Raw genomic sequence first — 115,343 nt, 5'->3', positions numbered from 1 at the left:
AGTACAAGGTCCAGCAAGGCGACTCGTTGTATATGGTTGCCAAACGTTTCAATGTCGAAATGCAACACCTCAAGCGCTGGAACCCTCGAGTAGGCCAGGCGTTGAAGCCGGGTCAGATGCTGACGGTTTCTTCCCCGCATTAAACAGCACGCCCTGTCGAGGGGCTTTTGTGGCGAGGGAGCTTGCTGTGGCGAGGGGGCTTGCCCCCGTTGGGTCGCGAAGCGGCCCCGGCATTTTCTTCCGATCCACCGTATCGGCAGGATTTACGACTGCTGCGCAGCCGAACGGGGGCAAGCCCCCTCGCCACAGGCAAGCTCCCTCGCCACAGGTTCTGCGATCCGCCGGACCATCACCTCGCAATTAACAACGCATTAAGCCCCCGTCTTTTTCCTGTCGATACAAGCTGTTACTGTACGGCCCACAAAGCCCAAGCCGCCTGGATCGGATCTCTGACTTGAAGCGTCCCCTCCTCCTTCTCCTGATCAGCCTGGCCTTGAGCTCCTCCGCAAGCGCGACGATCAGCGAAAGCCATGGTTATGCGCAGTTCGGCACGCTCAAGTACCCGGCCAGATTTACCCACTTCGACTGGGTCAACCCGCAAGCGCCCAAGGGCGGTACGTTGCGGGTGATGGCGTTTGGCACCTTCGATACGCTCAACCCTTACACCTTCAAAGGTTCGAGCCCGGTTTCGACCGCCAACTTCCTGCAATACGGCATCAACGAACTCAACGAACCGCTGATGGTCGGCACCGGCCAGTACGCACCGTCCGGCGATGAGCCGACGTCCAGTTATGGCCTGATCGCCCAATCGGTGGAATACAGCGAGGACCGCAGCTGGGTGGTGTTCAACCTGCGCCCCGAAGCGCGCTTCCACGATGGCACGCCGATCACCGCTTACGATGTCGCGTTCTCCTATCGCCTGCTGCTCAAGGAAGGTCATCCGCAATACCGCACCAACCTGCAGGAAGTGTCGCGGGTCGACATCCTCAACCCGCAGCGCATTCGCTTCGTCTTCAAACGTTCCGGCAATCCGTTGCTGATCCTGCGCCTGGGCGAGTTGCCGGTGCTGCCCCAGCATTACTGGAAAGACCGCGACTTCAAGGCCACCACCTTCGAGCCGCCATTGGGCAGTGGGCCGTATCGCATCACTTCAGTAACCCCTGGGCGGCAGATCGTCTTCGAACGGGTCAAGGATTACTGGGGCAAGGACCTGCCGGTCAATCGCGGCAAGTACAACGTCGATCGCATGGAAGTCGAGTTCTACCGTGACAGCGACGTGGCCTTCGAAGCGTTCAAGGCCGGCGAGTTCGACATCTACATCGAGCATCAGGCGAAGAACTGGGACAATGGCTACGACTTCCCGGCCGTGCGCCGTGGCGAGGTGATCAAGGCGCAGATCCCGCACCAGATCCCGACCCAGAGCCAGGGCCTGTTCATGAACACTCGGCGGTCGACCTTCGCCGAGATCAAGGTCCGTGAAGCGCTGGGGCTGATGTTCGATTTCGAGTGGACCAACCGCACGCTATTCAGCGGCGCCTACACACGCGCCATGAGTTACTACCCCAACAGCGAGTTCTCCGCCACCGGACTGCCGGTCGGACACGAGTGGCTGTTGCTCAAGCCCTATCGCGATCAGTTGCCCGCCAAGCTGCTCACCGAACCGTTCAGCCTGCCGCAGACCGAAGGCCGCGGCATTCCACGGGAAACCATGCGCAAGGCCTTGGGCCTGCTCGCCGAGGCCGGCTGGAAGCTCAATGGCCAGCGGCTACAGAACGCCATCGGCCAACCGCTGCGCTTCGAGATCCTGCTGGTCAACCCGAATCTGGAACGGATCCTTCAGCCTTACGTCGAGAACCTCGCCAGCATCGGCATCGACGCACGGCTGCGCACAGTCGATCGCGCCCAGTACAAACAGCGCCTCGATCAATTCGATTTCGACATGATCCTGATGACCCTCAACCAGACCCTCAGCCCGGGCCTGGAGCAATGGCAGTACTTCCACTCCAGCCAGGTCGGGATCAAGGGAAGCAAGAACTACGCAGGCATCGCCGACCCGGTGGTCGACCATTTGCTCGAACAACTGCTCGCCGCCCAGACCCGGGATGAACAAGTCGCCGCCGGCAAGGCGCTCGACCGGGTGCTGCTGTGGCAGCACTACATCATTCCCAACTGGTACCTCAATTATCACCGTTTGGCCTACCGCAACCGGTTCGCCTTCGTCACTACGCCGCCCTACACCCTGGGCCTGAGCGCGTGGTGGCTGAAATCTTCGGAGAAAGATCAATGACTCCCTTACGCGCCCTGCTCTTGCAGGCCAGCGGTCTGTTGTTCGCCGGGCTGGCCTGCGCCGCCCCGCAACATGCCCTGACCCTGTACAACGAGCCGCCGAAATACCCGGCCGACTTCAAGCACTTCGATTACGTAAACCCCGATGCGCCCAAAGGCGGGATCTTCCGTCAGGCCGGCTTCGGTGGCTTCGACAGTCTCAACCCGTTCATCAGCAAAGGCGTGCCGGCCGATGACATCGGCATGATCTACGACACCCTGGCCAAACAGGGGCTGGATGAACCCTTCACTGAATATGGCCTGATCGCCGGCAAGATCGAGAAAGCCCCGGACAACAGTTGGGTGCGCTTCTATCTGCGCCCCGAAGCACGTTTCCACGACGGCCACCCGGTGCGCGCCGAAGACGTGGTGTTCAGTTTCCAGACCCTGATCAAGGATGGCGCCCCGCTTTATCGCGGCTATTACAGCGACGTGGAAGAAGCGATCGCCGAAAACCCGCTCACCGTACTGTTCAAGTTCAAGCACAACAACAACCGCGAACTGCCACTGATTCTTGGCCAACTGCCGGTATTGCCCAAGCATTGGTGGGCCAGCCGCGACTTTAACAAGGGCAACCTGGAACTGCCGCTGGGCAGCGGCCCGTACAAGGTCAGCGAAGTGAAGGCCGGGCGTTCGGTGCGCTATGAACGGGTCAAGGATTACTGGGGCAAGGACCTGCCGGTCAATCGCGGGTTCTACAACTTCGATGTGATGACCACAGACTATTACCGCGACAACACTGTTGCGCAGGAAGCGCTCAAGGCCGGTCAGTTCGACTACTGGCTGGAAATGTCCGCGAAAAACTGGGCCAAGGCCTACAACATTCCGGCGGTCACCGAAGGACGGCTGTTCAAGGAAGAGATCCCCAACGGCAACCCCACCGGCATGCAAGGCTTCGTGTTCAACCTGCGTCGTCCGGTGTTCCAGGATGTGCGTGTGCGCCAGGCGTTGACCCTGTTGCTGGACTTCGAGTGGACCAACAAGCAACTGTTCAACGGCGCCTACGTGCGTACCCGCAGTTACTTCGAAAACTCGGAAATGGCCGCCACCGGCCTGCCGGACGCCGATCAATTGGCGATCCTCGACCCGTTCCGCGGCAAGATTCCCGAGCAGGTGTTCAGCGAGGCGTTCCAGAACCCGCTGACCGACGCCAGCGGCATGATCCGCACCCAGCAACGCCAGGCCTATCAACTGCTGCAAGAGGCCGGCTGGCGGATCGTCGACGACAAAATGGTCGACGCCAACGGCAAACCGGTGACCATCGAGTTCCTGCTGGCCCAGACCGAGTTCGAGCGGGTCCTGCTGCCGTTCAAGCGCAACCTCAGCGACCTGGGCATCGACCTGGTGATCCGTCGGGTCGACGTTTCGCAATACATCAACCGCGTACGCTCCCGGGACTTCGACATGATCGTCGGCAGTTTCCCGCAATCCAACTCACCGGGTAACGAACAGCGTGAGTTCTGGATGACCGCCGCCGCCGACAAACCCGGCAGCCGCAACTCCATGGGCCTGAAAGACCCGGTGGTGGACCAACTGGTCGAGCAACTGATCAACGCCGATTCGCGCAAAAGCCTGGTGGCCCACGCCCGAGCGCTGGACCGGGTGCTGCAATGGGGCTATTACGTGATCCCCAACTGGCACATCAAGACCTGGCGCGTGGCGTACTGGAACCACATCGGTCACCCGAAGGTCTCGCCCAAATATGACATCGGCATCAACACCTGGTGGGTCAAGCCCGACGCGACACCTGCGATAGAAGTCGAAACCAAACTGCAAGCCGACCCTGCGGGCACGGAGTAATCAGATGCTGGCGTATATTTTTCGGCGACTGCTGCTGATCATTCCCACCCTGCTCGGCATTTTGCTGATCAACTTCGTGATCATCCAGGCCGCCCCCGGCGGGCCGGTGGAACAGATGATCGCCAAGCTCGAAGGCTTCGAAGGCGCCACCAGCCGCATTGCCGGTGGCGGAGCCGAAGTGTCGGTGGCCGGCTCGGCCTATCGTGGGGCGCAAGGCCTGGACCCGGCGCTGGTCAAGGAAATCGAGCACATGTACGGCTTCGACAAATCGGCGCCGGAACGCTTGTGGATCATGATCAAGAACTACGCCACCCTGGATTTCGGCGACAGCTTCTTCCGCGACGCCAAGGTCATCGACCTGATCAAGGAAAAGATGCCGGTGTCGATCTCCCTCGGGCTGTGGAGCACGCTGATCATGTACCTGGTGTCGATCCCGTTGGGGATCGCCAAGGCGACGCGACACGGCAGCCACTTCGATGTGTGGACCAGTTCGGCGATCATTGTCGGCTACGCGATCCCGGCGTTCCTGTTCGCCATCCTGCTGATTGTGGTGTTCGCCGGCGGCAGCTATTTCGACTGGTTCCCGCTACGGGGCCTGACCTCGAACAACTTCAATGAACTCAGCACCGGCGGCAAGATCCTCGATTACTTCTGGCACCTGGCCCTGCCGGTCACCGCCCTGGTGATCGGCCACTTCGCGACCATGACGCTGCTGACCAAAAACAGCTTCCTCGACGAAATCAACAAACAATACGTAGTTACCGCCAAAGCCAAGGGCCTGACCCGTCACCGCGTGCTCTACGGCCATGTGTTTCGCAACGCCATGCTGCTGGTGATCGCCGGTTTCCCTTCAGCGCTCATCGGCATCTTCTTCACCGGCTCATTGCTGGTGGAAGTGATCTTCTCCCTCGACGGCCTCGGCCTGATGAGTTTCGAAGCGGCGATCAACCGCGATTACCCGATCGTCTTCGGCACCCTGTTCATCTTCACGCTGCTGGGGCTGGTGCTGAAGCTGATCGGCGACCTCACGTACACCCTTGTCGATCCGCGCATCGACTTCGAAAGCCGGGAGCATTGAGATGAACCTGTCCCCTCTCAATCGCCGACGTTTCGAACTGTTCAAGGCCAACAAGCGTGGCTGGTGGTCGTTGTGGCTGTTTCTGATTCTGTTCGGCGCAAGCCTCGGCGCCGAGCTGATCGCCAACGACAAACCGCTGGTGGTGCATTACGACAACGCCTGGTATTTCCCGGCGCTCAAGCGCTATCCGGAAACCGCGTTCGGCGGCGAATTCCCGCTGGAAGCCAACTACAAGAGCCCGTACATCCGCGAACTGCTCAAGGCCAAGGACGCCTGGGTGGTATGGGCGCCGATCCCCTACAGCTACCAGAGCATCAACTACGACTTGAAAGTCCCGGCTCCCGCGCCGCCGTCCACCGACAACCTGCTGGGCACTGACGACCAGGGCCGCGATGTGCTGGCCCGGGTGATTTACGGCTTCCGGATTTCGGTGCTGTTCGCTTTGACGCTGACCATCCTCAGCTCGATCATCGGCGTGATCGCCGGCGCCTTGCAGGGCTTTTATGGCGGCTGGGTCGACCTGGCCGGGCAGCGTTTCCTGGAGATCTGGTCCGGGCTGCCGGTGCTGTACCTGCTGATCATCCTCGCCAGTTTCGTGCAGCCGAACTTCTGGTGGCTGCTGGGGATCATGCTGCTGTTTTCGTGGATGAGCCTGGTGGATGTGGTGCGCGCCGAGTTCCTGCGCGGGCGGAATCTGGAATACGTGCGCGCGGCCCGGGCGCTGGGCATGCAGAATGGTGCGATCATGTTCCGCCACATTTTGCCCAACGCCATGGTCTCGACCATGACCTTCATGCCGTTCATCCTGACCGGCGCCATCGGCACGCTGACCGCCCTCGACTTCCTGGGCTTCGGTCTGCCGCCGGGCGCGCCGTCCCTGGGTGAACTGGTAGCGCAGGGCAAATCCAACCTGCAAGCGCCGTGGCTCGGTATGAGTGCGTTTGCGGTGCTGGCGCTGATGTTGAGCCTGCTGGTGTTTATCGGCGAGTCCGCTCGCGATGCCTTCGACCCGAGGAAGTGAAATGAATCAGGACAATCTGATCGAAGTGCGCGACCTGGCCGTCGAATTTGTCGTTGGCGAGCGCGTTCAGCGGGTGGTCGAGGGCGTCAGCTTCGACATCAAGCGCGGCGAAACCCTGGCGCTGGTGGGTGAAAGCGGCTCCGGCAAATCGGTGACCGCCCACTCGATCCTGCGGCTGCTGCCCTACCCGTTGGCCCGGCATCCGTCCGGCACCATCACCTATTCCGAGCGGAACCTGTTGGAGCTGAAAGAGAAAACCATCCGCCACATCCGCGGCAACCGGATAGCGATGATCTTTCAAGAGCCGATGACCTCGCTCAATCCACTGCACTCGATCGAGAAGCAGATCAACGAAGTATTGGGCATCCACAAGGGCCTGACCGGCAAAGTCGCGACCAAGCGCACGCTGGAACTGCTGGAGATGGTCGGCATCCCGGAACCCGAGAAACGTCTCAAGGCCCTGCCCCACGAATTGTCCGGTGGCCAACGCCAGCGGGTGATGATCGCCATGGCCCTGGCCAACGAACCGGAACTGTTGATCGCCGACGAACCGACCACCGCGCTGGACGTGACTGTCCAGCTGAAAATCCTCGAATTGCTCAAGCAATTGCAGGCCCGCCTGGGCATGGCGTTGTTACTGATCAGTCACGATTTGAACCTTGTACGAAGAATTGCGCATCGCGTATGTGTCATGCAGCGCGGTTGCATCGTCGAACAGGCATCGTGCGAAGAATTGTTCCGCGCGCCGCAGCATCCGTACACCCGGGAACTGCTGGCAGCGGAGCCCAGCGGCAAGCCGGCGACCAATGTAATTGGCCCGCCATTGCTGCAGGTCGAGGACCTGAAAGTCTGGTTCCCGATCAAGAAAGGCTTTCTGAAAAAGACCGTCGACCACATCAAAGCGGTGGACGGCATCAATTTCAGCCTGCCCCAGGGCCAGACCCTGGGGATTGTGGGAGAAAGCGGTTCCGGCAAGTCGACGCTCGGTCTGGCGATTTTGCGGCTGATCGGTAGCAAAGGTGCGATCCGTTTTGAAGGCAAGCAGCTAGACTGCCTGACGCAGCAACAGGTTCGGCCGCTGCGGCGGGAAATGCAGGTGGTGTTCCAGGACCCCTTCGGCAGCCTGAGCCCACGGATGTGCGTGAGCCAGATCGTCGGCGAAGGCCTGCGGATCCACAAGATGGGCACCGAGGCCGAGCAGGAACAAGCGATTATTGCGGCACTCAAGGAGGTAGGTCTGGATCCGGAAACCCGGCACCGCTACCCCCATGAATTTTCCGGTGGGCAGCGGCAGAGAATCGCCATTGCCCGGGCTTTAGTGCTAAAACCGGCGTTGATTCTGCTGGACGAGCCGACTTCGGCCCTCGACCGCACCGTGCAACGCCAAGTGGTGGAGCTGCTACGTTCACTGCAAACCAAGTACAACCTGACGTATCTGTTTATCAGCCATGACCTGGCTGTCGTCAAAGCGCTGAGCCACCAGCTGATGGTGGTCAAGCATGGCCAAGTGGTCGAACAGGGAGACGCGCAAAGTATTTTTGCCGCCCCCCAACATCCGTATACACAGCAGTTGCTGGAAGCCGCTTTTCTGGCACCAGCCACTGCGCAATAAACCTGAAAGAGAGGAGCAACACATGGGTTTTCTCGCCGGTAAGCGCGTACTGATCGTCGGTGTCGCCAGCAAGCTGTCCATCGCATCCGGCATCGCTGCCGCCATGCATCGCGAGGGCGCTGAGCTTGCCTTCACTTATCAGAACGACAAACTCAAGGGTCGTGTCGAAGAGTTCGCACAAGGCTGGGGTTCGAGCCCTGAGCTGTGCTTCCCGTGCGACGTGGCCAGCGATGCCGAAATCGCCAAGGTCTTCGAAGAGTTGAGCAAGAAGTGGGACGGCCTGGACTGCATCGTGCACTCCGTCGGCTTCGCCCCGGGCGACCAACTGGACGGCGACTTCACCGAAGCCACCACCCGTGAAGGTTTCCGCATCGCTCACGACATCAGCGCCTACAGCTTCGTGGCCCTGGCCAAGGCTGGTCGCGAAATGATGAAAGGCCGCAATGGCAGCCTGCTGACCCTGTCGTACCTGGGCGCCGAGCGCACCATGCCTAACTACAACGTAATGGGCATGGCCAAGGCTTCCCTGGAAGCTGGCGTGCGTTACCTGGCCGGCTCCCTGGGCCCGGACGGTACCCGCGTGAACTGCGTATCGGCTGGCCCGATCCGCACCCTCGCCGCTTCCGGCATCAAGAACTTCCGCAAAATGCTGGCCGCCAACGAAGCGCAAACTCCGCTGCGTCGTAACGTCACCATCGAAGAAGTCGGCAACGCCGGCGCCTTCCTGTGCTCGGACCTGGCGTCCGGCATCAGCGGCGAAATCATGTACGTAGACGGCGGTTTCAACACCACCGCCATGGGCAACATCGAAGAGTGATCTTCGGTTAGCCGTTAAAAAACCCGCCTCTTCAGGCGGGTTTTTTTATGGCTTCAAAAAAGATCTTCAAACCAGACACCGGGCAAACAACTGCTGGATCGGCTGTGTACGCTGGCTATAACGCTGCAACAGCACGATCTCCCGGTAGAACGTCAGCTCTCCCAGCGGGATGATCCGGACCTTCGCCCCATGCTCAAGCCACAGCCCCGCCTCGGGCAATAGCGAAACACCCAGCCCGCATTCCACCATTTTGACAATGGCCTCCAGCTCATCCAGCTCCAGAGCCACCTGCACGTCAATCTGCTGCTCGCGCAAAAACCGCGTCACCAATCGCCCACCAAATGAATTGCGGTCGTAGCGTACGTGGGGGTGGTTGGCGAGTAACTGCAGCGGGTCGTCCCCTTCAAGGTCTGCCGGCACGATCAGCACAAACGGCTCCCGGCGAATGACTTGCACCGATAATTCCTTGGGTAATTCAAACGGCGGCTTGATCAGAATCGCCAGGTCCACTTCGCCAGTGTCCACCTGGCTCAGCAGGTTCAGGGATACCCCCGGTACCAGTTTCGCCTCCAGCAATGGCGCCTGTTGCCTGAGTCGCACCAGGGCCCGAGGCAACAACCCGGTCTGGACGGTGGCCACCGCGCCAATCTTCAATTCGCCACGAAACTCGCTGATGTCATCACTGACGGCCATGCGACTGAAGATCTCGAGCATTTCCTGAGCCATCGGCAACGCTCGCTGCCCCGCCGCATTGAGGAGCGCCTGACGCCCGGTGCGATCGAACAGACGGATGCCCAACGCCTGCTCCAGATTGCGGATCTGCGCGCTGACCGCCGACTGAGTCAGGCCGATGTGCATGCCTGCCGCAGCGAACGTGCCATGGCGCGTCACGGCAATGAAGGTTTTCAGTTCCCGCAGCATACGGCTCCCCAATTGATCGAAATAATTTGAGCTCGCTGCAAAAACTATCGTCTTTCAATCAAAAAGCACAGGACTAAACTCAGCCTCAACTCTCAATCCGTCGAGGCACATCCGATGCAACTGTCCCCTTTTCATTTGGCCATCCCGGTTTACGACCTGGACGCTACCCGGCGTTTCTATGGTGAGGTGTTCGGCCTGGAAGAAGGTCGCTCCAGCGATCAATGGGTCGATTTCAACTTTTTCGGCCATCAACTGGTGATTCATCTGGCCCCGAAAAACGCTTCTCAGGAAGCCGCCCATACCAACGCCGTGGATGGCCATGACGTACCGGTGCCGCATTTCGGTGTGGTCTTGCCGATGGAAGAATGGGAGGCGCTGGCCGAACGCCTGAAAGCCCTGGGTACACACTTCGTGATCGAGCCGGGTATCCGGTTTCAGGGATTGGTGGGCGAACAAGCCACGATGTTTCTCTTCGATCCCTGCGGCAATGCCTTGGAGTTCAAGGCGTTCAAAAATATCGATCAGTTGTTTGCCAAATGATCCGCCTCCCCCTTGACGCCACCACCCTCAGTGAAGCGGTGGTCAATGGCGAGACCACCGCCGCCATCATCGCCGAAACCTTTCTTGAGCGCATTCAGGCGCAGGAGCCGGATATCCAGGCTTTTGTCTCGTTCGACGCCCGGCAGGTACGCGCCGATGCGGCGCAGCACAACAGCCGGGGCCTGCTGGCCGGCGTCCCCGTGGGCATCAAGGATATTTTCGACACCGCGGCCTACCCCACACAGTTCTTTTCGCCCATTTATACCGACCATCAACCCTCTCGGGACGCCCACGTCGTGACGCTGCTGCGCCAGGCCGGGGCGCTGATCATGGGCAAGACCCATACCACCGAGTTTGCGTACATGCACACCGGTCCAACCCGCAATCCCCACGATCTCACCCGCACGCCGGGCAGCTCCAGCGCCGGCTCGGCGGCCGGGATGGCAGCGGGTTTCTTTGCCCTGGCGCTGGGCACCCAGACAGCTGGCTCGTTGCTCAAGCCGGCATCCTACTGCGGCCTCTTCGCCTTCAAACCATCGCTGGGGCTGGTATCGCTGGAAGGGGTAAAACCGTTGGCGCCGAGCTTCGACACCGTGGGTTGGTATGGACAGTCAGTGCGCGACCTGCACCTGGTAGCGCGCGTGTTGATTCCCGGGTTCGCGGTGCCTGACATCGAGCGGCGTCCACTGCAATTGGGGTTCTGCCGCACGTCACGCTGGGATCAAGTGGACCCCGACGTTGCCCTCGCCCTGGAACAGGCGGTGGATCAGCTGCGCAGCGCCGGCCATCACGTGAGCGAAGTACGGCTGCCGGATGAGTTTGCCGGTGTGTTCGACGATCATCAGTTGATTAACGATTGCGAAGGTGCCCGCTCGCTGGCGAAGGAGTTTCAACAACACCGAACACAATTGAGCCCTTCGACCCTGGCCATGTTCGAGCGAGCGGCAACCACAACCTGGCAACAGGAATCCGCTGCCAAGGCGCGCCTGGCCGATCTTGCCCCACGCTTGAGCGAGCTTTGCCAACCCTTCGACGCGATGCTCGGCGCCTCTTGCGGGATGGTCGCGCCGGTCGGCCTGGAAAGCACCGGGCCGTCGGACTTCATCAAGTTTTGGGGGGCGTTTGGCTTGCCGCAACTGAACATCCCGCTGCGGCCCGGCCAAGCCATGTTGCCTGTCGGGCTACAGATGATCGGAAGGTTCAGAGAGGATGGTCGGCTGTTACGAACGGCCGAGTACGTTGCAGCGGTTTTGCAAGGCGCCATTCAAGAATGACGAGCATCGAACTGTCGGGCGCGCAACGCCTTATCGACCAGAGCCAGCAGGTCTTGCGCCGTTTGGGGTAGCTGAACATCAAACTCGATCTGGCCGACACTGAAGCGAATGTCATAGCCACGATGCACCGTGGCATTACGCTCATCGAGTATTTCTTCGAGGCGCGCCCTGATCGCGGCAATCTCCACCGTGTGGGCGCCGGTCAACAAGGCAGCAAACTCATCGCTGCCCAGCCGACCGATCACATCGCTTTCACGAAAAGCGATGCGCAGCACGTCGGCAAAGGTTTTCAGGGCGTTGTCGCCCTCGGCACGCCCATACAACCGGTTGATGCGCTTGAAGTCGTCAAGATCGAAAAACAACAGGGTCGCAGGTTGGCCCAACTGTCGACAGGCCTCCAGCGCCAATTGGGCGAGAGCCTCGAAGCCATGACGATTGGAGAGCAGCGTCAACTCATCCATGCTCGCCATTTGCACGCCCATCAGTTCTTGCTCGGCCTTGCGCGCCAGGTCGCGCAGTACATCGCGATCCTGCACGGCGCTGTCGAGGACGTTCGGTGTGCCAGCGCCGGGTTTGAGCGGTTTGTCTGGGGTTAGCATTACTCACTCCCTTGATGGGTATGAACGTTAGAGTCGTTCACACCCGGTTTGACTCCCTGTAAACGCGCCGCTGGTCAGCTACCCGCCACCGGACACGGCCCTCCAGCGTCCGCCCAGAGTTTGAACTGGGTGACGAAGATGTCGTGGGGCACCGGCACCGGCGCCCGTCCCTCACCCGGATGCCAGCCCCAGAGCACCAGTTTGTCCTCGCTGACATGTTTGATCAGTGCCGCAAAATCACGATCGCCATTGCTGGAACGGTCCTTGATCATCGCGCACAACCTGTCGGGCGGCAGACCGATCCAGGCCATTTTGTGCGCGGCCGACGGCAGGCTCCAATGCGGCGCTCCGGGCGGTGCGTGAGGCCCATAACTGGCGGGCGGATTGCTTTCGGCATGGCAACTGGCACACGGCAGACCGGCCGCCCCTTTGCCATCCATCCCGCGAACCACCCTCATCGAGTGAGGATTGCCGGCATCGAACTGTAAAGGCGAATCGCCGGGGATATGGCAGTTCTGACAACGGGGGCTCTGGAACACCTTCTGCACCGTGTCGAACGCCTTCACCGCCGTTTTATCGTCAGCGAACAGGTCCGAGGCATAGCCAGTCAGCCCGATCAGCACCACTGCACCCAGCACCAGATGTCGTTTCATGTCACACCCCCGACAGTTGCAGCGGCAGTTCCCGCAGACGCTGCCCGGTCAGGGCAAACACCGCGTTCGCCACGGCCGGCGCCACGGGCGGAACACCGGTCTCACCGATGCCACCGGGTTTGTCGGTGCTGGGGACGATGTGCACCTCGACCACGGGCATCTTATTCAGGCGCAGCACCTGATAGTCGTGAAAATTGGACTGCTGCACCTGGCCGTTCTTGAACGTCAATTTGCTGTGCAAGGTAAATCCGAGGCCGAAGGTGATACCTGACTCCATCTGCGCGGCGATGCTCTGCGGGTTGACCGCAATGCCGCAATCCACCGCACACACCACCCGGTGTACGCGAATCGCCAGATTGTCCTGGGATACCTCGGCCACATGGGCGACGTAGCTGCCGAAAGACTCATGCACCGCCACGCCCAATGCGTGGCCGTCCGGCAACGGGGCTTTCCAGTCGGCTTTCTCCACCGCCAGATTCAATACCCCCAGATGCCGTGGATGCGCCTTGAGCAAGGCTCGTCGGTATTCCACCGGATCCTTGCCGGCCGCCTCTGCCAGTTCATCGATCAACGATTCCATGACGAATGCCGTGTGGGTATGCCCTACCGACCGCAACCACAGCACGCTGATGCCGGTTTGTGGTGAATGCAGATCGATCAGGTGATTGGCCAGCCCCTCAAAATAAGGACTGTCGGCCACACCTTCGACGGAGGTTTTGTCGACGCCGTCCTTGACCATGGTCGCCTCGAACGAGGTGCCGGCCATGATCGACTGCCCGACCAGCACGTGCTTCCAGGCGATCGGCATGCCGTCGGCGTCCAGCCCGATGCGTGCCTGATGCAGGAACGCCGAGCGATAGTAACCGCCGCGAATATCGTCCTCTCGGGACCAGACGGTTTTCACCGGTTCGCCCGCCGCCTTGGCGACGTACACCGCCTCGCTGACAAAATCCGAGGTCGGGTTGGCCCGACGCCCAAAGCCGCCACCCAGGAATTGGGTATGAATCTCAACCTGTTCGGGTTTGAGCCCGGTGATTTTCCCCGCGATCATCTGATCCAGGGTCTGGAACTGCGTGCCAGTCCAGATTTCGCATTTGTCCTTGGTGATTTTCACCGTGCAATTGAGCGGTTCCATCGGTGCGTGGGCCAGGTACGGCACGCTGTATTCGGCCTCGATAGTCTTCGCCGCTCTCCCCAACATCACCGTCGCGTCCCCGGCCTGGCTGACCGAGGTGCCGGGGGTGGTGGCGAGTTTACGGAAGCTTTCCAGCAGTTGCTGGCTGTCGAGCCCGGCGTTCGGCCCCGGTTCCCATTCGACCTTCAGGGCATCGCGCCCCAGCTTCGCCGCCCAATAATGATCGGCAATCACCGCGACACCCGTGGGCACCTGCACCACTTTGTGCACGCCCGGCACCGCCAACGCCTCGGCGCCTTCAAAGGATTTGACACTGCCACCGAACACTGGCGGCCGAGCGACTACCGCGGTCATGAGCCCGTCGAATTGCACGTCCATGCCGAACTTGGCCTGCCCGGTGATTTTCTCCGGGGTGTCGAGACGCTTGGTGGGCTTGCCGATGACCTTCCAGTCCTTGGCCTCCTTGAACTTGATCGAGGCCGGATCCGGCACCGGCAACTTGCCGGCGTCATCCGCCAGTTCGCCGTAAGTAGCGCGCTTGTCGCCGGCAATGACCACGCCCGACTCGGTGCGAATCTGCGAAGGCGCCATGTCGAATCGCTTGGCCGCCGCCTCGATCAGCATCAAGCGCGCCGCCGCTCCGGCCTGGCGATAGCGATCGAACTCCATCCAGGTCGAGGTCGAACCGCCGGTGATTTGCATCCCGCCAAACGCCGGCAAGCCATACTCGGCGGCCGAGGCTGGCGCGTGTTCGACGCGGATTTTCGACCAGTCGGCGTCCAGTTCTTCAGCGATCAACATGGTCAGGCCGGTCCAGATGCCCTGGCCCATTTCCGAATGGCCGAGCAGCACGGTGACGCCGTTGTCGTTGCCGATGCGTAAAAAGGCATTGGGCGCGAAAACGTCTCCTTGATTCTCGGCACCGAAGGCGAAGCGATGGCTGCCAGGAATGACAAACCCCACCACCAGACCGCCACCCAACACGGCACTGCCCTTGAGAAAACCGCGACGCGAGACAGAGTTGATGCTGTGCATGGCTCAGACTCCCTTCAACGTGGCTTCAACCTCAACCGATCTCGGCGGCGCGCTTGACCGCCGCGCGGATTCTTGGGTAGGTGCCGCAGCGGCAAATGTTGCCGGACAACGCCTGGTCGATGTCGCTGTCGGTAGGCTTGGGGATCTTCGCCAGCAACGCGGCCGCCGACATGATCTGCCCGGACTGGCAATAACCGCACTGAACCACGTCGAGCTCGGCCCAGGCCTGTTGCACCGGGTGCGAGCCGTCGCTGGACAGGCCTTCGATGGTGAGAATTTTCTGCCCGTGGGCCACCGCCGTGGCGGGCGTGATGCAGGAGCGCAGCGGCGCGCCGTCGACGTGTACGGTGCAGGCGCCACACTGGGCCATGCCGCAACCGAATTTGGTACCCGTCAGGTGCGCGACATCGCGCAGAACCCAGAGCAAAGGCATGTCCGCGGGGACATCCAGTTCCTGGTCCTTGCCATTGATGTTCAGGGTCAGCATGGCGGATTTCCTCAGACTCACGATGTTCTGAAGGGGCGCCTCTACCGCGACGCCATTATTTTTCCGTCGGCGGGTTACGCGCGCCTTGGGTTATCCCTACAGCTAAGCGCAATTTGACCCACAAGCCATGTTCATCGACCACCGGTCACCCAGAGGCCATCGCTGGTGCTAGCCCCTCGGCTTGAGCAGGATCCCGGTGTACTGCGTCAGGAACAGGCCGAAACCAGCGCACCAAAGCAGCGCCGACATCCCCAGCCCGCCCCCGGAAAACGGCACGACAAACACGCGGAACACACCGGCAATCACCAGCAAGACAAACCCCAGGACCACGGTTTTCGGAGGCTGCAACAATCGCCCGGTATGACCGAGGCTGACGCGAGCAATCATCGCCAGAATCAGCCCGCCGACCCCGCCAACCGCCAGGGAGTGCGTGGCCAGGCTCTGTTGCGGCAGGCTGCCAATGTGCCACAGCGCCATGGCCAGCGCGGCGACCGCCAGCCAGGCATAGGCCAGATACAACGACCAGAGCAGCGGCACCCGCCAGATCCCCCGATCATGCCAACGCCACAGACGAGCCAGATGCAAACCGCCCAACACCCCATACAACACCGCCAGCCAAACACGGGGGACATCATTCAAACCGACGGCGAAAGACACCGCCGCCAGCAATCCGCCCAGCAGCAATATTCGAGTCGGCAATGGATGAGTCGCCGGCCCTGCGGGACGCTTCAAACCGCGCTGGATGAAGAACGGAATCACCCGCCCGCCAATCACCGTCATCAACGCCGCCACCAGCCACAATGCCGCCAGCACACCTCGGCGTTGCAGCCCGACGTCATCAGTGGCGATACCCCATAACGTCATTGCCTGACAGCCCGCCATCAGGACAATCACCAACAGAATCGGATAGTTGTCGCGTTTACCGGCCGCGACCAGCTCCCGTCCAAGTACCCATGCCAGCAACGGCAGAAAAGGCAGTTGCAGCGCAATCAACGCTTGCGGGGGTATCGGCATCAACCAAGCGAATCGCGCCAGCAGCCACACCAGCAGCAGACCGATCAAAGGCCAACCGCTCAAGCCCGGACGCCCGGTCCAGTTTGGCACCGCTGTCAGCAGGAACCCGGCGATGATTGCGCAGGCAAATCCGAACGGCATTTCATGTCGATGCCAGTTGAGCATCCCGCCAATCGGTTGTGCACCGGGCAATCGGCCGTACAGCCAGAGTGCCCAGATGGCCAGCGCTACCATGGCAAATCCGGCGCCAGCCAGGAAGAACGGGCGAAACCCGAGACTGAAGACCGGTGCGGCGGCAAGTTTGCGCATTTCAGGCCTCCACGCCGACGAGGCCCGGGCACGGCAGGCGCGGTTGATTCTGGGGCAGTCTGAAGGCATCGAACATTGTTCCGTACTCCTGAAAGGGGGATCAGTCATACGTTTGAAACATCAAGTCTCGTGCCAACTAATTTAATCAATAAAATCAGTTAACTACGGCAGATGAAGTCAATATGACTCGTCAAAAATGGAGTCATAACGACAGCACACGGAGTCATTAGGACTACACCCGGCATTCAATTTGTCGATCTACGGCACAACCGAGTGACCTCGGGCTGGCTACGCTGATAATCCAGAGTGTTCAACCTGCCGAGGACAACCGCCATGCAACGCTTTCCAAAACTCACACCCTGCCTGTGGTTTGACGATCAGGCCGAAGCGGCGGCGAAGTTTTATTGCTCGATCTTCGATCACTCGAAAATCACCGCCATCACCCATTACGGCAAGGCCGGTCAGGAAATCCACGGCCGGCCGGAAGGCTCGGTGATGACCGTCAGTTTCGAGCTCGATGGCCAGACCTTCACCGGCCTCAATGGCGGGCCAGTGTTCACCTTCAACGAAGCGGTGTCGTTCCAGGTCAACTGCCAGAACCAGGAGGAAGTCGACCACTTCTGGGGCACCCTGTCCGCCGGTGGTCCGGTGCAGGCGCAGCAGTGCGGCTGGCTCAAGGACAAATTCGGGATGTCATGGCAGATCGTGCCGGTGGCGCTGATGCACATGATGCAAGACCCCGACACGGCAAAATCCCAGCGCGCCATGCAAGCGATGTTGCAGATGAAAAAACTCGACATCGCCGAACTGGAACGAGCCTTTGCCGGCCAGAGCTAATACACTCAGGTACTGGCCCGCCAAGGACATTGAGATGAAGCACACCGTCGCCAAAGATGCAGACAAAGCCCCGCGTTTCTGGCGCGACGACGCCCTGCCCTTCATCGAAGCCCGCTCCATCGCCGACGGTCGCAAGGTCTGCTATGCCCGGCACTCCCACGAACACTTTTCCATCGGCGCGATCACCGCCGGGCGCAGCACCTACATCCATGAGCAATCGGAGTTTCAAGTCAGCGCCGGCACCGTGGTGTTGATGAACCCCGGCGATGTGCATGCCTGCAATCCGATCGATGACCAGCCCTGGACGTACCTGATGCTGTACGTCGAGACGCCCTGGTTGACTGACTTGCAGCATCAGCTCGACTTCAGCCAGGACTCGGCGTTTCGCCGGTTTTCCATCACCCACAATCGCGATGTCGAGCTGTTCGCCGGCCTGAAGAACTTGTACGAGGTGTTGGTCGATCAGCAGCAGGACGTGCTGCACAAGCACAGCGCGGCGGTGGAGTTTTTCACCGAGGTGCAACAGCGGCTCAACCCTATAGATCAACCGCTGCGCGAGCCCAACTTCAAGCTGGAACGGGCCGCCGACTACATCCGCGACAACTGCACGCATTTGCTCAAGCTCGAAGACATTTGCGAAGCGGCGCAACTGTCGCCGTCCTACCTGATCCGCGCCTTCAAACAGTATTACGGCATGACGCCCCATGCATTTCTGGTCAACCGGCGCATCCAGTTCGCCCGGGATCGACTGCGCAGCGGCAGGTTGATCGCCGACGTGGCGCTGGAAGCCGGGTTTGCCGATCAGGCGCATTTTCAGCGGGCGTTCAAACAGCATCTGGCGGCGACGCCGGGGCAGTATCGCGGCTAAAAGCTAATATTTAGAAGTTTATACATTATAAAGTTAGTTGCCATTCCGACAACGAACGAACCGCACTTCCAAAGATATCATACAAAGACATACAACCAAAATGACAAAGCACCACACTCTTATCTAAGCTCCCTTCCCACGTTACAACCAAACTTAACCCAAGAAGATGGAGCTTCCCACTTGAGCTTTCCAGACAACGCCCTGTTTCAAACCAATAACCAACGCGAGAAACAATCCGTCGCTGACGCCATTACCAACTTCCTCAGTGATGAATATGTCATGAAAACCATCGACTGGTCGTGGGATCGCTTATCAGTCACTCGTATTACCGATTCCCACTTTGACAATTTGCATCGCCCCGCCGCTATGTGCCTGTCGAGGCTTATCCGGCATCCTGACTTTTTAAAGATCAGGTCCGAACAGTCCATTCCGGCGACGAGTTCTTTTCAAGTCGATGAGCAGGGGCATCTCTTTAATACCCATGAGAACGTCAGTAGCCGCACCGTTGATTCCGAGGATGTCACTGTTGGCTTCTTCTCCACCCGCACCGACATCACCCACTTTGTCGTCGGCATTGAATCTTTCGAAGAAGACCTTCAACTGTTGGCCAGCATGGCCAAGCTGACAGGTGGATGGGTGACGGCCACCGAAAAAATGGCGGTCGGTCAGTGGTTGCGCGTTCATGGTCTGCCGCTTCCTACTACTGTAGAAGGCGCCAAAGAGTTGATCGACTTAATCAATAACTCGACACTGCCAGACAGCCCGCCGTATGACGATTACTGGCAACTGATGGATTCCCCTGCAGACTCTCCGTTCAATCTCACAGAAGAAAATCGCGCGATCATTCGTCGCGTCTCCGAAGAACAGACGGCGGGCGAAGTCCCTCTGGTTACCCTGCTGGGTGATTCGCTCAGACTCGAAAGCGGCTCCGCCGATGGATTACCCACCAGCCAGAGCTACCGAATGGCGAGGCTGATTGACATCGCCGTGTGGGCCTCCGGCAGCGGCCAGGAATACCTCGACGCCTTGGGTTGGTTCGCCGATGAGAATGGCCCCAAACCCACAGAGCAGTTTATTGAGCAACTGATCATTGCGGCGATGCTACTTGATCTGGATCCCGACGCTGAACGGGCCAGTACCACGTTTGCCGGCTTCGACCTCTATTCGAAACGCTACTTGCTTGTCAGCCCGGCAGAGGTGCGTGCGCAACTTGAACGGCATCTGGTCGCCACATTCAAGCTCAACGAAGTCTTTGCGCCGCTGGTGGCGGAGCTGGTCCTGAGCGGCATGGCGCCGGAATACCTTGTCCGCGATGTACCGTCCGAATTGCGTGTAGGAACACCTGCCTGGGTCGTCTTCACCCAGACCGTCCATTTCGCCGAATCGATTGTTCCCGGTGTCTCCCGAAGCATGACTTATCAGCACTTGCTCGGGTTCGCCCGGGTATCGGAACTGACCCCTGAAACGAAAACATTGTTTGCCTCGCACTCGACTGACCCGGTGATCACGTGGGCATTGACGAACAGGCTTATTGCCCGGGACGCCGAGGGCAATCTGAGTCAGGAGGCCATTACCCTGGCACTGGAAGAGTATCGACAGCATGTCGACATGATGACGAACGCTCTGAACGAACTTGGCAAGCCATTGCCCCACCGCAAGCCTCTGGCTTTGAAAGAACTGACATCCCAAGTGCCTGATTGCGACCCGGACGAACTGCTGGTCAAACATCGCGGAACAGGTGGCGGCGCGGGGAGAAAGGTATCGGTTTTAGACCTTTACATGGGCGATGAACTGGACAACCAGGATTGGGACCGCGCAACAGGTAAAAGCATTTACCAGTCATTCCCTGATTTGGCTCACCTGTATCCCGTCGCTAACTTGTACGAGCACGCCATTCACAACCATCACAACGCAATAATGGAAGCGATGGCCGCCACAATAAATATCGCGTTTTCGCAACTACGACCGCTGGACCGGCAGTTCATTGAAGATGGCCACTTGGGTGTCTATTGTGTTCAAGAACACACAACGACCCGTTTTCCAGAACTTCCTAATCCTGGACACATCGTTAGACCTCTTACTTCCCTACCCGGAAAGACCGGCCGCTACGGCGTTCTGCTCTGTGCAGTACTTGATTCAAAAATCCGCTGCTATGAACTTTTCCCACTGCGAATGGAGTGTAAGTTCAGTGAAGAGCTCAGCGATGCAATTCGTCCTCTCGTGACGGCGAATGATTTTGTAACCGAAGCAAATTTTGTAGACCAGAAAGAGCTTCTGAGAGCCCCGCTGGATATGCGCGCCTATAGAGAAAACATAGAGCCCCGTAACAATGCGCGTTCTGATTTGTTCATTCTCAAGATCGGAGAGTTCAAGGCATCGGCAAATGATGCAGACTCTACATCGCCGAATCGATACTTCCGCTCTGAACGCAAGGAAACCATCAGCACTCTTATCGCTGAAAAGAACCCTCACTTCACTGAAGTTGAATTGAGGGAACTGGGCCTCGACTCGACGCAACGCGAAAAAGCAATTGAAAAAACCGATGCAGTATTTAATGTAATTCTGAACCTGATCATTCCGTTCAAAGGTTGCATAGAAGACATGACATCAGGTGATCCATCAAAACAACGGGGCGCCCTTCTGGGTTGCGTCATGGACGCAGCGGTCCTGCTGGTATCCTTCGCCGTCATCGGTGTAAAAATTGTCGCTATCAGCGCGAAAGCCGCGACGTTGGTTTCCAAACTACTGTCTGCCTCCAAAGTCGCTGCCAGTACCGTCGTCGGTCTATTCAACCCCATCAGCGGTGTACCGCAACTGCTCAAGGGTGGCGCCAAGCTACTTGGCCGGGGCGTGATAAAACTGAGCGGCAGCGCCTTCTCCGCTTCACACGCTGCCAGACAGCAACTGCGTTACTTCACCGGTGCAAATAGCTACGACCTGATCAAGGCCATCGACCATACCGGCTCGGCTCCCCGGATCCGCATGTCACTGGACACGGTTGCCCATGGGCGTGCGCTATTCAAGGACGACAGCATTGAAACCGTCGAACAGATTTTGACCCGTCTGGGTAACAAGGGAAATCGCTTGCCAGAGGGTGCCTCACCTGTCGAACTGGAGCATTTGTTTAATAAAGCGGTTGTTGAATCGACGACTAAACTCAAACAGGCTCAGGACTTGGAGTCGTTGACCAGCCGATCGGCGGTGGATGAGGTATTCAAGGTATTCCAGAAAGAATACAAACTTGGCTACAGCAATGTACGTTCCGCATCGGATGCCCAAGGTTACGTCGATGTACTGACAGACTTTGCTCGCATCGAAACAAAAAATGTCACCTACGTAAAAAACTACCAGCAAAATGTGCTTACAAAGGACCTCGGCAAAGCGCCGTATAACCAGTTCATGCCGGAGTCGACCTTCAACCCAAACGGCTATACAGACAATGCGCAACGGGCTGGAGCCTGGATAATGAACGGTTCAACCTCCAAAGGTAATAACGTCGACGACATGGTTGCGGTACTGCGTGAATATGCGGGCAACAAAAAGTCGTTGACCGATCCCGCAGTGATCAAAGAGGTGCACCGGCGCATGGCACCTGCCTCCGCAAACGTCGTACGCGTACGAAACGATGGCCAAATCTATCCAAGTAACATCAGCGGATTCGCTGCCATGGAACAGCATCTGAAAACACTGAACACCGGCCATGAGCATTTCGACAAGCATTTGCTCGCGACCGTCGTGGGTTTCCACGGTCTGGGCGACGGTAACGGCCGAACCGGTCGTGCGCTGTATGCCATCAGCCAGCTACGAAACAACCGGTTCACACCGCTGACAAAAAACGAGTTCAGCTTGCTGCACGGCCTCGATTGAAATGATTGTCTGGGGGGTGGTGCCTAGGAAAACAGCAAATACGCTGCACTCCCCCCCAGCAAACCCGCCATCACCCGATTGAACAAACGCATGCTTGCAGGATTACTCAGATAGCCCTGCAGGCATGTGCCGGCATACGCCCAACAACCGACAGACACATAGCAAATCACCAGATACACCGCCGCAAACTGCCACACCAACCGCGCCTCGCCGTCCGCGACGAAGGCGCCCATGCCCGCTACACACGCCAGCCAGGCTTTCGGATTGAGCCATTGCATCACCGCGCCGTACAGCATCGACGGTGCTCGGCGCGACTCTTTTGCATCGATGCGACCATCGTCCGCCGCCAGCTTCCAGGCCATGAACAACAGAAACGCTACACCCGCCAGTTGCACCACCTGCGTCAGCGCCGGCCATCGTTGCAACACCTCATGCAACCCCAGACCCATCAGCACCAACAACAGCACAAACCCCAGAGTCGCCCCGGCAACATGCCGCAGACTGGCGCGAAAGCCGAACTGTGCCCCCGAACTCAAGGCCACAATATTCACCGGCCCCGGTGTAATGGAGGCGACCAGGGCAAACGCCGCCATGGAAAGAATCAGACTCATTGCATACCTTCTTCAATTCAATTGAACCAGGCCTCAAGGTAAAGAGCCGGGTGAACGCCGTATTGAAGAAAACACCCCTTTGCTCACGACAATCGGCATGGAAATGCTTCACCGCACAGTCGGTCAGCGTTCCTGCCTGGTGCCGGGCCTATACTTTGAGAGTCGGCACACTCGATGCGACAGGCAATCGTTGGATGTAGGGGGACGCGTCGGGTGATCGTTCACGCAGGCCACGGCCTGCCTTCACCGTAGGGAGGAAAAGATTATGGCCCGTAAATACATCGACTGCCGCGAGTTCCCAAGCGCTTCCAAATGCTCGGTCGCCCTGTCCGCAGACTCTGAAAACGAACTGCTGGAGGCCGCGGCACAGCATGCGGTCAGTGTTCACAAGCACACCGATTCACCGGAACTGCGAGCTCAACTGAAGACAATGTTTCACGACGGCACCCCGCCCGTAGAAGCCCCACGTCCGGCGTAGGAGCTGCCGAAGGCTGCGATCTTTTGATCTTGATGTTCACCCGTAAAAAAGGGACAGACCACGATTTAAGGCAAATGCCGAACAATCGTGGTCTGTCCCGTGTTGTTCTCTGTACGGCCATTTGCATCCACCGCTGTATGGCCCAAACCACCAACCACCCGTGATAAAAATACCGCTCCCGTTCCTGGAGCCCTGTTCATGGACCTCGCCACCCTCTTCCTGTTTCTGCCGGCCTGCTTCGCCTTGAACATGGCCCCCGGCCCGAACAATCTGTTGTCGGTCAGTAACGCCACCCGTTATGGCTATCGTCGTGCCTGTGTGGCCGGCGTCGGGCGTTTGCTGGCGTTTGCCGGGATGATCGGCCTGGCCGCCGCCGGGTTGTCGGTGGTGCTGAAAACCTCGGAATGGCTGTTCTACGCGATCAAGATTATCGGTGCCGCTTACCTGTTGTACCTGGCGTGGCAACTGTGGCGTGCCAATCCCGAAGCCGAGCAGCACATCACCGGCACGCCGGTGGGGATCCTGGCCCTGGCGCGGCAGGAATTTCTGGTGGCGGCGGGTAATCCGAAGGCCATTTTGCTGTTCACTGCCTTCCTGCCACAGTTCGTCGACCCGACACAGGCGGTGACTCCGCAATTCGCGGTGCTCGGCGCGTTGTTCCTGATGCTGGAATGGATCGCCATCAGCGCCTACGCCTACATGGGCCTGCACATGCGCCGCTGGTTCGCCGAACCGCGGGGCAAGCGGATGTTCAACCGTTGCTGCGCGGGATTGTTGTCGGCGGCGGCTTCAGTGCTGTTGATGGCGAAACGGGCCTGACCTTTACGCTTGGGACGGCCCTTTCAGTTCGACCTGGTTGCCGTCCGGATCGAAGCAATAGATAGACAGCCCGTTGCCCTCGGCGCCGAAACGCACGGCGGCTTTCTCGGGTTTCAGGCCAAAGGACTGCAAGTGACTGATCAGCGCTTCCTCGTCGAACGGTTCAATGCGCAGGCAGAAGTGGTCGACGTTGCGCCGTTCGCGACCAGCGGCAGCACCGCCCGTGCGGCCGAGTTCGCCCTGGATGTCGACGAGGTCGATCATCGAGGTGCCCGCACGCAAATGCACCAGGCCCAGATCGTCACGGCGTTTGACCAGTTCGGCGCCGAACACCTCACCGTAAAAAGCGATGCTTCGTTCGAGGTCCTCGACGCGCAGGACGATGTGATCGATGTGTTTAATCGTGAATGCTTGCATTGGGATGGATTCCTGAAAATATCGTTTACAGCATTGCCGGTGACCCGATGACTGTAGCTCAGGGTACAAAAATTCTCTGTCGATTTTCCGGTGGAGGCGCCAGGCGACGCGGCTTATGCTCAGCCCATGAACCTACAAAACGCTGTACTTCCGCCTCACGCCGAGATGGTTCGCGCCATGCTCGAACGCGACACCGCCTACGAGGGGGTGTTCTTTACCGCGGTGAAAACCACCGGCATCTTCTGCCGCCCCAGTTGCACGGCGCGCAAACCGAAGCCGGAAAACGTCGAGTTCTTCGCTCATGCCGATGAGGCGATGTCGGCGGGTTATCGGGCCTGCCTGCGGTGCAAACCGCTGGACGCCGCGGCCATTGCACCGGACTGGGTGCAACAACTGCTGAAATCCGTCGACGCCGACCCCGACCTGCGCTGGACCGATGCCCAATTGCTTGCCGAAGGCATCGAGCCGCTGAAATTGCGGCGCTGGTTCAAGCAGCATTTCGGCATGACCTTTCACGCCTGGCTACGCAGCCGGCGCCTCGGCATCGCCCTGGGTGGCATCAAACAGGGCGAATCCATCGACAACGCGGCGTTCGATTCCGGCTACGAATCCCTGAGCGGTTTTCGCGATGCGTTTCAAAAGTCTTTCCACATCACCCCCGGCCGCGCTGCCCACAGCGAGCCCCTGCTGTTCACCCGATTGACCACCCCGCTGGGGCCGATGATCGCCATGGCCGAACGGCGCGGGCTGGTGCTGCTGGAGTTTCTCGATCGACCGGCATTGACCAAGGAAATCGAAGAACTGCAGAACCGTTATGGCTATGCCGTGGCCCCCGGACACAACGGGCATTTGCGGCAGATCGAAGAAGAACTGGCGCAATACTTTGCCGGCAAACGCAGCGAGTTCAGCGTGCCATTGCACCTGCCCGGCAGCGCATTCGCCAAACAGGTGTGGACCGAGCTGATGAAGATCCCCTACGGCCAGACCAGCACCTATGGCGCGATTGCCGCGCAATTGGGCAAGCCTGGCGCCAGTCGCGCCGTGGGCATGGCCAACGGGCAAAACCGTCTGGCGATTGTGCTGCCCTGTCATCGGGTGATCGGCGCAGACGGCTCGCTGACCGGCTATGGTGGAGGACAACCGCGCAAAGCGTTTCTGCTCAGGCTGGAAAGCGCCGCGGTGCAAATCACCCAACAACTGGCATTCTGATCACTCCCCCCTGTTTTCCAATAAACGGTTTTCCAACAAACAGTTTTCAAAAAAGTCATAAGGAAGGACATTCCATGGACACACTCGACACTCAGTTCCACCAACTGCACCAGAGCGGGCTGCTGATTCTGACCAACGTCGCCGATGCCACCGGGGCGCGACTGGTGGAACAGTTGGGCAGCAAAGCCGTGGCCACCAGCAGCGCAGCGGTGGCCTGGGTTCATGGTTATCCGGATGGCAACACCTTGCCGCTTGAGCGGCTGGTTTCCACAGTCGAATCCATCGCTCGGGTCATCAGCGTGCCGTTGAGCGTAGACATCGAGGCGGGTTATTCCGATGACCTGGACCGGGTTGCGCAAGTGGTCGACGCAGTGATCGCCGCCGGTGCCGTGGGGATCAATATCGAGGACGGTTCTGCCCCGCCCGACCTGCTGGCCCGCAAGATCGAAATCGCGCGCCAGGTCGCCAATCGCCGGAACGTAAAGCTGTTCATCAATGCCCGCACTGACGTGTACCTCAGGGGCCTGGTGCCGGCCGAAGATCGCGTCGCCGAGACGCTCAAACGCGCCGCGTTGTATCAGGCCGCCGGTGCCGACGGATTGTTCGCCGCTGGCGTCACGGCGGCGTACGAGATCGACGCCCTGTGCCACGGCACGACGCTGCCGCTGAACGTGCTCGGCTTCCCGGGCCTGCCGTCGCCTGAAGAACTGCAAGCCCTTGGCGTGCGCCGTTTGAGCGCCGGCTCGGGCATCGCCGAATTCCTCTACGGCGCCATGGCCGGCCTGGCCAAAAGCTTTCTGCAAACTGGAAAACTCGATAGCAGCGAACTGAAGGCCTTCACCTACGGCCAAGTGAACGCCCTGCTGGCCCCGACCGGGAAAGTTTGACCGCAAGCAATGGAGTGCGGCGCTGCGGGGGGACGACTAGTCTTGCCGCAGTCACCCGCCCCTCAGGATGCTCCATGCCCGACACCTATCAACTGGCCAGCAAATTCCTCTCGGCCCTCGATGCCGACTGGCAGCGCCACATCAGTGCCATCGGCCCCTGCCTGCATCAGCCCCATGCGGCTCGCGATCCTTATGAATCGCTGGTGCGGGCGATTGCCTATCAGCAACTGCATGCAAAGGCCGGCGATGCGATTGTCGGTCGGCTGCTGGCGTTGTTTCCCACTAGCACCTTCCCCAGACCCGAGCAGATCCTGGCGACCGACTTCGAGCAGATGCGCGGTTGCGGCTTTTCCGCCAGCAAAATCGCAACCATTCAGGGCATTGCTCAGGCCGCTCTGGATGGCGTGGTGCCGGACTACGCCACGGCGCTGGCCATGGACGATGAAGCATTGATCGAGCGCTTGATCACCTTGCGCGGAGTCGGCCGCTGGACCGTGGAAATGCTGCTGATCTACAGCCTGGAACGGCCAGACGTTCTGCCCGCCGATGACTTCGGGGTGCGTGAGGGTTATCGCCGGCTCAAGGGGCTGGAACAACAGCCGAGTCGCAAGCAGATGATCGATATCGGGCGGGCGTGGAGCCCTTATAGGACGGTGGCGGCGTGGTATTTGTGGCGGGTGCCTAACCGGTAGACCGCGATAGCGCGGGCATAAATTCAAGTCCAGAAACGCTTACGGTCTAGTCTGTCTTGAGTCATCCCATCCCCATCGGAGGCTCCCATGCAGCTCGAAGGCTCCTGCCATTGCGGCGCGGTGTCGTTCAGCCTGACCAGCGCCCACCCCTACCCTTATCAGCGTTGCTACTGCTCGATCTGTCGCAAGACCCAGGGCGGTGGCGGTTACGCGATCAACCTCGGCGGCGATGCCCGGAGCCTCAAGGTGCGCGGCCGCAAGCACATCTCGATTTACCATGCGCGGCTCAAGGACAAAGGCGATAAGCGTGCCCGACGCAGCACCGCCGAGCGGCATTTCTGTTCCCTGTGCGGTTCGGGGTTATGGCTGTTCAGCCCTGAATGGCCGGAGCTGATTCACCCGTTTGCCTCGGCCATCGACACTCCATTGCCAGTGCCGCCCGAGCACACGCATTTGATGCTCGGCTCCAAGGCGCCGTGGGTGAAAGTCGAGGTGCATCCACGTGACCAGCAATTCGAGGTCTACCCCACAGAGTCCATTGCCCAGTGGCATGTTCGCTTGGGTTTAAGCCGCTAAGTCCATTCACAGTCTTTGACAGTTTCCCGACAAAGCTGTCAAAGATTGCTCGCTGGCACCCGCCTAGCATGGCCGCATCCAATCTCCCTTCGGGTGCTCCCATGTTCCGTTCGTTGTCTCTATCGTTGACTTCATGCTGCCTGCTGTTTGCCGCCAGCGTGCCGTGTTACAGCAGCAGCGACGAACGCGTAGTGGCGCCGTTGCTGGGGGCAAAGATCAGCAGCCCTTACAGAGTTTTCCTCGATACCCATAAAGATCTGGGCTGGGCGTTTGATGAAGACGATTTCGGTTTGAGCGTGTACGTCGGCGCCAGTGATGTGCGCAAGGATCGCAAGAGCGGATTCAAAGGCCTGGATGAGCTCGACGGCATGGGTTCGATCAAGTCGCGGTCGGTGCTGGGGCTGGACGGGACCTACCAGATGGGGCCGATCATCCTCGGCGCCACCTTCGAACATGCGAGTCGCGGAGCGGATTTTACCTGGTCATTGCCGGTCAATGATCCGTGGAGTTTTTCGACGGTGCTGGCGGCGCAGTGCCTGGCCAACGATGCGGCCGATTGGTGTCCCAAAAAGATCTAATCCAGGTGCGCCCAGGTCATGCGAAACGACGCCCCACCCCACGGCGAATCCGCCACTTCCACTTGCCCGCCATGGGATTGCGACACCCGCCGCACCAGCGCCAGGCCCAAGCCGAAACCACCGGTGCGGCGGTCGCGGCTGGCATCGAGGCGCGAGAACGGTTCGAAGATTTTCTCCCGCCCGTCCAGCGGCACGCCTGGCCCGTCGTCGTTGACCCGCACTTCGTAAAGATCGCCGGTGCGCCCCAACGATACTTCCACCCGTTCGTCGGCATAGCGAATGGCATTGCGCAGCAAATTGATCACCGCCCGGGCCATGAAGCGCGGTTCGATACGAACCTCGTCGACCTGACATTCGACAATCAGCAGCTGCACCCCGGCGGCTTCAGCCTCCAGCGCCACGCTGCCCACCACGCTGTCGAGCCAATGGCTGGCCTGAATGTTCTCTCGGGTAATCACCGTAGCGCCGCGCTCGAGGCTGGCGTACGTCAGCAGCTCGGAAACCATCTCTTCCAGCTCGCCGAGGTCGGCGTACATGTCGCAAATCAACTCGCGGTTCCGGGTCGGATCGGGTTGTTGCTTGAGTTGATCGAGCTCGAACGACAAGCGCGCAATCGGCGTGCGCAGTTCGTGGGACACCGCGTTGGTCAGCTCGCGCTGATTGGCAATCAGGCCTTCGATGCGCGCCGCCATCAGGTTGAAGTGCTGAGCCAGATCGCGAATGTTCGAGCGCCTGGACAGCTGGATGCGCGCCGACAGGTCATTGTCGCCAAAGCGTTCGGCGGCCAGGCGCAGTTTTTCAAGATCGCGCCAGTGCGGGCGCACCCAGAAAAACAACACGCAACCGATCATCACCGCGATCATCAAATAGGCCGCGGCAATGTAGAACGGCATCAGACTCGGCTCGGCCGGCAGCTTGATGCTGAGCAGTTGCGGACCGTCGTCAATGCGTGAAATGAACTGCGTGTACTCGTCGCGAATCACCAGCAGGCCCTGGGCCAACTCGGTTTTCTCCTGATCGGTCAGGGCCAGTTGGTCGGTCTCGACCAGGGTCAAGCCCAAGCCGTAGTGAGGGCGCACGGCTTCCAGTTGTCGCTCCCGGGCCGAACCGTCCAGGCCACGCAACTGCTCGGTCAGCGACCAGGCCTGACCACGCACCGCCTCTTGGTTGTAGCTCCGCATCTGGCCGTCGAGCAGCGCATCGAACGTGCGCTCGACGGTTTGCAGCCCCAGTATCAAGCCAACCGTCATCACCAGAAACAGTCCCAAAAATAACCGCAGCATTTACAGCTCCCACGCAAACGGATTGAACAGATACCCCTTGCCCCACACAGTCTTGATGCACACCGGCTCACGCGGGTTGTCCTTGAGCTTGCCGCGCAATTTGCTGATGTACACGTCGACGCTGCGATTGAGGCCGTCGAAAGCGATACCGCGCATGCGGTTGAGGATGTCGTCGCGGGACAGAGTCTTGCCAGCGGCGCTGGCCAGCAACCACAGCAGTTCGAATTCCATGGTGGTGAGCTCAATGCCTTCTCCCGCCAGGCGCACTTCGCGGCAACTGCGATCGATGCTCAGATGGCCGAATTCCAGTGAGCTGCACGCACTGCTGTCCGGCATCTGACGGCGCTGCAAGGCGCGCAGACGGGCCAGCAGCACCGGAGGCTTGATCGGTTTGATCACGTAGTCGTCGGCACCGGATTCCAGGCCGAGAATGTGATCGAGGTCGTCTTCCTTGGCGGTGAGAATGACGATGGGGGTGTCGGATACGCTGCGGATTTCGCGGCACACGTGCAGGCCGCTCTGGCCCGGCAACATCAGGTCGAGTACGACGATTTTCGGTTTGAACTCAAGGAACGCGGCCATCGCAAGGTCACCGCGGTGCACCTCTCGGACTTCAAAGCCGTGTTGGGCCAGGAAATGCGCAATCAGCCCGGCGAGTTTCTCGTCGTCTTCCACCAGCAATACTTTGCCAAAACCCAGGCTATCCATGATGACCGTCTGCCAACCCTTGAATGAAATGGCCGGCATTATGGCGCCAATCGATGAAGGGACGGTTATCGCAGACAGCAAAAACCGGCCACGGGGGCCGGTTTTGGGCGATGTTTCATTCTTTTAAGAGTTTTTTACAATTATTGAAGATCAAACTTTGTCACGCCGCGACCGGCACACCACTGTGGAACCGGAACTCCACATCCGGCGATTCGATCAACGCCTGTTCGGCGTCACGCACCTTGTCGATCACCTGGGCAATGTCCTTGGCGTCACCGTACTGATAGGCCAGTTTCAGGTAACCCTGGAAATGCCGGGCTTCGCTTTTCAGCAGGCCGAAGTAGAACTTGCCCAGTTCTTCATCCAGATGCGGCACCAACGCCTCGAAACGCTCGCAACTGCGGGCTTCGATGAAAGCGCCGACCACCAGGGTGTCCACCAGTTTCACCGGTTCGTGGTTACGCACCACTTTGCGCAGCGCCGAGGCGTAACGCCCGGCGGACAGCTGACGCAGCTCGATCTTGCGTTTTTTCATCAGGCGCATGACCTGCTCGTGGTGCACCAGCTCTTCCCGGGCCAGACGCGACATCAGGTTGATCAGATCGACGTGGGAGTGGTACTTGGCAATCAGGCTCAACGCCGTGCTGGCCGCCTTGAATTCGCAGTTTTTGTGGTCGATCAGCAGCGTTTCCTGATCGGCCAGCGCGGCCTGGACCCAACCGTCGGGCGTGCGGCAGCCAAGGAACTCGTGAATTTCGGGAAGGATCATGGGGCTCACGGATAAAAGGTTCAAAACGAAGGGCGCCGATTATACCGGCCTGCCGACAGACCACCAGCCGCGACCGTTGATATGCATCAAGTCCCCGAATCGCTGGCAGCAACTATAGTTGTGCAACGCCGTGCTTTTTCATTTTCAGGAGATCCCGATCATGCAAGCCGTACGCAGCATTCTGGTGGTCATCGACCCCGAACACTCCGAAAGCCTCGCGCTCAAACGGGCCAAATTGATTGCAGGCGTGACCCAGGCGCATCTGCATCTGCTGGTGTGCGACCCCAAGCATGATCACAGTGGCATGTTGGGGGTGCTCAAGGCCGCTTTACTGGCGGACGGTTACAACGTCACCACCGAACAGGCCTGGAATCAGAGCTTGCATCAAACCATCATCGATGTGCAGCAGGCTGAAGGTTGCGGGCTGGTGGTCAAGCAGCATTATCCCGACAGTCCACTGAAAAAGGCCCTGCTGACCCCGGCGGACTGGAAACTGCTGCGCTACTGCCCGACTCCGGTGCTGCTGGTGAAAACCGCCAAATCCTGGGCCGGCGGCGTGATCCTGGCGGCCATCGATGTCGGCAATATGGACGGAGAACACCGCACCTTGCATGCCAGCATCATCGATCATGGCTACGACATTTCCAGCCTGGCCAAGGCCCATTTACACGTAATCAGCGCCCATCCGTCGCCGATGCTGTCGGCGGCCGACCCGACGTTACAGCTCAAGGAAACCATCGAGGCCCGTTACCGCGAGCAGTGCAAGGCGTTCCAGGCCGAGTTCGACATCGACGACGACCACCTGCACATCGAGGAAGGCCCGGCGGATGTATTGATACCGTTTATGGCCCATAAGCTGGAGGCGTCTTTGACGGTGATCGGCACGGTGGCGCGGACCGGGTTGTCCGGGGCGTTGATCGGTAATACAGCGGAAGTGGTGCTTGATGCGCTGGAGAGCGATGTGCTGGTGCTCAAGCCGGACGACATCATGGATCACCTGGAAGAGATCGTGACCCGGCATTAAGCAAGATCAAAAGATCGTCCGATCGCGGCCCGAGCCTTCGGCAGCTCCTACATGGATCGTGTTCCCCTGTAGGAGCTGTCGAGTGAAACGAGGCTGCGATCTTTGCCTTCAAAGGCTATCCGCCGAATGCGTCCTTGAGAAACCCCGGCGCAATGTAACGCTGGTAATGCGCTTCCGAGAGCAGGAAAAACTCCCGATCAATGGCATCCCTCAGTTCCGGCAGGTTCCAGTCGCGAAACTCCGGCAGCAGCACCATCCCATAGGCTTCAAGATTGTTGATGACCCGCGCGCCCCGAGCGATCAGTTGATAAGCCCAGCAATACTCCGACTGATGCGGAACAAAGCGGATCTTGCGCTGTTCCAGCTGCATTCTTAGCAGCGCCGGATCGAAAATTTCTACCTTGGCAGCCATCACCTGCGACAACAGCTGTTCAAGACGCAACCACACCGCGCGTTTTTCTTCCTCGTTGTAACCGTTCCAGTGGATCACTTCGTGATGGAAACGCTTGCAGCCACGGCACACCAAATCACCGTAAACAGTGGAGCAGAGGCCGACGCAGGGGGTCTTGATGGTCTGATTGGGCATAGGTAGACAAAACACGGGAAAGCAGAACAGGTCGGCATGTTAGCCCTTTGTCTAACATTCATCACCCCTCAAAGTTTTGGCCCTAACTTACCTTTCAAATTTTTTTGCCGTAGAATCAGCCAGCCTTTTAAGGCGCCAATGTCCGTCAAGAAGCTGTTTTCAAAGCGTCACGAGCACAGTCGTTCCTTCAGAGCGGTGTTGGCGAAGGGTTTTTCCAGCGGGGAAAAGCCCAACGCCAACCCTCATCAGCTCCCCGTTCTGCAGGCGTAAAACTTTGAAAGCAGCTTCTGTAAGGAATTGCCGGTAATTCTGGTTAAGCGGCCCACAACGCCACGCAGCGCATGAGTACGGCAATTTCGGGATGAGCGTCCCGGACACCCATTTGGGACCACTGATGAGGGTAATAACTGTGCTTGAAGCCTACCGCAAACATATCGAAGAGCGTGCAGCACTGGGTATCGTTCCCCAGCCGCTTAACGCCGAACAAACTGCAGGCCTGGTCGAGCTGCTGAAGAATCCCCCGGCTGGCGAAGAAGCTTTCCTCGTTGACCTGATCACCAATCGCGTTCCGCCAGGAGTAGACGAAGCCGCCTATGTAAAGGCCGGTTTCCTGTCTGCCCTCGCCAAGGGCGAAGCCAAATCCCCTCTGATCGACAAGAAACGCGCTGTTGAACTGCTCGGCACCATGCAGGGCGGCTACAACATCGTGACCCTGGTAAACCTGCTGGACGACGCCGAACTGGCGCCAGTGGCTGCTGAAGAACTCAAGCACACCCTGCTGATGTTCGATGCCTTCCACGACGTGGCTGAAAAAGCCAAGAACGGCAACGTTCACGCCAAGGCCGTGCTGCAATCCTGGGCTGACGGCGAGTGGTTCAAGAAGCGCCCGGTGCTGGCCGACAAGATCAGCCTGCGCGTCTTCAAGGTGACCGGCGAAACCAACACCGACGACCTGTCCCCTGCTCCAGACGCCTGGTCGCGTCCAGACATCCCGCTGCACGCCCTGGCCATGCTGAAAATGGCCCGCGACGGCATCGTTCCGGACGAGCAAGGCAAGACCGGCCCGATGAAGCAGATCGAAGAAATGCGCGGTCAAGGTTTCCCTATCGCCTACGTCGGTGACGTGGTCGGTACCGGTTCCTCGCGTAAATCCGCTACCAACTCGGTACTGTGGTTCTTCGGCGACGACATTCCTTACGTGCCGAACAAGCGCGCTGGCGGTTTCTGCTTCGGCAGCAAAATCGCTCCGATCTTCTACAACACCATGGAAGATGCCGGCGCACTGCCAATCGAGTTCGACGTTTCCAACATGAACATGGGCGACGTGATCGACCTGTACCCGCATGCTGGCAAAGTCACCAAGCACAACAGCGATGAAGTCCTGACCACCTTCGAAATGAAGACCCCGGTCCTGCTGGACGAAGTCCGCGCCGGCGGCCGTATTCCGCTGATCATCGGCCGTGGCCTGACCGAGAAGGCTCGCGCCGAGCTGGGCCTGCCGCCGTTCGACCTGTTCAAGAAGCCTGAAGCTCCGGCCGAAAGCACCAAGGGTTTCACCCTGGCGCAGAAAATGGTCGGCAAGGCTTGCGGCCTGGCAGAAGGCAAAGGCGTTCGTCCTGGCACCTACTGCGAACCGAAGATGACCACCGTGGGTTCCCAGGACACCACTGGTCCTATGACCCGTGACGAACTGAAAGACCTGGCGTGCCTGGGCTTCTCCGCTGATCTGGTGATGCAGTCCTTCTGCCACACCGCGGCTTATCCAAAGCCGATCGACGTGACCACTCACCACACCCTGCCTGACTTCATCATGACCCGCGGCGGCGTTTCCCTGCGTCCGGGCGACGGCATCATCCACTCGTGGCTGAACCGCATGCTGCTGCCAGACACCGTGGGTACCGGTGGTGACTCGCACACCCGTTTCCCGATGGGCATCTCGTTCCCGGCCGGTTCCGGTCTGGTCGCGTTCGCCGCAGCCACCGGCGTCATGCCGCTGGACATGCCGGAATCGATCCTGGTGCGCTTCAAAGGCAAAATGAAACCTGGCATCACCCTGCGTGACCTGGTTCATGCCATTCCTTACTTCGCCATCCAGAACGGTCTGCTGACCGTCGAGAAGAAAGGCAAGAAAAACGCCTTCTCCGGCCGCATCCTGGAAATCGAAGGCCTGGAAGGCCTGACGCTGGAACAGGCTTTCGAGCTGTCCGACGCCTCGGCCGAACGTTCGGCTGCCGGTTGCACCATCAAGCTGTCGAAAGAGTCGATCACCGAGTACCTGCAGTCCAACATCACCCTGCTGCGCTGGATGATCGGCGAAGGCTACGGCGATGCACGTACCCTGGAACGTCGTGCTCAAGCGATGGAAGCCTGGATCGCCAACCCGCAACTGATGGAAGCCGATGCCGACGCCGAATACGCCGAAGTCATCGAAATCGATCTGGCCGACATCAGCGAGCCTGTGCTCTGCGCACCTAACGATCCGGACGATGCCCGTCTGCTGTCCAGCGTTGCTGGCGAGAAGATCGACGAAGTGTTCATCGGTTCGTGCATGACCAACATCGGTCACTTCCGCGCTGCCGGTAAACTGCTGGATCAGGTCAAGGGTCAGCTGCCAACCCGTCTGTGGCTGTCGCCGCCGACCAAGATGGACGCTCACCAACTGACCGAAGAAGGCTACTACGGCATCTACGGCAAGGCCGGCGCACGCATGGAAATGCCAGGCTGCTCGCTGTGCATGGGTAACCAGGCACGTGTAGAGCCGAACTCCACCGTGGTGTCGACGTCGACCCGTAACTTCCCGAACCGTCTGGGTGACGGCGCGAACGTCTACCTGGCTTCGGCCGAGCTGGCGTCCGTTGCGTCCATCCTGGGTCGCCTGCCGACCGTCGAGGAGTACATGGAATACGCTGGCAAGATCGACAGCATGGCGGCCGACGTTTACCGCTACCTGTCCTTCGACCAGATCGCCGAGTTCCGTGAAGCTGCTGCGAACGCCAACATCCCGGTCGTTCAAGCCTAACGCTACAAAGCCATGAAAAACGCCGCCCATCGTGAGATGAGCGGCGTTTTTTTATGCCTGTCGCCAATTACCCAGCTATCTTTGCCTGATGTCGGCACCAGGACGGCGTGCCACGAGGCCCTCGCGGGCCTTATCTCAAGGAGGAGTCATGCGGGTGATCCTGATCGCCATCGGTTCGGCCGATGACGTTTTCCCCTTCATTGGCCTGGCCAATGCGCTGAACCTGCGCGGTCACCGCGCGACCTTGTGCAGCCTGCCGGAGTTCAAGGCCACCATCGAACAGTACGGGTTGGAATTCGAGCCGTTAGGCCAGCAAACCTGCGACGGCACGCCCCGCCTGCGAGACTCGAAAAGCGCTTTGGCAGAGCAGTGGAACGCGGTCTCACACCTGCTCGAACCGACCTATGACTACATCGCAGCGCGGCGCCATGAGGATATCGTGGTGGTGGGCTCGTTTTGGGCGTTGGGCGCACGTGTGGCCCAGGAGAAGTTCGGCATTGCCTACCTTTCGGTACAGATTTCACCGTTCTTGCGCGAGGTCCATCGGCTGGCGCTGGACCAGCTCTGTGCGCCATCGCTTAACGCCTTGCGCGCCAGAAAGGGCCTGGGCGGGACGGTTCACCACGTTATCAGCCAATGGATGCATTCGCCGGACGGCGTGATCAGCTTCTGCCCCGAGTGGTTCGCACCGCAGCAAGCCTCTGCGCCGGCCACACTGTGCAAGGCCTGCGAAAAAGCCGTTGCGGCTATCGAGCATTGCCACCAGCGAACCAAAGGTCGTCTGGCCGGGCATTCGAAGGGGGCGATCAACCGGGGCAACCCCGATTGATCGCCCGCGGCTTCAGGCGCTGAGCGAGTAGATCAACGCCGTAATCGCCACCAGGCCCACCAGTGTCACGAAGACGTTGGAGGCTTGGCCACGGTAACGCGCCATGGCCGGCACCTTGCGGATCGCGTACATCGGCATCAGGAACAGAATCGCCGCGATGACCGGGCCACCGAGGGTTTCGATCATGCCGAGAATGCTCGGGTTCAGGGTCGCGACAATCCAGCAGACCACCAGCATGAAAGCCGCGGTCATACGGTCCAGGGTCTTCGGCGCCGGGCGTTTGCCGCTCTTGACGATCAAGCCCTTCAAGCCTTCGCTGGCGCCGATGTAGTGGCCCAGGAATGACTTGGAAATGGCCACGAAGGCAATCAACGGCGCCGCGAAGGCGATGGTCGGGTTGCTGAAGTGGTTGGCCAGGTACGACAGGATCGACAGGTTCTGCGCCTTGGCTTCCGCCAGTTGCGCCGGCGACAGGGTCAACACGCAGCTGAAGACGAAGAACAGCACCATCACCACCATCAGGAGGTGGGCGCGGGACAGGATCTGCGAGCTGCGCTCTTGGGCATGCGTGCCGTAGCGACGTTTCTGGTCCACCGCGAACGCCGAAATGATCGGCGAATGGTTGAACGAGAACACCATCACCGGAATCGCCAGCCACAGGGTGTGCAGCAGCGCCGACGACTCTGGCAGTGTGGACGCGGTGCTGAGGATGCCGCCGTTCCAGTGAGGAATCAGGAACACCGCCAGGAACAGCAGCGCGACGATGAACGGATACACCATCAGGCTCATGGCCTTGACGATCACCTGCTCACCGCAACGCACCACCGCCAACAGGCCGAGAATCAGCACGAACGACAGCACGGCGCGCGGTGGCGGCATGATGTGCAACTGATGTTCGAGGAAACTGCCCACGGTGTTGGTCAGGGCCACGCTATAGATCAGCAGGATCGGGAAGATCGCGAAAAAATACAACAAGGTGATCAGCGCGCCGGCCTTAATGCCGAAATGTTCTTCCACCACTTCGGTGATGTCTGCGCCTTCACGGCCGGACAGCACGAAGCGGGTCAGGCCACGGTGCGCGTAAAACGTCATGGGGAACGCCAGCAGCGCCAGGATCAGCAGCGGCCAAAAGCCGCCCAGCCCCGCGTTGATGGGTAAAAACAGGGTACCGGCCCCGATTGCCGTGCCAAACAGGCCCAGCATCCAGGTGGTGTCATGGCGGTTCCAGCTTTCGAGGCTCGCTGGTGTCGCCGCTACATAGCGCTCGTCGACGCTATTGGCCTGATCATTCATCCGGTCGGATCTCCGCTTTCCGGTCACTTGCCACTCGGTCAGGACGCGTCGGAAAAAACCGACAGACATGCTCCGGCCGAAACAGGGGCGGGATTCTCCGTGATAAACGAGCAGAAGCAAAGGTTTAGCTGAGCAATGGTTGTGCGGAGCAGATCAGAGGTCTGTCGTTTTTAGAAAAATAACTGTCGGCAACGGGTATGCGATGTGTCGTTTTCTGACACACTTTAGTAAACCCTGAATGTACGGTGTGCCTGACGGACCGCAGTGCCTGATTTTACGACTGCTGCGCAGCCGAACGCAGCCTCGCAAGCTCGACAGCTGCTACACCCGAACGCAGCCTCGCAGGCTCGACAGCTGCTACGGCAATTTCATCGCGGACAAATCCTCTCCATCCGCCGCGCGCTGATCTAGTGTTGTATCTAAGAAGCTCGCCGGTATCGCCAACGCCTGCACGGGTGCTTGCCAACCAATAACCTATGATCTCGGGCCATTGCCAATCTGCTCTAGAGTCAGCAATCTGACGCGACGTTCGAGCCCCGACACTCCGCTGCCCTCAGGAGCCCAGCATGACCGCAACTGTTCTGGTACTGGTTGAAACCATCAATGAATACCTGCCGATTCTCGAACATCAGGGGTTTCATTTGATCCTGGCCCCAACCCCGGCCGAGCGCGCCGCCGCCATTGCCCGACAGGGCAGCCAGATCGATGCGGTGCTGACGCGTGGCCCGTTGGGCCTGTACGCCAATGAAATCGCCGCTCTGCCCAACCTCAAGATCATCTGCGTGATCGGCGCTGGTTACGAACACGTCGACCTGCAAGCCGCCGTCAACCGGGGGATCACTGTGACCAACGGCGCCGGCGTCAATGCCTCTTCCGTTGCCGATCACGCCATGGCGTTGCTGCTGGCACTGGTTCGTGACATCCCTCGGGCCGATGCTGCCGTCCGTCGGGGCGAGTGGCCGAAAATCATGCGCCCTTCCCTGTCCGGCAAACACATAGGCATCCTCGGCCTCGGTGCTGTTGGCCTGGCTATCGCCAAACGTGCCGCCAACGGCTTTGATATGAGGGTGAGTTACCACAACCGCCAACATCGCAGCGATGTGCCGTACAGCTATTGCTCGACGCCTACCGAGCTGGCACGCCATTCGGATTTCCTGATAGTCGCCACCCCAGGCGGGATCGGCACCCAGCACCTGATCAACCGGCAAGTGCTCGACGCCCTGGGGCCCAACGGGTTCCTCGTCAACATCGCCCGGGCCAGTGTGGTCGTCACGGCAGACCTGATCACCGCCCTCGAACAGCGGCGGATCGCCGGTGCCGCGCTGGATGTCTTCGACAACGAACCCCAGGTACCGGACGCCCTCAAGGGGTTGGCCAACGTGATTCTGACCCCGCATGTCGCCGGATTGTCCCCGGAGGCCACCCAAGGCACCGTCGAACTGGCCGGCAAAAACCTGACGGCGTTTTTTTCTGGTCAACCGGTACTGACGCCTATTGCGTTACCGCCACCGTCAACAGCAACCCGGCTCAATCACTAAAGAACGCCCAACAGCGTCCAGAGTCGCCGGGATTCGGCGTCGGCGCTGATCAGTTCGCCCAGCAGTTCACTCAGGGGCTTGTTGCCCCACTCCACGCCCCGCTTGATCAGATAGGGCACCGGACTGTGGGGTTCGGTGCGCGCCAGGTACTCGGCGATCAGCAGCAACTGCCGGTACGCCTCTTCACGATTCGCCGGCTCGCTGAACACCTGGGGCGTCGGGATGACTTCCGGCGCAGCAACCGGGCTCGATGCTGCCACCACAGGCGTTTCGACGGGCGGTGCCGGGGTCGGTTTTCGTGGATGCATGGCGATGAACTCCTGAACCAGCGTCAACAATGCGTCGATCACGTCCTGCAACGCCTTGAAGCCTGGGGCCTGGTTTCCGAGAAAAGCGTCGCTCCACACCTCCAGGCGCTGCAAGTGCTGCTGGCTGAGCAGCAGACTGCCCTGGCTGCGCAACCAGAATGACAACGGTGTGGCGCGAATCTGTTCGGTGAGTTTTTTCTGTTCGTTGCGCGCGTTCTCGGCCGAGGTCTTGGCCGCTTTACTGTCGCGGCCCTGCACCTGTTGCAACTGCAACCGGCGCCAGGCGTCCAGACAGAAACCATCGAACTCATGGTTGTGCGGCTCGAACAGCGGCACTCGGGTCAGCAACACTTCAGCGTAGCGTCGAGCCAGCCATTCCAGCGGTATCACCCGCCATGACTGGTCGCCGTCCTCAGCCTGTGGGTGCAGGTGTTCGGGATAGCGCTCGCATAACCCGGCCACCAGCGCCAGGCTGCCCGGCAACCCTTCGAGCCCGTCCTGATGCAGCCAGGCCTCCCCCAGCCAGGCGCTGAGCATCAAGTCCTTGCTGCGTTCGAGCAGCAGGCTCGTGGTCAGCTTTTCCAGTTCCGGCCATTGGGCGCGCTTGATCGACGACTGCCACACACCCGTCGGCAAACTGGTGTCGTCCTCTCGGCGCAGTTCGCGCAACCGGTCGAACTCGGGTTCATAACGCAAATCCTGACCACAAGGCGCCTGCTCGCTGATCGGTTCGAGCAGTTGCGCAATCAGTTCCGGCAACGGTGTTGAAGGTTGATTCACAGGCCCTCCTCCTCATGGGATTCAATGGCCGCGGTCGACCGCGTCACCATGAACGGTGAACGCGGAGCCCGGGTCGGCAAGGGCTGAATGGACAGCGGCAATTTCGAGCCTTGGGTCATCAGCGACAAGCGCACAAACATCAGGGTCTGCTCCGCGGTGCTGGCCTGCGTGGTCACGGGCAGGCGCAAGGTCAACGGAAAATCCGTGTAGTCCAGGTTCGGCTGACGCTGCACCGACACGTGCGAACGCATCAAGCGCAACAGCGACCATGGACCGCTGTACTCCCAACCCGCTTCCAGATCCCGCACCACCAGGCTCGGCTGCAACGGATCGTTGGCCGGGCGCTGATAGCCATTTCTGGCCCAGCGCAAGGTCAGCCGGATCGGTTGACCGACCATCCAGCGCAGGTTCTGCTGAGCCTCGCCGGGGTAGTTGATCTGTTGATTGCCGGCGTTCAAGCCCCAGGCAATCACCTGATCGGCGCCACGCTCTTCCTCCCGATCGGTGCGCCAGCGCACGTCCATCTCCAGCCCCAGCACACCGCTCTTGTCGCGCACGAACATCGGCCCCAGCCAGGTGCTGGCTTGCTTCAGACGATTGAGAAAGTCCTCGGCGGCCAAGCGCTCCGGGGTCTGGCTCAGCAGCAAGCCGGCCTGCGCCACCGGCAAACGCTTGTCGATCAGTTCCAGCAAATGCTGGACCCGGGCCGGGTCGGCATCGCTGGCCTGCAGGCCATTGGCAAACGGAAAGCGCTCCGCCAAGTACTGGTTGAAATAGTTGGCCAGCTCATTCCACGCAGCTGCCGCCTGTTGCTGTTGCAAGAACTGGCAGCGCTGCATGGCGGCTTGTTGTAGATCCACCGCCCGCAACGCCAAGGTTCCGCGCCCTCCGGACAGGTTGGCGGTTTGCAGGATCTGGCCACAGGACGCGACGTCCATTTCGATGAAGTCCCGGCTCACCAATTGCTCGATCTGCGCCGGCGAACTGGCGGGGTTCTGCTCTTTGTATTTGAGCAGCTCGTCGTTGAGCGCGCTGAACTGCGTCACACGCTCGTAATCCAGTGCCGAGAGGTTCTGTTGCTGGACTTTCAGCCATTCCAGCGCCGAAGTGCGGCGCTCGGTGATGCCGAGCATGGTATTGAACTGCTGCTTGAGGCTCAGTTTCAAATCCTGCACGTCATTGGCGCCATACAGTTGCAGGCCGAGGTTTTTCGAGCCGTCCCACTGGCTGATTTCGGTGCGTCCACTGAACAGTGGCTGGGCGACGATTTCGTCGAGGCCGCTGACGATGTCCGCCAATGCACGGCGGTTCAAGGCGGTTTGCAAACGCGTGGCCAGATCGCTGCGGCGCACCTCGACAAAGGCTTTCTGCAAGGCAATCGCCTGGGCTGCCTGCACATTGAAAACGCCGCTGTGGACCTGCGCATTGTGCTCGCGCAGGCTCGACAACATGGCCTTGACCACCGCGCCTTCGGCCGCTTGCAGCAACGCGCCACGATACGCCGGGGGAATGCGCGGCAGCTCTTCGGCGGCATAACTCTTGTAACTGGCGAAGTAGTTCAGCGCACTGTCGAGGTCGTCGCCATCAACACCGCGCCCCTGCCCATCCGGGACGTCGGACTGATCCGCCTGTAAGGCGATGGCGACAAAATCGCGCTTGAACAGCGCCTGCACCGCGTTGTTCAACTGCACCACATGCTCCTGCAATACCAGTTGCCCGCTGCCTTGCTGGATCAGCAAATTATCCCGGGCCCCGGCCTGGGTGATCCACTGGTCACGAAAGCTCTGCTGCAACTTCGACGCCTGCTGATCCAGCTGCTGTTCGACCTGCGGGCCGAGCAAAGTACTCTGACGTACCTTGTCCATCATCGCCCGGTAACCGGGCACCAGATCCTGGCCCTTGCCCCGGCTCCACGCTGAGTTGGTCAGGCCGACCAGTGCTTGCAGGTCGTCGATCAGCGCGCGCAAATCTTCCAGCTCGGAGAGGGAATTGCCGCTGCCGGCCTCCAGCCGCTCCAGGTGCAAGCGCAGATAACCGGCCTGGCGCACGAAGTTGTCGGCAAGGAAATACTGGTCCAGCCAGCGCTCCATGAGCCCGAGGAAGTTTTCCTCGATCTGCGCGCGCTCGACGGTCAGGTCCAGCGGTTTCAACTCACTGTTGTCGGCATCCAGCAGCGCCCGGTTGTAAAAACCGGCGCGGTGCAGAGTGCCGGCGTTGAGGTTCAGCGACAGGGCATTGTTGCTCAGCAACACCAGGTCTTCGAGCGGCGCCTTGGTATTGTTCAGCGCCTGATTGAACCACTGGTTCTGCTGCTCCAGACTCACCGCACGCTCCACCAGTTCCGTGGCCTTGACGTAGTTTTGCCATTGGGCCGGATCTTCGCTTTCGACGTTGCCCCGTCGTTCGGTGTTGCGAATGGTCTTGAGTTGCGCCAGATCCGCGCTCAACAAATCGCGCAGCGGCAGCAACAAATGGCTGTGGGCGGTGAGGCGCAATTCGTTCTCCAACTGCGCATCCAGCGAGGAGAACCAGGAGGTCGGAAACACCACTGAGGTGAAGCGCCAGCGCGGTGCTTTTTCCAGCACCCTCCAGAAACTCTGGACGTTGCGTCGGGTCGCCTCCAGCCGATGGGATTCATCCGTGACAGCCGCGTAATTTTTCTGCGCCCCTTGCATCAGACGCGACAACTCATGGGCATCCTTTTCCGAGTCCTGCCACACCCACAGCATGCCAGCGCCCCAGAGCAGCGCGACCACCAGCGCCACCCCACCGGTCACGCGCTGCCAGCGCTGACGCAGGCGTAGCAGACGCGGCACCACTTGAGCCAGGCCGCGTTCGGCGACCACCCGCCGTTGCCACAACTGCCGGGCGAAAGCGCTCTGCTGTAAGCCAGTGTCGTAGGCCGAAAATCCGTTGGCGCTGTCGTCCGAGGGCTGGTTGGCGGTGAAATAAACCCCGCGAAAACGCGGCGCCTCGCCTTGCGCATTGCCCTGAAAAACCGGTTCCAGCAAGGATTGCAGATGCCGCCGCAAGGCTTCGAAACGTTCCGGCAAGCCATACAAATCGACGCTCAACTGCCCGGACAAGGCGCCGATTTCGATGATCGATTCCGCCAGCGCCCGGTTGACCTGATCCAGCGCCTGATCGCTCCATTGCGCCTGCCAGACCGCATCGGGCCCGTGAGGCGAGGACCAGCCGAGTGTGCGTTCACGAGCCTCGACCGGCAACGCGCTGATCAACTCCTGAAAGCCCGGCAACTCTTCCATGCCGGTAATGACCACGTACACCGGCAGGCTCAAACCGAAGCGTTGCAACAAATCGATGAAGCGTCGACGCGCCGCCAAGCCGAGGGCCGCCGCCTGCTCGGCATTGCCCAGCCGACTGATCGGCACCGTCCAGATCACTCCGTCCAGCGGACGTTGACTGCGCAAGCGCAGGATCAATCCCAGCAAGCGCCACCAGCCACCCCGTTGCAGGTGCATGCCTTCATCCGGCAAAAACAGCGCCTGGGGTACCACCAATACCGCCCCTTCAGGGTCCGACCACCAGCGACCGAACCAGCCCGGTTTGTCGGTGGGCTGCAAGCGCCACTGAGTGCACAACTGGGTGCCCTGAGTCTCGTTGCCGAGCATCAGCAGCCAGGGAATCTGATAACGATCCTGGGTGCCCTGCTCCTGCTCCATCTGCCGCACCGCCATGTAAAAACTGCGGATCGCCGCACCGCTTTGCGTGCGCAACCACCAGACCGCCACGGCGACAATCGCCAGCACCAACAGCACGGCGATGATGAGGCCGATAATCCCCAGCGTGCTCATGAGTCTTGCTCCGAGGTGGCCACCGAATCGGTCAGTTGCAAGACCGGTTCGAGCTCCTGGCGAATGTCACGCCAGAACAACTGCCCCAACCCGGTCAGCAGCAGGACCACGGCGAGAATCCCCAGGCCCAGACGAAAGCCATCGGGCAACGAAAGACGCACCGGCAATTGCAGCGGCGTCACCGCCGAAGGCTGTTCGAGCCGGGAGCTGACGTCGGCATAATCCGCCTCGTGCTGCCAGGCAAAGGTAAACAGCGCCAGGCGCCATTTTTCATGCTGCGCCTGATTCTGTTCGCCCCGCAGACGCCCCTGAAAGCCCAACACCAGGCACTGCAAATAGACATTGGCCAGATCGCGCATGGTGGGGATTTGCTCGTCCAGCAGTTCCTTGATCGCCAACGGTATCCGCTCGCCGGCCTGACGGCTGGCGTACATCCGCGATTCCAGGGGTTTATCCTGCCAGGCCGACTGGCCCGGCCATGGCGTAAACAGCAAGGTTTCATCGACCAGCGCGACAAAGGCATAGACCAGTGCTTTGACTTGCTCGGTGGCGGCGTCACCGACCTTGGCGAAGGCGGTTCGCCAAAGGCGTTGGGAGATTTGCGTGGAGAGTTCGACCACCGCTTCCACCAGCGCTTCGTCTTCGCTGTCCTTGGGCAACTGGCTCCAGTCCTGGGACCATTGCTGCCAGGCCTGGCGAAAAGCACTGCTCAGCGGCGCTTCGTTGAGGCCTCGTGTACCTGTCCCGGCATTCCCCTCAGACATATGACGTTCCTTCCTTGATCAAGCACTCTCACTCGCCTGGGCCACAAACAACACCACTTGCCATGGACTGCTGGCCAGCCTGGAAGCCGGTGCGGCAATCAGCAACGGCAACTGCCCGTCGAACCATTGGCCTTCGGCCGTCACCACAAACAACCGCGTATCGTCGCCGACGCCGTAGGCCACTTGCTCATTGCGACTCATGGCTTCATGGGACAAACCGCTCATGCGCTGACGGCTGAGCAGCGGGATGTGCGGCTGCGACGCGATGATCGCCCCGCGCAGCCATTCGCTGGCGGCCTGCTCGCTGGCGCCGTTGGGCATGCGCAACCCGATGACCAGCCGTTGGCTCGGCTGGTCTTCGGGCAATTGAATCGAGAAGGACTGTTCGTTGCGTTCGAATGCCAGGCTGCGATAACCGGCGCGGATCAATTCGAGGGTCTTTTCCAGCCAGTCGAGCACCGCTTCATAGCCGCGCTGCAACTCCAGAAAATCCAGCGGGGCGAACGCCGGAACCCCGGCCAATGGATCGAGCGCCGACCAGGCGCCGGCCAGCCCGAGCAGCAAGCCATACAGCGCCTGCGGCGTGGCCACGCGACTGTTCAGCAGGCCTTCGACTTCCGGCAGTCGCGCCCACAGCGCCGTCAACTGACGCCGAATCTCCATCGCGTCATCCTGATTGCCGGCCTGCTGCGCCTGGCGCAAACGACCGGCGAGGAACATGCATTTCTCCCGCGCCCTGGCGCACAGCCCCGCCACGCGCCGACCCACCACCGACTCGGGCAACAGGCATGGCGTCGGCGGTGTGTAAGGCAACGCAAGAAAGCCGCCACCCTCCTTGCGAATCCTCAGCAGCGGCAGGCAGACAGAATCGGCCTTGTTCAGTTGTGTGCACAAACGCGGATTCGGACGCCAGACCGTGATCGATTCCGGGTACTCGCCACTGGTGAGATCCGGCAATGCGTCGCCGACGACAGACTGCAATCGCCCCTTGAGCGGCAGCAACTGACCGGCGCGCCACAGCGGGCTGACTGCCAGGTACACGGTGACGGTGGCGTTGTCCGTGGCATCGATCGCTGCACTGACGTCGAGCTCCAGCATCGGCCCGACACCGGCCTGCAGATTGACCGGCAAACCGTCCGGCAACGTCGCCTGCAAATTGAGCAGGCGCACCAGCCCGGCGCTCAGTGCCGAGGGGTCGAATTCGACGCGGGTCACGCCCCAGAACCATGGATTACACGCTTGGGCGAAATGCGCTACCAACGCCTCGGCCCGCAGCCCTTGCAACTGAAAATGCTGGGGCAGCAACTGCATGCCCTCATGCCAGCAAACCGCGTCAGGAAGCAGACTCATACGATTCCCTTCGACCTCTCGTGGCGCCGCACCAATGGCGGCCTGGCCCTGTGTTCAGTTCGGGTGATCGCTGACCAGTGTCATCTCACGACTGTCGAACTTGAGCCAGGCGTTGCTTTGATCGTCCAGCCGCAACCGGTGTGCTCCGGGAGTGGTATAGCTGGCGAAGACTAAAAGTCCAGCCGCCCGCTTGCCCCCCAGCGGAAAGGGTTGTTTGTCGATGAATTGACCGGGCACCAGCTCCAGTCCCCAGACCGTCATCAGCTGTCGGTAGTCGCGCTGATACTGTTCGCGTTCGGCGAACCACTGGCGAGCAGTGATGCCCGACAATTGCTTGAGCAGATCCGCGTCGTTCACCGCAATGAAGTCCACCGCAATCGGGGTGTCATCGTTGGCGCGAGGCGCGACGTCCAGCGTCAGGTTATCGAGATCGACGCGAGGCCCGAACAACGAACACCCGGCGAGTGACAAGAGCAGAACCAAAGAAAAAAGACGTGCGTACAAAATGAATTTTCCTTTTCTCGACACGGTCCAAAAACGTTTTTTGTTTGCTTTTTTATAGACCTGTTCTAGCGTCTTGGGTAGTTCGGTCGGCACGACGAATGTGGAAGGTTCGTCAAAGGAATGACAGGTCCTCTGCCCTCCCTTTCTAACCTACGGTCCAGTAAGGGAATGCGATGAAACGGGCCTCCCGATGCATTGCACCCGCCTCATGCATCGGAGTCAGCCACCATGGCAGAAAGTACTCAGCACAAGCTAGACAGGGTTCGCCCACCCCGGGTGCAAATCACCTACGACGTCGAAATCGGCAACGCGATCGAGAAGAAAGAATTGCCGCTGGTTGTCGGTATTCTTGCCGACCTCTCCGGCAAGCCTCTCGAACCACTCCCGAAATTGAATGAACGGCGTTTCACCGAAATCGACCGCGACAACTTCAATGAAGTCCTCGCCTCGATCGGCCCGCGCGCCACCTTGCAGGTCAATAACACCCTCAGCGGCGACGGCAGCAAACTCAACATCGAGCTCAACTTCAAACACATCGATGACTTCGACCCGGTCAAGGTGGTCGAGCAAGTCACTCCGCTGCGGCGTCTGTTCGAAGCGCGCCAGCGTCTGCGCGACCTGCTGACCAAACTCGATGGCAACGATGATCTGGACAAACTGCTGCGTGACGTCATTGCCAACACCGAGGGACTGCAAGAGATCAAGTCGGCTCGTCCGGACACCGCCGCTCCCGCTCCTGCTGGCGACAGCGAAGCACCGGCTGAACCGCAAGCCTGATCGTTCATCCACCCAGGGAGAATTTTGCCATGCCTGCCTCATCCGCCGCCCAAAGCCAAGCCAGTGACAGTACGACCGAGACCTTGTCCCTGCTCGACGAAATAATCGCCAAAGGCCGCATGGCCCATGACGACAGCCAACAGGATTACGCCCGCGACATGCTCGCGGAATTCGCCACCCAGGTCCTCGACGAAGGCATGGCCATCGACAAGGACACCGTGGCGATGATCAACGACCGCATCAGCCAGATCGACGAGCTGATCAGCGCTCAACTGAACGAAGTGTTGCACCACCCGGACCTGCAGAAACTCGAAGCCTCCTGGCGCGGCCTGCATCTGCTGGTGAAGAACACCGAGACCAGTTCCCGGCTGAAATTGCGCCTGCTCAACGTGACTCAAAAAGAGCTGCAGAACGACCTGGAAAAAGCCGTCGAGTTCGACCAGAGCGCACTGTTCAAGAAGATCTACGAAGAGGAATACGGCACCTTCGGCGGCCACCCGTTCAGCCTGCTGGTGGGTGACTACACTTTCGGCCGGCACCCGCAAGACATCGGCCTGCTGGAGAAACTGTCGAACGTCGCCGCGGCCGCTCACGCGCCGTTCATTGCCGCTGCCAGCCCACGGCTGTTCGACATGAACAGCTTCACCGAACTGGCCGTGCCGCGGGATCTGTCGAAAGTGTTCGAGAGCCAGGAGCTGATCAAGTGGCGCTCGTTCCGCGAAAGCGAAGATTCGCGCTACGTGTCGCTGGTGCTGCCGCACTTCCTGCTGCGCCTGCCCTATGGCCCTGATACGTCGCCGGTGGAAGGCATCAACTACGTCGAAGACGTCAACGGCAGTGACCACGGCAAATACCTGTGGGGCAACGCCGCGTGGGCCTTGTCGCAACGGATCACCGAAGCCTTCGCCAAGTACGGCTGGTGCGCGGCGATTCGCGGTGCCGAAGGCGGTGGTGCGGTGGAAGGCCTGCCGGCCCATACCTTCCGCACAACCTCCGGTGACCTGTCGCTCAAATGTCCGACCGAAGTGGCGATCACCGACCGTCGCGAGAAAGAACTCAACGACCTCGGCTTCATCGCCCTGTGCCACAAGAAGAACAGCGACGTGGCGGTGTTCTTCGGCGGCCAGACCACCAACAAGTCCAAGCTCTACAACACCAACGAGGCGAACGCCAACGCGCGGATTTCCGCGATGCTGCCGTACGTGCTCGCGGCCTCGCGTTTCGCGCACTACCTGAAGGTGATCATGCGCGACAAGGTCGGCAGCTTCATGACCCGCGACAACGTGCAGACCTACCTCAACAACTGGATCGCCGACTATGTGCTGATCAACGACAACGCGCCGCAAGAAATCAAGGCGCAGTACCCGTTGCGTGAAGCCCGGGTGGATGTGACCGAAGTCGCCGGCAAGCCCGGAGCCTACAAGGCCACGGTGTTCCTGCGGCCGCACTTCCAGCTTGAGGAGCTGACCGCGTCGATCCGCCTGGTCGCGACCCTGCCGCCACCGGTAGCCGCCTGACCTGCCTCCCGCCGGGGCCAACCCGGCGGAATTCCCCTGCTTATCTAGCACGATTACTTTCAGGAGTTTCATGCGATGGATGCAATCATTCTCGACCTCGGCGGCGACATCAAAGGCGATAGCCTGCTCGAGGGTTACAAGGACAAGATCGAAGTCATGTCCTACAGCCACAACGTGGCCATGCAGGTGACCAACGACGTCAGCAACTCGGAGCGGACCTCCGGCAAGCCACACATCGGCGAGTTCACCCTGACCAAATTCGTCGACAGCTCGACGCCCTCCCTCAACGAATATTGCTGCGCCGGTAAACCGATCCCCGAAGCCAAGATCACCATCGGCCGCAACGCTGCCGAAGGCAGCGGTCAGCTGATGCCGTTCATCATCTACACCCTGACCAACGTGGTGCTGTCCAACGTCAGCGTCAGCGGCGGCACGGGTGGCAAACCGGTGGAAACCATTTCCCTGAACTTCACCAAGATCAAGTGGGAGCTCACCGCCCAGAAAGACGACGGCACCAAGGAAGGCACGGCCGCCTCGACCTGGGACATGGCCGCCAACAAGCTCGTCAAGTAAGCGGACGCGTCGGTCATGGCAGGCACCGGCATGCTCCCACCATTGTTCGAGCGCCTCGCCTCAAGCGAGGTCGACACAGTGCAGGTGTTCGATCGCCAGGGGCTGCTCGACTCGGTGCACACGGAGTTGCTGCGCCTGTTCAATACCCGACGCGGCTCACGTCCGCTGACCTCCCCGCCGAGCATTCTCGACTACGGCATCGCTGACTGGACTGCCTTGCAACAGCAGCGCAGCGATGACCGTCGTCAGTTGGCGCGGGAAGTCCGCGAGGCCATCAGCCATTTCGAACCGCGCCTGCAACTGGGCGAGGTCCAGGTCAATCCGGTCCCCGGCCATCCGCAGCAACTGAGCATTCGGCTACTGGGCGAGTTGCGCAGCGGCCAGCAGCACTGGCCCGTGGCATTTGTCATCGAGAAGGCCAGCCATGGCCTTGAGGTGCGTCATGAGCGACTCGATTGACCCGCAACTGCTCGATTACTACCAACGCGAACTGACCTGGCTGCGCCACGCCGGCAGCGTTTTTGCCGAGCGTTATCCCAAGGTTGCCAGACGCCTGGAACTGTCCCCCGGTGAATGCCCCGACCCGCATGTCGAACGCCTGCTCGAAGGTTTCGCCTTGCTCGCCGCACGCTTGCAACGGCGGCTCGATGACGATTACGCCGAATTCAGCGACTCCTTGCTCGAACAGCTTTACCCGTTGGCCATGCGGCCGTTGCCGTCCTGCGCGATCGTGCAATTCGAGCCGGACCCGAGCAAGGGCAACCTCGACGATGGTTATCCATTGCCACGGGACACACCACTGTTCGTCACCACCACCAAAGGCGAGAGCATCCACTTTCGCACCAGCGCCGCGGTTCGATTGTGGCCGGTGGAAATCAACGAAGCGCTGCTGCTGGGCAGCGACGAAGCCCAGGCCCTGACCGGTGTGGCGCAAGCGCGCTCGGCCCTGCGCCTGAGCCTGCGTTGCCTGGGTGAAAGCCAGTGGTCGACGCTGGCCATCAAACAATTGCGCGTGCACCTGACCGCCTCGCCGGTGATCAACGCCTGCCTGTATGACCTGCTCGGCGCCCATGCCGTGAAGGTGCTGGCCGGACCGGTCGGCAGCGTACCCGTCGTGTTGGCCGGGTTACCGCAGATCGTTGGTTTTGCCAGCGACGAAGTGCTGTTGCCGGACGAGGACGGCGTGCATCCGGGCATGCGCCTGCTCGCCGAGTACTTTGCCTTCCCGGACAAATTCAACTTCTTCGATATTCCATTGGCCGGCGCCACCAGCGACAGCCAGACGCTGTATTTGTACATCGTCTTCGACCGCGCCCCGGCCAACCGTCTGCACCTTCAGGCCAGCGACATCGCCCTGGGCTGCGCGCCGGTGATCAACCTGTTTCCGCGAACCTCGGAGCCCCTGCGCCCGGACGGCACCCGCAGCGAGTACCGCCTGGTCGCCGACAGCCACCGGGAAAACAGCGTCGAGATCCACAGCATCCGCGCCATGCGCGCCAGCACAAGCCAGGGCGTGCAACGGGTGCCGGCGTATTACGGCAGCCAGCATGTTGGCAGCGACAAACAGTGCTATTGGCATGCGCGCCGGGTCAGCGGCATGACCCCGAATCGCCTGGGCACCGACCTGATGGTGAGCCTGGTCGACACCCGACTCGATCCGCTGACTGAAGCCAGCGAATACAGCCTCACCGCCGAACTGCTGTGCACCAACCGGCACCTCGCCCAAAGCCTGCCCGCCGGTACGCCCCTGGGTTTCGAGCGACCGGGGCCGGTGGCCTGGGCCCGTTTGCGCAACCCACCGAGCCCGCAAAGTTTGCCGCGATTGGACGGCGAATCGCGCTGGCGGCTGGTGTCGCAGCTGACCCTCAATCATTTGTCACTGGTCGAGGGACCGCAGGCGCTGGATGCCCTCAAGGAAATCCTCCAGTTGCACAACCTGCGCGACGAGGCCAGCGCCTTGCGGCAGATTGACGGCTTGTTAAGCCTCGGCTGCGAACGGGTGATCGCCCATGTCGGTGAAGACGCCTGGCGCGGCTGGCGTAATGGGCTGGAAGTTCAGCTGCAACTCGATCCGCAGCATTTCGTCGGCAGCAGCGCGGTGTTGTTTTCCGCAGTGCTGGCGCAGTTCTTTTCACTCTACGCCACGGCCAATCGCTTCGTGCGCACGGTCCTGGTCCAGTCAGACAAGGAGGTCAAGACATGGCAACCCCAAGCCGGCATGCCGCTGTCCCTCTGAGCCTGAGCCAGAAGCTGCGGCGCGATCCGCAGGCGTTCGAGTTGTTGCAGGCGTTGCTGCTGCTGGAACGTGAACACCCGCAAGCTGAATCCCTGGGCAGCGGCACCGCGCCTCAAGCCGAAGCCTTGCGCCTGCGCGGGCCATTGACGCCGCTTTTTTCCGCCAGCGAAATCGAAAGCCTGACCCAGGACACGGGCCAGCCACCGACGCTCACGACTCCCGTGTTCGGCCTAGGCGGACCGGATGGCCCCCTGCCCTACGCCTATCAGGAATGGCTGCAACAACGGGCCCGCGCCAAGGATCATGCACCGGCCGAGTTCCTCGACCTGTTCCAGCATCGCTTGCTCAGCCTGCTGTACAAGGTGATGCGCAAACACCGGATTGCTGTCGGCTTCACCGTCCCCGGCGCGTCGCCGGTGCAGGCGCAACTGCGGGCGCTGACCGGGTTGTTGCCCAAAGCCTTGCAGGAACGCCAGGCTGTGCCCGATTCCGCGGTACTGGCGTGCAGCGCGTTGTTTGCCGACGGCCGTCGTTCGTTGGCCGGTTTCGCCGCGATCGTGCGCGAGCACTTTGAACTGCCAGTAGAACTCAGCGCCTATGAAGGCGCCTGGCGGGAGATCCCGCCGGCCAGTCGCAGCCGTCTGCAACCGGGCGGGCGCAATCTGCAACTGGGCCGCAGCGCCGTGGCCGGCACCCGGGTCTGGGATGAACACGCCGGCATCCGCCTGACCCTCGGCCCGCTGACCTCGGCGCAGGCGGCGCGGTTTCTGCCGGACGGCGAAGCCCATCCGGCGCTGGCCAGCCTCAGCGCCTTGTATTTCGGCCCCGACCTGGAGTGCACGCTGGTGCTGCTGGTACGCGGTGCCAGCCCGATGAAACTCGCTCGCCAGACACCGCCCTTGCTCAGTTGGAACGGCGGCCTGCAACGCCAGACCAGCCTCGCCGTGCAACGGATCGAAACCCGCCTTCGTCAGCTGGAGATCACCTGAACATGGAACTGGCCAGCCTGATCGGACGCCTCAACCCGGACAACCGCCGCGCCCTCGAACGGGCCGCGCAGCGCTGCCTGCAACGGGGTCACCATTACGTCGAAATCGAACACTTGCTGCTTGAACTGCTGGACATCGAGGGCGGTGACTTCGCCTGGCTGCTGCCGCGCTTCGGCCTGGAGCGCGATGCCCTGACGGCGGAAATCAACAAGGCCCTCGAACTGTTCAAATCCGGTAGCACCCGCACCCCGGCGCTCTCGGCGCAAACCATCGGCCTGCTCGAAGACGCGGTGGTTCAGGCCAGCGTGCTCGGCCTCGAAAGCATCCGCTCCGGCTTGTTGTTGTTGGCCTTGCTCGACCGTGACGAACGCCGCAGCCTGCTGCTCAATAGCGCCTCGTCGCTGTTGAAAATTCCTCGGGAAGCCTTGCGCAGTAACTTACTGGAGTGGACCGAAAGCTCGCGCGAACACGTCGGCGGCACACGGCCGGTCAGTGCCGGCAATCCGCAACCGAAACAGGATTCAGTGCTCGACCAGTTCACCCAGGACCTGACCGCCGACGCACACGCCGGGCGCATCGACCCCATCGTCGGCCGTGACAGTGAGATTCGTCAGTGCATCGACATCCTGCTCAGGCGTCGGCAGAACAACCCGATCCTGGTCGGCGCACCGGGGGTGGGCAAGACCGCGGTGGTCGAAGGCCTGGCCTTGCGCATTGCCGCCGGCGATGTACCGCCGTCGTTGCAGGAAGTAAGCCTGCGGGTACTCGACCTCGGTCTGTTGCAGGCCGGGGCCGGAGTCAAAGGCGAGTTCGAGCAGCGCCTCAAAGGCGTGATCGACGCGGTGCGCAGTGCCGACAAACCGATCATTCTGTTCATCGACGAAGCCCACACCCTGATTGGCGCTGGCGGCGCGGAAGGCGGCAGCGACGCGGCCAATCTGCTCAAACCGGCGCTGGCCCGTGGCGAGTTGCGCACCCTGGCCGCGACCACCTGGCTTGAGTACAAAAAATACTTCGAGAAAGACCCGGCCCTGGCCCGGCGTTTTCAGTTGGTGCAAGTCGAGGAACCGGACGAAATCACCGCCGTGGAAATGCTCCGGGGCGTGGCCGCGAAACTGGAACAGCATCACGGTGTGCAGGTGCTCGACGCGGCGATCCATGAAGCGGTGAAACTGTCCCACCGCTACATCTCCGGGCGCCAGTTACCGGACAAAGCCATCAGCGTGCTCGACACCGCTTGTGCCCGGGTCGCCCTCGGCCAGCACGACGTACCGCCACCGCTGGAAAGCCTGCGCCATCGCCAACAGAGCCTCAAGGATGAAGTCGAACGCCTGCGTCGCGAACAGGCCACCGGGCTCGATCACCGTGAACGCATCACCCTGCTGGAAGCTGAATCCGTGGGTAACGTACAGGCCATTCGCGAACTGGAAATTCGCTGGAACGAAGAACGGATCGCCGTGCGCGAACTGCTGGAAACCCGTCGCGAATTACTCACCTTGAGCGAGCGCGCCGACAACGACAAACCCGACGAAGCCACCGATAGCCGTATCGATCATCTGGCCGCCGAACTGGTGCGACTCGAGGCCGGTCTGGACGCCATTCGCCAGGACGATCCGCTGGTGCCGGAACAGGTCGACGGCAAAACCGTGGCCGCCGTGATCGCCGGCTGGACCGGCATCCCGGTGGGCAAGATGCTCGCCGACGAAGCCCACGCCGTGCGCACCCTCGGCCAGCGCATGGGCCTGCGCGTCATGGGCCAGAGCACCGCGCTGAACACCATCGCCCAACGCCTGCAAGCCTACCGCGCCGGCCTCACCGACCCACAGAAACCGGTCGGCGTGTTCCTGCTGGTCGGCCCCACCGGCGTCGGCAAAACCGAAACCGCTTACGCGTTGGCCGACGCACTGTATGGCGGCGAACGCAACCTGATCAGCATCAACCTTTCCGAATACCAGGAAGCCCACACCGTCAGCCAACTCAAAGGCGCCCCGCCCGGTTACGTCGGCTACGGCAGCGGCGGCGTACTCACCGAAGCAGTACGACGCAAACCCTATTCGGTGGTACTGCTCGACGAAATCGAAAAAGCCCACCCGGACGTGCTCGAAGCTTTCTACAACGTGTTCGACAAAGGCGTGATGGAGGACGGCACCGGGCTGGTGGTGGACTTCAAAAACACCGTGATGCTCGCCACCAGCAACGTCGGGGCAGAACTGCTGCTCGACACACCGACCGCGCAACTGGGCACCGATGCCTTCAACGAAGCGCTGCATAACGTGCTGCTGAAAGCGTTTCGCCCAGCGTTTCTGGCGCGCATGACAGTGGTGGCGTATCGGCCGCTGGATGAAGCGACGCTGGAAGCAATTGTGCTGGCGAAGCTGGAGAAATTGCGTGGCCGGTATAAAGCGGCGACCGGGAAACAGTTTGAGTTTGATGCCGGGATTGTGCAGGCGGTGTTGGCCAAGTGCAGTGCGGCGGGTGCGAGGGATGTCGAGAATGTGTTGATGACGCAGGTGACGGGGAAGTTGGCGGAGTGGGTGTTGGAGTAATTACCAAGATTAAGGAGTGCAGCATGATCCCTTCAGATGCAACCTTCAAAATAATGGCACTGGCGAAAGAACGTGCCGCCGCAACGGAAGCCGGCGGACTGGAAAAAAAACTCAATGACATGACGAGCTATGGCCAAACGGCAGGCACCAGTGCCGCGTCGTTCGCACTGTCCCATGTCCCCTTTGTTGGCCCCGTTTTGGCAAAAGCCTTTGATCTCGCCGCGTCCTACGGCATCAGTGAGCTCTATAAAAAACTGACAGACGAATCCACTTCCAACAAGGATCGCATCACCAATACGTTGCATCTGCTGGAACGCTCGTTGGCGGCCTCGACACGCCAGGCCTACAACACGGCAGACGTCTGCGCAGGCAAGGCGACCCGCGAGTGCAAAGACTGCCAGGATGCCTATCGCGAAGCCTACTCAGTCGCCCTTCTGAACGAATCCATCAACGAGCTGGATGCTGCACAGAACATTCTCACCATGCTGGCGGACGCGCTGACCAACGAACGTTCGAGACTCCGCGCACTCGCACAGCGAAGGGAAAATACCCTGCGCAGCGATATCGACGACTTTCGCGAAGAACATAAGAACTCAAGCTGCTTGGGGATGAACCGCTGCTACTGGATCAACGTCCCCTCACCGTTCAAAGTCATCGGGAATGACCAGCTTTAACCATTGAGCGCTTTGCTCAGGACGGCAACTGGACAACAGAACACTTCTGCACTTATTGAAACGGAGTTCAAAATGCCACTTTTGCAACCGGCTGATGTGTTTGATATGAGCGGTCCCGACCATCGCCCCATTCTTTTTGATGTCAGAGCCTGAAAAGAAAGAAAGGGGACAGATTTATTTTCACCGCCCCCCAAAAACAAATCTGTCCCTTTTTGTCTTTCTTCTACTTAAACCCAGTATGGACAGGTACTTATATGACAACTTTCTCAACGCTGTGTACCGCAGAGATGTCGAAAGCAGAACATGACCCAAACTATGTAGGAGGTGTATGCAGGATCAATAAGAATGACACCTTTCTTATCACATTCCGCAACAATGGCTATGACACTCCGGCCTCCACTCCAATGATGGGTGCAACGCCCCTTCAACTCGATCCAGCTCCCAGAATTCCACCAGTACGATCTTCTGTAAAACGAGAGATGGAAATGATCCATCAACACCCAGCGGAAAGAGAGTACAGCTATTGGAACAACCTATACCTGGCAGCTAGTAGGGATCAAATGACCTGCGAGAGTGACGCTCTTGCATTCCAAAAACGCCAAGGCGGGACAAAAGACTACGAAAGCTGCTTGAGAATAGTAAAAGCAGAACAACTCGCCACTATAGAAAAGAAGAGAGCGAACGCTGCAATCGAGATGGGCAGAAAATATAACGGGGAGATTCATGCCAGCTTTATTTCCGCTAAAACTCAGGAAGAGTATGTTGCGCTGCAAACACGATCACTGAGTTATCCGGCAGAATATACGACCCCTCAAATACCCAATACCTTGGGCGGACATGCGGAAGAAAATTTCATCCGTGCCTGGAGCGCACTCTACGCACACATTCCCGAAAAGATAACGTCTGTCGAGTTATTCATTACTCGTATGCCGTGTCCAGACGCTTCTGCAGGATTCTGGCTTGGAGCAAACCTCTACAAGGAGGGTTGCATGAGCAAATTTGCGAAACTCATAACGACCACAGATGAGTCAATCAACTGGGAAATAACCTACTCGCAGACGTTGAATGGAGCGGATCAAGCTTTTTCGCAATCATTGACCCGATTTTTTCCAACGGGTCGTGTCAATTTTTCCGCCAGAGGCACATAGGAAAAGGAAGAAAGAAGGAAGAAAGGGGACAGATTTATTTTCACCGCATCCCAAAAACCAATCTATCCCTTTTGTCTTTTTTATTGACAGGAGCATCAATGGAGGTTGACGTGAAATTCAAATTGACATGGACCCCAACAACTTCCAACAGCGTATCTTTGGGGTTCGACAGTGGTGGTGAAGGTGTCGGTATCGGACTCGGTGGACTAAGTGTGGTCGGCGCCTACGTGACCATAAGCAGCCCGGATTCCACCCTGCACAATTGGCAATTCGGTTACGTACAGAATGTTCTGACCGGAAAGAGTACCTGGATATATGGAACCGAAAGACCAGCAACAAAAACCGAAAAAAACATGAGATTCCAGTGCCTTGATCAAGAGAAAGGGCGCGCGGACTTCTTCTTCAACGCCCCTGCGAAAGCGTTATCGACCAACAACCTTCAAGTATATCTTCCCCAGTTTAAGGATTATCCACGTCTTTTTGGAAAAGCAAATTTCAGCCAAGTATCCGGTGCCTCGCGTTTCGCATTGTGGGTCATGGCCTACAACACTGCCACCAAGAAGAATATAGTGCTTGGCCATCAATACTGGACTATTGTCTATCGCATAAAGCCTAATCCCGATTCAGAAGATGCCGTGATAACGAGCCCTGACACCGGCGTCACTTTACTACACCGTGACGCAATCATTCCGTCCCCTAGCATAAGACTGGACGGTCCATTGGCCAATTCTGGTAGTGCTCAGCAAATAGACAACTTCGTTTGGGAACACAACAGTTGGCAGAAGGATCTGCGAAGCGATAGCAGCTCCAGCGAAAGTGAAGAAGAGAGTGAAGATGGAAGCAGTGATGACGACTCCCTAAGCGACCTTGAAACCGAGACCATCGATGCAAGTACGTTGGAAATTCCGCCAGGACTGAGAGGACTGGGCCCACTGACCGGAAAGAAGAGAAAGTGAAGAGAAAGCGAGAGAAAGGGGACCGAGAGAAAGGGGACAGATTTATTTTCTACGGCCAAATCGAATCACTGACCGCTATTTGAGGCCACTCAATGCCCCGCTCCACCGACAGCAACACCAGCCTCTCCCTCACCGCCACCTCGCTGTCGGCGCTTTATCCTGAGTCACTATCTGGCAAAGAAGCCCTGAACATTCTTGGCTCGCAAACCCTCAACGGCCTCAACGACGGCACCTCCCTCACCCTGACCACCGCCGTCGCTACCCACGTCACCGCCACCCTGCACAACGACGCCCTGACCCGTCCGATGGACGCGCTGGTCGCCGAGATCCGCCAACTGCCCGCCGATGCCACCGCCGAGCGCTATCAGCTTGTTTTAAGGCCATGGCTCTGGTGGCTGACCCTGGCCAGCAACAACCGGGTGTTCCAGAACCTCAGTACCTCGGACATCGTCACCACGATTTTCAAGGCCCACGCCTTCACCGACTTCAAGCTCTCACTCACAGGCACTTACACCCCGCGCGAATACTGCGTGCAGTACGGCGAAACCGATTTCGCCTTCGTTTCGCGGTTGCTGGAGGAAGACGGAATTTTCTGGTTCTTCACCCACGAGGACGGCAAGCACACGCTGGTGCTGGGGGACAGTAACGATGCGTTTGTGCAGATCCCCAATGGACCCAAGGTGAGCTATCTCGGCCAGCAGTTGGGCGAACGTGAACTACACGGTATTCGCTCCGGGCAGGTCTGCGTGCAGGCAGTGGCCGGAGTGTATCGGGCGACGGATTATGAGTTCACCACCCCGACCACTTCGCTTTACGGCCAGGCCGAAGCGGTGGCTGGGCCGCGGTCGATGTACGAACATCCGGGCGGCTACAACGCCAAGGCTCGGGGTGATGAGTTGACCAAGCAAAGGGTCGACGGCTTGCGCAGTCAGGAAAAACGCTTCGTCGGTGAAAGCGACTGCCGCTGGCTGGTGCCGGGGCATTGGTTCACCTTGGCTGGGCATGACGACGCGACGTTAAACATCGATTGGGTGGTGACCGCGGTGACTCACGAAGCCAGCCATGACAGTTATCGCAATCGCTTCGAAGCCATCCCCAAGGCCACGCCATTTCGTCCGCAACGAACCACGCTGAAGCCGCGCATGCACCCGCAAACGGCAATTGTGGTCGGCAAATCGGGCGAAGAAATCTGGACCGACGAATACGGCCGGATCAAGCTGCAGTTCCCCTGGGACCGCGACGGCAAGAATGACGAAACCAGCTCCTGTTGGGTGCGGGTGGTGCTGCCCTGGAGCGGCAAGGGTTTCGGCATGCAATTCGTGCCGCGCATCGGCCAGGAAGTGATCGTGACCTTTATCGACGGCGACCCGGATCGGCCGCTGGTGACCGGTTGCGTCTACAACGGTGACAACGCCGTGCCCTATGCGCTGCCGGCGAATCAGACCCAGTCCGGGATCAAGACCCAATCGTCCAAGGGCGGCGGTGGTTTCAACGAGTTGCGCTTCGAGGACAAAAAAGACGCCGAAGAGGTGTTTTTGCAGGCGCAGAAAGATCTGAAGATCAACGTGCTCAACGACACCACCGCCACGGTCGGCCACGATGAAACCCTGACTGTGCAAAACGCTCGCACGCGCACGGTGAAAGAAGGCGACGAGACCGTGACGCTGGAGAAAGGCAAACGCAGCGTAACCATCCAGACCGGCAGCGACACGCTCGATGTGAAGGACAGTCGCACGGTGACCGTGGGCGCTGACCAGACTCACAGCACCGGTGGCAATTACACGCACAAGGTCACCGGCGATTACAGCCTGACGGTGGACGGTAACCTGACCATCAAAGTGACCGGCAGCCTGACCCTGCAAAGCGGCGGCAGTTTCGCGATCAAGAGCGGCGCCGATCTGGCAGCCGAGGCCAGTACGTCGATCAGCCAGAAGGCCGGTACGTCCCTGAGCAATCAGGCTGGCACCTCATTGGAAAACAAGGCCGGCACGACCATGACCAACGACGCCGGGATCAGCCTGACCAACAAGGGCGCCGCTTCGCAGACTGTGGATGGTGGCGGCATGCTGACCATCAAGGGTGGTCTGGTGCAGGTCAACTGACGAGGAAAACCCATGGCCATCACGCCGCTGGATTTGCAGCAGAACGATAAACAGCTCAAAGGGCGCTTGCTCGATGGCCGGCTCGACGGCGCACTGAACATCAAGGATGACGGGCGCGCACAGGCTGATTTGCACTACAGCCAGGGCGAGCTGCAAGGCACCACCCTGCTCTACCACCCCAATGGCAAGGTCTCGGCGCAACTGCCGTTTGTCCATGACAAGCTGCAAGGGGTTGCCAGTTTTTATGCCCCCGAAGGCTGTCTGCAGCGCAAGGCGACTTACCACCGGGGGCTGCTGCATGGCGAGGCGTTCAATTACTTTCCCGATGGGCAACTGGCGGAGGTCGAGTTCTACCGCGACGGCGTGCGCGACGGGCGCTATCAGCGCTTTCATCCCAACGGCAAACCGGCCGTCGAGGCCCGTTACCTCAACGGTCAATTGCTGGAACCGGAACAGGGCTTCGCCAGCGACGGACGACCACTGGCTGCGGACGGCAAGCCGATCTCACGGGTGCGCTGGTGGTTCAGGCGCTGGAGCGATCCCGAGCAGGCCTGAGCACTGTTGTTGGGTTCAGGGAATCAGCATCTGCATCTGCCCCGGCATCACGATTTTGATCACTCCGGCCCAGTTGCACATCAAGGTGCTGTTGGCATCGATGGCCGGCATGCCGCCCAGCAGCAGGGTCGGCGCGCCGCCGGGGATCCACGGGGTGGCGGTGGCCGGGATGCACGGCATCGGCGTCAGCACGCCAAGCGCCGCGGCGGTGGCGGCTGCGACCATCGGGTTGGCCATGCTCATGCACGTGCCGAACGGCATGATGTTCACCAGCGGAATGTGGTCCATGATGTTCGCCGCTGGCATACCTGCGGTCATCGTGCGGTTCACCGGCAGCACGTTGAGTACCGCCGGCGCCGCACCGAAACTGCATTGCAGGGTCGCGGTGGCGCAAACTTGCGGACAACCCATGTCGAATCTCCTTCCTGGAAGCGGTGCTCCCTGAACCATAGCCCGCCGAGCCTGTTCGCGCACATCAGGAACGCTGATTATCCGGCAACACGCTAACCTATAAGACCGTGCCGCGCTTGTGGCCACCCCGGCGCGCCATTAGATTAGCCAATGATGTCTGGCCTCCAAAATAAGCAGAAGGGATAAGCATGGCGCTTACTGACCAGTCCACCCGTATCCGCTCTGGCGAAGAACTCGATGCCAGCCTGATCGATCCGTACCTCAAGGCGCACATTCCAGGCCTGAGCGGCTTGCCTGTGATCAGCCAGTTTCCGGGCGGTGCGTCGAACCTGACTTACCTGCTGGAATACCCCGAACAGGAATTCGTCCTGCGTCGGCCGCCGTTCGGCCACAAGGCCAAGTCCGCCCACGACATGGGCCGCGAATTCCGCATCCTCAATCAGCTGCGGGACGGTTTTCCCTACTGCCCCAAAGCCTATGTGCACTGCACTGACGAATCGGTGATCGGCGCCGAGTTCTATGTGATGGAACGGGTCAAGGGCATCATCCTGCGCTCCGAACTACCGCCGGAACTGGGCCTTGATTCAGCGAAGACCGAAACCCTGTGCAAGAGCTTCATCGACAAATTCGTCGAACTGCACCGGGTCGACTACAAGGCTTATGGCCTGGGCGACCTGGGCAAACCCGAAGGTTATGTCGCGCGGCAAATCAAAGGCTGGAGCGAGCGCTACGAAAAGGCCCTGACCCCGGACGCGCCGAAGTGGGAAGCGGTAAAGGCCTGGCTCAACGACAAGATGCCGGCCGATCACCCGACGTCGAGCATCGTCCACAACGATTACCGCTTCGACAACGTGATCCTCGACCCGAACAACCCGATGCAGATCATCGGCGTGCTGGATTGGGAGCTGACCACCCTCGGCGACCCGCTGATGGACCTGGGCAACACCCTCGCCTACTGGATCGAGGCCGGCGACCCGGCACCGGTGCAACTGATGCGCCGCCAGCCGAGCCACGCCCCTGGCATGCTGACCCGCCGCGAATTCGTCGATTACTACGCCGAGCGCTCAGGCATCCAGATCGACAATTTCGACTTCTACTACACCTATGGCCTGTTCCGTCTGGCCGGCATCGTGCAGCAGATCTACTACCGCTTCTTCCATGGTCAGACCCAGGACAAACGCTTCGCGCAGTTCATTCACATGAACAAACTGCTGGAGCAGATGAGCTTGCAGGTCATTCAGAAATCCAGCCTCTGATCGCGGCTCTGATCGGGCCTCATAACAAGGAAAAAATCATGTCCAAGACTCAGTTGTTCGACCTCGACGGCAAGATCGCTTTCGTCTCCGGCGCCAGTCGCGGCATCGGTGAAGCCATCGCCAAACTGCTGGCGCAGCAAGGTGCGCATGTGATCGTTTCGAGCCGCAAGCTCGACGGCTGCCAGCACGTCGCCGACGCGATCATCGCCGCCGGCGGCAAGGCCACCGCCATTGCCTGCCACATCGGTGAGATGGAACAGATCACCCAGGTCTTCGCCGGCATCCGCGAACAATTCGGGCGCCTGGACATCCTGGTCAACAACGCCGCGACCAACCCGCAGTTCTGCAACGTGCTGGACACCGACCTCAGCGCCTTCCAGAAAACCGTCGACGTGAACATTCGCGGTTACTTCTTCATGTCGGTGGAAGCCGGCAAGCTGATGCGCGAACACGGCGGCGGCAGCATCATCAACGTTGCCTCGATCAACGGCATCTCGCCGGGGATCTTCCAGGGCATCTACTCGGTGACCAAGGCAGCCGTAATCAACATGACCAAGGTGTTCGCCAAGGAATGCGCGCAGTTCGGCATTCGCTGCAACGCCCTGCTGCCGGGTCTGACGGATACCAAGTTTGCTTCGGCGCTGGTGAAGAACGAGGCGATTCTGAACACTGCGCTGCAGCAGATTCCGCTCAAGCGCGTGGCGGATCCGAGTGAAATGGCGGGGGCGGTGTTGTATCTGGCAAGTGATGCGTCGAGCTACACGACCGGGGTTTCGCTGAACGTGGATGGCGGGTTTCTGTCCTGATTCGGTTCTGCGGATAAGCCAAAGGCAGCCTCAGGGCTGCCTTTTTAGTTTTCAGTACTCACCACTGATCATTCCCACGCTCTGCGTGGGAATGCCTCACCGGACGCTCTGCGTCCGCTCTTTTGGGACGCGGAGCGTCCCTGGCTGCATTTCCACGCGGAGCGTGGGAACGATCAGATCGCAGCCTTCGGCAGCTCCTACGGTGGGATCGGCGTTTCCGCAGGACGTATCGGCTCCAACACAAGAATATTTATTCCACCATTTGCATTTTGAGAATTTTTATTCCATAAATAGCCCTCCTGAAAACAAAAATCCAAAGGACCCCGGCTATGCGCGAACTCGGTATCGGACTCATCGGCACAGGTTTCATGGGCCGTGCCCACGCCTTGGCCTTTCGCAACGTTAGTGCTGTTTTTGAATTGCCGCTGAAGCTCAAACTTGCCGCCCTGGCCGACGCCGATCCGCTGCGCGCCCGCCACTGCGCCGAAGCCTGGGGCTTCGAGACGGCGCACAGTGACTGGCAACAGCTGATCGATGACCCCAAGGTCAACCTGATCGCCATCACCACCCCCAATCATCTGCACTACCCCATGGCCATGGCTGCCATCGCCGCCGGTAAACCGGTGTACTGCGAAAAGCCGCTGGCCGTGAGCCTCGAGCAGGCCGGCGCCATGCGTCTTGCCGCCAAAGCTGCGGGCGTGGTGACGCGGGTGGGTTACAACTATCAACACAACCCGATCATCGGCCTGGCTCGGGACTTGATTCAAAACGGCGCGCTGGGGCAGATCATCAGTTTCCAGGGCGAGTTCAGCGAAGACTTCATGGCCGATCCCGTTTCACCCTGGTCCTGGCGCTGCGACGCCGATTACGCCGGCGGCGCCTTGGCGGACCTGGGCAGTCACTTGTTGGCCATGGCCCGTCATCTGCTGGGCGACGTCGAGGCGGTGTGCGCGGATACCCAGACTGTGCATACGCAGCGTCCCCTGACGGCGGGCGGTCACGAACGACGCGAGGTCGCGGTCGACGATCAGGTCCACGCGTTGCTGCGGTTCGCCAATGGCGCGCGAGGGACGTTCAGCAGCAGCTGGCTCAAACACGGCTACAAGAATCACCTGAGTTTTGAAATCAGCGGCACCCAAGGCACCCTGGCGTTCGATCAGGAGCGCTTGAATGAACTGCGGCTGTATCGTGCCGGGCAAGGCGGTTTCCAACGGCTGCTGGCGGGGCCGGATTTGCCGGGTTACGCCGCCTTCAGCCCGGCGCCGGGGCACCAGTTGGGTTACAACGAACTCAAGACCCTTGAAGTGCATGAGTTGGTCATGGCGCTGGCCGGCCAAGGTCAGGACGGGACGGACTTCGAGCAGGCGTGGGAAGTCGAACGCCTGGCGACGGCGATTCGTCTGGCTGCACGTGAGTCGCGGTGGGTCAGGATCGAGGAAGTCTGAACGCCACCTCAGACTCTACCCGACCCGTTTACTGAGTGACGCAACGGGTCAGGGTCGTGGTTCGGGTCACCTGCCCTTCAGCCCTCATATCACCCTGCACATCGGTGCTTTCGGTGGTCGAACAGGTACGAACCGGTGGCGGTGGTGGTGCAGCGGGTGGCGGAGGCGGCGGACTGGCGCAACCAACCAGAATCGCCGTGCAGAGTGCGAGTGACAGCGGCGAAAAAACACGCATCTCGAAGATCTCCACGATTGAGCGGCACTTTGCGCGCAGCCCTGTGAAGATTACGACCACCGGGGGCTCTGATAGTGCGAATGAAGCGACTGCCGGGACCGGAAGATCAAAAGATCGCAATCGTCGAACTGACGATTGCCTCGAGGATTCGGGTTTGTGACGTGCGCCGATTTTTTCAGCGCACGTCAGCATTTCAAGCCGCCAATTCACCGCTGGCAATTGCCTGCGAAGCCGCCAGCATCGCCCGCAACAACACCGCACAGCCGGCAGCCAGGTCATCCGGCGCGGCGTTTTCGATTTCGTTATGGCTGATGCCACCTTCACAAGGCACGAAGATCATCCCGGCCGGGCCGAGTTCGGCGAGGAAGATCGCGTCGTGCCCTGCCCCGCTGACGATGTCCATGTGCGACAGACCGAGCCCTTGAGCGGCACCGCGTACCGCTTCGACGCAGCCCTTGTCGAAGTACAGCGGCGGGAAGTCGGCGGTGGGTGTCAGTTCGAAGGTCAGGCCATGTTGCTCGCAGGTGGTTTCGATGACCTCGCGGACTTCGGCGATCATTGAATCGAGTCGCGCCGGTTCCAGATGACGGAAGTCCAGGGTCATGCGCACTTCGCCGGGAATCACGTTGCGCGAGCCGGGATAGGCTTGCAGGCAGCCGACAGTGCCGCAGGCGTGGGGTTGATGGCCGAGGGCGGCGCGATTGACTGCGCCGACGATCACCGCGGCGCCGACCAGCGCGTCCTTGCGCAGGTGCATCGGCGTCGGGCCGGCATGGGCTTCGACGCCGCGCAGTTTCAGGTCGAACCATTTCTGCCCCAGCGCCCCCATCACCACGCCGATGGTTTTGTGTTCGTCCTCAAGAATCGGGCCTTGCTCGATGTGCGCCTCGAAGTACGCCCCCACGGCATGGCCGCTGACCTTGCGCGGCCCGGCGTAGCCAATGGCGTTCAGGGCTTCGCCGACGGTCACGCCCTCGGCATCGACCTTGGCCAGGGTTTCCTCGAGGGTGAATTTTTCCGCGAACACGCCGGAGCCCATCATGCACGGGGCGAAGCGCGAACCTTCTTCGTTGGTCCAGACCACCACTTCCAGCGGCGCTTCGGTTTCCACGCCCAGGTCATTGAGGGTGCGCAACACTTCGACCCCGGCCAGCACGCCGAAGCAGCCGTCGAACTTGCCACCGGTGGGCTGGGTGTCGATGTGGCTGCCGGTCATCACCGGCGGCAGGTTCGGGTTGCGCCCCGGACGGCGGGCGAAGATGTTGCCGACGGCGTCGATGCTGACGGTGCAACCGGCCTCCTCGCACCACTTCACGAAAATGTCCCGGGCCTGGCGGTCGAGGTCGGTCAGGGCCAGCCGGCAGACGCCACCCTTGACCGTGGCGCCGAGCTTCGCCAATTCCATGAGCGACTGCCACAGACGGTCGCGGTTGATGTGCTGATGGGTGGACTGCAGAACGTCTACGGCAGCGTTCATGGTGATCTCCTCAGGCAGTTGTTATTCGCGGGAACGATCACTCGTCACACCGCCGATTTCACTACAGTCGGGCTCGGCCGCATCGCATTCAACCCGTAATAAATCAGCCCTCCCAGGGCCGAGCCGGTGAACCAGCCGTAGCTGTAGAACCAGCTGAAGGCATCGCTGCCCAGTGACAGCAGCGTCAACACCACCGGCACGCCGAAGGCGATGAAGCCAAACCCGTTCCACGCCGGGTACACGTCGTCACGATAGAGGCCAGCCAAATCCAGTTGCTGTTTCTTGATCAGGAAATAGTCCACCACCATGATCCCGGCGATCGGCCCCAGCAGGCTCGAATAGCCGAGCAACCAGTTGGAATACACCGTCTCCAGGCTCAGATCCGAGACGATCAGCCCGAGCTTTTTCAGCAGCTCATGGGCCATCAGCGCCAACCCGACCAACCCCGTGAGCATCACCGCAGTGGTGCGGTTGATGTATTTGGGCGCGACGTTCTGGAAATCGTTGGTCGGCGACACGATGTTGGCCGCGGTGTTGGTGGACAACGTGGCGATGATGATCAGCGCCATGGCCAGTGCCACCCAGACCGGGCTCTGGATATGGCCGATCAGGGTGACCGGGTCAGAGACGGTGACACCCACCAGTTTGACCGACGCGGCCGTCATCACCACGCCGAGGGAGGCGAACAGGAACATGGTCAGGGGCAAGCCAATGATCTGCCCGACGATCTGATCCTTCTGGCTTTTCGCGTAGCGGCTGAAGTCTGGAATGTTCAGCGACAAGGTGGCCCAGAAGCCGACCATTGCAGTCAGCCCGGCGGCAAAGTAACTGACCACGCTGGCGCCTTCCGGACGTTTGGCCGGGATCGCCAGCAGCTCGGTCATCGACACGTTCGGCATCGCCCACACCAACAGACCCACGCCCACCAGCACCAATAACGGCGCCGAGAGGGTTTCCAGCCATTTGATCGAGTCCGCGCCGCGAATCACCACCCACAGGTTCAAGGCCCAGAACAGCATGAAGCCGATCACTTCACCGATACCGCCCAGGGCCTTCCAGTCATCGAACACCGAGCCGAGGAACAGGTGAATCGCCAGCCCGCCGAACATGGTCTGGATGCCGAACCAGCCACACGCCACCAAGGCGCGAATCAGGCATGGAATGTTGGAACCGAGGATGCCGAAGGACGAGCGCAGCAACACCGGAAACGGAATGCCGTACTTGGTGCCGGGGAAGGCGTTCAGGGTCAGCGGGATCAGCACAATGATGTTGGCGAACAGAATCGCCAGCAGCGCTTCGCCGACGGTCAGGCCGAAGTAAGCAGTGAGCACACCGCCAAGGGTGTAAGTCGGCACGCAGATCGCCATGCCGACCCACAGCGCGGTGATGTGCCATTTGTTCCAGGTTCGTTCGCGCACCTTGGTCGGTGCCATGTCGTGGTTGTATCGGGGACTGTCGAGGACATCGCTGCCGGCCTCGAGCTCAAACAAGCCGTCGCGCTCGGTCACTTGCGATCTGATCTGTTGCATGGCCGCTCCACTGTTCTTTTGATTATTTTTGCTCATCAGAGGCTGGCGCAATGCGCGCGAGCCGGACGATGGCCGGAGAAACTGACAACTTTTACGGACCGGCCACGGTGTCAGCGGCGGCATCAATAAACGTGCCGGGTGCCCCGCTTGCGCCTCGGGCAGTGCCATAAAACTTTGCTAACCAACTGATGTTAATCAGCTTTATTTATCCAACTAGCGAGTCCCCGGTCAGTTGCCCTGTCACTCAGGCCGAATGCCAGGCAAGTTGTCCGAACAGTCAGGACTCAATCTGGTGCGTCGATGTTTTTTTGCAAGGTTGCGCATCAACCATAGACCATTCTCAAGCGGCTGATTTCACATAGAAAATCTTGACCATATTTCCAACCTGTCAAGTGCGTCAAAATGGTGAGAGGCCTCACAATTTTGGTGATTTTTATTTTTTATCTTTATTTATCAGCTAGTTAAACCAGTAATAAGCTTATAAAAAATATTCTTGCTCAATCCATAAACTGCAGCTAGCGTCTATTCTTGACAGCGCTGACAGGAATACACCGATTGGCGTCTGCTGCATATAAAACATCTAGAACCGGCAATAGTCGGTCATGCCTGCGAGGAACTCGGAATGTCTCTGTTGATCCGTGGCGCCACCGTTATTACCCATGATGAAAGTTATCGCGCCGACGTCTATTGCGCCGACGGCGTGATCAAAGCCATCGGTGAAAACCTCGATGTTCCCGCCGATGCGCAAGTGCTCGACGGCAGCGGCCAATACCTGATGCCCGGCGGCATCGATCCGCACACGCACATGCAACTGCCCTTCATGGGCACGGTGGCCAGCGAAGACTTTTTCAGCGGCACCGCGGCGGGATTGGCCGGTGGCACCACGTCGATCATCGACTTCGTGATACCCAACCCGCAGCAATCATTGATGGAGGCCTTTCATCAATGGCGCGGCTGGGCTGAGAAGTCGGCGTCTGACTATGGCTTTCACGTCGCCATCACCTGGTGGAGCGAACAGGTCCGCGAGGAAATGACCGAGCTGGTCAGCCAACACGGGGTCAACAGCTTCAAGCATTTCATGGCTTACAAGAACGCGATCATGGCCGCCGACGATACGCTGGTGGCGAGTTTCGAGCGCTGCCTGGAATTAGGCGCGGTGCCGACCGTGCATGCGGAAAACGGCGAGCTGGTCTATCACCTGCAACGCAAGTTGATGGCCCAGGGCATCACCGGGCCGGAGGCGCACCCACTGTCGCGGCCTTCGCAGGTGGAAGGTGAAGCCGCGAGCCGGGCGATCCGCATCGCCGAAACGTTGGGCACGCCGCTGTACCTGGTCCACGTTTCGACCAAGGAAGCCCTCGACGAAATCACCTATGCCCGCGCCAAGGGCCAACCGGTCTACGGCGAAGTGCTGGCCGGGCATCTGCTGCTGGACGACAGCGTTTACCAACATCCGGATTGGCAGACCGCCGCCGGTTACGTGATGAGCCCGCCGTTCCGCCCACGCGGCCATCAAGAAGCCCTTTGGCATGGCCTGCAAGCGGGCAACCTGCACACCACCGCCACCGACCACTGCTGCTTCTGCGCCGAGCAAAAAGCCGCCGGCCGTGACGACTTCAGCAAGATCCCCAACGGCACCGCCGGTATCGAAGACCGCATGGCGGTGCTTTGGGATGAAGGGGTGAACACCGGGCGCTTGTCGATGCAGCACTTCGTTGCGCTCACCTCCACCAACACCGCGAAGATCTTCAACCTCTACCCGCGCAAAGGCGCGATCCGTGTCGGTGCCGATGCCGATCTGGTGTTGTGGGACCCGGAAGGCACGCGGACGATTTCAGCCAAGACTCACCACCAGCAGGTCGACTTCAACATCTTTGAAGGCAAGACCGTGCGTGGCGTGCCGAGCCACACCGTCAGCCAGGGCCGAGTGGTGTGGGCCGATGGTGATTTGCGCGCCGAGCGTGGTGCGGGCCGGTATATCGAACGGCCGGCCTATCCGGCGGTGTTCGATTTGCTGAGCAAGCGGGCTGAGTTGAACAAGCCGAGTGCTGTGAAACGCTGAAATCGAGGCCTTCGGCCTTCGCGGGCAAGCCTCGCTTCTACAGGGGAACGCATTTTCAAATGTAGGAGCGAGGCTTGCCCGCGAAGAGGCCGGCCCAGACGCCACAGAACCAGTGCCCATCAGAGGCAGTACCTCAATTAACCGTGAGGCCAACACCGTGATCAAGACCCTGAACCACCTCCCGCATCCCCATGAGGACGCGGCCGCCCTCGCCGGCCATTTCACCGATCTGGCGCCGCCACTCAACGAGCGTCAGGCGCATCTGGAAGCCTCGCGCTGCCTGTATTGCTACGACGCGCCGTGCGTGAACGCGTGCCCGAGCGATATCGATATTCCGTCGTTCATCCGCAATATCCATCAGGAAAACGTTCAGGGCGCGGCGCAGAAAATCCTCTCGGCCAACATCCTCGGCGGCAGTTGCGCCCGGGTCTGCCCGACGGAAATCCTCTGCGAGCAAGCCTGTGTGCGCAACAACGCCCAGGAATGCGCGCCGGTGCTGATCGGCCTGTTGCAACGCTACGCCGTGGACAACGCCCACTTCAGCGAACACCCGTTCCAGCGCGCCGCCGCAACCGGCAAGCGCATCGCCGTGGTGGGTGCCGGCCCGGCCGGTTTGTCCTGCGCGCACCGCAGCGCCATGCACGGCCATGACGTGGTGATTTTCGAGGCCAGGGAAAAGGCCGGTGGCCTCAACGAATACGGGATTGCCAAGTACAAACTGGTGGACGATTACGCACAGAAGGAGCTTGAGTTCCTGATGGGGATTGGCGGGATCGAGATTCGCCACGGGCACAAGCTCGGCGACAACCTGACCCTCAGCGAACTGCATCAGCAATTCGACGCGGTGTTTCTCGGCTTGGGCCTGGCCGCCAGCAAACAACTGGGCCTGCCCAACGAGGATGCCCCCGGCCTGCTCGCCGCCACCGATTACATCCGCGAACTGCGCCAGGCCGATGACCTGACGCAACTGCCGCTGGCCGAACGCTGCATCGTCCTTGGCGCCGGCAACACCGCCATCGACATGGCCGTGCAAATGGCCCGCCTCGGTGCCCGGGACGTGAATCTCGTGTACCGCCGTGGCGTCGACGACATGGGCGCAACCGCTCACGAGCAGGACATCGCCAAAGCCAATCAGGTGCGCCTGCTGACCTGGGCGCAACCCGAAGAGGTGCTGCTCGACGATCAGGGCAACGTGCGCGGCATGCGCTTCGCCCGCACCCGATTGGAGGAAGGTCGCCTGCAAACCACCGGCGAAACCTTCGAACTGGCCGCCGACGCGATCTTCAAAGCCATCGGCCAGGCCTTCGACGCCAGTGCCCTCGCCGATCCGCTGGCCCGTGAACTCAAGCGTCAGGGCGATCGAATCCTCGTCGATGAGCAACTGCGCACCAGCATTCCCGGCGTATATGCCGGCGGCGACTGCACCAGCCTCGATCAAGACCTCACCGTGCAAGCCGTACAGCACGGCAAGCTGGCCGCCGAGGCCATCAACGCTCAACTCATGCTCAACGTGGAGGCTGCGTAAATGGCCGATCTCTCAATTGTCTTCGCCGGTATCAAAGCCCCCAATCCGTTCTGGCTCGCTTCCGCGCCGCCGACCGACAAAGCCTACAACGTGGTCCGTGCGTTCGAGGCTGGCTGGGGTGGCGTGGTCTGGAAAACCCTGGGTGAGGACCCGGCGGCGGTCAACGTGTCGTCACGCTACTCGGCGCACTTCGGGGCCAACCGCGAAGTGATGGGCTTCAACAACATCGAGTTGATCACCGACCGTTCGCTGGAGATCAACCTGCGGGAAATCACCCAGGTCAAAAAGGACTGGCCGGACCGCGCACTGATCGTGTCGTTGATGGTGCCCTGCGTTGAAGAATCGTGGAAAAACATCCTGCCGCTGGTAGAAGCCACCGGCGCCGATGGCATCGAGCTGAATTTCGGCTGCCCCCACGGTATGCCGGAACGAGGCATGGGCGCGGCGGTCGGCCAGGTGCCGGAATACGTCGAACAGGTTACTCGCTGGTGCAAGACCTATTGCTCGTTGCCGGTGATCGTCAAACTCACGCCGAACATCACCGACATCCGCGTCGCCGCCCGTGCCGCACACCGTGGCGGCGCCGATGCGGTGTCGTTGATCAACACCATCAATTCGATCACCAGCGTCAATCTGGAACGCATGGTCGCCAATCCCGCCGTCGGCAGCCAAAGCACCCACGGCGGTTATTGCGGTTCGGCGGTGAAGCCGATTGCACTGAATATGGTCGCCGAGATCGCCCGCGACCCGCAGACCCAGGGCTTGCCGATCAGCGGCATTGGCGGCATCGGCAGCTGGCGCGATGCGGCGGAATTCATTGCCCTGGGCAGCGGCTCGGTGCAGGTTTGCACGGCGGCGATGCTGCATGGCTTCCGGATTGTCGAGGAGATGAAGGACGGTTTGTCACGCTGGATGGACAGTCAGGGCTACACCAGCGTGTCGGATTTTACCGGGCGTGCGGTGGGCAATACCACGGACTGGAAGTACCTGGACATCAACTATCAGGTGATTGCCAAGATTGATCAGGAGGCGTGCATCGGTTGCGGTCGCTGCCACATCGCTTGCGAAGACACCTCGCACCAGGCGATTGCCAGCCTCAAACAGGCCGACGGCACGCATAAATATGAAGTGATCGATGAGGAGTGCGTGGGCTGCAACCTGTGCCAGATCACCTGCCCGGTGCAGGATTGTATCGAGATGGTGCCGGTGGATACGGGCAAGCCGTTTCTGGATTGGAACCATGATCCCCGCAATCCGTATCACGTTGTGGTTTGAGAGTGATCGTTCCCACGCTCCGCGTGGGAATGCAGCCCGGGACGCTCCGCGTCCCAAGAGCGGACGCAGAGCGTCCATTGAGGCATTCCCACGCAGAGCGTGGGAACGATCTGGCCGCGTGGGAACGATCGGGTTACGGCTCCAACCCGATCCCGCGCAAGATCACGCTGGTCACCGTCTGCACCGCCCGCTCGAACTGCATGTCCGACAACGGCTGATGATCATTAAGGATATTCACCTGATGATCGAAGTCGGCGTAGTGCTGGGTCGAGGCCCAGATCATGTACAACAGGCTGGAAGGCTCTACCGGCAGGATGCGTTTGTCTTCCACCCACTGGCGAATTTTCGCTTCCTTCATCTTGGCCCAGTCGTACAGGCTCGCGTCCAGTTTCTCACCGAGGGTCGGTGCGCCGTGGATGATTTCGTTGGCCCAGACTTTCGAACCGTACGGCCGGCTGCGGGAATGGTTCATCTTGGCGCGGATGTAGCTGCTGAGCACCACGCGCGGGTCGTCAAACATTTCGAAGCACAGGGCGTCCTGCTTCCAGACCTCCAGCAAACCCAGGAGCACCGCGCTGTACAGCTCGCTCTTGGTGCTGAAGTAGTAATGCAGGTTGGAGCGCGGCAGTTGCACTTCGGCGGCGATGTCGGCCATGGCGGTGCTGCCGAACCCTTTTTCGGCGAAGACCTTTTCGGCCGCCAACAGGATTTTTTCGACGTTACTGCGACGAATCTCGATCTTGTGATTGCCCATGAGGGCTCCCTGACAACAGCGTTGCTCAAGACTAGCATCCGCTCTACATCGCGGCGACAGGGGAAAACGAAACTTCGTACAGCGGTCCTGCGGCAGGTAAACTGGCTGCCACTTTGAACCTGCCTGCGAGGTCTCCACGATGCTGCTCAAGAACGCCCTGACCACCGCTGCCCTGCTCGGCTCGCTGTTCGCCGCCTCGTCGGTGTTTGCCCACTCCCACCTGAAAAGCCAGACCCCGGCGGCCAACAGCACGGTGAGCGCGCCTGCAGAACTGCGCCTGGTGTTTTCCGAAGGGGTTGAAGCATCGTTCACCAAAGTGACGATCAGCAAGGACGGTGCCGATGTGCCGGTGAAAAGCCTCGCCACCGAAGGCAGCGACAAGAAAACCCTGGTCGTCACCCCGGCAGCGCCGTTGGCCGCTGGCGATTACAAAGTCGAATGGCACGCCGTGTCGGTCGACACCCATAAAAGTGAAGGCGCCTACCGTTTCAAAGTGGGTCAGTAATTCATGGCCGATGCGCTGGTGCTGTGCCGTTTCCTGCATTTCACCATGGTGCTGATGCTATTCGGGGCCTGGGTGTTCAGGCCTTTGCTGTTGGGCCGTGAACCGGCGTTGCTGGATCCGGCCCTGGCGCGAACAACCCGCTGGCTCAGCGTGGTGGCGTTGCTCAGCGGCGTCGGCTGGTTGCTGCTGATCACCGCCAGCATGGCCGGCTCCTCGAGCGCGGCATTCGACCCGGCGACGCTGAGTCTGGTGCTGGGCACTACCTTTTTCGGTCAGGTGTGGCGCTGGCATCTGCTGCTCAATCTGTTGCTCATGGCGCTGCCGCTGACGCCCTGGCGTTCCAGCGTGCCCTTGCGCATCGGCCTTTCCAGCCTGCTGCTGGCAACCCTGGCCCCGGTCGGTCATGGCGCCATGCTCGATGGCCTGCAAGGCCAACTGTTGATCCTCAACCAAATTATTCACCTGACCTGCGTAGGCGCCTGGCTCGGTGGGTTGATGTTGCTGGTGATGATCCTGCGCCAACCGGACGCTCATCCCTTGAGCGCGATACTGCGACGCTTCAGCGGGATCGGTTATGCGTTGGTGGCGGGGTTGCTGACGACCGGCCTGATCAACGTGCGCGTACTGACCGGCGTGTTCTGGCCGACGCCGTTGCTGTCCGGATTTGCGCTGATTCTGTCGATCAAGGTGGTGCTGGTGCTCGCGATGCTGGGGTTGGCGCTGTTCAATCGGCTGCGAGTCAAGGATTGCCAGCAGTCTCCGGGCGTGTTGCGCACCAGCGTCGTGCTGGAATGGTTACTGGGGATCGGCGCAGTGGCGGCGGTTTCACTGCTCGGCACCCTGCCCCCGATAATCGCCAGCTGAACACATCGCTCCTACAGGGGGCGGTGTCAGTCAGGGGTGATCGGCGCTGCGGTATCAATACTCACCACCACCGACATCCCCGGTCGCAGCCGCTCACTTTGTTCCTGATCGGCATCGACAGTGATCCGCACCGGCACCCGCTGGGCGATCTTGACGAAGTTGCCAGTGGCATTGTCAGCCTGCAACAGACTGAACTCGGAGCCTGTGGCTGGTGAAATCCGTTGCACCCGCCCGTGGAATTTCTGGTGGTTCAGCGCATCGACGGTGAAGCTCACCGGCTGGCCGACCCGCACGTTGTCCATCTGGGTTTCCTTCATGTTGGCGATCACCCACAACTGGTTCGGCACCAGCGCCATTAGTTGCGCCCCGGAGTTGACGTAGGCGCCCAGGCGTACGCCGATCTGCCCGAGCTGACCGTCGCGCGGCGCCATCACGCGAGTGTTCGACAGGTCGATCCGCGCCAGTTGCACCGCCGCTTCAGCACTGGCCACCGCCGCTTCCAGCGAGCCGCGATTGACGATCACCGTTTGCAGATCCTGCCGGGCGATGTCCAGGTTGGCCTGGGCTTGCGCCACGGCGGCAACGGTCTGGGCGTTGGCGGCCAGGGTCACGTCCAGCTCGCGTTTCGACACCGAGCCATCACCGACCAGCTCTTTGTTACGGCGCAAATCCGCTTCACTTTTGCGCAACTGCGCCTGGGCGTCGGCGACCGCGGCCTGACGCAACTTGATGGTCGCTTCGGCGCTGTTGCGTTGCTGCACCACGTTGGCCAGCGCGGCTTTCTCCACCGCCAGTTGCGCCAGGGACTGATCGAGACGCTGCTTGTAGATGCGGTCGTCGAGGCGCACCAGCAAATCCCCGGCCTTCACAAACTGAAAATCCTGCACCGGCACTTCGTACACGTAACCGCTGAGCTGCGGGCCGATGATCGTCACCTGGCCCCGCACCAGGGCGTTTTCCGTGGTCTCGACCGCGCTGCTGAACGGTGGCAGTTGCCAGGCGTACAACACGATCAGCACACCGACGATGGCAATCGCCGCAAAGCCCAGGGACGAGATGATCCGCACCCCCAGCGAGCGCGGTTCAGTGCCCGGCGAGGATGGCGGCGTCACGCCTTCGGGGGTGGCGGCAATGGTGTTGGTGGTCGTGGTGGTCGGTTCGGTCATGGAGAAGTGGCACCGCTGGGTTGTTTGGTTGGAGTAGCAGGCGCCGGGGTGACGGCCTGGGTAGTGCTCATCAGCCACAGGGCGCGAATGGAAATCCAGATCATGGTCAGCACCGCGATCACGGCAATCAGCATGAACACATCGTTGTAGGCCAGAACATTGGCCTCGCGGGTGGCCGCGGCGGCCAGGCTGCGAATGCCCTGCAGGTTGCGCAGGCTCGGGTCGGCGATCATTGAGCTGACCGCGTTGCCACCGCTCTGGACCCGCGCCGCCACACGCGGGTCGAGCAAGGTCAGCTGCTCGACGATGTGGCTGGAGTGGAACTTCTCGCGCGCGATCTGGAACGTTCCCAGCAGCGCCGCGCCGATCAGGCCCCCGAGGTTCTGGCAGATACCGAACAGCACCGAGAAACTCACCAGGTTGCGCGGGCTGGACAGCACGTTGCGCATGCCGTAGACCATGGTCGGCCCGAGGAAAAACGTCCCACCAAAAGCCAGCAGAAACTGACTGAAATACAGGTTTTCCGGGCGGGTCAGGTTGTTCGAATAACTGTCCATCACCGAACCGACCGCCATCAGCGCCAAGGAGATGTTCAGCGGCATGATCAGGTGCTTGGGGTCGATGGTCAGGGCGCTGGTGGCAAGGCCGGCGATACTGCCGATCAACATCACCACATACAGGCTGTGCAGCTGCTGACTGCTCATGTTCAGCGCCTGCATGAACCCCACTGCGCCGGTGGACTGCTCCGACGTCACCATGCGAATCAGGATCACCGCCAGGGCCAGGCGAATCATCGCCCCGCTGCCGAGCCAGCGGGTCATCAGCATCGGGTTGCTGCGGTTATGCTCGATGGCCAGGCCCGTGAGGATCAACACGATCGAAGCCGCCGAGGCCACTCCGATCCACTGCGCCTCGAGCCACCAGTCGATCCGCCCCAAAGACAACACCGCGCAGAGCAAGGCCACGCCGCTGGCGAGGATGGCGAAAGTCAGGAAGTCGAGTTTTTCGAAGGTCTTGAAGCGGTCACCCGGCGGCAGTTTCAGCAGAAACACACAGCCCAGGGACAACAGCGCCATGCCCAGTTCGAACAGGTACAGCCCGCGCCATTCGGCGATCTGCAGCAGGTCTTCGGAAAACAACCGCGCCATGGGCAAAGCCAATTGCGAGGTACCGAGGCCCAATACCAGCGCCTTCATCCGCCATTTCGCCGGGAAAGCCTGGATCATGTAATACAGGCCCAACGAACTCAGCGCCGCGCCGACCATGCCGTGGGCCGCGCGCACGGCAATCGCCGAACTCAAGTCGTTGACGAACAGATGGCCGAAAGTCACCAGCGCATAGAGCATCAGGAACACTTCGGTGAACGCCCGCAGGCCGAACTGCTGACGAAACTTCACCAGCAGCAGGTTCATCGACACGTTGGTCATCACGTAGGCCGCCGGCAGCCAGGCCATCTCGGCCGTGGTCGCCCCCAGCGCGCCTTGCAGGTAAGGCAGGTTGGCAACCACCAGCGAGTTGCCGAGACCGCCGGTCAAGGCCACCAACACCCCCACCAGCGCGTAGGCCAGCCGCCTGGGGTTGGAGTGCAACGGCGTCGAGGGCGAACCGGGCAGGCTGGGCCGCTCGTGGGGCTGCCAGTCGCGCGGGGTGTAGTGATCCATTCGATGGCCTTGGTTCGGGAATATCGTCAGTTTGCCACAGCTGAAACACAAATCCCTTGTGGCGAGGAAGCAAGCCCAAAACCGGCAGGTTAAGCCGTAATGCAATTTGTAGCAGCTGGCGAAGCCTGCGTTCGGCTGCGCAGCAGTCGTAAAATCCGGACATTGCGGTGCGTCAGGCAGACCGCGTCAGCCGGGTTCACGACTGCTTCGCAGCCGAACGCAGCCTCGCAAGCTCGGCAGCTGCTACAAAGGCTGCGATCTTTGCAACCATCACTACGCCAACAACTGACTCAACACCGCACGCAACTTGCCAGGCTTTACCGGTTTGTTCAGCAATGGCGCGTCGAGTCGCTGCAACGAGCGACGACACTGGTCGGTGCGGTCGGCGGTGATGATCACCGCCGGTATCGCCCGGCTGAAATGCTCGCGTAAATGCCGGACCACTTCACAGCCCACCACCCCGTGATCGAGGTGATAGTCCGCCAGAATCAGTTCCGGCGCCTGTCCCTGCAAGGCCGCCAGCGCGGTAGCCTCGTCGGTGGCGATCACCACCTCGCAGCCCCACTGCCCGAGCAGCGCGCTCATGCTTTCAAGAATGCTGACTTCGTTGTCCAGCACCAGCAGACGCCGGCCCGGCAACGGGTTGCCGGTACTCGGCTGCGGCGCGGCCTGGCTGATCGGCAGTGGAATTTCATGGGAAATCGGCACCTCGATGCTGAACATCGAACCGTGTCCCGGCCGGGAATGCACCTCAATTTTGTAATCGAGGATCTTGGCGATGCGTTCGACAATCGCCAGTCCCAGGCCCACACCCTTGCGGTCGGCGGCGCGGCCAACGTCCAGTTGGTTGAATTCGAGGAAGATCGAATCGAGACGATCCGCCGGGATCCCGCGCCCGGTGTCCCAGACTTCGATTCGCAGCGCGTCGCCCCGGCACCGGGCACCCAGCAGGATGCTGCCGTCGTCGGTGTAGCGGCAGGCATTGCTGAGAAAGTTGCGCAGAATCCGCGTCATCAGGCGCAAGTCGGTATGAATGGCGTAATCGCCCATGTGCACCCGCAGGTTCAATCCGGCCGCCGCGGCCACCGACTGAAACTCCGAAACCAGTGGCGTGAACAATTCGTCGAGGCGGTACAGGGCGATGTCCGGTTTCACTGCGGCCTGATCGAGGCGGGAAATATCCAGCAGATCGGTGAGTAAATCTTCGGCCCCTTCCAGCGCCTGATGCGTGCGCTCCACCAGCACCTGTTCGACGTCGGGCAAGCGGCGTTCGCGCAAGGTCGAGATCAGCAAACGGGCGGCGTTGAGCGGTTGCAGCAGGTCGTGGCTGGCGGCGGCGAGGTATTTGTCCTTGCTGCGATTGGCCGCCTCGGCGGCATCACGGGCGTCGCGCAAGGCTTCGGCGGCTTCCAGCAGCTCGTTGGTACGCGCGGTGACCCGCTGCTCCAGTTGGTCATTGAGCTGTTGCAAACGCTCCTGGGCCTGTTTTCGTTCGGTGATGTCGGCGACAAAACCCTCCACCAAGCCTTCTTGATCCGGCTTGAGCAGCAGGTTCATCAACACGTCAAGGACAGTGCCGTCCTTGCGCCGCAGTTGGGTTTCATAGCCCAGCAGGCTGCGCTCGCGCTGGAGGATTTCGCCGATGCTTTCCAGCTCTTGCGCGCCGCCGACGAACAGCGTGCCCGCCAGGTCCGTCAGGGAAAACAGCACCTCCTGCGGGTCCTGATAGCCAAGCATCCGCGCCAGCGCCGGGTTGGCGGCGCGCATGCCTTCCTGCAGGCTGGCCTGGAAGATCCCGTGCACCGCGTTTTCGAACAGCCATTTGTAGCGGTTGCGCTCGGCTTCCAGTTCATCCAGGCGCGCGGCCAGTTCCGGGTAATGACTCTTGCGCGCCGAGTGATTGCCCAGGCCGAGCAACCCGGTCAGCGCCCGTTGCTGTTCGTCAGAGGGCTTCGCCATAGACGACCTCGACGTCGCGCTGACTGGATTCGCGCGGGTTGGTAAGGATGCACGGGTCATCCATGGCGTGTTGCGACAGGAACGGAATGTCCGCCGTACTCACCCCGTGCAGGCCCAGGGTTTCGTGAAAGCCGATGGAGTGTTTGAGGGCGATCAGGTGGTCGACCAGACGCCCGCAGATCTGCCGGTGGTTCAGGCCACGGCAATCGATGCCGAAGGTCTCGGCGATCACCTTGAAGCGCTCCGGTGCCGAGCTGTAGTTGAACGCCACCACGTGCTCCACCAACACCGCGTTGCACAAGCCGTGAGGCAGATCGAGGAACCCCCCGAGGCTGTGGGACATGGCATGCACCGCGCCGAGGATCGCGTTGGAGAACGCCAGCCCGGCCTGCATGCTGCCGAGCATGATTTTTTCCCGCAGGGCGATGTCGTTCGGGTTGGCAATCATCTGCACCAGATTGCCGTTGATCAGCCGCATCGCCTCCAGCGCGTGGGGGTCGGTGAGCGGCCCGTGGCCGGTGGAAACGAAGGCTTCAATGGCGTGGACCAACGCGTCGATACCGGTACAGGCCGACAGGAACGGGTCCATGCTCAGGGTGGTTTCCGGATCGATCAGCGACACGTCCGGCACCGCAGCCTTGCTGACGATGGAGAATTTCATGCGTTCCTGCTGATTGGAGATGATCACGAACTGCGACACGTCGGCCGACGTGCCGGCGGTGGTCGGGATCAGGATCAGCGGCGGGCTGGGCATGCGCAGGGTGTCCACGCCCTCGAATTCAAGAATGTTGCGCCCATGGGCGACGACGATGCCGATACCCTTGCCGCAATCCATCGGGCTGCCGCCGCCGACCGCGACGATCACATCGCAGTGATTCTCCCGGTACAACTCGGCACCGAGCATCACTTCTTCGATCCGCGGGTTGGGCGAAACGTCGCTGTACACAAAGTAATCGATGCCCTGGGCTTGCAGGCTGGCCTCGACATCGGCGACCCAACCGGCAGCAATCACCCCGGGGTCGCTGACCACCAGCACCTTGCGGGCGCCGAAGGTCTTGGCGTAGTTGCCGACGTTGTGCCGACAGCCGGCGCCGAAGATGATTTCAGGTGAAACGAATTTACGCAGTTGACTGAGATTCTGGCTCATTGGAAAGCCTGTTTTTATTGTTTTGGAAGGTAAAGCCAACACTAAAGCATCCGGCTGCGAATGCAATCAGACCAATGGGTAGCAACTGCCCGGGGTGGGGGCTTCGCGTTTTAATTTTATCCGCGAAAGATCAGCCGCGAAGCCTTTTCATTGCGCAAGGTCAGGTGTTCCATGCCCTGCCCCGGCGCCTCGGCTTCGTCCCGGGCCTTGAGAATAACGTTGTGCTGCGGTGACTTGCTGCACACCGGGTCGGCGTTGCTGGCGTCGCCGGTGAGCATGAACGCCTGGCAGCGGCAGCCGCCGAGGTCCTTATGTTTTTCATCGCAGGAACGGCACGGCTCTTTCATCCACTCATCGCCGCGAAAACGATTGAAGCCGAAGGAGTCGTTCCAGATGTGTTCGACGCTGTGCTCGCGCACGTTGGGAAACTGCACCGGCAACTGGCGAGCGCTGTGGCAAGGCAACGCCGTGCCGTCCGGAGTGATATCGAGAAACAGGTTGGCCCAGCCATTCATGCAGGTCTTGGGGCGCTCTTCGTAGTAGTCCGGGGTGACGAAAATCAGCTTGCACGGGTGGCCCTCGGCTTCAAGCCGCTGGCGGTATTCATTGGTGATCCGCTCGGCGCGCTGCAACTGTTCGCGGGTCGGCAACAGGCCGACGCGGTTGAGTTCGGCCCAGCCATAGAACTGGCAGGTCGCCAACTCGACGAAGTCCGCCTCCAGCTCCAGGCACAGTTCGATGATCTGTGCGATCTGGTCGATGTTGTGCCGATGGGTGACGAAGTTCAGCACCATCGGGTAGCCCTGGGCTTTCACCGCCCGGGCCATGGCCAGTTTCTGGGCGAAGGCCTTGCGCGAGCCGGCGAGCATATTGTTGACCGCTTCGTCGGCAGCCTGAAAGCTGATCTGGATGTGGTCCAGCCCGGCGACCTTGAAATCGCGGACCTTCTGTTCGGTCAGGCCGATACCCGAGGTGATCAGGTTAGTGTAGTAACCCATGTCCCGCGCCGCCTTGATCAGCTCGGCCAGGTCCTGGCGCACCAACGGCTCGCCTCCGGAAAAGCCCAGTTGCGCAGCGCCCATCTCCCTGGCCTCGCGAAACACCCGAATCCACTCTTCTGTACTCAACTCCTCACCCTGTTGGGCGAAATCCAATGGGTTGGAGCAATACGGGCATTGCAGCGGGCAGCGATAGGTCAACTCCGCCAACAACCACAGCGGTGGGCCGGGTTGCTGTTCGACCGCGTTCACAGGGCAATCCCCCGGTGCCAGACCCGCTCGGTGGTGACGGTGTGATACGGCGGGCGGTCCAGCTCATAGGCCATGCTCATCGCGTCGAGCATGCTCCACAGCACATCGAGTTTGAACTGCAGAATCTCCAGCATGCGCTGCTGGCCCTCGACAGTGACGTAATGCCCCAGGGTGATGCGCAAACCATGCTCGACATCGCGCCGGGCCTGGCTCAGACGCGTACGAAAATAGTCGTAGCCGGCCGGGTCGATCCATGGGTAATGGGTGGGCCAGGCGTCGAGCCGGGACTGGTGGATCTGCGGCGCGAACAGTTCGGTCAGCGAACTGCTGGCCGCTTCCTGCCAACAGGCGCGGCGGGCGAAATTGACGTAGGCGTCCACGGCAAAACGCACACCGGGCAGCACCAGTTCTTGAGACAGAATGTGCTCACGATCCAGGCCCACCGCTTCGCCCAGACGCAACCAGGCTTCGATGCCGCCTTCGCTGCCGGGGACGCCGTCATGGTCGAGAATCCGTTGCAGCCATTCCCGGCGCACGTCGCGGTCCGGGCAGTTGGCGAGGATTGCCGCGTCCTTCAGGGGAATGTTCACCTGATAGTAGAAGCGATTGGCGACCCACCCCTGGATCTGCTCGCGGGTGGCGCGCCCGGCGTACATGGCTTGGTGGAATGGGTGATGGATGTGGTAGCAGGCGCCTTTGGCACGCAGGGCCGCTTCGAATTCGGCGGGGGTCATGGGGGTGTCAGTCATTACGGTTCTCCGGATTTCGCGGTGTTTGGCCTGGCCCCTTCGCTACAGCACAATGTCCATGCCGTCATAAGCCACCTCAATCCCCCGCCGATCCAGCAACGCCCGCTCGGCCGAGTCTTCATCGAGGATCGGGTTGGTGTTGTTGATGTGGATCAGCACCTTGCGCTGGCGATTGAAGCCCTCCAGCACTTCGAGCATCCCGCCGGGGCCGCTTTGCGGCAGGTGGCCCATTTCGCGGCCCAGGCTCTGGCCGACTTCGCACACGCGCATTTCATCGTCGCGCCACAGCGTGCCGTCCAGCAGCAGACAATCGGCACGCTGCATCCAGCTCAAGACCTCGGCGTCGACCTGCCCCAGACCCGGCGCATAGAACACCGATGCACCGCTGCGCAGGTCTTCGATGAACAGGCCGATGGTGTCCCCCGGCTGCGGGTTGCCACGATTGGGGGAATACGGCGGCGCGTTGCTGACCAACGGAATCGCGCGAAATTGCAGGTATGGGCAGGCAGCGATGTTGAACGGCTCACGGTCCAGTTCGATGGGTTGCCACTGCAAACCACCGTTCCAGTGTTTGAGCATGCTGAACAACGGGAAGCCGCTGCTCAGGTCTGCATGCACCCGTTCGGTGCACCAGACCGAATGCGGACAGCCTTCGCGCAGGCTCAACAGGCCGGTGCAATGGTCGATCTGACTGTCCAGCAGGACCACGCCGGCAATCGCCGTGTCACGCACTCGGCGGGCCGGTTGCAGCGTAGGGAAGCTTTCGAGTTGGGCGCGGATGTCTGGTGAAGCATTGCAGAGTATCCATTCCACTCCGTCGTCGCTCAGGGCAATGGACGACTGCGTGCGGCGTTGTGCGCGCAGGGTGCCGTGGCGCATCGCCGCGCATTGGCGACAGTTGCAGTTCCATTGCGGAAAACCACCGCCAGCGGCGGAACCGAGAACGCGGATGTGCATGGCAGGCTCCAGAAAGCAGGCCCGGCCAACGCGACGGCTGACCGGGCGATCAATCAACGGTTGGCGAAATACATCGTCACTTCGAAGCCAATGCGCAGATCGGTAAACGCGGGTTTATGCCACATGGGTCAATCCTCTTCTTGTGCCGGACGATTCCGGTAAAGCCATTAATGCACGGGGCGCCGAGTGCCCGAATGCTACTTTCGAAGGAGGTGGCGGCGTGCGTTGGTAGGGGGTGTTGCAAGGCCTTCAACCACACACAAAACCAATGTGGGAGCGGGCCCTTGTGGCGAGGGGGCTTGTCAGAACGCCGCATCGCCCCGTTGGGTCGCGAAGCGGCCCCAAAACCAGAAGTTCCGGGGACTGCTCCGCAGTCCAACGGGGGCAAGCCCCCTCGCCACACAAGACTGCTCCCACAGGGTTTGTGGTGTGTTTGTGAGTTAGAAGAACCCCAGCGGATTGATGTCGTAGCTCACCAGCAGGTTTTTGGTCTGTTGGTAATGGTCGAGCATCATCTTGTGGTTCTCACGGCCGACACCGGATTTCTTGTAACCACCGAACGCAGCGTGGGCCGGGTACAGGTGGTAGCAGTTGGTCCAGACGCGCCCGGCCTTGATCGCCCGGCCCATGCGATAGGCACGGTTGATGTCGCGGGTCCACAGGCCGGCGCCGAGGCCGAATTCGCTGTCATTGGCAATCGCCAGGGCTTCGGCTTCGTCCTTGAAGGTGGTGATACCCACCACCGGGCCGAAGATTTCTTCCTGGAACACGCGCATTTTGTTGTGGCCCTTGAGCAGGGTCGGCTGGATGTAATAGCCGCTGGACAAGTCGCCCTCCAGACGCTCGGCCGCGCCGCCGGTGAGCAACTCGGCGCCCTCCTCCCGGGCGATGTTCAGGTACGAGAGGATCTTGTCGTATTGCTGCTCGGACGCCTGGGCGCCGACCATGGTCTCGGTGTCCAGCGGGTTGCCGCGCTTGATCTTGGCGATCTTCTTCATCACCTCGGCCATGAACGGCTCATAGATCGATTCCTGCACCAGTGCCCGGGACGGGCAGGTGCAGACTTCGCCCTGGTTGAAGAACGCCAGCACCAGGCCTTCGGCGGCTTTTTCGATGAACTGCGGTTCGGCGTTCATGATGTCTTCGAAGAAAATATTCGGCGACTTGCCGCCCAGTTCAACGGTGCTGGGAATGATGTTCTCAGCCGCACAATGCAGGATGTGCGCGCCCACCGGGGTGGAACCGGTAAAGGCGATCTTGGCGATACGCTTGCTGGTGGCCAGCGCCTCACCGGCTTCGCGACCGAAGCCCTGGACGATGTTCAGCACGCCGGCCGGCAGCAAATCGGCGATCAGCTCGGCGAACACCATGATCGACAGGGGCGTTTGTTCCGCCGGTTTGAGCACGATGCAGTTGCCGGCCGCCAGGGCCGGGGCGAGTTTCCACGCGGCCATCAGCAGCGGGAAGTTCCACGGGATGATCTGCCCGACCACGCCCAGCGGTTCGTGGAAATGATAGGCGGTGGTCAGTTCGTTGATTTCGGCGGCGCCGCCTTCCTGGGCGCGGATGCACCCGGCGAAATAACGGAAGTGGTCGGCGGCCAGCGGCACGTCGGCGTTGAGCGTTTCGCGCACGGCCTTGCCGTTGTCCCAGGTTTCGGTGACAGCGAGGACTTCCAGGTTCTGTTCGATGCGGTCGGCAATTTTCAGCAGCACCAGCGAGCGGTCCTGCGCCGAGGTTTTACCCCAGGCATCGGCGGCGGCATGGGCGGCGTCGAGGGCCTTTTCGATGTCGGCGGCGCTGGAGCGCGGGAACTCGGCGATCACTTCACCGGTGACCGGTGAGGTGTTGGTGAAGTACTCGCCATTGACCGGGGCGACGAATTCGCCGCCGATGAAATTGCCGTAGCGCAGTTTGAAGGAAACGACGGCGCCGGGTGTTCCGGGTTGTGCGTAGATCATGATGGGCCTCTGTCTGGGTCGATGCTATTGGGTAGTAGGTGATCGTTCCCACGCTCTGCGTGGGAACGATCAGTGCAGCGATTAGTGCTTGGCAACAAGGTCTTTGGGCAGCTTGAAGGTCCAGAGCATGCCGCCCTGGTTGAAATCCTTGACGCGCTTGGCCACTTCGCCGCCCCACAGCGGTACCGCGCCGCCCCAGCCGGAGAGCACCGAAACGTATTGTTCGCCGTCCATTTCCCAGGTGATGGGCGAGCCGAGCACGCCGGAGCCGGTCTGGAATTCCCAGACTTTCTCGCCGGTCTTGGCGTTGAACGCTTGCAGGAAACCTTCCGGCGTACCGGTGAACACCAGGTTGCCCTTGGTGGTCAGCACCCCGCCCCACAGTGGCGCGAAGTTCTTGTGGCGCCAGACTTCCTTGCCGGTTTTCGGGTCGATGGCGCGCAGCACGCCGATGTAGTCTTCGTTCAATGGTTTGATGGTGAAACCGGCACCGAGGAACGCCGCGCCTTTCTTGTAGGCGATGCCTTCGTTCCAGATGTCCATGCCCCACTCGTTGGACGGTACATAGAACAGGCCGGTGTCGCGGTTGTAGGCCATCGGCATCCAGTTTTTCGCGCCGAGGAACGCCGGCGCTACAAACACCGAACTGCCTTTGGCCTCGGAACCCGGCGCACCCGGGCGGCTGGCCTCGTTGTAGATCGGCCGGCCGTTTTTATCCAGGCCGCTGGCCCAGGTGATCTTGTCCACGAACGGGAAGCCACGGATGAATTTGCCGTTGGTGCGATCGAGCACGTAGAAGAAACCGTTACGGTCCGCCGTGGCCGCAGCTTTGATTTCCTTGCCGCCTTCGTTGTAGTTGAACGACACCAGTTCGTTCACGCCGTCATAGTCCCAACCATCGTGCGGGGTGCTCTGGAAATGCCATTTGATCGTGCCGTCGTCCGGGTTCAGCGCCAGGCGCGAGGACGAGTAAAGGTTGTCGCCCGGACGCAGGTGCGAGTTCCACGGTGCCGGGTTGCCGGTGCCGAACAGCAGCAGATTGGTTTCCGGGTCGTAGTAGCCGCCCAGCCACGGTGCCGCGCCGCCGGTTTTCCACAGATCGCCCGGCCAGGTCTTGCCTGCTTCGCCGCCGGAGATGCCGTTCTCTACCGCTTTGCCGTCCTTGTAGACGTAACCCATGTGGCCTTCGACCGTTGGCCGGGTCCACAGCAGATCGCCGTTTTTCGGGTCGTAGGCTTCGATCTTGCCCACCACCCCGAACTCGCCACCCGCCACGCCAGTGATCAGTTTGCCGTTGATCACCAGTGGCGCGGCGCTGATGGAATAGCCTTCCTTGTGGTCGGCGACTTTCTTGCTCCACACCACTTTGCCGGTGTCTTTATTCAGGGCCACGAGCTTGGCGTCGAGGGTGCCGAAGATCACCAGGTCGCCATACAGCGCAACCCCGCGGTTGATCACGTCGCAGCACGGGCGGATGTCATCGGGCAGGCGCGCGTCGTATTGCCAGAGCTTGCGGCCGGTGCGCGCATCCACGGCGAACACCCGTGAGTAGGAGCCGGTCATGTACATCACGCCGTCCTTGATCATCGGCTGCGCCTGTTGACCGCGCTGCTTTTCACCGCCGAAGGAAAAGGCCCAGACCGGGCGCAGGTCCTTCACGTTGTCGACATTGAGGGTGTCCAGCGGGCTGTAGCGCTGACCCTGGACGCCCAGGCCATTGGTGACGACCTGTTCCGGATTCTTCGGATCCTGGAGGATGTCTTGATCGGAGACTGCGGCCATTGCCTGGCCGGACAACAGCATGGCACTGAGCAGCACGCTCAAGACGAAGGGTTGGCGACGTGCGGGTTGGGTCATGACGGCTACCTCTGCGGTTTTTGTTATACCCGGGAAATTTTCCCGGTCTGGTGCAGATTCTTGGGCGCCGCCGCCGTTGCAACAATTGCCCGCAATGCGGAGATTTCTAGTTCCTTGGTAGCGGGTCGGATGATGCCAATCAACGAAGGCTCACCACTTGTAGCAGCTGGCGGAGCCTGCGTTCGGCTGTAGCAGCTGCCGAGCCCGCGAGGCTGCGTTCGGCTGCGCAGCAGTCGTAAAACCAGAGCTTGCAGTACATCAGGCAGAACGTGTCGGCCGGATTCACGACTGCTGCGCAGCCGAACGCAGGCTTCGCCAGCTGCTACAAAGGATGCGTCGCATCTGAAATGGATTACTGATCCTTGGCGGAATCGACTCGGCTCATCTGTGCACGCTCATAGTGCGGGTACAAATGGCTGACACTGCGGATCAGTTCATAGCGGCTCAGGCTGATACCGGCGAACCGCTCGGGAATGGGGCTGCGGATCATCTCGGCCATGTCGCTGCCGTTCGCCGCGCCGTCGCGCATGAGTTGATCGAGCCAGGAGAGATAGTCGCGCATTTGCTCGAACGGTTTGCTGTCCGTTGCCACGGGGCCATGACCGGGGACGATCAGCGTCCACGGCAGGCCCTGAAGCGTGGCGATATCCGCCAGCCACACCGACAACCCCGGGCTGTTCGGCGTGGTCAGGGCCCGTTGATAAAACACCAGATCCCCGGCAAACAGCACGCCGGTTTTCTGGTCGAGAATAGCCAGATCCGCGCCGGTGTGCCCACCCAGACTCAGCAGCCGCAAATCGTGGTCCCCAAAACTTTGCACGCCAGACGTCAGCGTCTGTGTCGGCAACACCACTTCGGTGCCGCGCATCCAGTCACCCACCAGTCGATACATGTTCTCGGCCATCGCATCACCCTGTTGATGCAACAGCTCGGTGGTGCCGGCCAGTGCACCGATCGGCACATCTGTGAAAGCCTGATTGCCCAGCACATGGTCGGGATGATGATGAGTCAGCAACACCTGGATCACCGGTTTATCGGTGGTTGCGGCAATCGCTTTGCGCAGGGCTTCGCCGTAGCGCTTCGATGGCCCGGTGTCGATCACCACCACCCCTTGCCCGGTGACGATGAACGCGGTGTTGACGATGTTGCCGCCGTTGTTCTTGGCGAAGTTGTCGGTGCTGCCCTCCAGCAGCCAGGTGTCTTCGGCAATCTGCCGGGGCTTGAGTGAGTAATCGGGATCGGCCAGGGTCGGCAGGCTCACACAGATGAACAACAGCAGCATCCAACGCATCACACGCTCCTTGGGTCAGGGTATCGCCGCATCGAATTGATTGCCGCTGTTGTCGCGCAGCAACAGGCGCGTCTGCCCTGCGCCTTCGATGTCGAAAGCCAGGTTGGGGTTTTCGCTGACCGCCGGAAACAGCTCCAGACGCGCCAGCACCCGGTCGTTTGGGTCCCGCAGTTCAGCCTGGTTGAGGAAGAATTCCGGGATGCCGCTGACCATGCCGTTGTCCATCGGATGCGCGACTTGCAAACGCACACGACTGAATTCACCACGGGGATAACGACCGCCGAGCACTTCGCCGATGTGTTCTTCCCAACCCGGCTGGGTGCGCACCACACTCGGCGCCGTGCAACCGCCGCCGGCCGCGTCGATCAGGGTCGAGCCGACATGCCACAGCCCATCACGGGTCAACACCGCCGCGCGCAACGGCGTGGCCTGTTCAACGCGGATGCGGATCGACAGCCAGGGCAGTACGTCGGCCACAGGCTCGAAATCGACGATTTTCGGCAGCGGATTGAGTTCGGCCCAGGCGAGGATTCGCACCACCTCGCCCTTGAACGCCCGTGCATCGATTTCCAGCGGCACTTGCCGGGCGTCTTCGGCGAACGGCGGTGCCAGCAGCTTGACCCGCTCGTCAAACACGAACGGCGCGTCGCCAAGCATCTGCTTGTGATAGAACGCCCACATCACCGACGGCACCGGATCGACCTCAACCGCCTGCGCGGCCAAGGGCAGCCAACAGGCCAACAGCCAACTCGCGTGCCAGTTCATTGTTGATACATCTCGGGCACGTCATAGCGCAGGCCGTAATGGGCATAAATGCTTTTGACCGTGCCCTCGCGAATCAACGCTTCCAGCGCCTCTTCCACGGCATAGGCCAGTTGCCGGTTGCTTTCATGCACCGCCATGCCGATCTCCCAGAGTTGCTTGCCCATGTTCGGGTAAGCGTTTTCCGCCAGCGCCACTTGCGGGTCGGCGGCCTGATGAACTTGCCAGTCGATCTCGCCACGCATGGCCATCACCGCGTCGACTTCACCCGCTTTCATCGCGGCAAACGCCTGGGGCACGCCGGGATAATGGTGGGTCTTGGCGGCAAGCATGCCGTTGAACACCGAGGTCAGGTAAAACGACGGCACGCTGTCGACTTCGACGCCGATCGGGTGCTGCTGGAACACCGCGACGCTGGCCACCGAGTCCAGCCGGCGGCGGTCATATGCCACTTGCCATTGTTCGGTCTGGTACGGCCCGAACATCACCACATGGCCGTTTTCCAGTTCGCCCAGTTCATTGCGTTTCTGTGAGTAATCGCGATCGTAGGGCACGCGCATCATCAGGTCGGCCAGTTGCTGATTGTGCAACTGACTGGCCCGCCAGATGTAATCGCGCAAGTCGTCGTCGAGCTTCTCCCCGGCGGGTGCCCAGATCAGTTTCAGGCGTACCCCCATCGCCTTGGCCAAGACTTGGGCGAGTTCGACATCGACCCCGCGAGCCTGGCCGGCGTCTTCAAAACTGTAGGGCGCGAAATCCTTGTAGACCGCGACTTTCAGCTCGGCGGCGGCGATCATTTCGTCATAGGTTCGGACTTGTGCCTGCGCTGCCTGGCAGCACAGCCACACAGCGCTGATCAACACCGCGAGCAGGCGCATGGGTCACTCCTCGACGTGCACGCTGTCCAGGTAGGTGCGCACCGCCCACAAGGCTTCCTGGCTCAAGTAGTCGGCCATCTTCGGCATGTACACCCGGCCATCACGCACGGCACCGTTGCGCACCCGCTCGACGAACCACTCATCACCGGCCTCGCCGACATCGAGCATGCGCAAGTCAGGGGCAATGCCGCCGGACTTGGCTTCCAGGCCATGACAGGCCGCGCAATTCTGGTTGTAGGCCGAAGAACCGATTTCCAACGCTTTATCGTGCTCCGGGGAGGAACGATACGGGTTCACCGCCGCCCAACCATCGGCATTGACCTGCACGCCGGCATCCTTGATCGGGGTCAGTCCCTTGGTTTCGACGGCCTGGGGTACCACGTTGCCGTGGGCCCAGACGGAACCTGCGCTGATGAAACCGGCCAGCAGTCCGGCGACGAGCAAGGCGTTGCGTTTTGTTGTCATTGTTATGCCCTCAAGATTGCACGCAAAACCTCTTCGCAGAGGCTATGGCAGCCATCTTAGGAACCCCGTCGCGCCGACCCTATGCTGCTTTGGTGGTCGCGGCCTACTTCCTTGGTAGTAGGGCTTGTGGTGAACCGCCCAGGTACGTTTCACACGCCGTTACTACCTTGGTATTGGCCCATCGATACTTTCTGCATATTTCCCCACCCGCCCAGGGTTCCTATGCTGGCGCTACCTGTGATGGAGTGCCTTATGCGCCAGCTCGCCCCTTATGCCTTGATCTACCTGCTGGCGATTGCCTGCGCCGCCGGGCTGGTGACCCAGAGTCAGGCGGCGGATGCACCGTTGCAGGTGCGGATCGGCTATCTGGGGTATCGCCCCGATCCCGGGCCGTTGCTGTCAAACGTCATTCCCGAGCCAGCCGATGCCGGCCTGCGTGGCGCGGAACTGGCGATCATCGACAGCAACAGTACCGGGCGTTTCCTCAATCACAGCTACAGCCTGGTCAGCGCCAGCGTCGACAATCCGGATGCGCTGCTCGAAGCGGCCAAAGCCCAACACGCACAAGGCCTGCGCCTGTTTGTGGTGAATGCGCCGGTGGAAACCCTGCGCCGACTCAGCGCCTTGCTCCCCGACAGCTTGCTGTTCAATGCCGGCAGCCCCGATGACAGCCTGCGCACTACCGATTGCCTGCCGAACGTGCTGCACAGCCTGCCAAGCCGGGCGATGCTGGCCGATGCACTCGCGCAATTTCTGGTGCTGCGCAAATGGCAACGGGCGCTGCTGATCGTCGGCCCGACCGCCGACGATCAAGCCTATGCCGCCGCCCTGCGCCGGGCGGCGAAACGCTTCGGCCTGCAACTGGTGGCCGAGAAAGCCTGGAGCTTCGATAACGATCAACGGCGCAGCGCCCAGGCCGACATGCCGCTGTTCACCCAGACCGCCGAGTACGACGTGGTGCTGGTCGCCGATGAACGCGGCGACTTCGGCGAGTACGTGCCCTACCAGACCTGGTATCCACGGCCGGTCGCCGGCACTCAGGGCCTGACCCCGGTAGGCTGGCACAAGACCGTGGAAACCTATGGCGCCGCGCAGTTGCAAAAACGCTTCGAAGCCCTGGCCGGGCGCTGGATGAACGATCGGGATTTCGCCGCGTGGATGGCGGTACGCAGCATCGCCAGCGCGGTGGGCAAGCTGCGCCAGGTCGATGCCATGGCGATTCGTACGCTTGAAATCAGCGAGCAATTACCGCTGGACGGCTTCAAGGGCCGCAAGCTCAGTTATCGGCCGTGGAACGGTCAGTTGCGCCAGCCGATCCCCATCGTGCAGCCCCGGGCGCTGGTCAGCACTTCGCCGCAAGACGGTTTCCTGCACCCCTTCAACGAAATGGACAGCCTGGGTTACGACAAAACCGAGGTCAGCTGCCGCTTTCCCTGACAGCCCTACCACCACAATAAGAAGGAATCTGCCATGCGCCGCACCCTACTTTCATGCGCTCTACTGCTCGCTGCCGGGCATGCGGCGGCCAGCACTGCCTGGGTCTCCAACGAAAAGGACAACAGCCTGAGCCTGATCGACATGCAGACCTTGCAAGTCACCGACACCCTGCCCGTCGGCCAGCGCCCGCGCGGCTTGTTGCTGTCCCACGACAACAAGCTGCTGTACATCTGCGCCAGCGATTCGGACCGGGTCCAGGTAATGGACGTCGCCACCCGCAAGATCGTCAAGGAGCTGCCCTCGGGCAAAGACCCCGAACAATTCGCCCTGCACCCCAACAATCGCTGGTTGTATGTCTCCAACGAAGACGATGCGCTGGTGACGGTGATCGACACCGAAACCTCCAAGGTGCTCGGGCAGATCAACGTCGGCGTCGAGCCCGAAGGCATGGCCGTCAGCCCCGACGGCAAGTGGGCAGTGAACACCAGTGAAACCACCAACATGCTGCACTGGATCGACACCGGTACCCAGACCCTGGCCGACAATACGCTGGTGGATCAGCGACCGCGTTTTGTCGAGTTCAATCCCGATGGCTCGCAGCTCTGGGCCTCGGCGGAAATCGGCGGCACGGTGACGATTCTCGACGTCGCCAGCCGCAAGGTCCTCAAGACCCTGAGCTTCCAGATCAAAGGCGTGCACCCGGACAAAGTCCAGCCTGTAGGCATCAAACTCAGCGCCGACGGCAAGTACGGCTTCGTCGCCCTCGGCCCGGCCAACCATGTGGCGGTGATCGATGCCAAGACCTTCGAGATTGTTGATTACCTGCTGGTGGGCCGGCGGGTCTGGCAGATGGCGTTCACCCCGGATCAAAAGCAATTGCTGGCCACCAACGGCGTCAGCGGCGACGTGTCGGTGATCGATGTCGACACGCTCAAGGTGAGCAAATCGGTGAAGGTCGGACGCTATCCGTGGGGCGTGGTGGTGACGCCATGAACGCCCTCGAGGTCAGCGACCTGAGTTTCGCCTACGGCCCACGCGAGGCCTTGCGCCAGGTGAGTTTCAGCCTGGCACCGGGGCGTTTTGCGGCGCTGCTTGGGCCGAATGGCGCGGGCAAATCAACCCTGATCGCCCTGCTCACCCGCCTCTATGATCTGCAACGCGGTGATATCCGGGTCGGCGGCTGCTCCTTGCGCGATGCGGCACGCCCGGCGCTCAAGCAATTGGGGGTGGTGTTTCAGCAAAGCACGCTGGATCTGGACCTCAGCGTCGAGCAGAACCTGCGTTATCACGCCGCGCTGCATGGTCTGTCCCGACGCCAGACCGGGCTGCGGGTCGACGCGGAGCTGGCGCGTCAGGCCCTGACCGAGCGCCGCCGCGAGCGGGTCCGCGAACTCAATGGCGGCCATCGCCGGCGGGTGGAAATCGCCCGCGCGTTGCTGCACGAACCACGCCTGTTGTTGCTTGACGAGGCCAGCGTCGGCCTCGACCCGGCCAGCCGCCTGGCGCTCAATCAGCACATCCGCAGCCTGTGCCGCGAGCAAACCATCAGCGTGCTCTGGACCACTCATTTGCTGGATGAAGTGCAACCCAGCGACGACTTGCTGATCCTGCATCAAGGGCGGTTGGTGGCCAGCGGACAGGCTGATGCGCTGAGCCTGGAACACGGCGGCGACCTCGGTTCGGCCTTCGCCCGCCTGACCACCTCGGTCTCTTCAGAGGCAGTCATCAGATGAACGCTTACTGGCAATGTTTCAGCGGCATCGTGCTGCGCGAATGGCTGCGCTTCGTGTTGCAGCGCACGCGGTTTCTCAGTGCGCTGGTGCGGCCGTTGCTGTGGCTGCTGGTGTTCGCCGCCGGGTTCCGCGCGGCACTCGGCATCGCCATCATCGAGCCCTACGACACCTATATTCCCTATGAGGTTTACATCATCCCGGGCCTGGCCTGCATGATCCTGCTGTTCAATGGCATGCAGGGTTCGCTGTCGATGGTTTACGACCGGGAGATGGGCAGCATGCGCGTGCTGCTGACCAGCCCCCTACCCCGGACCTTTCTGCTGTGCAGCAAATTGCTGGCGACGTCGCTGATTTCGCTGTTGCAGGTATACGCCTTCCTGGCGATTGCCTGGCTGTACGGCGTGCAACCGCCGGCCATGGGCCTGTTGCTGGCGTTGCCGGCGTTGCTGCTGGTGGCGTTGATGCTCAGTGCGCTGGGCCTGTTGCTGTCCAACGCCATCCGCCAGCTGGAGAACTTTGCCGGGGTGATGAATTTCGTGATTTTCCCGCTGTTTTTCCTGTCATCGGCGCTGTATCCACTGTGGAAAATGCGCGATTCCAGCGAATGGCTGTATTGGCTGTGCGCCTTGAACCCGTTCACCCATGCGGTGGAACTGGTGCGGTTCGCGCTGTACGAACGCTTCAACCCGTTGGCGCTGGCGGTGTGCGTGGGGCTGACGCTGGTGTTCGCCCTGCTCGCCGTCTTCACCTTCAACCCGCAACATGCGGCCTTGCGCAAAACCGGCTGACTACTCCGACCGGAACGATCAAATTACTACTTTGGTACTGGTTTACCTGTCTATCGTCGCATTCACAACGCACCGCTACTGGCATGTAATGGGTTCATAACTATAAGGACTGACCCCCATGCCGCGTGCCCGACGTGTTCTGTTGCGCCCTTCTCTCGCTGCGCTGTCGCTGAGCCTGTTGCTGGGCGCCGCACAGGCCGAAACACCGCTGTTCTCCCCCGACGGTTATCGCATCGGCCTGTACCGCAGCCCGACCCCGACTCAGCTCCAGGGCGCGAGCATCATCGACACGCCCGCCCTGCAAAACCTGCTCAAGCAGACGCCCCGGCCGGTGCTGATCGATGTCTACCGCCGGCAATGGCTACAGGGCCGTTTCATCGAAGACCAGCCCCACGAAAACCTGCCCGGCAGCCATTGGCTGGCCAATACCGGTGACGGCGAACTGACGCCCGACTGGCAAGACTATTTTGCGCGTAACCTGAACACATTGACCGCTGGCGATCACACGCAACCGTTGGTCTTTTACTGCCGCTCCGATTGCTGGCTGAGCTGGAACGCGGTAAAACGCGCGGCCACCATGGGCTATAAAACACTGTATTGGTACCGCGACGGACTGGATGCCTGGCAAGCGGCGAATCTGCCCGTGACGCAGGCCCGGCCCGAGCCTTTTCCCTGACTTGAGCGCTTGCGTGTTGTTGCCACACCCTGAAAAAAATAATGAGGTGAAAGGCCATGTACAAAATTTTGATTGCCGACGATCACCCGCTGTTTCGTGAAGCCATTCATAACGTCATCAGCGACGGTTTCCCCGGCAGCGAGGTCATGGAAACCGCCGACCTCGACAGCGCCCTGGCCCTGACCCAGGAGCACGATGACCTGGACTTGATCCTGCTCGACCTGAACATGCCCGGCATGCACGGCCTCAATGGCCTGATCAACCTGCGCAACGAGGCACCGACCATTCCGGTGGTGATCGTCTCGGCCGAACAAGACAAGCAGATCGTGCTGCAAGCCATCACCTATGGCGCGGTGGGGTTCATCACCAAGTCCTCGCCACGCATCCAGATGACCGAGGCCATCCAGCAGATTCTCAACGGCAATGTGTACCTGCCGCCGGACATCATCCGCACGCAAAAAAGCGGCGCCAGCCGGCGCATGAACGAGACCCCGAGCTTCCCGCCCGAACTGCTCCAGGCGCTGACCCGCAAGCAGTTGCTGGTGCTTGAGCGCATGACCAAGGGCGAATCGAACAAACAGATCGCCTACACCCTGGAAATCGCCGAAACCACGGTCAAGGCCCACGTCTCGGCGATCTTGCGCAAACTCAATGTGCACAACCGGGTACAGGCGATATTGAGTGCCGGGGATATTGATTTCGGGTCGTATTTGCGGCGTTGAGGTTTTCAGTCGATCGTTCCCACGCTCCGCGTGGGAATGCAGCCAGGGACGCTCCGCGCCCCAAAGAGCGGACGCAGAGCGTCCGGTGAGGCATTCCCACGCGGAGCGTGGGAACGATCACGTCAAGGCCGGCCGAGCAAATGACTCATCGCCGTCTTGAGCTTCATCGGCCGCACCGGTTTGTGCATCAGGGTGTGGCCCAGTTCACGGATCTGCTGTTTGAGTTCGTTGCTGTAGTTGGCGGTGATCATCATCGCCGGGATCGCCGAGGCGCGACGGGCGTTGATGCGGGCCACGGCGTCGACACCGTTCTGCTCGTCATCCAGGTGATAGTCGGCGATCAGCAGGTCGGCTTCGGCGTGATAATTATCCACTTGCCGCGCCAGGTCCTCCTCCGACAGCGCCGTGACCACCCGGCAGCCCCAACCTTCGAGCAAGGTGCGCATTCCGGCGCAAATCGCCGCGTCGTTGTCCAGCACCCACACCCGTGCACCGCGCAGGCGTTCGAGCATCGGTTCGCTCATCAGCAGGCTCGGCAGTGCCTTCGGCGCCGTGGCGCTCAATGGCACCTCGACGGAAAACATCGAACCCTTGCCCGGCCATGAACGCACGTGGATCCGGTGGCCGAGAATACGGGCGATTTTCTCGACGATCGCCAGGCCCAGCCCCAAGCCGCGATCCTGATCCGGGCGCTGCACGTCACCGCGCTTGAACTCCTGAAAAATCTCCTCCAGACGGTTTTCGGCAATGCCCATGCCGCTGTCCCAGACTTCAATCGTCAGCCGCTGGTGATGACGCCGGCAACCGAGCACCACCCGCCCGCTGTAGGTATAGCGAATGGCGTTGCTCAGCAGGTTGCGCAGGATCCGCGCGAGCAACTGAATGTCGCTGCGCACCAACGCCGAACACGGGATGAAATGCAGCTCGAGGCCTTCGCTGCGGGCCACCTGGGTGTATTCGGCGGCGAGGTTTTCCAGCAATTCGCTGAGGGCGAACGGCGCAATATCCGCCTTGATCACCCCGGCATCGAGTTTGGAAATGTCCACCAGCGTGCCCAGCAGGTTTTCCACGTCTTCCAGGGAATTGCTGACATTGCGCACCAGATTTTCGTTGGCCACCGGTTCCCGGCGCTCCAGCAACGCGCTGGTAAACAGCCGCGCGGCGTTGAGCGGTTGCAGCAGGTCGTGGCTGACGGCGGCGAGAAATTTGGTCTTCGACAGGTTGGCCTGCTCGGCCTCCAGCTTGGCCTCGCGCAAGCGTGATTCCACGCGGCGACGCTCGTCGATTTCGCGCAGCAATTGGTCATTGAGGGTGGTCAGTTCGGTGGTGCGTTCGCGTACCCGCAACTCAAGGTTCTGATAGGCCTGATGCAGCGCCTCGGCGGTACGGCGGCGCTCGGTGATGTCGCGGATCAGTACGAAAATCCCCACCACTTCCCCGCTGGCCAGGCGATTGGGCACGTAGGAACGCAGCATGTAGCGCTCCTGATTGTTGATGTTGGTTTCGGCAAACTCGAACGTCACACTCTCACCGGCCAAGGCCCGCGCCACGTAGGCTTCCAGGCGCTGATAGTGCTGCTCGCTGTGCGCTTCGCGCAGGCTCTGCCCGAGCATCACGCCCCGAGGCCAGCAGTACCATTCTTCATAGACTTTGTTGGTGAACTCATACACCAGATCGGCATTCAGGTAGGCAATCAGCGCCGGCACATGGTCAGTGATCAAACGAATCCAGCGTTCGCTTTCGCTCAGGGCTTCGGCGTGTCGGTAGCGTTCGGTGATGTCGGTGAAGGTGTTGACGAAGCCGCCGGTGGGCAACGGATGCGTGCGGATTTCCAGCACCCGGCCATCGCAGAGGCGCTGCTCGCATTCCTGCACCTGCCGCCCGTTGGCATCGCGACTGGCCGGGGTCAGCAGGTTCAGCTCGCTGTCGGCGATCACTTCGGCGAACGGTCGATGAGCCGCTACCGGGGCCAGGCCGCTGAGTTCCAGGAAGCGTCGGTTCCACAGTTCCAGAATGCCCTCGGCGTTGACCATCGCCACCCCTTGGGACAGGTTGTCGACCGCCCGTTGCAACAGATGCGATTTTTGCGCTACGGCCTGCTCTCGGCGCAGGGTTTCGCTGAGTTTGACGTCGGTAATGTCGGTGAACAGGATCACCCGTCCGCCTTCCTGGGTCGGCCGTTCGCTGACTTGCAACCAGCGGCCATTGTGCAGGCGGTAGAGCAGGCTTTCGTCGACATGTCCCCGGGGTTCTTCGCAGAACATCCCGGTCGCTGTCATCAACCGTTTGACCTCGCGCAGGCGCATGCCGGCGTTGATCCGCACCCGGCTGTTGCCCCAAAACGCCTTGAAGCGGCTGTTGAACAGCACGAGCCGCTGCTCGGCGTCGAACAGCACAAAGGCGTCGGAAATGCTCTCGATGGCGTCGATCAAGTGTTGATGGGCGGTTTCGGCCCGCAGCCGTGCGTCGCTGAGCAAATGATTGCCGGCCTTGAGTTCGGCCATGGCCTGGTTCAGGGCGTCGGTACGCTCGCGCACCTGTTCGGCCAGCACCACCGAATGCTGGAACGCCGCATACGGGTCGTTGCCCCGGGTGATACCGGACTCGATGCGCTCGATCAGCGCACCATTGATGCGCTGCAATTTTTGGTTTTCGTGCTGCAGGCTGGCGATCTGCGCCCGAAGGTCAGCGCTGTCCAGGGGCGCGGCCTCGGGCAATGGCAACCCCGGTGAAGGTCTGGTTGATGTGCATGCCATTGAACTGTTCTCCGTAGGTGTTGAAACCCATCACCCGCTGATCCCGCAGGAACGCGCCGATCTGCTCGAGACTGCCGCTATCTTCCAGTTCCAGGCGCCGGAGAAAACAGTCGCAGCCGATGGTCAGCAACAAGTCCCCGAGACGCTCGCGCAAACCGTCGAACAGGCCTTGCAGATTCGGCAGCATGGGGCCGGGTTTCATGACGGTGAGGACGATGCCGTTTTCCACCGCGCAGTAGAAACTCAGGCTCAGGTCCGGATGAACCTGCTGGATCGCCCGCACGTAATACTGATCGTTGATCCGCACCGCCAACGGGTGCGCGGCAAAGACTCGGTAATCGAGGTCGGCCACCGCCACGCCGATATGCCGGGCGTATTCTTCGGCGGCCGGTTCGGCGTTGAGTTCGAACACCCGGCGCGAGGTGCTGTCGGCGGCGGTGACCACCAGTTTTTCGGCCCTGGGCAGGATGTGGTGGGAGGTGAAGACTTCGAAGTCCAGCCAGGTATTGACCAGCACCACCACCGCCGCGCCGCTGTGAAACTCGCCGCCGAAATACACATGGGTGTGGGTCAGGTAATTGTCGTCGCCGGCCGAACCGCCGAAATGCGGAATGTCGCCCAATGCCGCGCTCAAGGCAGCGAGCACCATTTCTTCTCGGCTGGACAAGCCATCGAGCAGAGTCAGGGCAAAGCTGTTGCCCTTGATCGGTGCCAGGGTATTGCTGCGACATCCGCTGACCAGGCGCTCAACCATTTGCTGGGCATCGATCAGGCTGAAATGCTCCATCTCATCGATCAGTTCGGTGGAGATGGAAAAATGCCGATGATCGAAACCCACCGCCGTCACACAGCTGCGGCCATAACCTTGGGGGGTGATTTCGCCGGCACTGGTGCAACCCACCAGGCGAATGCCGCCGAAACTCTGTTGCAACGCCTGCCCCAGCGCCTGCAAGTCGTATTCGGCGGAACAGAAGAACAGCACGAAGCCCAAATGCGGGTGCAACAGTTGTCGCGCCAAATCCTGCGCCGCTTGCTGGGCATCGCCGGCCTGGGACATGGCACTGACCACACCGTCGCTCTGAACCTGCTGCATCGTCGCCCCTCGCCTTTATGAGGCTCGAGTGTACGAAGCCTGCGGGTGGCGACGAATGCTACTTGGGTAGCGGGTGGGTGGTTCGATGGGATGAGAGTCGTGCTCTGATCAATGGGTGACTAGCGCAATTGTGGCGAGGGAGCTTGCTCCCGCTGGACTGCGAAGCTGTCCCCCCGAATACTGGCCGATGCGCGACCAGAATCGGGGCCGCTTCGCGCCCCAGCGGGAGCAAGCTCCCTCGCCACAGGTGATCTATGTCGCCACTGGCTACCAGGTGAGCACCGCCCCCACCGCAAACGTATCGGTGTTTTCATTCTGGGCGCTGGTGTCGTGGCCGTTGATTTCGAACTGGTTGTACTCGGCCACCAACTTGAGGTTGTCGTTGACGTCATGGAACAGCGCAATGCCCCGGGTTTCGTAATCGGCGCCGCTGCCGACCACGCCGTTACCGTCGTCCTTGGTCTTGCCGTAAGACAAGGCCAGTCGGTTCTTGCCCAGTTTGTAGGAGCCTTGCAACAAGTAACCGTTGCTGTCGACGTTGCGCAAGGTCGGTTCACCGGCGTTGTTGGTGAAGAACGGGTTGATGCCTTTGGCCTGGAAACCGGAGCCGGTCAGCGACAGCCCGCCCATCTTCGCCTGCACACCGTAGCCGACGCCTTTGGAGGTGACGGACTCGACGTTGGAGTCGGTGTTGTCCGAGGTCTGGTAGCTGCCGTTGAGCCAGCTGTAAATCTTCGCTCCGCCAACGTCGAACTGATAGGTGATCTCGCTCTCGGTGCGCGGGTTCTTCTGGTATGCCTTGCCGGTTGCGCTGCTGTCGTTGGTGTCGACCGGGTCCATGATCCCCACCGCGACCCGCAAACCGTCCATCATTGGCGTGCGATAGGTAATCTGCGACGTCGGGAACGGGTACGGATAGCCGCTGCCGATGTTGCCGAACGACACCCCGCCGCCATCCACCAGGCCCAACGTATCGCTGACCTGGCCGTAACCGGCGAGCAGTTCGTCGAGCAGGATGTTGGAACGGGCAAACAGGCCGAAGTCCTTGCCGATCAGCACCTCGCCCCACTCCGGGTTGGCCACCGTACCGTAGAACTGCCGCACGTCGATGGCGGTGTCGGTGCCGTTGGTTTCGCTGTCGTTGATGGTCACCCAGAACGAAGCCCGGGCGCCGAGCTTGAGGTCATCGACCTGTTTGCCCATGTTGAAGCCCAGGTAATTGGGCAGGAACCCCATCTTCACCCGCGCCTGTCGACGGTCGTACTGCTCGCCGGCCCGGTCCACGTCGCTGTTCACATAGAAGGCGTTGATGTAGCCATCGGTGGAGAACGTAGTCTGGTCCTTGTCGTACAGCATGATCTCGGCCTCAGCCATTGAGCTCAGGCCCAGGGATGACAGGCTGGCGATGAAGGCCGGCAAGAAACGGTGCTTGAAATTCTTATTGTTGTGCATGGCGCGCTCCGCTACGGGGGACTTGATGTCGGAGGCGATTATCGAAAGCGGACAGGCGGCGTCATACGCTGCCTTGGGGGCGGTTGTCAGGTGCTTTGGGGTGGCCGGTAGCGCACGGCAAATTCGGTGTAAGACCGCCCGTCGGCCAGGCCCGGAACTTAGGGTGTAAGCCTGTGGACCCGAGTGGCGTCCACAGGAACCGGTGGTCGCTAGGCGAGCGCTCTAAACAGCATGTAAACGGCGATCACCACGCAAACGCTGGCAAAGCCCATCTGCAGCCCTCGGGCCGGCACCCGTGCGCAGAGTTTTCGGCCGAGGATCATCCCGACGATGCTGGCGACAATGAACGACACGCCCAAACCATCGATCCGCACCCCGGCGTGAAACGCGCCGATCACCCCGATGATCGAGATCAGGCTGATCACCATCAACGACGTGGCGACGATGCCGCGCATCTGCACATCGGTCAGTTGCTTGAACGCAGGCACTATCAGAAAACCGCCACCGACCCCGAGCAGCCCCGAGACCACACCGGTCACCGCGCCGAGTGCGGCAAGGGTCGCGGTGCATTTGGCGGTCCAGGAAAAACGCCCGGTCTGCTGATCGAGCATGCAGTTTTTCTGGCCCCAGTTGGCGTGGCCGTGGTCGCTCGGGCCGGCGTCGAGCTTTTCCGGGCGCAGCATCCGCCAGGCCACCATGACCATCAGCAGGCTGAACAGGACCATCAGGATCTTTTCCGGCATCTGATGGGCGAAGTAGATGCCCACCGGCGAAAACACCGCGCCGAGCAAAGCAATCAACAACGCCGCGCGATAGCGCACCAGGCCATGACGTAAACCGTCGATAGCACCGACCGCCGCCGCACTGCCCACCGCGAACAAGGCGACGGGCGCCGCTTGGGTCATGGTCAGACCCAACCCAAGCACCAGGGCCGGCACCGCAAGAATACCGCCACCGGCTCCGGTCAAGCCGAGCACCAGGCCCATGACCAGGCCAAAAAAACTTGCCAGCAACATAAAACACTCGTGATCCGCGAAAAAAGGCCGGGTACGCCCGGTATCGATTGAGTGACAGGATAGAGCCCGCACAGTTTTTTTCATCAATTGAATGGATGCGGGGCTGGCCAATGCAGGGAAAATGAAACTACCCTCAAGACCTGTCCAAGAAGAAACGTCCACCATGCCCGCCTTGATTGAAGCCTTCCTCGACCCCGCCTCCAAGACCTACAGCTACGTGATCTACGAGCACGATGGCGGGCACTGCGCGATTGTCGACCCGGTGCTCGATTACAACGCCGCCGCCGGGCGCACTTCGACCGTCCAGGCCGACAAGATCATCGCCTTCGTTCGCCAACACCAGTTGCAGGTGCAATGGCTGCTGGAAACCCATGCGCATGCCGACCACCTGTCGGCCGCGCCGTATCTGCGTCGGGAGCTGGGGGGCAAGATTGCGATTGGTCAGTCGATCAGCCAGGTTCAGGGGGTGTTCAAGACGCTGTTCAATCTCGAACCGGGATTCAGGGTCGACGGTTCGCAGTTCGATCACCTGTTCGCGCCGGACGAGTCATTCCGCATCGGCAACCTCAAGGCCACCGCCCTGCATGTGCCCGGGCATACCCCGGCGGACATGGCTTATTTGATCGACGGCGATGTGATTCTGGTGGGCGACACGTTGTTCATGCCGGACGTCGGCACCGCGCGTTGCGACTTCCCTGGCGGCAACGCCAACCAGATGTTCGCCTCGATCCGCAAGCTGCTGGCCTTCCCCGCCAGCGTGCGCCTCTTCGTCTGCCACGATTACCCGCCCGAGGGCCGCGCCCCGCAATGCCAGAGTACGGTCGGCGAGCAGCGTAGAAGCAACATTCATATTCACGACGGCGTCGACGAAGCCTCCTTCGTCACGATGCGCACCCAGCGCGACGCCGGTTTGTGCATGCCGACGCTGTTGCTGCCGGCGATTCAGGTGAATGTGCGGGCGGGGAATTTGCCGCCGGCGGAAGATAATGGCGTCACTTACCTGAAGATTCCTCTGAACCAACTCTAGTCCCGTAGCAGCTGTCGAGCACCGCGAGGCAGCGTTCGGCGGCGAAGCCGTCGCAAAACCTGCAACCGCGTTCTTTCAGGTAAACCGCGTTGGATGGATTACGACGGCTGCGCCGCCGAACGCTGCCTCGCGGTGCTCGACAGCTGCTACAAATGCGTTTTTCAATTGGCCAGGGTCAGGCCGTTGGCCGGCAATGGCAGGGCCGTCTTGTAGCGCACTTGCTTGAGCGCAAAGCTCGAACGAATGTTCGCCACCCCCGGCACTTTGGTCAGAAAGTCCATCATGAAGCGCTCCAGCGACTGGATGGTCGGCACCAACACGCGGATCAAATAGTCCGGGTCGCCGGCCATCAAATAGCACTCCATCACTTCAGGGCGATCCGAAATCGCCTCTTCGAATTGCTGCAACGCCTCTTCCACCTGCTTCTCCAGGCTGACGTGAATGAACACATTCACATGCAAGCCCAGCAGATCGGCATCCAACAGCGTCACCTGCTCGCGAATCAGCCCTAATTCTTCCATCGCCTTGACCCGATTGAAGCACGGCGTCGGCGACAGGTTCACCGAGCGCGCGAGGTCGGCGTTGGTGATGCGCGCGTTCTCCTGAAGGCTGTTGAGAATGCCGATGTCGGTACGGTCCAATTTGCGCATGAGACAAAACCACCTGTTTTTTATGTTTATGCAGATTTTTTATCCTTAAATAACCACCAGAGCAACAAAACAGAGAGAAATATTCTTCTTGGCCCGGCCTATGATTGTTGTAGGACAAGAATTCTTTTACCGAAGAATGACTGCCAGCTCACTACAAGAAATTCACAAGATCGAGCGTAGAAGCCATGAACCAAGCGTACGAACCGCTGCGCCTGCACGTTCCCGAACCTTCGGGCCGTCCCGGCTGCAAAACCGACTTCTCCTACCTGCATCTGACCGATGCGGGCACGGTGCGCAAACCCCCAATCGACGTAGAACCGGCCGATACCGCTGATCTGGCCAGAGGTCTGATTCGCGTGCTCGACGACCAGGGCAATGCCCTCGGTCCATGGGCTGAAGGCGTACCCGTCGAGATCCTGCGTAAAGGCATGCGCGCCATGCTCAAGACGCGGATCTACGACAACCGCATGGTGGTCGCCCAGCGCCAGAAAAAAATGTCGTTCTACATGCAGAGCCTCGGCGAAGAAGCCATCGGCAGCGCCCAGGCCCTGGCCCTGAATATCGACGACATGTGCTTCCCCACCTACCGTCAACAAAGCATTCTGATGGCCCGCGAAGTGCCGCTGGTGGACCTGATCTGCCAACTGCTGTCCAACGAGCGCGATCCGCTCAAGGGTCGTCAGTTGCCGATCATGTACTCGGTCAAAGAGGCCGGTTTCTTCACCATTTCCGGCAACCTCGCCACCCAATTCATCCAGGCGGTGGGCTGGGGCATGGCCTCGGCGATCAAGGGCGACACCAAAATCGCCTCGGCCTGGATCGGTGACGGTGCCACCGCTGAATCGGACTTCCACACCGCCCTCACCTTCGCCCACGTGTACCGTGCGCCGGTGATCCTCAATGTGGTCAACAACCAGTGGGCGATCTCGACGTTCCAGGCGATTGCCGGCGGTGAAGCCACCACCTTTGCCGGACGCGGCGTCGGTTGCGGCATCGCCTCCCTGCGGGTCGATGGCAACGATTTCTACGCGGTCTACGCTGCATCCGCCTGGGCTGCCGAACGCGCGCGGCGCAACCTCGGTCCGACCATGATCGAATGGGTCACCTACCGCGCCGGCCCGCACTCGACCTCCGATGATCCTTCCAAATACCGTCCTGCCGACGACTGGAGTCACTTCCCGTTGGGTGACCCGATTGCGCGCCTCAAGCAGCACCTGATCAAAATCGGTCAGTGGTCCGAGGAGGAACACGCCGCCGTCAGCGCCGAACTGGAAGCCGAAGTGATCGCCGCGCAGAAAGAAGCCGAGCAGTACGGCACCCTCGCCGGCGGCCAGATTCCGAGCGCCGCGACCATGTTCGAAGACGTCTACAAAGAGATGCCGGAGCACTTGAAGCGCCAGCGTCAGGAGTTGGGGATCTGACATGAACGATCACAACAATAATATTCAGTTGGAAACCGCCATGACCACCACAACCATGACCATGATCCAGGCCCTGCGCTCGGCCATGGATGTGATGCTCGAGCGTGACGACAACGTCGTGGTGTTCGGCCAGGACGTCGGTTATTTCGGTGGCGTGTTCCGTTGCACCGAAGGCCTGCAGACCAAGTACGGCACCTCCCGCGTATTCGATGCGCCGATCTCCGAAAGCGGCATCGTCGGCGTCGCCGTGGGCATGGGGGCTTACGGTTTGCGGCCGGTGGCCGAGATCCAGTTCGCCGACTACGTGTACCCGGCGTCGGACCAGATCATTTCCGAGGCGGCGCGCTTGCGTTATCGCTCGGCCGGCGAGTTCACCGCGCCGATGACCCTGCGCATGCCCTGTGGCGGCGGCATCTACGGCGGCCAGACCCACAGCCAGAGCATCGAGGCGATGTTCACCCAGGTCTGCGGTTTGCGCACCGTCATGCCGTCCAACCCTTATGACGCCAAAGGCCTGCTGATCGCCTCCATCGAAAACGATGACCCGGTGATCTTCCTCGAGCCAAAACGCCTGTACAACGGCCCGTTCGACGGCCACCACGACCGCCCGGTAACCCCGTGGTCGAAACACCCCGCCGCGCAAGTGCCGGACGGTTACTACACCGTGCCGCTGGACGTCGCCGCCATCGCGCGTCCGGGCAAGGACGTGACCGTGCTGACTTACGGCACCACTGTCTACGTCTCGCAAGTTGCCGCTGAAGAAACCGGCATCGACGCCGAAGTCATCGACCTGCGCAGCCTGTGGCCACTGGACCTGGAAACCATCGTCAAGTCGGTAAAGAAAACCGGACGCTGCGTGGTTGTTCACGAAGCGACCCGTACCTGCGGTTTCGGCGCCGAGCTGGTCGCGCTGGTGCAAGAGCATTGCTTCCACTACCTGGAAGCGCCGATCGAGCGCGTCACCGGCTGGGACACTCCCTACCCGCACGCGCAAGAGTGGGCGTATTTCCCTGGTCCGTCCCGTGTGGGCGCGGCTTTGCATCGGGTTATGGAGGTCTGAATGGGCACGCACGTTATTAAAATGCCGGACATTGGCGAAGGCATTGCAGAAGTTGAATTGTCGGTGTGGCACGTCAAGGTCGGCGACATGGTCGTCGAAGACCAGGTACTCGCCGATGTGATGACCGACAAGGCGATGGTCGATATTCCATCCCCGGTGCACGGCAAGGTGATTGCGCTGGGCGGTCAGCCAGGCGAAGTCATGGCGGTCGGCAGTGTGCTGATCAGCATTGAAGTCGAAGGCGCGGGCAACGTTAAGGAATCGACTGCGCCAGCGGCAGCTATTAAAGAAGCCCCTGTGGCGGCGCCGAAAGTTGAAGCTGTCGTAGAAAGCAAACCGGCTGCAGCGGCGCCGCGTCCGGCTGCCGTTTGCCAAGGCCCGATGGTCGCGCGCGAGGCCGATGAGCGTCCGCTGGCCTCGCCGGCCGTGCGCAAGCATGCGCTGGACCTCGGCATTCAATTGCGCCTGGTCCGTGGCAGCGGCCCTGCCGGGCGGATTCTGCACGAAGACCTCGATACCTGGCTGGCTCAGGGGCAGTCGAATGCATCCTCCACCGTTGCCGCTTACGCCCAGCGTAACGACGAACAGCAAATCCCGGTGATCGGCATGCGCCGCAAGATCGCCCAGCGCATGCAGGACGCCACCCAGCGTGCTGCCCACTTCAGTTACGTCGAAGAAATCGACGTCACCGCCGTGGAAGAACTGCGCGCACACCTGAACGAAAAACACGGCGCGACCCGCGGCAAGCTGACCTTATTGCCGTTCCTGGTCCGCGCCCTGGTCGTGGCCCTGCGCGACTTCCCGCAGATCAACGCCCGTTACGACGACGAAGCCCAGGTCATCACCCGCCTCGGCGCGGTGCATGTGGGCATCGCCACCCAAGCCGAGATCGGTTTGATGGTGCCGGTGGTGCGTCATGCCGAAGCCCGCAGCCTGTGGGACAACGCTACGGAAATCTCCCGTCTGGCAACTGCCGCGCGCACTGGCAAGGCCAGCCGCGATGAATTGTCCGGCTCGACCATCACCCTGACCAGCCTCGGCGCCCTGGGTGGCATCGTCAGCACCCCGGTGTTGAACCTGCCGGAAGTGGCGATCGTCGGCGTCAACAAAATCGTCGAACGGCCAATGGTGGTCAAAGGCCAGATCGTGATCCGCAAGATGATGAACCTCTCCAGCTCCTTCGATCACCGCGTGGTCGATGGCATGGACGCGGCGCAATTCATCCAGGCCGTGCGCAGCCTGCTCGAACAACCCGCTACCCTGTTTGTGGAGTAAGGAATGCAACAGACTCTGAACACCACGCTGCTGATCATCGGCGGCGGCCCTGGCGGTTATGTGACGGCGATCCGTGCCGGTCAGTTGGGCATTTCGACCATTCTGGTGGAAGGCCAGTCGTTGGGTGGCACCTGCCTGAACATCGGCTGCATTCCGTCCAAGGCGTTGATCCACGTCGCCGAACAGTTCCACCAGACGCAGCACCACAGCCAATACTCGGCGCTGGGCATCAGCGTATCGGCGCCGACCCTGGACATCAGCAAAAGCGTCGAGTGGAAAGACGGCATCGTTGATCGCCTGACCACCGGCGTCTCGGCGTTGCTGAAGAAGCACAAGGTCCAGGTCATTCAAGGCTGGGCGAAAGTGATCGACGGCAAAACCGTTGCCGTCGGCGACACGCGGATTCAGTGCGAGCACCTGGTGTTGGCCACCGGTTCGACAAGCGTCAACCTGCCGATGCTGCCGATTGGCGGGCCGATCATCTCCTCCACCGAAGCCCTGACGCCGAAAAGCTTGCCGAAACGGCTGGTCGTGGTCGGTGGCGGTTACATTGGCCTGGAACTGGGGATTGCTTATCGCAAGCTCGGTGCCGAGGTCAGCGTGGTCGAGGCGCAGGATCGTATTCTGCCGGCCTACGATGCCGAACTGACCCATCCAGTGCACGAAGCACTCAAACAACTCGACGTGAAGCTTTACTTGAAGCACAGCGTTCAAGGCTTTGATTCTGTTAGAAATACACTGCAAGTCATTGACCCGAACGGCGACAACCTGAACCTGGAAACCGATCAGGTGCTGGTGGCCGTCGGTCGCAAACCCAACACCCTGGGCTGGAACCTCGAAGCCTTGAACCTGGACATGAACGGTTCGGCGATCAAGATCGACAACCGTTGCCAGACCAGCATGCGCAATGTCTACGCCATCGGCGATCTGAGCGGCGAACCGATGCTCGCCCACCGGGCCATGGCCCAGGGCGAGATGGTTGCCGAGCTGATCAGCGGCAAACACCGCGAGTTCAACCCGACCGCCATCGCTGCCGTGTGCTTTACCGACCCGGAACTGGTGGTGGTTGGCAAGACTCCGGACGAGGCCAAGGCTGCGGGGCTGGACTGTATCGTGTCCAGCTTCCCGTTCGCCGCCAATGGCCGGGCGATGACGCTGGAGTCCAAAAGCGGCTTCGTGCGGGTTGTGGCGCGGCGTGACAATCATCTGATTGTTGGCTGGCAGGCCGTTGGTGTCGGTGTATCGGAGTTGTCGACGGCATTCGGCCAAAGCCTGGAAATGGGCGCGCGGCTGGAAGACATCGCCGGCACCATCCACGCGCATCCGACGCTCGGCGAGGCGGTGCAGGAAGCAGCGCTGCGTGCGTTGGGGCACGCCCTACACCTTTAAAGACTGACGCAACCCTTGGTAGCAGCTGTCGAGCAACGCGAGGCAGCGTTCGGCGGCGAAGCCGTCGCAAAACCGGTCATCGTATTCTTTCAGGCAGACCGCGTCAGGCGGATTACGACGACTTCGTCGCCGAACGCTGCCTCGCGTTGCTCGTCAGCTGCTACAACGAGGTGCATCGATGGTCGCGGAGTTCGTAATCCGGGCTGCGATTTAGCCCCGGAATGAAGTATTGTTGTCCCCATCCAGAAAAACGTCAGAAGCCTTGAACCGTTTCGGCGGTTGTTAAGTGATAGAGGGTGTCATGGGTAACGAAAGCATCAATTGGGACAAGCTGGGTTTTGACTACATCAAAACAGACAAGCGCTATCTGTCGCACTGGCGTAATGGCGAGTGGGACAAAGGCACCCTGACCGAAGACAACGTGCTGCACATCAGTGAAGGCTCGACTGCCCTTCACTATGGCCAGCAGTGCTTCGAAGGCCTGAAGGCCTACCGTTGCAAGGACGGTTCGATCAACCTGTTCCGCCCGGACCAGAACGCCGCCCGCATGCAACGCAGCTGCGCGCGCCTGCTGATGCCGCAGGTGTCCACCGAACAGTTCATCGAAGCGTGCAAGGACGTGGTCCGTGCCAACGAGCGTTTCATCCCGCCTTACGGCACCGGCGGCGCGCTGTACCTGCGCCCGTTCGTGATCGGCGTGGGTGACAACATCGGCGTGCGTACCGCGCCGGAGTTCATTTTCTCGATCTTCTGCATCCCGGTCGGTGCCTACTTCAAGGGCGGCCTGACCCCGCACAACTTCCTGATCTCCAGCTACGACCGTGCCGCCCCACAAGGCACCGGCGCGGCCAAGGTCGGTGGCAACTACGCCGCCAGCCTGATGCCAGGTTCCCAGGCCAAGAAGGCGCACTTCGCCGACGCCATCTACCTGGACCCGATGACCCACACCAAAATCGAAGAAGTCGGTTCGGCCAACTTCTTCGGGATCACCCACGACAACAAGTTCGTCACCCCGAATTCCCCTTCGGTGTTGCCGGGCATCACCCGTCTGTCGTTGATCGAACTGGCCAAGACCCGTCTGGGCCTGGAAGTGGTCGAAGGTGACGTGTTCATCGACAAGCTGTCCGACTTCAAGGAAGCCGGTGCTTGCGGTACTGCTGCGGTGATCACCCCGATCGGCGGCATCAGCTACAACGACAAGCTGCACGTGTTCCACAGCGAAACCGAAGTCGGCCCGGTCACCCAGAAGCTCTACAAAGAGCTGACCGGTGTACAGACCGGCGACATCGAGGCGCCAGCGGGCTGGATCGTCAAGGTTTGATCTGACGCGGCTGTCCGTTTGAATACAAAAGCCCGGCCATCACATTGAAGGCCGGGCTTTTTTTCGTCCGCGTTTCGTGCAAAACGCCACTAGACTTGCCACGTGCAACCGCCATCAACAGGTGCCACCAAAACCATGGGAAAACTCTGGCGAAAGTATCTGGCCTTGCTGGACACCGACTTCACCTCGCAAGTGTTCGACAACATCAAGAACCTGCTGGTGTGCGCCCTGCTGTTCGCAGCGGGCACCAACGCGTTGCACGGCGGCCATCACGTGTTCATGGGATTGTTCGCTTCAAGCCTCGCCGGCTGGGGGTTGATTGCAACGTCAGCACTGCTGATGCTGCTCAATGTCAGCGACGGAATACGCCGGTTGTCCAGGTTGCAGTATCACACCTCGTTTCAGATCATTCTGTTTCTGGTTTATCTGGTGCTGGCGGTGCGGGTGGTGGAGATCGTCTGGGATTTCAGGGCGTAGCGGTCACCGCTCGAGGTGTTTGCCAACTCAGCTCATCCTGAGCAATCCGGGCAAATAACCACTCCACAAAGATCCGTGTGTGCGCCGTCACGTCCGGCGCAACACCGTAGTAATAACGCGGCAACGGCATGCGCAACTCGGGCAACGGACAGATTAAGCGTCCACTCGAGATGTGGCTGCCCAGCAAAGAGGTCGGGCACAGGGCAATGCCCCGTCCATCCACGGCGGCCTGAAGCACCAGGTGCATGTGATCAAACTGCCGGGTGACCTGAGTGGCTGACTGGCTTTGACCAAAGTGCATGACCCAATTGTGCCAGTCTTCGCGGCGGGCCTTGGCGGTCAGTAACGTATGTCGACTCAGGGAAGTGAGGTCTTCAAGTGGCAGGCGCTCGATCAGCGATGGCGCCGCGACCAGCAATAGTTCGTCTTCGAAGAGTGCTCGCGCCTCAATCGCCGGCGCCCAATCGTCACGACCACGGCGAATGACGATATCGAACCCGTCGCGAGCCTGATCGGGAGCCTGGGTCTGGGTGATCACCTGCGGCTTGATGCCTGGGTACTGCGCAACGAAATCCGCCAGCCTGGGCGTCAGCCAAAGCATGGCAAAGGACGGACGCACATTGATCTTCACGGTAGGCAGCGAGGCATGCTGCTTGAGCGCAGCGGCGGCGTTGGCGATCTGCGACAGCCCGGCGCTAACCTGCTCATAAAAGCGCTGGCCGGCCGGCGTCAGCACCGATTGACGGATACGCCGCTCGAACAGCAGCACACCCAGGTACTCCTCGAGCAATTTGATGTGCCGGCTGACGGCACTGTGGCTGACATGCAGCTCTTCGGCCGCCAGGCTGAAGCTCTGATGACGAGCAGCAACGGCGAAGGCGCGAACAGCATTAAGAGGCGGTAGTTGATTCATCATGTGTCTAATTTAGTCACCTATGCGCTGTAATTAAAGCGTTTGTCACACCCTCCTCGCCACGCCAATCTGCCAGCACGCAGCCAATGCCACCTGACGGAGCAAGCCATGAACAGCTACGGCCTCTTTGTACTTTTCGCCACCCTGACCATTTTGAGCCCGGGGCCTGGTGTGGTCCTGACCCTGTCCAACGCGGTGCGCCACGGTTGGAGGGGCGCCGTGCCGGGCATTCTGGGGATCGCGTCGGGGGCATTTGTCGTCGCCGCCATCAGCGCCACCAGTGTTGGCCTGATACTCAACACCTCCGCGAATGCCTTTACCGCATTGAAATACGCAGGGGCCGCCTATTTGTTGTACCTGGGCTACAAAAGCTGGCGCTCGGATCGTTTCAGCACGCTGCTCGAAACGCGGCCTTCAAGCCCCGGTTATCGTTTTCTTGAAGCGGCTTCGATGCAGCTTTTGAACCCCAAGGCGGTGTTTTTCTTTCTGGCGGTGTTCCCGCAATTCATCGACACTTCGGCGCACTTCTACAGCCAGTTCATCAAGCTGGTCGCCTCCTACGGCGTACTGGTGATCCTGGTGCATGGCAGCTATGCCTTGCTCGCCAATGCCGCCAAAGGCTGGTTGTCGAGCTCGAAGGGTTCCTGGCTGGCCGCGAAAGTCTCGGGTGTGACCTTCGCCGGTTTTGGCGTACTCATGGCCTCGGCCTCGCGGTAGCGGTTACCGGGGACTCACCTCAAACGTTGCGATATTCGACCGTCAGGTGAGACAACTCATGAACCGGCGCCAAACGTTCGCGGACGGCGTCAGCACTGACACTCGCCGCAGCCACGACACTGACAATCGCCGCCCGCGCCTGGGGCCCGACTTGCCAGACGTGAAGGTCACTGATGCGAACATCGTCCGTCGACTCGAGCAACTCACGAATTTCGGCGGCGACGTGCTCATCAGTGGTATCGAGCAACACCGCGGCGCTGTCGCGCATCAAGCCATAAGCCCATTTCGCGATCACGAGGGCGCCGACAATGCCGATGACCGGGTCCAGCCAGACCCAGCCCAGGTAGCGCCCGGCCAACAGCGCCGCAATGGCCAGTACCGAGGTCAGCGCATCGGCCAGCACATGGATATACGCCGAGCGCAGGTTGTTGTCGTGATGGTGATGATGGCCGTGGTCATGGCTGTGATCGTGATGATGGCCGTGATGCCCATCGTTGCCCGCCAGCAGCAACACACTGACGACATTCACCGCCAACCCCACCACGGCAATTATCGTCGCTTCGGTGAAAGCCACGGTGGTTGGTTGAAACAGCCTCACGATGGATTCGCCGGCGATGCCCAGGGACACCAGCCCCAGCACCACGGCTGAAGCAAAACCCGCCAGGTCCCCGACCTTGCCGGTACCGAAGCTGAAGCGCGAATTGTTGGCGTGTCGCCTGGCAAAACTGTAGGCCGCCGCGGCAATGCCCAAGGCCCCGGCGTGGGTCGCCATATGAAAACCATCCGCCAACAGCGCCATGGAACCGGTGATATAACCGGCGGCAATCTCGCCAATCATCATCACAAACGTCAGCGCCACCACCCACAGCGTGCGGCGTGCGTTTTCATCGTGGGCGGCGCCCAGAAACAGGTGATCGTGAGTAAAACGCGAAGCCTGAGGTGTCAGTGTCATGGGGCTGGCCTCTATTTCGCGTAACGGCGGATGGCTTGCAACAAGTCTTCCACGCCTTCGGCGCGCGCTTCGTCGCTGAGGCCTGGACGCGCCACATGTTCACGGGCGTGGGCGTCGATGAACTGGTCCATCAGACCGTTGACCGCACCGCGGATCGCTGCAACCAGGTGCAGGGTTTTGGCGCAATCGGCGTCGGACTCCAGCGCCCGCTCCACCGCCTGGACCTGACCGGCAATGCGCCGGACACGGTTGAGCAAATCGTCTTTGTGTTCGTGGATGTGCGACATACCTATACCCCCTACCCCTATTTAGGCAGGCATAGTTACCGATATTGCCGTGGCTGGCAAGTCAGGGTGACTGATCGTTCCCACGCTCTGCGTGGGAACGCAGCCAGGGACGCTCTGCGTCCCAAAGAGCGTCCGGTGAGGCATTCCCACGCGGAGCATAGGAACGATCAAAAACTACGGCCAGAGTTTCAGACCCGTCCTACATCTATCCAATGCCCGTTGATATAGCGTCCACATCGCTTTCAAAAGATGAAACCGGGACGCTCATGGTTCGAAGCATTTCCAGATGCCCTTCCTGTTAAATCAAAAAGCAGTGTTCAGGGCGGGGGGAGTAAACGCAGTCGGTGGAAAGACCGAAAGGGGCGAATATATGAATGGGATAGCAAGACAGGCGCAATAGAGATGTATGACAAGCAAGGTAAGCATCTTGGCGAGTTCAACCACGAAACAGGTGAACAGATAGACCCCGCAAAACCCGGCGAGCGACATAGAAACCAACGTTGTCGCCGCATTGATTTCTATCGGCCTGAATGAGCAAGACATGATTTGGGCTCAGCACACCTGCCTGAAGTACCTCGAGAGTGAAACCGAATCGGTTGCAGCAGCGGCCATCACCGCTCTCGGACACATAGCCCGCAGACAGGGTGATCTGGACTTGGATGTTGTACTTCCGGCCCTTGAGAAGGTGAAGAAAAAATCCCCCTCACTGGAAGGGACTGTGGTGGACACCCTTGATGACATTGAGACATTCACCTGACTAGCCCATCAGCAAAGAAAACTGGCCGAGAACCGGCCGCTGGATAGCCCCCGTCACCGATCGTTCCCACGCTCT

103 protein-coding genes and 1 pseudogene (1 of these 104 running past the window's edge) are annotated in these 115,343 nt (G+C 60.7%); 59 read left to right on the top strand and 45 right to left on the bottom strand.

What is annotated here, in order from left to right; genetic code table 11:
• From PMI21_RS15805 to fabI, 7 genes are all read left to right on the top strand, one after another.
• Positions 1–143 carry the end of a transglycosylase SLT domain-containing protein gene (locus PMI21_RS15805; protein WP_007937766.1) on the top strand. Its footprint begins 1,312 nt before the window's first position, so the window shows 143 of its 1,455 coding nt (coding positions 1,313–1,455); the start codon falls outside the window, past its left edge; its stop codon occupies positions 141–143.
• Between the two features lie 335 nt (positions 144–478).
• The gene (locus PMI21_RS15810; protein WP_443200764.1) at positions 479–2,287 is read left to right on the top strand and encodes an extracellular solute-binding protein; all 1,809 of its coding nucleotides are present in this window, start codon (positions 479–481) and stop codon (positions 2,285–2,287) included.
• Positions 2,284–4,125: an extracellular solute-binding protein gene (locus PMI21_RS15815; protein WP_007937764.1), complete on the top strand. Its 1,842-nt coding sequence runs from the start codon at positions 2,284–2,286 to the stop codon at positions 4,123–4,125. The genes PMI21_RS15810 and PMI21_RS15815 overlap by 4 nt, the downstream gene beginning before the upstream one ends.
• Positions 4,126–4,129: 4 nt before the next feature.
• Positions 4,130–5,203, top strand: a complete 1,074-nt coding sequence (locus tag PMI21_RS15820; RefSeq protein WP_007937763.1) for a microcin C ABC transporter permease YejB — start codon at positions 4,130–4,132, stop codon at positions 5,201–5,203.
• Position 5,204: 1 nt separating this feature from the next.
• Positions 5,205–6,224 (top strand): ABC transporter permease, encoded by a 1,020-nt coding sequence (locus PMI21_RS15825; RefSeq protein WP_007937762.1) that lies wholly within the window; start codon positions 5,205–5,207, stop codon positions 6,222–6,224.
• A gap of 1 nt (position 6,225) precedes the next feature.
• Positions 6,226–7,836: an ABC transporter ATP-binding protein gene (locus tag PMI21_RS15830; RefSeq protein WP_007937761.1), complete on the top strand. Its 1,611-nt coding sequence runs from the start codon at positions 6,226–6,228 to the stop codon at positions 7,834–7,836.
• Between the two features lie 22 nt (positions 7,837–7,858).
• Entirely contained in the window at positions 7,859–8,653 is a 795-nt protein-coding gene (gene fabI / locus PMI21_RS15835; protein WP_007937760.1) for an enoyl-ACP reductase FabI, read from the top strand.
• Between the two features lie 66 nt (positions 8,654–8,719).
• Here fabI and PMI21_RS15840 read toward each other — a convergent pair whose 3' ends face one another.
• Positions 8,720–9,574 (bottom strand): LysR family transcriptional regulator, encoded by an 855-nt coding sequence (locus tag PMI21_RS15840; protein ID WP_007937759.1) that lies wholly within the window; start codon positions 9,572–9,574, stop codon positions 8,720–8,722.
• A gap of 114 nt (positions 9,575–9,688) precedes the next feature.
• On the opposite strand from PMI21_RS15840, the gene PMI21_RS15845 reads away from it, so the two are divergent.
• Together PMI21_RS15845 and PMI21_RS15850 are read left to right on the top strand one after the other, a co-directional pair.
• Positions 9,689–10,114 carry a VOC family protein gene (locus PMI21_RS15845; protein WP_007937757.1) on the top strand — a complete coding sequence of 142 codons (426 nt, stop codon included), beginning with the start codon at positions 9,689–9,691 and terminating at the stop codon, positions 10,112–10,114.
• On the top strand, positions 10,111–11,388 hold the full coding sequence (locus PMI21_RS15850) for an amidase (RefSeq protein ID WP_007937755.1): 1,278 nt from the start codon (positions 10,111–10,113) through the stop codon (positions 11,386–11,388). The genes PMI21_RS15845 and PMI21_RS15850 overlap by 4 nt, the downstream gene beginning before the upstream one ends.
• Here the strand turns inward: PMI21_RS15850 and PMI21_RS15855 are convergent.
• From PMI21_RS15855 to PMI21_RS15875, 5 genes are all read right to left on the bottom strand, one after another.
• Positions 11,379–11,987, bottom strand: a complete 609-nt coding sequence (locus PMI21_RS15855; RefSeq protein ID WP_007937754.1) for a GGDEF domain-containing protein — start codon at positions 11,985–11,987, stop codon at positions 11,379–11,381. The genes PMI21_RS15850 and PMI21_RS15855 overlap by 10 nt on opposite strands.
• A gap of 74 nt (positions 11,988–12,061) precedes the next feature.
• The gene (locus PMI21_RS15860) at positions 12,062–12,640 is read right to left on the bottom strand and encodes a hypothetical protein (protein ID WP_007937753.1); all 579 of its coding nucleotides are present in this window, start codon (positions 12,638–12,640) and stop codon (positions 12,062–12,064) included.
• Between the two features lies 1 nt (position 12,641).
• Positions 12,642–14,810: a xanthine dehydrogenase family protein molybdopterin-binding subunit gene (locus tag PMI21_RS15865; RefSeq protein WP_007937752.1), complete on the bottom strand. Its 2,169-nt coding sequence runs from the start codon at positions 14,808–14,810 to the stop codon at positions 12,642–12,644.
• A 31-nt stretch (positions 14,811–14,841) separates the two neighbouring features.
• Complete coding sequence (locus PMI21_RS15870) at positions 14,842–15,297, bottom strand: (2Fe-2S)-binding protein (protein WP_007937751.1); 456 nt, start codon at positions 15,295–15,297, stop codon at positions 14,842–14,844.
• Between the two features lie 168 nt (positions 15,298–15,465).
• On the bottom strand, positions 15,466–16,620 hold the full coding sequence (locus PMI21_RS15875; RefSeq protein WP_007937750.1) for an NnrS family protein: 1,155 nt from the start codon (positions 16,618–16,620) through the stop codon (positions 15,466–15,468).
• A gap of 333 nt (positions 16,621–16,953) precedes the next feature.
• On the opposite strand from PMI21_RS15875, the gene PMI21_RS15880 reads away from it, so the two are divergent.
• From PMI21_RS15880 to PMI21_RS15890, 3 genes are all read left to right on the top strand, one after another.
• Entirely contained in the window at positions 16,954–17,457 is a 504-nt protein-coding gene (locus PMI21_RS15880; protein ID WP_007937748.1) for a VOC family protein, read from the top strand.
• Positions 17,458–17,491: 34 nt separating this feature from the next.
• Positions 17,492–18,325: an AraC family transcriptional regulator gene (locus PMI21_RS15885; RefSeq protein ID WP_007937747.1), complete on the top strand. Its 834-nt coding sequence runs from the start codon at positions 17,492–17,494 to the stop codon at positions 18,323–18,325.
• A 180-nt stretch (positions 18,326–18,505) separates the two neighbouring features.
• Entirely contained in the window at positions 18,506–22,192 is a 3,687-nt protein-coding gene (locus tag PMI21_RS15890; protein ID WP_007937745.1) for a hypothetical protein, read from the top strand.
• 23 nt (positions 22,193–22,215) lie between these two features.
• On the opposite strand, the gene PMI21_RS15895 is transcribed toward PMI21_RS15890, so the two are convergent.
• On the bottom strand, positions 22,216–22,803 hold the full coding sequence (locus PMI21_RS15895; RefSeq protein WP_007937744.1) for a LysE family translocator: 588 nt from the start codon (positions 22,801–22,803) through the stop codon (positions 22,216–22,218).
• A 265-nt stretch (positions 22,804–23,068) separates the two neighbouring features.
• Between PMI21_RS15895 and PMI21_RS15900 the strand changes: the two genes are divergently transcribed.
• Both PMI21_RS15900 and PMI21_RS15905 read left to right on the top strand, forming a co-directional pair.
• Positions 23,069–23,281 carry a DUF1059 domain-containing protein gene (locus PMI21_RS15900; RefSeq protein WP_007937743.1) on the top strand — a complete coding sequence of 71 codons (213 nt, stop codon included), beginning with the start codon at positions 23,069–23,071 and terminating at the stop codon, positions 23,279–23,281.
• A gap of 198 nt (positions 23,282–23,479) precedes the next feature.
• Positions 23,480–24,100, top strand: coding sequence for a LysE family translocator (locus PMI21_RS15905; protein ID WP_007937742.1), 621 nt, complete (start codon positions 23,480–23,482; stop codon positions 24,098–24,100).
• A 3-nt stretch (positions 24,101–24,103) separates the two neighbouring features.
• On the opposite strand, the gene PMI21_RS15910 is transcribed toward PMI21_RS15905, so the two are convergent.
• Positions 24,104–24,517 (bottom strand): VOC family protein, encoded by a 414-nt coding sequence (locus tag PMI21_RS15910; RefSeq protein WP_007937741.1) that lies wholly within the window; start codon positions 24,515–24,517, stop codon positions 24,104–24,106.
• Between the two features lie 126 nt (positions 24,518–24,643).
• Here PMI21_RS15910 and PMI21_RS15915 point away from each other — a divergent pair, with 126 nt between their 5' ends.
• The 5 genes from PMI21_RS15915 (at position 24,644) to PMI21_RS15935 (ending at position 28,459) form a co-directional block, all read left to right on the top strand.
• Positions 24,644–25,726 (top strand): bifunctional transcriptional activator/DNA repair enzyme AdaA, encoded by a 1,083-nt coding sequence (locus PMI21_RS15915; protein ID WP_033063970.1) that lies wholly within the window; start codon positions 24,644–24,646, stop codon positions 25,724–25,726.
• A 74-nt stretch (positions 25,727–25,800) separates the two neighbouring features.
• Entirely contained in the window at positions 25,801–26,613 is an 813-nt protein-coding gene (locus PMI21_RS15920; RefSeq protein WP_007937739.1) for an isocitrate lyase/PEP mutase family protein, read from the top strand.
• A gap of 74 nt (positions 26,614–26,687) precedes the next feature.
• Entirely contained in the window at positions 26,688–27,305 is a 618-nt protein-coding gene (locus PMI21_RS15925; RefSeq protein WP_007937738.1) for a DNA-3-methyladenine glycosylase family protein, read from the top strand.
• A gap of 87 nt (positions 27,306–27,392) precedes the next feature.
• Positions 27,393–27,881, top strand: a complete 489-nt coding sequence (locus PMI21_RS15930; RefSeq protein ID WP_007937737.1) for a GFA family protein — start codon at positions 27,393–27,395, stop codon at positions 27,879–27,881.
• 101 nt (positions 27,882–27,982) lie between these two features.
• Positions 27,983–28,459 carry a hypothetical protein gene (locus PMI21_RS15935; protein ID WP_007937736.1) on the top strand — a complete coding sequence of 159 codons (477 nt, stop codon included), beginning with the start codon at positions 27,983–27,985 and terminating at the stop codon, positions 28,457–28,459.
• Here the strand turns inward: PMI21_RS15935 and PMI21_RS15940 are convergent.
• The 3 genes from PMI21_RS15940 to PMI21_RS15950 all read right to left on the bottom strand — a co-directional run bounded on the left by PMI21_RS15940 (position 28,456) and on the right by PMI21_RS15950 (position 31,219).
• Positions 28,456–29,742, bottom strand: coding sequence for an ATP-binding protein (locus tag PMI21_RS15940; protein WP_007937735.1), 1,287 nt, complete (start codon positions 29,740–29,742; stop codon positions 28,456–28,458). The two genes, PMI21_RS15935 and PMI21_RS15940, sit on opposite strands and share 4 nt — an antisense overlap.
• A complete protein-coding gene (locus PMI21_RS15945) occupies positions 29,743–30,450 on the bottom strand; it encodes a winged helix-turn-helix domain-containing protein (protein ID WP_033063975.1) in 708 nt (235 codons plus the stop codon).
• 160 nt (positions 30,451–30,610) lie between these two features.
• Positions 30,611–31,219, bottom strand: a complete 609-nt coding sequence (locus tag PMI21_RS15950; protein WP_007937733.1) for a tRNA-(ms[2]io[6]A)-hydroxylase — start codon at positions 31,217–31,219, stop codon at positions 30,611–30,613.
• Between the two features lie 160 nt (positions 31,220–31,379).
• Here PMI21_RS15950 and PMI21_RS15955 point away from each other — a divergent pair, with 160 nt between their 5' ends.
• Positions 31,380–32,243, top strand: a complete 864-nt coding sequence (locus PMI21_RS15955) for a universal stress protein (RefSeq protein ID WP_007937732.1) — start codon at positions 31,380–31,382, stop codon at positions 32,241–32,243.
• 115 nt (positions 32,244–32,358) lie between these two features.
• Here the strand turns inward: PMI21_RS15955 and PMI21_RS15960 are convergent, their stop codons facing one another.
• Complete coding sequence (locus tag PMI21_RS15960) at positions 32,359–32,829, bottom strand: DUF1289 domain-containing protein (RefSeq protein WP_007937731.1); 471 nt, start codon at positions 32,827–32,829, stop codon at positions 32,359–32,361.
• A 409-nt stretch (positions 32,830–33,238) separates the two neighbouring features.
• On the opposite strand from PMI21_RS15960, the gene acnB reads away from it, so the two are divergent.
• On the top strand, positions 33,239–35,848 hold the full coding sequence (acnB, locus tag PMI21_RS15965) for a bifunctional aconitate hydratase 2/2-methylisocitrate dehydratase (RefSeq protein ID WP_033063969.1): 2,610 nt from the start codon (positions 33,239–33,241) through the stop codon (positions 35,846–35,848).
• A gap of 148 nt (positions 35,849–35,996) precedes the next feature.
• Positions 35,997–36,677 carry a glycosyltransferase gene (locus tag PMI21_RS15970; protein ID WP_007937720.1) on the top strand — a complete coding sequence of 227 codons (681 nt, stop codon included), beginning with the start codon at positions 35,997–35,999 and terminating at the stop codon, positions 36,675–36,677.
• 12 nt (positions 36,678–36,689) lie between these two features.
• Here PMI21_RS15970 and PMI21_RS15975 read toward each other — a convergent pair whose 3' ends face one another.
• Positions 36,690–37,970: a serine/threonine transporter gene (locus tag PMI21_RS15975; protein WP_007937718.1), complete on the bottom strand. Its 1,281-nt coding sequence runs from the start codon at positions 37,968–37,970 to the stop codon at positions 36,690–36,692.
• Positions 37,971–38,536: 566 nt separating this feature from the next.
• Between PMI21_RS15975 and PMI21_RS15980 the strand changes: the two genes are divergently transcribed.
• Positions 38,537–39,508, top strand: coding sequence for a 2-hydroxyacid dehydrogenase (locus tag PMI21_RS15980; RefSeq protein ID WP_007937716.1), 972 nt, complete (start codon positions 38,537–38,539; stop codon positions 39,506–39,508).
• On the opposite strand, the gene tssA is transcribed toward PMI21_RS15980, so the two are convergent.
• The 5 genes from tssA to PMI21_RS16005 are packed head-to-tail and all read right to left on the bottom strand — an operon-like array spanning position 39,505 to position 47,029.
• Complete coding sequence (gene tssA / locus PMI21_RS15985; RefSeq protein ID WP_007937714.1) at positions 39,505–40,596, bottom strand: type VI secretion system protein TssA; 1,092 nt, start codon at positions 40,594–40,596, stop codon at positions 39,505–39,507. The genes PMI21_RS15980 and tssA overlap by 4 nt on opposite strands.
• Positions 40,593–44,411 (bottom strand): type VI secretion system protein, encoded by a 3,819-nt coding sequence (locus PMI21_RS15990; RefSeq protein ID WP_007937712.1) that lies wholly within the window; start codon positions 44,409–44,411, stop codon positions 40,593–40,595. Before PMI21_RS15990 ends, tssA begins: the two co-directional genes overlap by 4 nt.
• Complete coding sequence (locus tag PMI21_RS15995) at positions 44,408–45,175, bottom strand: DotU family type IV/VI secretion system protein (RefSeq protein WP_007937711.1); 768 nt, start codon at positions 45,173–45,175, stop codon at positions 44,408–44,410. Before PMI21_RS15995 ends, PMI21_RS15990 begins: the two co-directional genes overlap by 4 nt.
• 18 nt (positions 45,176–45,193) lie before the next feature.
• Entirely contained in the window at positions 45,194–46,525 is a 1,332-nt protein-coding gene (gene tssK / locus PMI21_RS16000) for a type VI secretion system baseplate subunit TssK (RefSeq protein WP_007937710.1), read from the bottom strand.
• A 54-nt stretch (positions 46,526–46,579) separates the two neighbouring features.
• Positions 46,580–47,029 carry a hypothetical protein gene (locus PMI21_RS16005; protein WP_007937709.1) on the bottom strand — a complete coding sequence of 150 codons (450 nt, stop codon included), beginning with the start codon at positions 47,027–47,029 and terminating at the stop codon, positions 46,580–46,582.
• Between the two features lie 228 nt (positions 47,030–47,257).
• Here PMI21_RS16005 and tssB point away from each other — a divergent pair, with 228 nt between their 5' ends.
• The 12 genes from tssB (at position 47,258) to PMI21_RS16060 (ending at position 61,102) form a co-directional block, all read left to right on the top strand.
• Entirely contained in the window at positions 47,258–47,806 is a 549-nt protein-coding gene (tssB, locus tag PMI21_RS16010) for a type VI secretion system contractile sheath small subunit (RefSeq protein ID WP_007937708.1), read from the top strand.
• Between the two features lie 29 nt (positions 47,807–47,835).
• Entirely contained in the window at positions 47,836–49,323 is a 1,488-nt protein-coding gene (gene tssC, locus PMI21_RS16015; protein ID WP_007937706.1) for a type VI secretion system contractile sheath large subunit, read from the top strand.
• 75 nt (positions 49,324–49,398) lie between these two features.
• Positions 49,399–49,896 (top strand): Hcp family type VI secretion system effector, encoded by a 498-nt coding sequence (locus PMI21_RS16020; protein ID WP_007937704.1) that lies wholly within the window; start codon positions 49,399–49,401, stop codon positions 49,894–49,896.
• Positions 49,897–49,911: 15 nt separating this feature from the next.
• On the top strand, positions 49,912–50,355 hold the full coding sequence (tssE, locus tag PMI21_RS16025; protein ID WP_007937702.1) for a type VI secretion system baseplate subunit TssE: 444 nt from the start codon (positions 49,912–49,914) through the stop codon (positions 50,353–50,355).
• Positions 50,339–52,132, top strand: a complete 1,794-nt coding sequence (tssF, locus tag PMI21_RS16030; protein WP_007937700.1) for a type VI secretion system baseplate subunit TssF — start codon at positions 50,339–50,341, stop codon at positions 52,130–52,132. The genes tssE and tssF overlap by 17 nt, the downstream gene beginning before the upstream one ends.
• Positions 52,096–53,121, top strand: a complete 1,026-nt coding sequence (tssG, locus tag PMI21_RS16035; RefSeq protein WP_007937698.1) for a type VI secretion system baseplate subunit TssG — start codon at positions 52,096–52,098, stop codon at positions 53,119–53,121. Before tssF ends, tssG begins: the two co-directional genes overlap by 37 nt.
• A gap of 2 nt (positions 53,122–53,123) precedes the next feature.
• A complete protein-coding gene (tssH, locus tag PMI21_RS16040; RefSeq protein ID WP_007937695.1) occupies positions 53,124–55,667 on the top strand; it encodes a type VI secretion system ATPase TssH in 2,544 nt (847 codons plus the stop codon).
• 23 nt (positions 55,668–55,690) lie between these two features.
• Positions 55,691–56,341 carry a hypothetical protein gene (locus PMI21_RS16045; RefSeq protein WP_007937693.1) on the top strand — a complete coding sequence of 217 codons (651 nt, stop codon included), beginning with the start codon at positions 55,691–55,693 and terminating at the stop codon, positions 56,339–56,341.
• A 254-nt stretch (positions 56,342–56,595) separates the two neighbouring features.
• Positions 56,596–57,489 carry a hypothetical protein gene (locus PMI21_RS0128095; protein WP_007937690.1) on the top strand — a complete coding sequence of 298 codons (894 nt, stop codon included), beginning with the start codon at positions 56,596–56,598 and terminating at the stop codon, positions 57,487–57,489.
• Between the two features lie 110 nt (positions 57,490–57,599).
• Complete coding sequence (locus PMI21_RS16050; RefSeq protein WP_157214308.1) at positions 57,600–58,445, top strand: hypothetical protein; 846 nt, start codon at positions 57,600–57,602, stop codon at positions 58,443–58,445.
• Positions 58,446–58,537: 92 nt separating this feature from the next.
• Positions 58,538–60,547, top strand: a complete 2,010-nt coding sequence (gene tssI, locus PMI21_RS16055; RefSeq protein WP_007937687.1) for a type VI secretion system Vgr family protein — start codon at positions 58,538–58,540, stop codon at positions 60,545–60,547.
• A gap of 12 nt (positions 60,548–60,559) precedes the next feature.
• Positions 60,560–61,102: a toxin-antitoxin system YwqK family antitoxin gene (locus tag PMI21_RS16060; RefSeq protein ID WP_007937685.1), complete on the top strand. Its 543-nt coding sequence runs from the start codon at positions 60,560–60,562 to the stop codon at positions 61,100–61,102.
• Positions 61,103–61,117: 15 nt separating this feature from the next.
• Here PMI21_RS16060 and PMI21_RS16065 read toward each other — a convergent pair whose 3' ends face one another.
• On the bottom strand, positions 61,118–61,513 hold the full coding sequence (locus PMI21_RS16065; protein ID WP_007937683.1) for a DUF4280 domain-containing protein: 396 nt from the start codon (positions 61,511–61,513) through the stop codon (positions 61,118–61,120).
• A 188-nt stretch (positions 61,514–61,701) separates the two neighbouring features.
• Between PMI21_RS16065 and PMI21_RS16070 the strand changes: the two genes are divergently transcribed.
• The 3 genes from PMI21_RS16070 (at position 61,702) to PMI21_RS16080 (ending at position 65,020) form a co-directional block, all read left to right on the top strand.
• A complete protein-coding gene (locus tag PMI21_RS16070; RefSeq protein WP_007937681.1) occupies positions 61,702–62,769 on the top strand; it encodes a phosphotransferase family protein in 1,068 nt (355 codons plus the stop codon).
• A gap of 38 nt (positions 62,770–62,807) precedes the next feature.
• Positions 62,808–63,575 carry an SDR family oxidoreductase gene (locus PMI21_RS16075; RefSeq protein WP_007937680.1) on the top strand — a complete coding sequence of 256 codons (768 nt, stop codon included), beginning with the start codon at positions 62,808–62,810 and terminating at the stop codon, positions 63,573–63,575.
• A gap of 329 nt (positions 63,576–63,904) precedes the next feature.
• Positions 63,905–65,020 (top strand): Gfo/Idh/MocA family protein, encoded by a 1,116-nt coding sequence (locus PMI21_RS16080; RefSeq protein WP_007937678.1) that lies wholly within the window; start codon positions 63,905–63,907, stop codon positions 65,018–65,020.
• Between the two features lie 28 nt (positions 65,021–65,048).
• On the opposite strand, the gene PMI21_RS29490 is transcribed toward PMI21_RS16080, so the two are convergent.
• From PMI21_RS29490 to PMI21_RS16090, 3 genes are all read right to left on the bottom strand, one after another.
• Positions 65,049–65,255, bottom strand: coding sequence for a hypothetical protein (locus tag PMI21_RS29490; RefSeq protein WP_157214307.1), 207 nt, complete (start codon positions 65,253–65,255; stop codon positions 65,049–65,051).
• Positions 65,256–65,448: 193 nt separating this feature from the next.
• Positions 65,449–66,732: a Zn-dependent hydrolase gene (locus tag PMI21_RS16085; protein WP_007937677.1), complete on the bottom strand. Its 1,284-nt coding sequence runs from the start codon at positions 66,730–66,732 to the stop codon at positions 65,449–65,451.
• A 44-nt stretch (positions 66,733–66,776) separates the two neighbouring features.
• Positions 66,777–68,261 (bottom strand): NCS1 family nucleobase:cation symporter-1, encoded by a 1,485-nt coding sequence (locus PMI21_RS16090; RefSeq protein ID WP_007937676.1) that lies wholly within the window; start codon positions 68,259–68,261, stop codon positions 66,777–66,779.
• A gap of 622 nt (positions 68,262–68,883) precedes the next feature.
• On the opposite strand from PMI21_RS16090, the gene hydA reads away from it, so the two are divergent.
• From hydA to preA, 3 genes are all read left to right on the top strand, one after another.
• The gene (gene hydA / locus PMI21_RS16095) at positions 68,884–70,323 is read left to right on the top strand and encodes a dihydropyrimidinase (protein ID WP_007937675.1); all 1,440 of its coding nucleotides are present in this window, start codon (positions 68,884–68,886) and stop codon (positions 70,321–70,323) included.
• Positions 70,324–70,480: 157 nt separating this feature from the next.
• Positions 70,481–71,848, top strand: a complete 1,368-nt coding sequence (locus PMI21_RS16100) for an NAD(P)-dependent oxidoreductase (RefSeq protein WP_007937674.1) — start codon at positions 70,481–70,483, stop codon at positions 71,846–71,848.
• A complete protein-coding gene (preA, locus tag PMI21_RS16105; protein ID WP_007937672.1) occupies positions 71,849–73,123 on the top strand; it encodes an NAD-dependent dihydropyrimidine dehydrogenase subunit PreA in 1,275 nt (424 codons plus the stop codon).
• A gap of 133 nt (positions 73,124–73,256) precedes the next feature.
• Here the strand turns inward: preA and PMI21_RS16110 are convergent, their stop codons facing one another.
• Positions 73,257–73,877 carry a TetR/AcrR family transcriptional regulator gene (locus PMI21_RS16110; protein ID WP_007937670.1) on the bottom strand — a complete coding sequence of 207 codons (621 nt, stop codon included), beginning with the start codon at positions 73,875–73,877 and terminating at the stop codon, positions 73,257–73,259.
• Between the two features lie 139 nt (positions 73,878–74,016).
• Between PMI21_RS16110 and copC the strand changes: the two genes are divergently transcribed.
• Together copC and copD are read left to right on the top strand one after the other, a co-directional pair.
• The gene (copC, locus tag PMI21_RS16115) at positions 74,017–74,382 is read left to right on the top strand and encodes a copper homeostasis periplasmic binding protein CopC (protein ID WP_007937668.1); all 366 of its coding nucleotides are present in this window, start codon (positions 74,017–74,019) and stop codon (positions 74,380–74,382) included.
• Positions 74,383–74,385: 3 nt separating this feature from the next.
• The gene (gene copD / locus PMI21_RS16120; protein WP_007937666.1) at positions 74,386–75,246 is read left to right on the top strand and encodes a copper homeostasis membrane protein CopD; all 861 of its coding nucleotides are present in this window, start codon (positions 74,386–74,388) and stop codon (positions 75,244–75,246) included.
• A 26-nt stretch (positions 75,247–75,272) separates the two neighbouring features.
• On the opposite strand, the gene PMI21_RS16125 is transcribed toward copD, so the two are convergent.
• The 14 genes from PMI21_RS16125 to pedF all read right to left on the bottom strand — a co-directional run bounded on the left by PMI21_RS16125 (position 75,273) and on the right by pedF (position 91,349).
• A complete protein-coding gene (locus tag PMI21_RS16125; RefSeq protein ID WP_007937663.1) occupies positions 75,273–76,412 on the bottom strand; it encodes an HlyD family secretion protein in 1,140 nt (379 codons plus the stop codon).
• Positions 76,409–78,073 carry an MFS transporter gene (locus tag PMI21_RS16130; RefSeq protein ID WP_007937661.1) on the bottom strand — a complete coding sequence of 555 codons (1,665 nt, stop codon included), beginning with the start codon at positions 78,071–78,073 and terminating at the stop codon, positions 76,409–76,411. Before PMI21_RS16130 ends, PMI21_RS16125 begins: the two co-directional genes overlap by 4 nt.
• A gap of 273 nt (positions 78,074–78,346) precedes the next feature.
• Positions 78,347–80,032, bottom strand: a complete 1,686-nt coding sequence (locus PMI21_RS16135; protein ID WP_007937658.1) for a PAS domain-containing hybrid sensor histidine kinase/response regulator — start codon at positions 80,030–80,032, stop codon at positions 78,347–78,349.
• On the bottom strand, positions 80,016–81,179 hold the full coding sequence (gene ercA / locus PMI21_RS16140; RefSeq protein ID WP_007937656.1) for an alcohol dehydrogenase-like regulatory protein ErcA: 1,164 nt from the start codon (positions 81,177–81,179) through the stop codon (positions 80,016–80,018). The genes PMI21_RS16135 and ercA overlap by 17 nt, the downstream gene beginning before the upstream one ends.
• Before the next feature lie 116 nt (positions 81,180–81,295).
• Positions 81,296–82,429 carry a pyrroloquinoline quinone biosynthesis protein PqqE gene (gene pqqE, locus PMI21_RS16145; protein ID WP_007937654.1) on the bottom strand — a complete coding sequence of 378 codons (1,134 nt, stop codon included), beginning with the start codon at positions 82,427–82,429 and terminating at the stop codon, positions 81,296–81,298.
• On the bottom strand, positions 82,426–83,178 hold the full coding sequence (pqqC, locus tag PMI21_RS16150; RefSeq protein WP_007937652.1) for a pyrroloquinoline-quinone synthase PqqC: 753 nt from the start codon (positions 83,176–83,178) through the stop codon (positions 82,426–82,428). Before pqqC ends, pqqE begins: the two co-directional genes overlap by 4 nt.
• 42 nt (positions 83,179–83,220) lie before the next feature.
• On the bottom strand, positions 83,221–84,135 hold the full coding sequence (gene pqqB, locus PMI21_RS16155; RefSeq protein WP_007937651.1) for a pyrroloquinoline quinone biosynthesis protein PqqB: 915 nt from the start codon (positions 84,133–84,135) through the stop codon (positions 83,221–83,223).
• Positions 84,136–84,188: 53 nt separating this feature from the next.
• Positions 84,189–84,260: a pyrroloquinoline quinone precursor peptide PqqA gene (gene pqqA, locus PMI21_RS28865; RefSeq protein WP_081499480.1), complete on the bottom strand. Its 72-nt coding sequence runs from the start codon at positions 84,258–84,260 to the stop codon at positions 84,189–84,191.
• 315 nt (positions 84,261–84,575) lie between these two features.
• On the bottom strand, positions 84,576–86,096 hold the full coding sequence (gene exaC, locus PMI21_RS16160) for an acetaldehyde dehydrogenase ExaC (RefSeq protein WP_007937650.1): 1,521 nt from the start codon (positions 86,094–86,096) through the stop codon (positions 84,576–84,578).
• Positions 86,097–86,177: 81 nt separating this feature from the next.
• Entirely contained in the window at positions 86,178–87,953 is a 1,776-nt protein-coding gene (locus tag PMI21_RS16165) for a PQQ-dependent methanol/ethanol family dehydrogenase (RefSeq protein WP_007937649.1), read from the bottom strand.
• A gap of 352 nt (positions 87,954–88,305) precedes the next feature.
• A complete protein-coding gene (locus tag PMI21_RS16170) occupies positions 88,306–89,244 on the bottom strand; it encodes a quinoprotein relay system zinc metallohydrolase 1 (protein WP_007937648.1) in 939 nt (312 codons plus the stop codon).
• Positions 89,245–89,259: 15 nt separating this feature from the next.
• Positions 89,260–90,009 carry a quinoprotein dehydrogenase-associated SoxYZ-like carrier gene (locus PMI21_RS16175; protein WP_007937647.1) on the bottom strand — a complete coding sequence of 250 codons (750 nt, stop codon included), beginning with the start codon at positions 90,007–90,009 and terminating at the stop codon, positions 89,260–89,262.
• Positions 90,006–90,884, bottom strand: coding sequence for a substrate-binding periplasmic protein (locus tag PMI21_RS16180; RefSeq protein ID WP_007937646.1), 879 nt, complete (start codon positions 90,882–90,884; stop codon positions 90,006–90,008). Before PMI21_RS16180 ends, PMI21_RS16175 begins: the two co-directional genes overlap by 4 nt.
• 3 nt (positions 90,885–90,887) lie before the next feature.
• On the bottom strand, positions 90,888–91,349 hold the full coding sequence (pedF, locus tag PMI21_RS16185) for a cytochrome c-550 PedF (protein ID WP_007937645.1): 462 nt from the start codon (positions 91,347–91,349) through the stop codon (positions 90,888–90,890).
• Between the two features lie 252 nt (positions 91,350–91,601).
• On the opposite strand from pedF, the gene PMI21_RS16190 reads away from it, so the two are divergent.
• The 6 genes from PMI21_RS16190 (at position 91,602) to PMI21_RS16215 (ending at position 96,705) form a co-directional block, all read left to right on the top strand.
• Positions 91,602–92,786, top strand: a complete 1,185-nt coding sequence (locus PMI21_RS16190) for an ABC transporter substrate-binding protein (protein WP_007937644.1) — start codon at positions 91,602–91,604, stop codon at positions 92,784–92,786.
• A 33-nt stretch (positions 92,787–92,819) separates the two neighbouring features.
• The gene (locus PMI21_RS16195; protein ID WP_007937643.1) at positions 92,820–93,779 is read left to right on the top strand and encodes a YVTN family beta-propeller repeat protein; all 960 of its coding nucleotides are present in this window, start codon (positions 92,820–92,822) and stop codon (positions 93,777–93,779) included.
• The gene (locus PMI21_RS16200; protein WP_007937641.1) at positions 93,776–94,519 is read left to right on the top strand and encodes an ABC transporter ATP-binding protein; all 744 of its coding nucleotides are present in this window, start codon (positions 93,776–93,778) and stop codon (positions 94,517–94,519) included. Before PMI21_RS16195 ends, PMI21_RS16200 begins: the two co-directional genes overlap by 4 nt.
• The gene (locus PMI21_RS16205) at positions 94,516–95,307 is read left to right on the top strand and encodes an ABC transporter permease (RefSeq protein ID WP_007937639.1); all 792 of its coding nucleotides are present in this window, start codon (positions 94,516–94,518) and stop codon (positions 95,305–95,307) included. The genes PMI21_RS16200 and PMI21_RS16205 overlap by 4 nt, the downstream gene beginning before the upstream one ends.
• Positions 95,308–95,425: 118 nt before the next feature.
• Positions 95,426–95,983, top strand: coding sequence for a PQQ-dependent catabolism-associated CXXCW motif protein (locus PMI21_RS16210; RefSeq protein WP_007937637.1), 558 nt, complete (start codon positions 95,426–95,428; stop codon positions 95,981–95,983).
• Positions 95,984–96,039: 56 nt separating this feature from the next.
• Positions 96,040–96,705 (top strand): response regulator transcription factor, encoded by a 666-nt coding sequence (locus PMI21_RS16215; RefSeq protein ID WP_007937635.1) that lies wholly within the window; start codon positions 96,040–96,042, stop codon positions 96,703–96,705.
• Positions 96,706–96,827: 122 nt separating this feature from the next.
• Here the strand turns inward: PMI21_RS16215 and nahK are convergent, their stop codons facing one another.
• From nahK to PMI21_RS16235, 4 genes are all read right to left on the bottom strand, one after another.
• The gene (gene nahK, locus PMI21_RS16220) at positions 96,828–99,422 is read right to left on the bottom strand and encodes a hybrid sensor histidine kinase/response regulator NahK/ErcS' (protein ID WP_007937633.1); all 2,595 of its coding nucleotides are present in this window, start codon (positions 99,420–99,422) and stop codon (positions 96,828–96,830) included.
• Positions 99,391–100,554: a nitric oxide-sensing protein NosP gene (nosP, locus tag PMI21_RS16225; protein ID WP_007937631.1), complete on the bottom strand. Its 1,164-nt coding sequence runs from the start codon at positions 100,552–100,554 to the stop codon at positions 99,391–99,393. Before nosP ends, nahK begins: the two co-directional genes overlap by 32 nt.
• A gap of 267 nt (positions 100,555–100,821) precedes the next feature.
• Positions 100,822–102,006, bottom strand: coding sequence for a porin (locus tag PMI21_RS16230; protein WP_007937629.1), 1,185 nt, complete (start codon positions 102,004–102,006; stop codon positions 100,822–100,824).
• A gap of 209 nt (positions 102,007–102,215) precedes the next feature.
• Positions 102,216–103,022, bottom strand: a complete 807-nt coding sequence (locus PMI21_RS16235) for a sulfite exporter TauE/SafE family protein (protein WP_007937627.1) — start codon at positions 103,020–103,022, stop codon at positions 102,216–102,218.
• Between the two features lie 163 nt (positions 103,023–103,185).
• On the opposite strand from PMI21_RS16235, the gene PMI21_RS16240 reads away from it, so the two are divergent.
• Positions 103,186–104,049 (top strand): MBL fold metallo-hydrolase, encoded by an 864-nt coding sequence (locus PMI21_RS16240; RefSeq protein WP_007937626.1) that lies wholly within the window; start codon positions 103,186–103,188, stop codon positions 104,047–104,049.
• 161 nt (positions 104,050–104,210) lie between these two features.
• Here the strand turns inward: PMI21_RS16240 and bkdR are convergent, their stop codons facing one another.
• Complete coding sequence (gene bkdR / locus PMI21_RS16245) at positions 104,211–104,699, bottom strand: Bkd operon transcriptional regulator BkdR (RefSeq protein ID WP_007937625.1); 489 nt, start codon at positions 104,697–104,699, stop codon at positions 104,211–104,213.
• 185 nt (positions 104,700–104,884) lie between these two features.
• Between bkdR and PMI21_RS16250 the strand changes: the two genes are divergently transcribed.
• From PMI21_RS16250 to PMI21_RS16275, 6 genes are all read left to right on the top strand, one after another.
• Complete coding sequence (locus PMI21_RS16250) at positions 104,885–106,120, top strand: 3-methyl-2-oxobutanoate dehydrogenase (2-methylpropanoyl-transferring) subunit alpha (protein WP_007937624.1); 1,236 nt, start codon at positions 104,885–104,887, stop codon at positions 106,118–106,120.
• Position 106,121: 1 nt separating this feature from the next.
• A complete protein-coding gene (locus PMI21_RS16255; protein ID WP_007937623.1) occupies positions 106,122–107,180 on the top strand; it encodes an alpha-ketoacid dehydrogenase subunit beta in 1,059 nt (352 codons plus the stop codon).
• Entirely contained in the window at positions 107,181–108,455 is a 1,275-nt protein-coding gene (locus tag PMI21_RS16260; RefSeq protein WP_007937622.1) for a dihydrolipoamide acetyltransferase family protein, read from the top strand.
• A 3-nt stretch (positions 108,456–108,458) separates the two neighbouring features.
• Complete coding sequence (lpdA, locus tag PMI21_RS16265) at positions 108,459–109,844, top strand: dihydrolipoyl dehydrogenase (protein WP_007937621.1); 1,386 nt, start codon at positions 108,459–108,461, stop codon at positions 109,842–109,844.
• Positions 109,845–110,145: 301 nt separating this feature from the next.
• The gene (locus PMI21_RS16270; protein WP_007937620.1) at positions 110,146–111,165 is read left to right on the top strand and encodes a branched-chain amino acid aminotransferase; all 1,020 of its coding nucleotides are present in this window, start codon (positions 110,146–110,148) and stop codon (positions 111,163–111,165) included.
• A 135-nt stretch (positions 111,166–111,300) separates the two neighbouring features.
• Positions 111,301–111,642, top strand: a complete 342-nt coding sequence (locus PMI21_RS16275) for a hypothetical protein (protein ID WP_007937619.1) — start codon at positions 111,301–111,303, stop codon at positions 111,640–111,642.
• Here the strand turns inward: PMI21_RS16275 and PMI21_RS16280 are convergent.
• On the bottom strand, positions 111,632–112,558 hold the full coding sequence (locus tag PMI21_RS16280) for a LysR substrate-binding domain-containing protein (protein WP_007937610.1): 927 nt from the start codon (positions 112,556–112,558) through the stop codon (positions 111,632–111,634). The genes PMI21_RS16275 and PMI21_RS16280 overlap by 11 nt on opposite strands.
• A gap of 105 nt (positions 112,559–112,663) precedes the next feature.
• On the opposite strand from PMI21_RS16280, the gene PMI21_RS16285 reads away from it, so the two are divergent.
• A complete protein-coding gene (locus PMI21_RS16285) occupies positions 112,664–113,272 on the top strand; it encodes a LysE family translocator (protein ID WP_007937608.1) in 609 nt (202 codons plus the stop codon).
• Positions 113,273–113,291: 19 nt separating this feature from the next.
• On the opposite strand, the gene dmeF is transcribed toward PMI21_RS16285, so the two are convergent.
• Both dmeF and PMI21_RS16295 read right to left on the bottom strand, forming a co-directional pair.
• On the bottom strand, positions 113,292–114,224 hold the full coding sequence (gene dmeF, locus PMI21_RS16290; RefSeq protein ID WP_007937606.1) for a CDF family Co(II)/Ni(II) efflux transporter DmeF: 933 nt from the start codon (positions 114,222–114,224) through the stop codon (positions 113,292–113,294).
• 11 nt (positions 114,225–114,235) lie between these two features.
• A complete protein-coding gene (locus tag PMI21_RS16295) occupies positions 114,236–114,511 on the bottom strand; it encodes a metal/formaldehyde-sensitive transcriptional repressor (RefSeq protein WP_007937604.1) in 276 nt (91 codons plus the stop codon).
• Positions 114,512–114,787: 276 nt separating this feature from the next.
• On the opposite strand from PMI21_RS16295, the pseudogene PMI21_RS28860 reads away from it, so the two are divergent.
• Both PMI21_RS28860 and PMI21_RS0128090 read left to right on the top strand, forming a co-directional pair.
• Positions 114,788–115,045: pseudogene (locus PMI21_RS28860) on the top strand (colicin E3/pyocin S6 family cytotoxin); the annotation flags it as partial.
• 7 nt (positions 115,046–115,052) lie between these two features.
• The gene (locus PMI21_RS0128090) at positions 115,053–115,268 is read left to right on the top strand and encodes a hypothetical protein (RefSeq protein ID WP_007937603.1); all 216 of its coding nucleotides are present in this window, start codon (positions 115,053–115,055) and stop codon (positions 115,266–115,268) included.
• Positions 115,269–115,343 lie beyond the last annotated feature (75 nt).

Source organism: Pseudomonas sp. GM18 (assembly GCF_000282195.1).
Classification (GTDB): Bacteria; Pseudomonadota; Gammaproteobacteria; order Pseudomonadales; family Pseudomonadaceae; genus Aquipseudomonas.
The sequence above is the reverse complement of the archived record's forward strand: the minus strand, read 5'-3'. Positions and strand labels throughout refer to the sequence as shown.

What these genes read in the sequence shown, in the direction of transcription:
- PMI21_RS15895 (WP_007937744.1), bottom strand. Translation starts at nt 22,803, where the DNA reads ATGAGTCTGATTCTTTCCATGGCGGCGTTTGCCCTGGTCGCCTCCATT.
- PMI21_RS15840 (WP_007937759.1), bottom strand. Translation starts at nt 9,574, where the DNA reads ATGCTGCGGGAACTGAAAACCTTCATTGCCGTGACGCGCCATGGCACG.
- PMI21_RS15945 (WP_033063975.1), bottom strand. Translation starts at nt 30,450, where the DNA reads ATGGATAGCCTGGGTTTTGGCAAAGTATTGCTGGTGGAAGACGACGAG.
- PMI21_RS16260 (WP_007937622.1), top strand. Translation starts at nt 107,181, where the DNA reads ATGGGCACGCACGTTATTAAAATGCCGGACATTGGCGAAGGCATTGCA.
- PMI21_RS16165 (WP_007937649.1), bottom strand. Translation starts at nt 87,953, where the DNA reads ATGACCCAACCCGCACGTCGCCAACCCTTCGTCTTGAGCGTGCTGCTC.
- PMI21_RS16110 (WP_007937670.1), bottom strand. Translation starts at nt 73,877, where the DNA reads ATGGGCAATCACAAGATCGAGATTCGTCGCAGTAACGTCGAAAAAATC.
- PMI21_RS16285 (WP_007937608.1), top strand. Translation starts at nt 112,664, where the DNA reads ATGAACAGCTACGGCCTCTTTGTACTTTTCGCCACCCTGACCATTTTG.
- PMI21_RS15970 (WP_007937720.1), top strand. Translation starts at nt 35,997, where the DNA reads ATGCGGGTGATCCTGATCGCCATCGGTTCGGCCGATGACGTTTTCCCC.
- PMI21_RS16190 (WP_007937644.1), top strand. Translation starts at nt 91,602, where the DNA reads ATGCGCCAGCTCGCCCCTTATGCCTTGATCTACCTGCTGGCGATTGCC.
- PMI21_RS15820 (WP_007937763.1), top strand. Translation starts at nt 4,130, where the DNA reads ATGCTGGCGTATATTTTTCGGCGACTGCTGCTGATCATTCCCACCCTG.
- PMI21_RS16090 (WP_007937676.1), bottom strand. Translation starts at nt 68,261, where the DNA reads ATGCAACAGATCAGATCGCAAGTGACCGAGCGCGACGGCTTGTTTGAG.
- PMI21_RS15885 (WP_007937747.1), top strand. Translation starts at nt 17,492, where the DNA reads ATGAAGCACACCGTCGCCAAAGATGCAGACAAAGCCCCGCGTTTCTGG.
- tssI (WP_007937687.1), top strand. Translation starts at nt 58,538, where the DNA reads ATGCCCCGCTCCACCGACAGCAACACCAGCCTCTCCCTCACCGCCACC.
- hydA (WP_007937675.1), top strand. Translation starts at nt 68,884, where the DNA reads ATGTCTCTGTTGATCCGTGGCGCCACCGTTATTACCCATGATGAAAGT.
- preA (WP_007937672.1), top strand. Translation starts at nt 71,849, where the DNA reads ATGGCCGATCTCTCAATTGTCTTCGCCGGTATCAAAGCCCCCAATCCG.
- PMI21_RS15910 (WP_007937741.1), bottom strand. Translation starts at nt 24,517, where the DNA reads ATGCAAGCATTCACGATTAAACACATCGATCACATCGTCCTGCGCGTC.
- PMI21_RS15960 (WP_007937731.1), bottom strand. Translation starts at nt 32,829, where the DNA reads ATGCCCAATCAGACCATCAAGACCCCCTGCGTCGGCCTCTGCTCCACT.
- PMI21_RS16200 (WP_007937641.1), top strand. Translation starts at nt 93,776, where the DNA reads ATGAACGCCCTCGAGGTCAGCGACCTGAGTTTCGCCTACGGCCCACGC.
- tssG (WP_007937698.1), top strand. Translation starts at nt 52,096, where the DNA reads ATGGCAACCCCAAGCCGGCATGCCGCTGTCCCTCTGAGCCTGAGCCAG.
- PMI21_RS16270 (WP_007937620.1), top strand. Translation starts at nt 110,146, where the DNA reads ATGGGTAACGAAAGCATCAATTGGGACAAGCTGGGTTTTGACTACATC.
- PMI21_RS16170 (WP_007937648.1), bottom strand. Translation starts at nt 89,244, where the DNA reads ATGCGTTGGATGCTGCTGTTGTTCATCTGTGTGAGCCTGCCGACCCTG.
- PMI21_RS16085 (WP_007937677.1), bottom strand. Translation starts at nt 66,732, where the DNA reads ATGAACGCTGCCGTAGACGTTCTGCAGTCCACCCATCAGCACATCAAC.
- PMI21_RS15815 (WP_007937764.1), top strand. Translation starts at nt 2,284, where the DNA reads ATGACTCCCTTACGCGCCCTGCTCTTGCAGGCCAGCGGTCTGTTGTTC.
- pqqB (WP_007937651.1), bottom strand. Translation starts at nt 84,135, where the DNA reads ATGCACATCCGCGTTCTCGGTTCCGCCGCTGGCGGTGGTTTTCCGCAA.
- exaC (WP_007937650.1), bottom strand. Translation starts at nt 86,096, where the DNA reads ATGATCTACGCACAACCCGGAACACCCGGCGCCGTCGTTTCCTTCAAA.
- PMI21_RS15860 (WP_007937753.1), bottom strand. Translation starts at nt 12,640, where the DNA reads ATGAAACGACATCTGGTGCTGGGTGCAGTGGTGCTGATCGGGCTGACT.
- PMI21_RS15935 (WP_007937736.1), top strand. Translation starts at nt 27,983, where the DNA reads ATGTTCCGTTCGTTGTCTCTATCGTTGACTTCATGCTGCCTGCTGTTT.
- PMI21_RS15990 (WP_007937712.1), bottom strand. Translation starts at nt 44,411, where the DNA reads ATGAGCACGCTGGGGATTATCGGCCTCATCATCGCCGTGCTGTTGGTG.
- PMI21_RS15900 (WP_007937743.1), top strand. Translation starts at nt 23,069, where the DNA reads ATGGCCCGTAAATACATCGACTGCCGCGAGTTCCCAAGCGCTTCCAAA.
- PMI21_RS16255 (WP_007937623.1), top strand. Translation starts at nt 106,122, where the DNA reads ATGAACGATCACAACAATAATATTCAGTTGGAAACCGCCATGACCACC.
- PMI21_RS15920 (WP_007937739.1), top strand. Translation starts at nt 25,801, where the DNA reads ATGGACACACTCGACACTCAGTTCCACCAACTGCACCAGAGCGGGCTG.
- fabI (WP_007937760.1), top strand. Translation starts at nt 7,859, where the DNA reads ATGGGTTTTCTCGCCGGTAAGCGCGTACTGATCGTCGGTGTCGCCAGC.
- PMI21_RS15940 (WP_007937735.1), bottom strand. Translation starts at nt 29,742, where the DNA reads ATGCTGCGGTTATTTTTGGGACTGTTTCTGGTGATGACGGTTGGCTTG.
- pqqC (WP_007937652.1), bottom strand. Translation starts at nt 83,178, where the DNA reads ATGACTGACACCCCCATGACCCCCGCCGAATTCGAAGCGGCCCTGCGT.
- PMI21_RS15950 (WP_007937733.1), bottom strand. Translation starts at nt 31,219, where the DNA reads ATGATCCTTCCCGAAATTCACGAGTTCCTTGGCTGCCGCACGCCCGAC.
- PMI21_RS16045 (WP_007937693.1), top strand. Translation starts at nt 55,691, where the DNA reads ATGATCCCTTCAGATGCAACCTTCAAAATAATGGCACTGGCGAAAGAA.
- PMI21_RS16240 (WP_007937626.1), top strand. Translation starts at nt 103,186, where the DNA reads ATGCCCGCCTTGATTGAAGCCTTCCTCGACCCCGCCTCCAAGACCTAC.
- PMI21_RS29490 (WP_157214307.1), bottom strand. Translation starts at nt 65,255, where the DNA reads ATGCGTGTTTTTTCGCCGCTGTCACTCGCACTCTGCACGGCGATTCTG.
- PMI21_RS15830 (WP_007937761.1), top strand. Translation starts at nt 6,226, where the DNA reads ATGAATCAGGACAATCTGATCGAAGTGCGCGACCTGGCCGTCGAATTT.
- PMI21_RS16280 (WP_007937610.1), bottom strand. Translation starts at nt 112,558, where the DNA reads ATGATGAATCAACTACCGCCTCTTAATGCTGTTCGCGCCTTCGCCGTT.
- PMI21_RS15865 (WP_007937752.1), bottom strand. Translation starts at nt 14,810, where the DNA reads ATGCACAGCATCAACTCTGTCTCGCGTCGCGGTTTTCTCAAGGGCAGT.
- tssF (WP_007937700.1), top strand. Translation starts at nt 50,339, where the DNA reads ATGAGCGACTCGATTGACCCGCAACTGCTCGATTACTACCAACGCGAA.
- bkdR (WP_007937625.1), bottom strand. Translation starts at nt 104,699, where the DNA reads ATGCGCAAATTGGACCGTACCGACATCGGCATTCTCAACAGCCTTCAG.
- PMI21_RS16180 (WP_007937646.1), bottom strand. Translation starts at nt 90,884, where the DNA reads ATGCGCCTGCTCGCGGTGTTGATCAGCGCTGTGTGGCTGTGCTGCCAG.
- PMI21_RS15875 (WP_007937750.1), bottom strand. Translation starts at nt 16,620, where the DNA reads ATGCGCAAACTTGCCGCCGCACCGGTCTTCAGTCTCGGGTTTCGCCCG.
- PMI21_RS16235 (WP_007937627.1), bottom strand. Translation starts at nt 103,022, where the DNA reads ATGTTGCTGGCAAGTTTTTTTGGCCTGGTCATGGGCCTGGTGCTCGGC.
- tssE (WP_007937702.1), top strand. Translation starts at nt 49,912, where the DNA reads ATGGCAGGCACCGGCATGCTCCCACCATTGTTCGAGCGCCTCGCCTCA.
- PMI21_RS15995 (WP_007937711.1), bottom strand. Translation starts at nt 45,175, where the DNA reads ATGTCTGAGGGGAATGCCGGGACAGGTACACGAGGCCTCAACGAAGCG.
- copD (WP_007937666.1), top strand. Translation starts at nt 74,386, where the DNA reads ATGGCCGATGCGCTGGTGCTGTGCCGTTTCCTGCATTTCACCATGGTG.
- PMI21_RS15975 (WP_007937718.1), bottom strand. Translation starts at nt 37,970, where the DNA reads ATGAATGATCAGGCCAATAGCGTCGACGAGCGCTATGTAGCGGCGACA.
- PMI21_RS16070 (WP_007937681.1), top strand. Translation starts at nt 61,702, where the DNA reads ATGGCGCTTACTGACCAGTCCACCCGTATCCGCTCTGGCGAAGAACTC.
- PMI21_RS16175 (WP_007937647.1), bottom strand. Translation starts at nt 90,009, where the DNA reads ATGAACTGGCACGCGAGTTGGCTGTTGGCCTGTTGGCTGCCCTTGGCC.
- lpdA (WP_007937621.1), top strand. Translation starts at nt 108,459, where the DNA reads ATGCAACAGACTCTGAACACCACGCTGCTGATCATCGGCGGCGGCCCT.
- PMI21_RS16130 (WP_007937661.1), bottom strand. Translation starts at nt 78,073, where the DNA reads ATGGATCACTACACCCCGCGCGACTGGCAGCCCCACGAGCGGCCCAGC.
- PMI21_RS16295 (WP_007937604.1), bottom strand. Translation starts at nt 114,511, where the DNA reads ATGTCGCACATCCACGAACACAAAGACGATTTGCTCAACCGTGTCCGG.
- PMI21_RS16195 (WP_007937643.1), top strand. Translation starts at nt 92,820, where the DNA reads ATGCGCCGCACCCTACTTTCATGCGCTCTACTGCTCGCTGCCGGGCAT.
- PMI21_RS16230 (WP_007937629.1), bottom strand. Translation starts at nt 102,006, where the DNA reads ATGCACAACAATAAGAATTTCAAGCACCGTTTCTTGCCGGCCTTCATC.
- nosP (WP_007937631.1), bottom strand. Translation starts at nt 100,554, where the DNA reads ATGCAGCAGGTTCAGAGCGACGGTGTGGTCAGTGCCATGTCCCAGGCC.
- ercA (WP_007937656.1), bottom strand. Translation starts at nt 81,179, where the DNA reads ATGAGCCAGAATCTCAGTCAACTGCGTAAATTCGTTTCACCTGAAATC.
- tssH (WP_007937695.1), top strand. Translation starts at nt 53,124, where the DNA reads ATGGAACTGGCCAGCCTGATCGGACGCCTCAACCCGGACAACCGCCGC.
- PMI21_RS16210 (WP_007937637.1), top strand. Translation starts at nt 95,426, where the DNA reads ATGCCGCGTGCCCGACGTGTTCTGTTGCGCCCTTCTCTCGCTGCGCTG.
- PMI21_RS15930 (WP_007937737.1), top strand. Translation starts at nt 27,393, where the DNA reads ATGCAGCTCGAAGGCTCCTGCCATTGCGGCGCGGTGTCGTTCAGCCTG.
- dmeF (WP_007937606.1), bottom strand. Translation starts at nt 114,224, where the DNA reads ATGACACTGACACCTCAGGCTTCGCGTTTTACTCACGATCACCTGTTT.
- PMI21_RS16275 (WP_007937619.1), top strand. Translation starts at nt 111,301, where the DNA reads ATGGGAAAACTCTGGCGAAAGTATCTGGCCTTGCTGGACACCGACTTC.
- PMI21_RS16215 (WP_007937635.1), top strand. Translation starts at nt 96,040, where the DNA reads ATGTACAAAATTTTGATTGCCGACGATCACCCGCTGTTTCGTGAAGCC.
- PMI21_RS16075 (WP_007937680.1), top strand. Translation starts at nt 62,808, where the DNA reads ATGTCCAAGACTCAGTTGTTCGACCTCGACGGCAAGATCGCTTTCGTC.
- PMI21_RS16020 (WP_007937704.1), top strand. Translation starts at nt 49,399, where the DNA reads ATGGATGCAATCATTCTCGACCTCGGCGGCGACATCAAAGGCGATAGC.
- pedF (WP_007937645.1), bottom strand. Translation starts at nt 91,349, where the DNA reads ATGACAACAAAACGCAACGCCTTGCTCGTCGCCGGACTGCTGGCCGGT.
- PMI21_RS16065 (WP_007937683.1), bottom strand. Translation starts at nt 61,513, where the DNA reads ATGGGTTGTCCGCAAGTTTGCGCCACCGCGACCCTGCAATGCAGTTTC.
- PMI21_RS16205 (WP_007937639.1), top strand. Translation starts at nt 94,516, where the DNA reads ATGAACGCTTACTGGCAATGTTTCAGCGGCATCGTGCTGCGCGAATGG.
- PMI21_RS0128095 (WP_007937690.1), top strand. Translation starts at nt 56,596, where the DNA reads ATGACAACTTTCTCAACGCTGTGTACCGCAGAGATGTCGAAAGCAGAA.
- PMI21_RS15880 (WP_007937748.1), top strand. Translation starts at nt 16,954, where the DNA reads ATGCAACGCTTTCCAAAACTCACACCCTGCCTGTGGTTTGACGATCAG.
- tssC (WP_007937706.1), top strand. Translation starts at nt 47,836, where the DNA reads ATGCCTGCCTCATCCGCCGCCCAAAGCCAAGCCAGTGACAGTACGACC.
- PMI21_RS15870 (WP_007937751.1), bottom strand. Translation starts at nt 15,297, where the DNA reads ATGCTGACCCTGAACATCAATGGCAAGGACCAGGAACTGGATGTCCCC.
- tssB (WP_007937708.1), top strand. Translation starts at nt 47,258, where the DNA reads ATGGCAGAAAGTACTCAGCACAAGCTAGACAGGGTTCGCCCACCCCGG.
- PMI21_RS15855 (WP_007937754.1), bottom strand. Translation starts at nt 11,987, where the DNA reads ATGCTAACCCCAGACAAACCGCTCAAACCCGGCGCTGGCACACCGAAC.
- PMI21_RS15980 (WP_007937716.1), top strand. Translation starts at nt 38,537, where the DNA reads ATGACCGCAACTGTTCTGGTACTGGTTGAAACCATCAATGAATACCTG.
- PMI21_RS16135 (WP_007937658.1), bottom strand. Translation starts at nt 80,032, where the DNA reads ATGGCGAAGCCCTCTGACGAACAGCAACGGGCGCTGACCGGGTTGCTC.
- PMI21_RS16250 (WP_007937624.1), top strand. Translation starts at nt 104,885, where the DNA reads ATGAACCAAGCGTACGAACCGCTGCGCCTGCACGTTCCCGAACCTTCG.
- PMI21_RS15825 (WP_007937762.1), top strand. Translation starts at nt 5,205, where the DNA reads ATGAACCTGTCCCCTCTCAATCGCCGACGTTTCGAACTGTTCAAGGCC.
- PMI21_RS16125 (WP_007937663.1), bottom strand. Translation starts at nt 76,412, where the DNA reads ATGACCGAACCGACCACCACGACCACCAACACCATTGCCGCCACCCCC.
- PMI21_RS15925 (WP_007937738.1), top strand. Translation starts at nt 26,688, where the DNA reads ATGCCCGACACCTATCAACTGGCCAGCAAATTCCTCTCGGCCCTCGAT.
- PMI21_RS15845 (WP_007937757.1), top strand. Translation starts at nt 9,689, where the DNA reads ATGCAACTGTCCCCTTTTCATTTGGCCATCCCGGTTTACGACCTGGAC.
- PMI21_RS16080 (WP_007937678.1), top strand. Translation starts at nt 63,905, where the DNA reads ATGCGCGAACTCGGTATCGGACTCATCGGCACAGGTTTCATGGGCCGT.
- tssK (WP_007937710.1), bottom strand. Translation starts at nt 46,525, where the DNA reads ATGAGTCTGCTTCCTGACGCGGTTTGCTGGCATGAGGGCATGCAGTTG.
- copC (WP_007937668.1), top strand. Translation starts at nt 74,017, where the DNA reads ATGCTGCTCAAGAACGCCCTGACCACCGCTGCCCTGCTCGGCTCGCTG.
- PMI21_RS16060 (WP_007937685.1), top strand. Translation starts at nt 60,560, where the DNA reads ATGGCCATCACGCCGCTGGATTTGCAGCAGAACGATAAACAGCTCAAA.
- PMI21_RS15850 (WP_007937755.1), top strand. Translation starts at nt 10,111, where the DNA reads ATGATCCGCCTCCCCCTTGACGCCACCACCCTCAGTGAAGCGGTGGTC.
- PMI21_RS15955 (WP_007937732.1), top strand. Translation starts at nt 31,380, where the DNA reads ATGCAAGCCGTACGCAGCATTCTGGTGGTCATCGACCCCGAACACTCC.
- PMI21_RS15905 (WP_007937742.1), top strand. Translation starts at nt 23,480, where the DNA reads ATGGACCTCGCCACCCTCTTCCTGTTTCTGCCGGCCTGCTTCGCCTTG.
- PMI21_RS0128090 (WP_007937603.1), top strand. Translation starts at nt 115,053, where the DNA reads ATGATTTGGGCTCAGCACACCTGCCTGAAGTACCTCGAGAGTGAAACC.
- PMI21_RS15915 (WP_033063970.1), top strand. Translation starts at nt 24,644, where the DNA reads ATGAACCTACAAAACGCTGTACTTCCGCCTCACGCCGAGATGGTTCGC.